The organism is Planobispora longispora (assembly GCF_016863135.1).
Taxonomy (GTDB): Bacteria; Actinomycetota; Actinomycetes; order Streptosporangiales; family Streptosporangiaceae; genus Planobispora; species Planobispora longispora.
The window spans coordinates 1-114,669 of record NZ_BOOH01000004.1 but is presented as its reverse complement, the minus strand read 5'-3'; the positions used below and the strand labels follow the sequence as shown (position 1 = coordinate 114,669).

Below are 114,669 nucleotides of genomic sequence, written 5' to 3'. Positions count from 1 at the left end.
GCGGCCTCCCCCGGGCCGGCGGCCGGGGCCTCGCTCATGGCCGGAACGTCTCGGTGAACCGGTCGAAGAACGTCCGGTCCCAGCTGTCCTCCGGGGTCTCCCAGTAGATCGCGTACGGCGTGCCCTCGCCGGTGCGGAAGCCCCGGTCCAGCACGTGGGTCGGCACCTCGTCCCGGAGGAAGGTGAACTCCCAGTCGGCGGCGGGCCGGTCCAGGTACGTCAGCGAGGTGATGGCGACGCGCTCGTAGCCCGGCCAGACGTTCTTGGCCCTGCCGCCCTCCTCGACCTTCTCCCAGTGCCTGACCGGGTCCTTCTCCGGGTCGTCGGTCGACTCGATCCACAGGAAGCGGTCCGACCCCGGCTCGCGGAACTCCACCCGGTCGCGGCCGGCGAAACGCCGGACGGTCCAGCCGCGCGGGACGGCGACGCTGAAGCCCAGCGGATCCTCGTGCAGTTTCCAGCCCGCCGGGATCTCCCGGTCCGGCGGGGCGGAGGGGGTCGGGGTGGGGGTGGGGGCGGGTCCGGCGGTGGAGGTCCCCGTCTCCGGTGTCGCGGAGGCGGTGATCCCCTGCTCCGCCCGGCCCTTCTCCTGGTTCTGGAACAGGAGCCAGCCGCCCGCGCCGAGCAGCACCGCGAGCAGCGGCACCCCGGCCATGAGCGCCACCCGCCATCCCCGGCCGCCGGAGGCGGGCGCCCGGCCTTCGGCGTGGGTGGGATGGGTCGGCCCGGTCCCGCCCCCGGAGTAGGCGGGGTCGCCCGGGTGCGTCTGCTGGTCCTGGGCGGGCAGCGGCCACGGGTGCGCGGCCGTGGACCCGTGCTGCCCGTGGCGGGCGGCCGGGGATCCGTGCTGCCCGTGGCCGGCGGCCGTGCCGGGGTGGACGTTCCACTCGTGGCGGGCGGGCTCGACCGGCGGAGCGGGCTGCTCCTGCCAGGCCGGTGCGCCGGGGTGCGCCGCCGGCCGCTCGGGGGGGATGGGCCGGGGCCGCTGCCGGTCGTAGGCGGGGACCTGCGCCGACGGGGAGGACTGTCCGGGCGGCGCGCCGTACGGGGCCGGGGCGGCCGGAGGGTGGCCGGGCGGCGTGCCGTACGCCGGGGCGACGGGCGGCGAGGGGCGGGAGAGCTCCCGGGACGGCGCGACGAGGCCGGGAGGCGTCCCGCCCGCGGCGCGGATGAGCAGGTCCTCTGCCTGGTCGGGACGCATGCGCGTGGCCGGGTCCTTGGACATCAGGCCGAGGACGGCCGTGGCCAGGGGACCGGTGTGGCGCATCGGGCTGGGCTCGCCCGACAGGACCGCCATCATGGTCGCGGCGGCCGTGGGACGTTCGAAGGGCGGGTGCCCCTCCAGCGCGGCGTACAGCGTCGCGCCGAGCGACCACAGGTCGGACTCCGGGGTCGCCGGCAGCCCGTGGAGCCGCTCCGGCGGGAGGAAGGCGGGGGTGCCGACCATCCCGCCGGTCCGGGTGATCCCGGTCTCGTGCGTCGTGGCGGCGATTCCGAAGTCGGTCAGCACCACCCGGCCGTCGTCGGCCAGCAGCACGTTCTCCGGTTTGACGTCGCGGTGCAGGACCCCGGCGGCGTGCGCGGCGCGCAGCGCGCCCAGCACGCTCAGCCCGACGGCCGCCACCTGCTCCGGGGGGAGCGGCCCGCGCTCGCGGACCGCCTGGCCCAGCGAGCGCGAGCGCACCAGCTGCATGACGATCCAGGGCCGCCCGCCCTCCTCGACCACGTCGTGGACGATGATCACGGACGGGTGGTCGAGCCGCCCGGCGGTCCTCGCCTCCCGGACGGTCCGCCGGTTCAGGTCGGCCCGCTCGGTCTCGTCGATCCCGCGGTAGCGGACCTCCTTGACCGCCACGACCCGGTCGAGCAGTTCGTCGTGGGCGCGCCAGACGACGCCCATCCCGCCTTCGCCGATGGGCTCGAGCAGGTGATACCTGCCCGCCACCCTGCGTTCGGTCATCTCTCCCGCCCCCTCCCCGGCTCAGGAATCGTAGCCGGTCGGGTGGGACTTCACTTTTTCGACGAAAAGGTCTCGGTGAAGCCCTCGAACAGCTTCAGGTTCTTCTTCCAGTCTGACGCCAGGGTGTGCCAGTAGATCGCGTACCCCCGGCCGCCCTTGGTGAGGAACCCCCGGTTGATCACCCGCGCCTTGCCGTAACTCGGCCGCCAGGTGAACTCCCAGTCGGCGGCGTCCTCCATGTAGTCGACCCTCTTGATCCCGATGAGTTCGTAACCGGGGAAGCCGCCGCGGGCCTGGGGCTCGTACACGTCCCAGTCCTTCTTCGCGTCCGGGCCGGGGGAGTCGGTGTATTCGATCATGAGGAAGCTCCTGCGGTCGCTGGGCAGGCTGAAGGTCACCTGGGTGCCCCGCCGCTTCGTGACCTTCCAGCCCTTGGGCAGGCCGACCGAGAAGCCGAAGGAGTCCTTGTGCGTCCGCCAGCCGTCGGGGAGCTTGCCGCCGGCCTTCTCTTCCTTCTTCTCGTCACCCTTCTTGTCGCCCTTCTTGTCGTCCTCGCCGTCCTCGCCGCCCTTGTCGTCCTCGCCGGTCCCGGACGGGCTCGGTGAGGAGTCGGACATGCCGGTCCCGGACTCCGCGGACCCGGAGGGCCCCGGGCTCCCCGAGCCTCCCGTCCCCTCCGAGGGGCTCGCGTCCGGCTCGGCCGTGCCAGGCTCCCGCTGCCCGGCCGCTCCGGGCGAGTCGCTGTTCATGCCGATCCAGACGCCCACGCCGGCCACGATGATCAGCGCCACGAGGACGATGGGCAGCACGAGCCGGAGCCTGCCGGGAGCCAGCGTCCCGAGCAGGGTCGGCTCCTGGTCGGCGGGGTGGATCGCGGTCGCGCCCTGGAGCGCCGTCGCGGGCTCCCGGGGCTCGGGGGCGGGAGCGGGCGCCGGGACGCCCGCGGGGGGGACCGGCGGCGTGGGCGGGGTGCTCCTGGCCGCGAGGTCCCTGACGTACTTCCGGGTGGCCGAGGACGAGGCCGGCGCCTCCTCGGCGGCCGGATCCTCTCCGGCCGCCGAGGACGTTCGCGGGGCGGGAGTCTCCGGTGCGGCCGGCGTCTCCGGTACGGCCGGCGCGGCGGGCGCGGAGTCCTGCGGGGGCGGCAGCTTGGCGACCTGCCCGGTCTGCGGGATCTCGGGCGCGGCCGCCGCGGCCCCTGCCGCCGGGGCGGCCTCCGGGCGCGGGCCGGCTTCCCCGCGCGGGGCCGCCTCCCGCTCCGCGGGCGCGCCCGGCTCCTGGCGGGCGGCGGGCGGGACCTGCTCGTCCCGCGCGGGCGTGCCGGGGACGGCCGCCTGCCCGTACGGCCTGCGCCGCTCGGGCGCGGCCTGCGGCTCGGCGGAGCCGTCCCGGGGCCCGGTGATCGAGGAGATCGTCCAGGGCTGCGTGGCGGAGCGGCCCTCGGCCACCCGGCGCAGCAGGGCGGCGGCCTCCTCGTAGGTGAGGCGCTGCACGGGCTCCTTGCGGAGCAGCCCTTCCAGCACGGGCAGCAGCGGGCCCGCGTTGCGCGCGGGGTCGGGCGGGTCGGTCAGGACCGAGTGCATGGTGGGCAGCGGCAGCTTGCGGTCGTGCGGCGACCTGCCCTCCACCGCCGCGTACAGCGTCGCGCCCAGCGACCACAGGTCCGACTCCCGGCGGGCGGGCAGGCCGCGCAGCCGCTCCGGCGCGATGAACGCGGGAGTCCCCGCCACGCCGGTCATGGTCAGCGTGTTCTCGGAGTCGAGCGTGGCGATGCCGAAGTCGGTGAGCACCACCCTGCCGTTATCGGCGAGCAGCACGTTCTCCGGCTTGACGTCGCGGTGCAGAACCCCGGCGTCGTGCGCGCCGTGCAACGCCCCCAGCAGGGCGAGACCGATCTCCGCGACCCGCCGGGGCGGCAGCGGGCCGTCCTCCCGGAGCACCTGGCCCAGCGAGCGGGACGGCACCAGCTGCATGACGATCCAGGGCTGCTCGTTCTCCTCGATCACGTCGTAGACGACCACGACGTTCGGGTGAGTGAGCCGGGCCGCGGCCCGCGCCTCTCTCATCATGCGCCGGTTCAGGGTCTGGACGTCCTCGCCGAGAGCGGCGGAGTAGCGGACCTCCTTGACGGCGACGGTCCGGTCGAGAAGCTCATCATGGGCCTTCCAGACCACGCCCATCCCACCCCGCCCGATGGGTTCCAGGAGGTGGTAGCGGCCTGCGACACGTCGTCCTTCCTGGTGCCCATCCGACTGCATCAAGCGTCAAACCTCCCTCACAGTGAAGGAGATACTCCCATAAATGAGGATCCGCCCGAGCCCCTCGGAGGGTCACGGCACCCTACCCCGGTCTCGCCGGGCGACCTCGGGAAGATCGTCTTCCCCCGTCCGCCGCTCGCCGGGGCCTTCCGCCATTTGAGACGCCTGTCCGCCAGGTGGCGTGCGGTGCGGTCATGGCCTATGGTTGACCGCATGAAGCGCTGTTCCGTGTTTACCGAGCCGGCTCCGGAGAGCCGGTCGTGAGCGCGTGACCTAGCGACCATCCGGAGCCGGCAGAGGCAGAGACGCCCAGTCTCTGCCTTTTTTGTTTCTTTACGATTCGCCGGTTCGCGGGACGCGCACCGGCTGAGCATCGGGAGCCGACATGTCGTTGACCGCACGTGCGGAGCGCGGAGCCGTGCACCTGGGAGCGCTCGCGGTGGGCGCCGCGGGCCCGGCCGTGGTGATCGGCGGCGCGGGCGCGGACGCGCGGTGGATCAGTCTGCGCGACCATCACGGGCGGCTCCCCGCGGCCGGCGCCGTGGCCGAGGCCCGCGCGCAGTGGGCCGGGCCGGTCCTGGTGGAGCCGTTCTCCTCGGCGGACCTGCCGGAGCTCGTGGCCGCCGGGGCGGACGGCGTGCTGGTCGGGGCCGCCTGGATGCAGGACTTCCAGCTGGTCCGCGCGGTCGCCCGGCTCGGCCTGCCGGTGGTGGTCCAGCGGGGTCCCGCCGCGACGCTGGAGGAGTGGCTCGCCGTCGCCGACTACTGCGTGGCGGAGGGCAACGACCAGGTCGTGTTCTGCGAGACCGGCAGCCGCGTGCGCGCGGACTCCGGGGAGGCGGCCGGCGTGGTCCTCGACCTGGCCCTGATGCGCGCCGCCCGGGAGAGGTCCGGCCGTCCCGTCCTCGCGTGCCTGGGCGACGACCCCGCCCTGGCCGCGGCCGCGGTCGCCGCCGGAGCCGACGGCCTGCTCCTGGCCCCGCACGCCGCGCCGGAGGCCGTCGCCGCCGCGCAGGAGGCCGCGAGGATCGTCGGCGCGGTCGCCCGCCGGGAGGACCCCGCTTCCGTGCTCGCCGCGCGCGGCGCCGTCGACCGCGTCGACGCCGCCCTGGCCGTCCTGCTGGAGCGCCGCGTCGAACTGGCCGGGACCATCCAGCGGCTCAAGCCGGTCGGCGGCTTCGCCGGTCGCGACATGGACCGCGAGCGCCGCCTGGTCGCCGAGATGGCCCGCCGCGCCCCCACTCTGGGCGAGGCCGGACTGGCGCCGATCATGAACGCCGTCATCGAGGCGGGACTGCGCCTGGCGGAGGAGCGCAGGGCGTCCGGCCGCGGCTGACGGCGGGGCCGGACCGGGTCCCCGGAAAAGGTCGTACCGGACGCGTAGAAAGGTACGGCAGGGCCGAATCCGGGCATCCGGCCGAGGGGCGCACGGGGCCCCCGGGGAGCGGGAAACACGCGTAAGCTTCCCTCGCCGGGACGCGACAAGGGGAGGACGGGGCCGCATGTCAGACTCGTTTGTGCATCTTCACGTTCACACGGAGTACTCCATGCTCGACGGAGCCGCTCGGTTGAAGCAGATGTTCAAACAGGTCGGCGACCTGGGCATGCCCGCCATCGCGATCACCGACCACGGCAACATGCACGGCGCCTACGACTTCTACAAGCAGGCCACCGGCGCCGGCATCAAGCCGATCATCGGCATCGAGGCCTACGTGGCGCCCGCCTCCCGCCACCAGAAGAAGCCCGTGCTGTGGGGTGAGCCGCACCAGAAGAAGGACGACGTCTCGGCGGGCGGCTACTACACCCACATGACGATCTGGGCGCGCAACGACCGCGGCCTGAAGAACCTCATGAAGCTCAGCTCCCGCGCCTACACCGAGGGCTTCGTCCGCAAGTGGGCCCGGATGGACGCGGAGATCCTGGCCGAGCACGCCGAGGGCCTGATGGCCACCACGGGCTGCCCGTCGGGCGAGGTCCAGACCCGCCTGCGCCTGGGCCAGTACGACGAGGCGCTCGCCGCGGCCGCGAAGTACCAGGAGCTCTTCGGCAAGGAGAACTACTTCCTGGAGATCATGGACCACGGCCTCGACATCGAGCGCCGGGTCCGCGACGGGCTGACCCGCATCTCCAGAGAGCTGAACATCCCGCCGCTGGTCACCAACGACTCCCACTACACCTACGAGTCCGACGCCTCCTCCCACGACGCGCTGCTGTGCATCCAGACCGGCAAGCAGCTGTCCGACCCCGACCGGTTCCGCTTCGACGGCAGCGGCTACTACATCAAGACCGCCGACGAGATGCGGGCGATCGACTCCTCCGACCTGTGGGCCGAGGGCTGCCGCAACACGCTCCTGGTGGCCGAGAGGGTCGAGCCGGAGGGCATGTTCGGGTTCAAGAACCTGATGCCGACCTTCCCGATCCCCGACGGCATGACGGAGGAGGAGTTCTTCCGCCAGCAGGTCTGGGAGGGCATGGACCGCCGTTTCCCGGGCGGCTACGACGAGGAGCACCGCGCCTGGGCCGAGAAGGAGCTCGGCGTCATCATCCAGATGGGCTTCCCGTCCTACTTCCTCGTGGTCGCCGACTTCATCATGTGGGCCAAGCGCAACGGCATCCGGGTGGGTCCGGGCCGAGGCTCGGCGGCGGGTTCGCTGGTGGCCTACGCGCTCGGCATCACCGACCTCGACCCGATCCCGCACGGCCTGATCTTCGAGCGCTTCCTCAACCCCGAGCGCGTCTCCATGCCCGACGTCGACATCGACTTCGACGAGCGCCGGCGCGGCGACGTGATCCGCTACGTGACGGAGAAGTGGGGCGCCGACAAGGTCGCCATGATCGCCACCTTCGGCACCATCAAGGCGAAGGCGGCCATCAAGGACGCCGCCCGCGTCCTCGGCTACCCCTACGCCCTCGGTGACAAGGTCTCCAAGGCGTTCCCGCCCGCGGTGATGGGCAAGGACATCCCGCTGTCGGGCATCTTCGACAAGGACCACCCGCGCTTCGGCGAGGCGGGCGAGCTGCGCCGGCTGTACGAGGAGGACGTCGACGTCAAGGCGGCCGTCGACCTCGGCAGGGGCCTGGAGGGCCTGATCCGGCAGACCGGCGTGCACGCCGCCGGCGTCATCATGTCGTCGGAGGTGCTGACCGACTACATCCCGATCATGCGCCGCGACTCCGACGGCGCGATCATCACGCAGTTCGACTACCCGACCTGCGAGACGCTCGGCCTGCTGAAGATGGACTTCCTGGGCCTGCGCAACCTCACGATCATCGACGACTGCCTGAAGGCCATCGAGGCCAACACCGGCAACAAGATCGAGCTGCTCGACCTGCCGCTGGACGACGTCAAGACCTACGAACTGCTGGCCCGGGGCGACACGCTGGGCATCTTCCAGCTGGACGGCGGCGGCATGCGCTCGCTGCTGCGCCTGATGCGCCCCGACAACTTCGAGGACATCTCCGCGGCGCTCGCGCTCTACCGCCCCGGCCCGATGGGAGCCAACTCCCACACCAACTACGCGATGCGCAAGAACGGCCAGCAGGAGATCACCCCGATCCACCCCGAGCTGGAAGAGCCGCTCAAGGAGATCCTCGACACGACCTACGGCCTGATCGTCTATCAGGAGCAGGTCATGGCCATCGCCCAGAAGGTCGCCAACTACTCCCTGGGCGGCGCCGACCTGCTCCGCCGGGCGATGGGCAAGAAGAAGAAGTCCGAACTGGACAAGCAGTTCGAGACCTTCGAGCAGGGCATGAAGGACAACGGCTTCTCCGCGGCGGCGATCAAGGCCCTGTGGGACATCCTGCTGCCCTTCTCCGACTACGCCTTCAACAAGGCCCACACCGCCGGCTACGGCCTGGTCTCCTACTGGACCGCCTACCTCAAGGCCAACTACCCGGCCGAGTACATGGCGGGGCTGCTCACCTCCGTCAAGGACGACAAGGACAAGTCGGCGCTCTACCTCAACGAGTGCCGCCGCATGGGCATCAAGGTCCTCCCGCCGGACGTCAACGACTCCGACTTCGACTTCACCCCGCGCGGCAGCGACGTGCGCTTCGGCCTGTCGGCGATCCGCAACGTCGGCGGCAACGTCGTCGACGGGATCATCTCCGCGCGCAAGGAGAAGGGCCGCTTCACCGACTTCAAGGACTTCCTCCGCAAGGTCCCCGCGATCGTCTGCAACAAGCGCGTCATCGAGTCACTGATCAAGGCCGGCGCCTTCGACTCCATGGACCACGTCCGCAAGGGACTGGTGATGGTCCACGAGCAGGCCGTGGACGCGATCATCGACATCAAGAAGAACGAGGCGATCGGCCAGGACTCGCTGTTCGGCGCCGTCGAGGGTGTCGAGGACCAGACCTTCGACGTGCAGATCCCGCCGGGGGAGTGGGACAAGACCACCCTGCTCGCCTTCGAGCGGGAGATGCTCGGCCTGTACGTCTCCGACCACCCGCTCTTCGGCGTCGAGCACATCCTCGCCGCGGGCGCCGACTGCTCGGTGGCCGCGCTGCAGGACGACAGCCGCCCCGACGGCCAGGTCGTGACCGTCGGCGGCATCCTCTCGGGCGTCCAGCGCAAGGTCACCAAGAAGGGCGACACCTGGGTCCTCACCATGCTGGAGGACCTGGAGGGCGCCATCGAGGTGATGATCTTCCCCTCGGCGTACCAGCTCTGCTCGACGGTCATCGCCGAGGACGCCATCGTCTTCGTCAAGGGCCGCCTGGACAAGCGCGAGGACGTCGGAAAGATCATCGCCATGGAGGTGACGGTCCCCGACCTCACCACCGAGGCGGGCGGGCCGCTCCTGGTGAGCATGGCGCTCAACCGCTGCACGCCGCCGGTGGTCGGCCGGCTCAAGGAGGTCCTGACCACCCACCCCGGCACGACCGAGGTCCGCCTCCAGATCCACAACGGCCCGAAGACCACCGTCATGCGCCTGGACGACAGGCTCCGCGTCTCCCCCTCCCCGGCGCTGATGGGCGACCTCAAACAGCTCCTGGGCCCCGCCTGCCTGGGCGCCTGACCCCACCCCGGCGCGGTGCGCCGCCCTGCCTCTTCCGTACGGCGCCGGCCGTCACCGCCCACCCCTCCCCGCGCCGGTGGACGCGGGTCAGCGGTCGAGGGTCTGCCGGGGGAGGGGGTGGGGCCTCTTGCGGCCGGGGCCGTCGCCACGGCCCGGGCGGCCGTCGCGCCGGCGGTCGCCGGCCGGGGCCTTGGCCGTCCTCGGGGTGTGGCCGCCGCCGAAGCGGGACATGTCCGGGGGGCGGAAGCGGGCGGCCGGGACGCCGCGCAGGGCGGCGGTCATCGAGTCCACCCAGATCGGGCCGGGCAGGGAGGCCCCCTGGACCCGGCTGTAGTACTGGCCGCCGATCCGCACCTCGCGCAGCGGGTGGCGGTAGGAGCCGCGGATGTCGCCCACGCTGACGGCCGCGGCGAGGGCGGGCGTGTACCCGGCGAACCAGGCCGAGGTGTAGTCGTTGTTGGTCCCCGTCTTGCCCGCGGCCGGGCGGCCGATGTCCTGCCCGCGCATGGTGCCCCTGCTGAACACCCCGCTCAGCACGTGGTTGACCGCGTCGGCCACCTTCGGGCCGATCACCTGCCGGCAGCTGGACGCGACGGGGACGCGCCTGCCGTCCCGGTCGGTGATCTCGGCGATGGCGACCGGGCGGCAGTACCGGCCCCGGGCGGCGAACGTGGCGAACGCCCCGGCCACCGTCAGCGGGTCCATCTCGTTGATGCCGAGGGTGAAGGTCGGGACCTCGTGCAGGGGAGTGCCGTCCGCCCGGGCGATGCCGAGTGCCCTGGCGGTCTTGACCACCGGGCACAGGCCGATTTTCCGCTCCAGCTTCATGAAGAAGATGTTGACCGAGTTCCACGTGCCGGTGGAGAGGCTGTAGGCGCCGCCGCCCCGCCCGCCGTCCGCGTTGAAGATCTTGGCGTTGGGGTCGTTGACCTGGCGGCCCGCGCAGTCGACGAAGCCCGAGCCGGGGACGTACCGGCCGGGGGTGGCGAAGCCCCGGTTGAACCGCCAGCCCTTCTGCAGCGCGGCGGCCAGGGTGAAGACCTTGAAGGTGGACCCGGCCTGCAGGCCCATCCCGCCGCCGTGCGCCACGTCGGCGGCCAGGTTGAAGGTGGTCCTGGGGCCGTTCTTGCGGTTGCCGTCGTTGCGCCCGTACTTCTTGCTGGCGGCCAGCGCCCGGATCCGGCCGGTGCCCGGTTCGATCATGGCCTCGGCGGCGACCTCGGTGTCCTCCGGGTCGACGCGCGCGGAGATGGCCCGTTCCGCGGCCTTCTGCGCCGCCGGGTCCAGGGTGGTGCGCAGCACGATGCCGCCCCGGGCCAGGCGGCGCTCGCGCTCTTGGAGGGTGGGCCCGAAGACGGGGTTGGTCAGCAGCTCCCGGTGGACGTAGACGCAGAAGTAGGGGTAGCGGCTGGCGGCGCAGCCGCCCGGTTCGGGCTTGAGCCTGAGGCTCAGCGGGGTCCGCCGGGCGGCGTCGGCCTCGGCCCGGGTCACGGCCCCGGTCTGGGCCATGCGGTCCAGCACGAGGTTCCTGCGCTGGACGAGCCGCTGCTGGTGCTGCCCGCCCAGGGAGGGGTCCGTCCGGTACGGCGTGCGCACCGCCCCCGCCAGCGTCGCCGCCTGCGGCAGGGACAGTTTCGAGGCGGGGACGGAGAAGAACCGCTGGGCCGCGGCCTCCACCCCGAACGCCCCCGCGCCGAAGTAGGCGATGTTGAGGTAACGCTCCAGGATCTCGGCCTTGGAGTACTTCTCCTCCAGCGCCAGCGCGTACCGCAACTCGGTGATCTTGCGCTGGACGTTCGGCGCCTGCGCCCGGGCGCGCTCGGCCTCGGTCCGGGCGTTCTCCACCAGGATGTTCTTCACCAGCTGCTGGGTGAGGGAGGAGCCGCCCTGCCGCACCCCGCCCGCGGTGGTGTTGGTCACCAGGGCCCGCAGCGTGCCCTTGACGTCCAGGCCGCCGTGCGCGTAGAAGCGGGAGTCCTCGATGGCCACGATCGCCTTGCGCATGATCGGCGCGACGTCGCCGAGGTCCACGGTCGTCCGGTTCTTGGAGTAGAACTGGGCGAACGGGCGGCCGTGCCGGTCCAGGAGCACGGTGCGCTCCGCCAGGGGAGGCTCGTGCGGGGCGGGCGGCAGGTCGGCGAAGACGCCCGCGGCGTTCTTCGCCGCCAGGCCCGCGCCGCCGATCACCGGCAGCGCGGCCACCGCCGTCAGCAGCCCGCCGAGCGCCCCGCAGATCGCCAGGGTCCGCAGGCACGCGACGGGGCCGCGCTCCGTGTCATAGTGTCCCGTTTCACCTCGAGCTGTCACAGATAGTAAGGTGCGACCGGGTGATCACCTGCAAACACCCGATTGCGAATCCTTACTCGCCGCCGACCTTCTCTCGACTGATCTTCAGGCCGAGCGAGGCGAACTGCTCGAACGGCCGGTGGTAGCCCCGCTCGATGTGGTGCACCCCGCGCAGCGTGGAGGTGCCCTCCGCGGCCGCGGCGGCGAGCACGGCGGAGAATCCGGCCCGGATGTCGGGCAGCGTCACGTCGGCGCCGCGGAGCTTGGACACGCCCCGCACCACCGCCGAGTGCTTGGCGTTGGTGTCGTGGTAGCGGCAGGCGGGGCCGCCGAGGCACACGTCGAAGACCTCGATCTCGCAGCCCATCTTCTGCAGCGCGGGCACGTAGACCAGCCGGTTCTCGAACACCGTCTCGTGCAGCACCGACATGCCCTGGGCCTGCGTGAACAGCACCATCAGCGGCGTCTGCCAGTCGGTCATGAAGCCGGGGTGGGTGTCGGTCTGCACCGCCGCCGCGCGCAGCCCGTCGGGGGCCGACGCCGACAGGTAGTCGTCGGTGATGTCCAGCCGGGCGCCCATCCTGGCCAGCGTGGTGATGGCGGTGACGAGGCGGTCCTGGGGGCAGCCGTGCACCCGCACCTCGCCGCCGGTGATCAGGCCGGCCGCGAGGTAGGAGAACGCCTCGATCCGGTCGCCGTTCAGCCAGGTGGAGGCGCCGTGCAGGCGGTCCACGCCCTCGATCACGATGCGCCGGTCGGGGCTGAGCTCGATGAGCGCCCCCATGCGCTGCAGGAACAGGGCGAGCTCCACCACCTCGGGCTCCATGGCCGCGCCCTTGAGCACGGTCTTGCCCTCGGCCAGCACCGCCGACATCAGGATGGTCTCGGTGGCGCCCACGCTGGGGTAGGGGAGCTCCAGGCGGGTGCCGCGCAGCCGCTTGGCCTTGGCGTAGATGCCGGTGTCGCTCACCTCGACCTCCGCGCCCATCGCGCGCAGCGCCTCGACGTGGAAGTCGACCGGCCGCCGTCCGATGGGGTCGCCGCCGACCAGCGGCACGAACGCCTCGCCCGCCAGGTGCAGCAGCGGGCCGAGCATCAGGATGGGGATGCGGTTGAGGCCCGTGAACGCGGCGGGCACGTGGGGGTTGATCTCCGGCCCCTGCTCGATGACGATCTCGCGCGGGGTGATCTCCACATTGATGCCCAGCGCGCGCAGCATCTGCGCGGTGATGCCGACTTCGCCCACGTCGGGGGCATTGTGGATCACGCTCTCGCCGGCCCCCAGCATGGCCGCGACCATGTGCTTGGAGACACCGTTCTTGGACCCGCGGACCTCGACGTCGCCGCGGAGCGGGCCGGAGGGCTCGATCAGCCATACCTCTTCGTTCACCCAGACAGCGTAACGGGATTCGATCGATGCCTTCGATATTGCAAAAACAGAGGAACGGGTAGCATCGGGCCGGTCTACGTGGAATGAGGGGGGAACCATAGTGCGGTATACGCGCGATTTCGCCGTGACCGTGCTCGTGCTCTGCGTCCTCGGCGTCGTCGCCGGCGTGTCGTGGTCGCTGCTCGCTCCCCGCCCGCCCTACGCCGCGACGGACGAGGGCGCGGTCCTCGCCGATCCCTCCACCCAGGCGCTCATCGCCGCCGACGGCTGGTTCGCCGTCGTCACCGGCGCGTTCGGGCTGGCCTGCGGGGCCCTGGGCTACGCGCTGTCGCGCAAGGGCTCGCCGCTCGCGGTGGTGCTCGGCCTGGTCACGGGCGGCCTGGTCGCCGCGTACCTGACGATGACGGTCGGCGGGGTGGTGAACCTCGGCGCCGCCACCGTGACCGCCTCCGGGCCGGGCGCGTCGCTGGTCCCGGGGCCGCTGAAGCTGACCGCGCCCGGCGTGCTCGTCGCCTGGCCGATGCTCGCCGCGGGCCTGTTCTTCGCGCTGGAGGCCGTCGCGGGGTACCGCGAGTCGCCTCTGCGCCGGCCCCTGGCCGGCCAGGACCTCCACGGGCCACCGGCGGTCTACGACGCCGACGTCGACGGCAGGTAGCCCGCCGGCCGGAGGACGGGGCCGGACACGCGGCCCCGCCCCGGGGCGGCCCTCAGCTCAGGACGGGCCCCGGCTCGGGACGGGCCTCAGCTCAGGGCGGGCCTGCGGGAACCGTGGCCGGTGGCCCGCTCGAACGCGTGGGCCAGCCGGAGCACCCGCAGGTCGGCGAAGGGGCGTCCGACGATCTGCACGCCGACCGGGAGCCCGCTCCCGGTGAACCCGCACGGCACCGAGGCGGCGGGGGCGTGCAGCACGCTGATCCAGTAGGCCGAGCGCATCCAGGCCAGGTAGTCGGGGAGCGGCTCGCCGTTGATCTCCGAGACGTACGGCGCGTCCACCGGGAACGGCGGCACCTGGCTGACCGGCGCGATCAGGAAGTCGTAGACGTCGAAGAAGGCGCTCATCCGCCGGTAGAGGTCACTGCGGAGCCGTTCGGCGCGGGCCAGGTCGGCCCCGGTGACCGCGCGGCCCCGCTCGACGTTCCACCGGACGTTCTCGCCCAGATCCTCCGGCGGGAGGTCGCCGTAGGACAGCAGGTAGAACCAGGCCCGGTAGGTGCGGAACGCCTCCTCGGCGTCGGACAGGTCGAGCTCGACCCGCTCGACGCAGGCGCCGAGCCCGGCCAGCACGGCGGGGGCGTCGGCGGTGACCTTCGCCGTCTCGGCGTCCACCGGGAGCCCGCCGAGGTCGGGACTCCAGGCGATGCGCAGCCCGGTCAGGTCCAGCAGGTCCAGCGGTTCGGTGAAGACCGCGCCGCTCTCGGCGATCGAGAGGGGGGAGGACTCGTCGAAGCCCGCCACCACGCTCATCAGCAGGGTGAGGTCCTCCACGGTCCTGGCCATCGGGCCGGACACGCCCAGGGTGAACCAGGCCGCCGTCGGCGACGGCGACGGCACCCGTCCCGGCGTCGGGCGCAGCCCGACCACGTTGCAGAAGGAGGCGGGGTTGCGCAGCGAGCCGCCCATGTCGGAGCCGTCGGCCAGCGGCACCATCCCGCAGGCCAGCGCCGCCGCGGCCCCGCCGCTGCTGCCGCCCGCCGAGCGCGAGAGGTCGTAGGGGTTGCGGGTGGCGCCGAACACCTCGTTCACCGTGTGCGAGCCGGTGCCGAACTCGGGGGTGTTGGTCTTGCCGATCGTGATCGCCCCGGCCTCGCGCATCCGCCGCACGACCAGCGCGTCCCGCTCCGGCACGTGGCCGGCGAACAGGCGCGAGCCGTACGTGGTGCGGACGCCGGCGGTGTCCGTCAGGTCCTTGTAGGCGACCGGCAGCCCGTGCAGGGAGCCGCGCCAGACGCCCCGGGCCATGTCCCGGTCGGCGGCCTCCGCCTCGTCCAGGGCGCGCTCGGCCACCAGCGTGACGATCGCGTTGACCCTGGGGTTGGTCTCCTCGATGCGGCGCAGATGGGCGTCGAGCAGCTCGACGGCGCTGACCTGCCGGGTGCGCAGCAGCTCCAGCATCTCGACGGCTGTCAGGTAGTGCATGCGTCCTCCCGATCGGGTCGCGGCCGACTGCGGGCGCTCCGGGCGTGGCCGGCCGCCTGTCGATCCGACTGTGTCCGGCCAGTCTGGCCAGGTCGGCCGCCGCCGCGCGTCGGCAACCTTCGACAGATCTCCCCTCGGCCTACCCAGCCCTGCCGATGGGAGCCGTGATCGCCTGGGTCAGCCGGACCAGCTCGGCCGGGGCGGTCTCGATCTGCAGCCCGCGGCGCCCGGCGGAGAAGTAGATCGTCCCGAACGACAGAGCCGAGTCGTCGATCACGGTCGGCAGCCGCTTGCGCTGCCCCAGCGGGCTGATCCCGCCGACCACGTAGCCGGTGACCCGCTCCACCGTGGCCGCCTCGGCCATCGCCGCCCGCTTGCTTCCCAGCGCCGTCGCGAACGCCTTGAGGTCCAGCTTGCCCGCCACCGGGACCACCGCGACCGCGAGCCCGCCCTCGACCTCGGCCACGAGGGTCTTGAAGATCTGCTCGTACGGCACGCCGAGGGCGTCGGCGGCCTCCTCGCCGTAAGCCTGGGCGTTCGCGTCGTGCTCGTAGGGGTGGAGGGCGAACTCCACTCCCGCCTTGGCCAGCGCCACCGTCGCCGGGGTGCCCTGGCCCCTGGTGCCCTTCGTCTTGCTCATGGCCCGCAGCGTAGGGCATCGTGCGAATCTACAGCGTAAAGGGCGGCGCACCTGTGGGAAACGACGGGCCGGAGCCGAACCTGTGGAGGAACGGCGCCCACGTCGGGCGATCCGGGGAACGACCTGGGGCGGAGCGCGCCGGCGGGATGCCCGTGTGCCGGACACGGCCGTCCGGATGGTGGACAGAACGGGAGCCGGGCCCTGAGCTCCGTAGACTGTACGCGTGATTTCCCGTATCGACCTGCGCGGTGCTCTCCCCGAGAACCTGCGCGACGTGCTGCCCCGTGCCGAACTCGACGTCGAAGCCGCCCTCGCGAAGGTCCGGCCGATCTGCGAGGACGTGCATCATCGCGGGGTGGCCGCGATCCGGGAGCTGACCGCCAGGTTCGACGGGGTGGAGATCGAGTCCACCCGGGTGCCCGCCGAGGCGATCGCCCGCGCGCTGGAGGAGCTCGACCCCCGGGTCCGCGCGGCCCTGGAGGAGTCCGTCCGCCGCGCCCGCCTGGTCCACCGCGACCAGCGCCGCACCGACGTCACCACCCAGGTCGTGCCCGGCGGCACCGTCACCGAGCGCTGGGTCCCCGTCGATCGCGTGGGGCTCTACGTCCCCGGCGGCCAGGCGGTCTACCCGTCCAGCGTGGTCATGAACGTGGTTCCCGCCCAGGAGGCCGGGGTGGAATCGCTCGCGGTCACCTCGCCCGCGCAGAAGGCGTTCGGCGGGCTGCCGCACCCGACCATCCTGGCGGCGTGCGCCCTGCTCGGGGTGGACGAGGTCTACGCCGTCGGCGGCGCCCAGGCCGTGGCGATGTTCGCCTACGGCACCGAGGAGTGCGCCCCGGTGACCATGGTCACCGGTCCCGGCAACATCTGGGTCGCCGCGGCCAAGCGCCTGCTCAAGGGGCGCATCGGCATCGACTCCGAGGCCGGGCCCACCGAGATCGCCATCCTCGCCGACTCCACCGCCGACCCGGCGCACGTCGCCGCCGACCTGATCAGCCAGGCCGAGCACGACCAGATCGCCGCCGCCGTCCTGGTCACCGACTCGGCCGAGCTGGCCGAGGCGGTGGAGAAGGAGCTGCCCGGCCAGGTGGCCGCGACCAAGCACTCCGAGCGCATCGCCGAGGCGCTGTCCGGCCGCCAGTCCGGCATCCTGCTGGTCGACGACATGGAGGCGGGCCTGCGCGTCGTGGACGCCTACGCCGCCGAGCACCTGGAGATCCACACCGCCGACGCGCCCGCGCTCGCCGCCCGGGTCCGCAACGCCGGAGCGATCTTCGTGGGCTCCTACGCGCCGGTCTCCCTCGGCGACTACCTGGCCGGCTCCAACCACGTGCTGCCCACCGGCGGCTGCGCCTGCCACTCCTCGGGGCTGTCGGTGCAGACCTTCCTGCGCGGCATCCACGTCGTCGACTACACCCGCGAGGCGCTGGCCGGCGCCGCCGCCCACGTGTCCGTCCTCGCCGACGCCGAGGACCTGCCGGCGCACGGCGCCGCGGTCCGCGTCAGGTTCGCCGCGGGCGAGCTGGCCGAGCTCAGTGACTGGGAGAACCCTTCGTGAACCTGGACGACCTGCCGATCCGCGACGACCTGAGGGGGCTGTCGCCGTACGGCGCCCCGCAGATCGACGTCCCGGTCCGGCTCAACACCAACGAGAACCCCTACGGCCCCTCCGCCTCCCTGGTCACCGGCCTGGCCGAGGCCGTACGGCACGGCGCCGCCGGGCTCAACCGCTACCCCGACCGCGACGCCCTCGCCCTCCGCGAGGACCTGGCCGCCTACCTCGGCCACGGCCTGACCGCCGAGCGGGTGTGGGCGGCCAACGGCTCCAACGAGGTCATCCAGCAGATCCTGCAGGCGTTCGGCGGTCCCGGCCGGTGCGCGATGGGCTTCGAGCCGTCGTACTCGATGCACTCGATCATCGCGGGCGGCGCCTCCACCGAGTGGATCCCCGCCCTGCGCGAGGAGGACTTCGGGATCGACCCGGACAAGGCGGTCGCGGTGATCGCCGAGCACCGGCCCGACGTCGTCTTCCTGACCTCGCCCAACAATCCCACCGGCACCGCCCTCGACCCGGCGGTGATCGCCCGGATCGTCGAGGCCGCGCCCGGCATGGTGGTGGTGGACGAGGCCTACTTCGAGTTCGCCAGGACCGGCACGCCGTCGGCGCTCACCCTGCTGCCGGACAACCCGCGCCTGATCGTCACCCGGACCATGTCCAAGGCGTTCGCCATGGCGGGCACCCGCCTGGGCTACCTCGCCGCGCACCCGGCGGTGATCGAGGCGCTGCTGCTGGTGCGGCTGCCGTACCACCTGTCCACGCTCACCCAGGCGGCGGCGCGCGTGGCGCTCACGCACCGGGACGAACTGCTCGGCACCGTCGACATGCTCCGGCAGGAGCGGGACGCCACCGTGGAGTGGCTGCGCGACCTGGGCCTGAAAGTCGCCGACTCGGACGCCAACTTCGTGCTCTTCGGCGTCTTCGCCGACCGGCACGCGGTCTGGGCGGAGCTGCTGGACCGGGGGGTGCTGATCCGCGAGGTCGGCCCGCCCGGGTGGCTGCGGGTGTCCATCGGAACGGCTGAGGAGATGGCGGCCTTCCGCGCCGCCCTGGAAGGGATCTTGTGATGAGTCTTGCCGAAGGAGGGCTCGTGCGGCGCGTGGGCCGGATCGAGCGTGCCACCAAGGAGACCTCGGTGCTGGTGGAGGTCGACCTCGACGGCACCGGGATCGTCGACGTCTCCACCGGCGTCGGGTTCTACGACCACATGCTGAACCAGCTGGGCAAGCACGGCCTGTTCGACCTGACCGTGAAGACCGAGGGCGACCTGCACATCGACTCGCACCACACGATCGAGGACACGGCGATCGCGCTGGGCGCCGCGTTCCGCGAGGCCCTGGGCGACAAGTCGGGCATCCGGCGGTTCGGCAGCGCGTCCTGCCCGCTGGACGAGGCCCTCGCGCAGGTGACCGTCGACCTGTCCGGCCGGCCGTACCTCGTGCACAGCGAGCCCGAGAACATGGCTCCCATGATCGGCCCGGACTACGACGTGACGCTGACCCGGCACATCCTGGAGTCGTTCGTCGCGCAGGCCGCCATCTGCCTGCACGTGCACGTGCCGTACGGCCGCAACGCCCACCACATCGTGGAGGCGCAGTTCAAGGCGCTGGCCCGGGCGCTGCGCGAGGCGTCCGAGCCCGACCCCCGGGCCACCGGGGTGCCCAGCACCAAGGGCGTGCTGTGAGGCTCGCATGAGTGACAACTGGACGGCCGTCGCGATGGCCTTCGTCGCCCTCTTCCTGGTGGGCGGCATCATCTCCTTCCTCAAACAGGGGCTGAAGAAGGGGGCGGTCCTGCTGGCCGCCCTCGCGGCCCTGGCGACCACGGCGGCGGTGCTCTGGTGGTGAACAAGAACGTCACGGTTCTGGACTACGGCTCGGGGAACCTGCGCTCGGCGGAGCGCGCCCTGGCCCGGGTCGGCGCGAACGTCACGGTGACCTCCGACTACGAGGCGGCGCTGGAGGCCGACGGCCTCGTCGTGCCCGGGGTCGGCGCGTTCGCCGCCTGCATGGGCGGGCTGAAGGCGGTGCACGGCGACCGGATCGTCGCGCGCCGGCTGTCGGCGGGGCGGCCGGTGCTCGGCATCTGCGTGGGCATGCAGATCCTGTTCGAGACCGGCGTCGAGCACGGTGTGACGACCGAGGGCTGCGGCGAGTGGCCCGGCACGGTCGAGCGCCTGGAGGCCCCCGTCCTGCCTCACATGGGCTGGAACACGGTCAAGGCCCCCGCCGAGACGGTGCTGTTCGCCGGTCTCGACGCCGACACGCGGTTCTACTTCGTGCACTCGTACGGCGTGCGCTCCTGGGAGCTGCAGGCCGGCCCCGGGTTCACCGACCCGCTGGTCACCTGGGCCGAGCACGGGGTGCCGTTCGTCGCGGCGGTGGAGAACGGCCCGCTCATGGCCACCCAGTTCCACCCGGAGAAGTCGGGCGACGCCGGGGCGCAGCTGCTGGCGAACTGGCTGGGAACCCTCGCGTGAGCTCGCGACGGCCGCGACCGCCCCGTGGGTCCCGTGAATCCCTGTGAGTCCCCATGAGTAAGGAGCGGGCCCGGCGGCGGGCCGAGCGGGAGGCCGAGCAGGCCCGCCAGGCGGCCCTGCGGGCCGAGCGGGAGGCCCGGCTCGCCCGGCGGCGCGGGCGCCTGGGCAGGGTCGTGGCCCTCCTGCCGAACCGCCCGGCCCGGATCGCCACGCAGCGCGGCATCAAGGCCCGCCGCCGCCGCGCGCAGAACGGCGTCGTGGCGGTCCTGTTCCTCATCGTTCAGGCGATCGCCTGGCTCCTGTGGTCGGAGTGGCCGGCCAGGCTGGGCGTGTTCGTCGTTTCCCTGCTGCTCGTCCCGGTGCTCGTCACCGTGGCATTCGACCGGAGGTCTTGATCACATGTCGCTAGAGCTGCTGCCCGCCGTGGACGTCGCGGGCGGTCAGGCGGTCCGCCTGGTCCAGGGCGAGGCCGGGACCGAGACGTCCTACGGCGACCCGCTCTCGGCCGCCCTGGCCTGGCAGGAGGCCGGGGCCGAGTGGATCCACCTGGTGGACCTGGACGCCGCCTTCGGCCGCGGCTCGAACCGCGATCTGATCGCCTCCGTGGTGAAGGCGCTGGACATCAAGGTCGAGCTGTCCGGCGGCATCCGCGACGACGCCTCGCTGGAGGCCGCGCTGGCCACCGGCTGCCGCCGGGTCAACATCGGCACCGCGGCCCTGGAGAACCCGGCCTGGTGCTCGAAGATCATCTCCGAGTACGGCGACCGCGTCGCGATCGGCCTGGACGTCCGCGGCACCACCCTCGCCGCCCGCGGCTGGACCCAGGAGGGCGGCGACCTGTGGGAGGTGCTGGAGCGCCTGGAGGCCGACGGCTGCCCCCGCTACGTCGTCACCGACGTCACCAAGGACGGCACCCTGCGCGGTCCCAACCTGGACCTGCTGCGCGAGGTCTGCTCCCGCACCGACAAGCCCGTGGTCGCCAGCGGCGGCGTCTCCTCCCTGGACGACCTGCGCGCCCTCGCCTCCCTGGTGCCGATCGGCATCGAAGGCGCCATCGTGGGCAAAGCCCTGTACGCGCAGGCCTTCACCCTCGAGGAGGCCCTGGCGGCGGTTTCCTAGCTTTCCGAGAGTCAAGGAGACAGGGTGACTCACCGGACGGGTTCCAGGATTTTCAGCGGAGGACGGTGGGAGGAGCGGTACGGCTATTCCCGGGCGGTCGTGGCGGGCCCATGGGTGATCGTCTCCGGCTGTACCGCGGCGGCCGTCGACGGTGAGGTGCTCCACCTCGGAGACGCCTACAAGCAGACGCTCACGGCGTTCGGCGTCGCGCTGGACGCGATAGAGCGGGCGGGCCTGTCCCGCCACGACGTCGTCCGGGTCCGCTACTACGTGGTGGACGACGAGCACTACGACGAGGTCGGCCGGGCCCACGCGGAGCTGTTCGGCCAGGTCCGTCCCGCCTGCACCGGCGTGCGGGTGGCCGGCCTGATCGATCCGCGCATGCTGGTCGAGGTCGAAGTCGAGGCTTACAGAGAACAGGTCCGCAGAGAATGAGGAACGGCACGTGACTGTCGCGGTACGAGTGATCCCCTGCCTGGACGTGGACGCCGGGCGGGTGGTCAAGGGCGTCAACTTCGAGAACCTGCGGGACGCGGGCGACCCGGTCGAGCTGGCCCAGCGCTACGACGCCGAGGGGGCCGACGAGCTGACGTTCCTCGACATCACGGCCTCCAGCTCCGACCGGTCCACGATGTACGACGTGGTGCGCCGTACGGCCGAGCAGGTCTTCATCCCGCTGACCGTCGGCGGCGGGGTGCGCGCGGTGGAGGACGTGGACCGGCTGCTGCGGGCGGGGGCGGACAAGGTGTCGCTGAACACCGCCGCCATCGCCCGCCCGGAGCTGCTGACCGAGGCGTCCCGGCGCTTCGGCGCGCAGTGCGTCGTGCTGTCGGTGGACGCCCGCCGGGTCGTGGACGGCCCGCCGACCCCGTCGGGGTTCGAGGTGACCACGCACGGCGGCCGGCGCGGCACCGGCATCGACGCGGTGGAGTGGGCCCGCCGCGGCGAGGAGCTGGGCGTGGGGGAGATCCTGCTCAACTCCATGGACGGCGACGGCACCCGCGACGGCTACGACCTGGAGATGATCCGCGCGGTCCGCGCCGCGGTCTCCGTCCCGGTCATCGCCAGCGGCGGGGCCGGGGCGCTGGAGCACTTCCCGCCGGCGGTGGAGGCCGGGGCGGACGCCGTCCTGGCGGCCTCGGTGTTCCATTTCGGCCAGCTCAAGATCTCCGACGTCAAGGACACCCTGCGCACGGCGGGCGTCCCCGTCCGCTGACGTCCCTGCGGACCCGCCCGCCACCGCCGTCCGTCCGGGCGGGTCCCCGATACGGTGCGCCGTCCCCGCTGCGGTGCGCCGCTTCACCGCGGCGCGGCGTCGGGGAACGGGGGCGGGCCGAGGACCTGGTATCCGAACCGGGCCGACACCTCGGCCAGGCGTGGAATATCGGGCTCGGCGGGGTCGGGCAGGCCTTCGTGCTCGGCGGGCCGGCCCAGTTCGCCGATGAAGCCCTCGAATCCGGCCGGTGAGGTGATCTGCAGGCCGCGGACCGGTCCGCGGGCGACCACGAAGGAATGCGGTACGCCGCGCGGCAGGTAGACGAAGCCGCCCGGGCCGATGGCCCACCGGCGGTCACCGCAGACCACGTGGAGCTCCCCGTCGAGCAGGTAGAAGGCCTCGTCTTCACGGTGGTGGACGTGCAGGGGAGGGGCGAAGCCTTCGGGTGCGGTCCATTCCAGGAAGGTGAATGCGTCCGCCGCCTTGACGGTCATTCTGGTGTCGAGGAACCACAGGTGGTGGCCGCCGTCGCGGTCCAGGGCGTAGCCGCCGGGGTCGAAGGTCATGAGCCGGTCTCCTCGGTCGTGGTGTCCTCGGCCGTTGTGTCCTCGGTGTAGAAACGCAGTTCGATGCCGTCCGGGTCGTGCAGCCCGACCAGGACACCGCCGTAGTGGCCTGCGACGATGCCGCCGTGCGGCTCGCCGAGTCCGTCGAGCCGGTCGCGCCACGCCCGGAGCCGTTCGTGGGTGGCAACGGCGAACGCGACCGGGTCGTAGCCCTTGAGCGCGGCCGCGCGGTCCGGCTCGCGGCGCAGCCCGAGACTCATCCGTTCGGCCGGGTCGCGGAGGATCACGCCCATGAGCTGTCCCTCCTCGCGGAACTCCAAGGTCTGATGCAGCCCGAGCACGCGCTGGTACCAGTGGCTGCTGCGGGCGACGTCGGTCACCGGCAGCTTCACATGATGGAACCCGTCGATCATGTCGACCTCCAATTTGCTAGAGTTCGCTCTAGCGAATTTCTTTAGAGTAAGCTCTAGCGAATGAGGGATGTCAAGCCCGAAGGCAAAAGAGCCCGGCAACGCCGGGCCACCCGGCACCGGATCGTCGAATCCGCGCTGGAACTGTTTGTCGGCCAGGGTTACGCGGCGACCACTCTGGAGCAGATCGCCGCTTGCGCCGGTGTGGCGGTGCAGACGGTCTACTTCCACTTCGGCAACAAGCGGACCATCCTCATCGAAGGCATCGGCGTGAAGGTGGTCGGCGACGACGAGCAGGTCGCGATGATCGACAGGTCGTGGGCGCAGGAGGCGCTGACCACGACGGACCCCGCCCACGCGGTGGAGGTCTGGGTCACCGGCAGCCGGAGCATCTTCGCAAGGGTGGCGCCGCTGCTGTGGATCTTACGCGACGCCGTCGGAGCCGATCCCGACATGGCCCGCGAATGGGAGATCAACCAGCGCCAGCGCCGCACCGATCACCGGGCCTTCGCCCAGCACCTGGCCGACCTCGGCGCGCTGGCGGCAGGGGTGAGCGCCGATCGCGCCGCCGACATCATCTACACGCTGTTCAGCCCTGAGATGTACCACCTGCTCACGATTCAGTGCGGCTGGTCCCCGGCCGACTGGGAAACCTGGATCCACCGGATGCTCACCGACGCCCTGTTCGCCGGGCCGGATCCGGCCTCACCGCCCACTCCCGGCGCGTCGAGCGCGGATGAGGCGCGTCCAGCGTGACGAAGGCCCGGCTCCGGCGGACCCCCGTCCGGGTCATGCGAGCCCGGCCTGGAGGGTCTCGGTCACGGGACGGCGGGCGCCGAGGCGGGCGGGGACGGCGGTGAGCGCCGCCACCACGAGCACGGTCGCCAGCACCAGGGCGAGCAGTTGCCAGGGCGCGGGGAGCGTGGCCCTGTCGCCGTCGCCGCCGGTGGCGGCGTTGATGGCGGCGAACAGCGCGTAGCCTCCCGGGAAGACGCCCAGGACGGCGCCGGCGAGCGCGGGGAGCACCTGGGCGGCCGCCAGCGCCGTGCTCACCTCGCGGGGGGTCGCGCCCAGGGCGCGCGCCAGCGCCGACGAGTGCCGGTTGTCGAGCACCGCCGCCCAGGTGATGACGACGGCGTTGACCGCCGCGAGGGAGAGCAGCATGATCGTCACGACGAGGAGCGCGCGGCGCAGGACCTCCACCTGAGCGTCGTCGTATCCGCCGGCGAGCGGCTGGTCGGCGAGGAAGGCGTTGAGCACCAGCAGGACGTGGACCCCGCTGACCGTGACCGCGATGCTGGCCACAGCCAGCACGGCCCGTCGCGGGCGGCGGGCGGCGACCCGCAGGGCGAGGAGCAGCGGGACGGGCAGCCGCGCCGAGATCGCGATCAGCCAGCCGACGCGGCGGGGCGGGCGTGCCGAGTCGCCCAGCGCGTCGACGGTGCTGGAGCGGGCGGCGCGCACGGCCGGGACGATGGTCGCGAGGGCCGCGACGGCGAGCGCCACGGCGGTCACCGAACCGGCCGTGGACGCGGTGATCGACGGCGTGCCCGCGCTGCCGACGAGGCCGGCGCCGGACTCGGTGAGCAACGGAGCGGTCAGCGACCCGGCCGCCAGCCCGGCCGCGGCCGCGACGACGGCCACGAGGACGTACTCCGCGAGCAGCACGGCGGCGACCAGGCTCGGTGTTCCGCCGACCGCCTTGAGGAGTCCGACGCGTCTGGTCTGATCGGCCATCCGGCCGCCGACCAGCACCGAGAGACTGGCCACGGCGAGCAGGCCGAGCAGCCAGGCTCCGATCAGCAGCAGGATCTGGGAGTCCCCGGCCAGTTCGGTGGCGTCTTCGAGGATGTCGTTCCAGGTCCGCATGGGCGGAGCCCCGCCGTCTTCGCCGTTCGCGTCGACGAACGCCCGGGCCCCGGCCGGGTCGGCCAGCTTCAGGTTCATCACGTAGGCCAGGGAGTCCGGATCCGGGGCGAGGTTCCGTACATCCGCCTGGGTGAGCCAGACCAGTCCGGGGTTGCGCAACAGTCCCGCGGGCGGTTCGCCGTCGGGAACGGCGCCGTTCATGCAGGGGAAGACGCAGGACGCCTTCGGGTAGGGCGGCATGGCGGCGGTGACCGCGACGCCGACCACCTCGAAGGACCGGCCGTCCAGGGTGACCGGGTCGCCGACGCGCACGTCGAGCGCGCGGGCGAAGGCGGCCTCGAGCACCACGCCGCCGTCGACCACCCAGCCGCCCTGGAGCAGCTCGGGCTGGTCGACGGAGGCGGGCGCGGCGTCGCGCCCCACGGCCTGCACATCCGATGTCCGGCCGGACGCCTGGAGTTCCGCCGCGGTGACCGGGTACGGCCCGCTGTGGTCGACGACGCCGGGGGCGCCGGCCAGTTCTTCAAGCTCCGCGACCCCTGCGAGCCCGGCGGGCTTCGCGGGGGCGGTAACCCCGGGAAGCCCGGCGGCCCGGGCGGTGCTGGCGACCACGTCGGGCCCGCCGGTCGCCGCCCGGGTGCTCTGGTACGGATCACCCGCCGCGTCGCGCAGGACGAGCCCGAGCGTCAACGTCGTGGTGGCCGCCATGATGGCCAGCAGCAGGAGCGCGGCCTCGGCGCGGCGGCGCCGGAGGTCGCGTACGGCGAGGCGGCCCACGAGCAGGATGCGGCCCATCGTCCTCAGTCCTCCAGCCCGATGAGGGCGCCGAGCCGCCCGGTGGTCCCCCCGGTCAGCCGGGTCTCGTCCACGAACGCGCCGTCGCGCATCGAGATCATCCGGTCCGCGGTGGCCGCGATCCGCGCGTCGTGGGTGACGATGACCAGCGTCTGCCCGGACTCGTGCAGGCCCTCGAAGAGCTGGAGGACGTCCAGGGTGGCGGCGCTGTCCAGATTTCCGGTCGGCTCGTCGGCGAGCACGATCGACGGTTCGTTGCTCAGCGCCCGGGCGACCGCGACCCGCTGCCGCTGACCGCCGGACAGCGCCGAGGGCAGGAAACGCGTCCGGCCGGCGAGCCCGACCCGCTCCAGCAGCTCCTCCGCCCGCCGTCTGGCGGCCCGCGGCGAGCGTCCGGCCAGCAGCGCGGGAAGCTCGACGTTCTCGACGGCGGTGAGCTCCTCCATCAGGTGGAAGGCCTGGAAGACGAAGCCGATGTCGGTGCGCCGCAGCCGGGCCAGGGCCTTCTCGCCGATGTCGTCGATGCGGCGGCCGTTCAGCCACACCTCTCCGCCCGAGGGCCGGTCCAGCCCGCCGAGCAGGTGCAGCAGCGTGGACTTCCCGCAGCCGCTGGGCCCCATCACCGCCACCGTCTCTCCCGGGCCGATGTCGAGATCGACCTCGTCGACGGCGCGCACCAGCCCCTCTCCCTCGCCGTGCTCCTTCCGCAGTCCGCGGGCGCGGAGCACGGGCGTGTCGGCGGCGTCGTTCACGATCCGCTCCTCCGATGGGTCCAGTTCTTCTCACATGCCTCGAGCCAGCGCAGGTCCGCCTGGAGCCGGAGCACGATGCCCTCCAGCAGCAGCGCCGCGTCCGAGCGGTCCGGCTCGGCCATGGCGGCGCGCTGGGCGTCGCGCAGCCGGCGCAGCAGCTCGCGGCGCTGGGTGTCGACGATGGTCAGGGGGTCGGCCAGCCCGGCCGACGCGGCCGCGATCAGCTTGAGGTGGAACTCCGCGAGGTCGGGTTTCGGCCAGCTCACCTCGGCGATCCACTCGGCGACCCGCTGCTGGCCGTCGGGGGTGAGCGCGTACACCTTGCGATCCGACCGGTCGGCGCCGTCGGCGGATCTCTCGACCGCTATCAGGCCGGCCTTCTCCAGCCGGGTCAGCGTGACGTAGACGTGCCCGGCGTTCATCGCGTCGCCGAGGGGGCCGAGCGCGTCGCGCAGCCGCGCGCGCAGCTGGTAGCCGTGCGTGGGCTCCTTGGCGAGCATCGCCAGCACCACTTCCTGCTGCATCGGGCCCTCCTCTAACCGTTAGCCATTACGTCTAACGGTTATCCTCAGCGCCGTCAAGCCCTCGCCCGGATCGGCGACGCGGCCGGGCCGACCGCCGCCGTCATCGCGGCGGAGATCAGACGTCCAGGGAGCGGCCGATGTCGACGATGAAGCGGGCCAGGCCCGCGCGCTTGCGGAAGATCTCGTGCAGTTCGGGGGTGGGCTCGGCGTCCAGGTGGTCGATGGGCAGCGCGGTCCACGCGCTGCGCAGGACGAGCGTGGCCGCGTAGCCGAAGGAGACCGTCTCGGGGTCCGCGTCCACCTCGGCGGCGTAGGCGGATTCGATGGCGGTGTGGATCTCGGGCAGCTCCGAGGGGTCGGTGACGCCCGCGTGGGCCAGGCCCACCAGGAGCTGGCCGAGGTCGAAGCCGACGGCCGTCGGTGAGCCCCAGCTCCAGTCGACCGCCACGAACTCGGCCGACCCGTCCGCCGGGACCAGCAGGTTCTGCGGGCTGGCGTCCCCGTGGGCCAGCGCGTGCGGCAACCGCTCGACCGCGGCGAGAAGGGGGCCGATCCGGTCGGCGAGGGCCAGCAGGTCGGCCCGGAGCAGGTCGTCGGCGTAGGCGGCGACGAGCGGGTGCCGCCACGTCGCCGAGTCGCGCAGGATCGACAGGAAGTACTGGACCGCGCCCGCGCAGTAGAGACGCATCCCGCTGTCCGGCGGGGTGTCCGGGGTCGCCGCCACGGGCCGCATGGCCGCCAGGGCGCCGAGCAGCCGGGCCGCGCGCCGGTACCGGTCGAGGTCCCAGCCGGCGGAGACGGTCTGGACGTCCTCCAGCCACAGCACCAGCCGGTCGTCGCCCAGGTCGTCGATCCGGTGCAGGCGGGGGAGCCGGAGCCCGGCGGGCAGCGGGGGAGGGGCCAGGTACACGTCCGCGTCCGTCCGCCAGGGGAAACCCTCGACGAGCTCCTCCCACTGGGTCTCCGGCACCGCCGGGGGCAACGGCCAGTGCCTGGCCGAGTGGATCGACTTGACGAAGAAGGACCACGGCCTGCCGTCGGTGGTCGTGCCCCGGACCCGGTGGAGCCCGGCGGTGGACAGCGAGCCCGACGCGTAGACGACGGGCTCGACGTGCCGCTGCGCGATCTCGGCCAGCGGGTCGTCCAGGCTCTCCCGGACGAGTTTCGTCAGGTCGGCGGTGCTCGTCATGGTCATGGTCGTAGAGGTCATAGGGCCACCGTGCCCGCGGGGCGAATGTCTCGCATGAGTACGGCCTACTCAAATATCCTCGCACCGTGGGAAGGCCGTGGCCGTTCGCCGGCCGTACGACGCAGCTGGCGCAGATCGGATCGGCCGCCGGCGGCATCGTCGTGGCGGGGGCGGCCGGGGTCGGCAAGAGCCGCCTGGTGGCCCAGGCCGTACGGGATCTCGGCGGGGTCGCGTGGGTGCGGGCGACCGCGGCGGCGGCGGAGATCCCGTTCGGGGCCTTCGCCCACCTGCTCCCGCCCGCGCCGCCCAAGGGCAACCCGCTGGGCTGGGCCGCCGCCGCGCTGGGCGCTCCGGTCCTGGTCGTCGACGACGGCCACCTGCTCGACGCGGTCTCGGCGGCGCTCGTCCACCATCTGGCGGCCCAGGAGCGGGCGAGGGTGATCGTCACCGTCCGCGGCGACGCGCCCGCGCCCGACGCGGTGCGCGCGCTGTGGAAGGACGATCTGCTGCCGCGTCTGGACCTCGCCCCGCTGTCCCCGGAGGACGTCGCGGGCATCCTGACGGAGGCGCTCGGCGGGCGGACCGAGCCGGAGACCGTGGAGCGGCTCTGCCGGGTCAGCGGGGGCAACGCCCTCTACCTGCGGGAGCTGGTGCTGTCCGGGGTGCTCGAGGAGTCCGGCGGGCTGTGGCGGTGGGGCGGCTCGGCGTCGATGACGCCGTCGCTGCGGGAGACGGTCGCGGCCCGGATCGGCGAGCTCGCGGCGGACGAGCGGCGGGTGCTGGAGCTGCTGGCCTACGGCGAGCCGCTCGGCGCCGACCTGCTGGCCGCGATGGTCGGCGTCCCGGCGGTCGAGCGGCTGGAGGACCGCAGGCTCGTCACCGTCACGCGGGACGGGCGCAGGCTCCAGGTGCGTCTCGCGCACCCCCTCCACGGGGAGGTGATCCGCTCCGGGTGCGGCCTGCTGCGCGAGCGCGCCACGCTGCGCGAGCTGGCCGAGGCGGTCTCGGCGGCGGGGATGCGGCGGCGCGAGGACGTGCTGCGGGTGGCCGTCTGGCGGCTGGACGGCGGTCAGGCGGGGGACCCGCGGCTGCTCACCGCGGCGTGCGAGCGGGCCAGGGCCGTGCGCGACCTCGCGCTCGCCGCCCGGCTCGGCCGGGCCGCGGTGGCGGCGGGCGGAGGGCCGCGGGCGCACATGACCCTGGGCTGGGTGCTGCACTACTCCGACCGGTACGACGAGGCGGAGGAGGAGTTCCTGGCGGCCTGGGAGCGGGGCCTGGACGACGAGAGCCGGGCCGATTGCGGCCTCGGCCGGGCGTTCAACCTGGGCTGGGGCCTCGGCCGGACGGCCGAGGCGCTGGAGCTGTTCGACGAGACCTACCGGCTGATCTCCGACCGGGCCGTGCGGCAGGGCGTGCGCCTGACGCGGGCGGCCCTGGAGGCGTTCACGGGTGATCTCGCCAGGGCCCGGGCCAGCCTGGCGGAGGCCGCCCGGATGGGACCGTACGAGGTCCCCCGCGGCGTGCTCGCGGCCGGCGCGGTGGAGGCGAACCTCCTGGCGCTGGAGGGCCGCGCGCGGGAGTCCTGGGCGAGGGTGCAGGAGATGCTCGCCGGGAAGGACGCCCTGGAGGGGCGTCCGGGCATGGTGGCCGCGCTGATGGACACCGGGGTGCTGGCGGCGCTGACCCTCGGCGACCTGGCGGGCGCCGAGCGCTGCGCCGAGGCCGGGCACCGCCTCCACGGCGGTTTCGGGCAGTGGAACGACGTCATCGTCCGGTTCGGCGCCCGCAGGGCGCAGGTGCTCCGGCTGCGCGGGCGGGTCGCCGAGGCCGCCGCGCGGTGCCGGGACATCGCCGCCCGCCTCCCGTCGCCGAGCGTCTTCGCGGGTCCCTGGCTCGGGGAGCTGGCCCACGCCCAGGCGCTGCTCGGCGAGGCGGAGAAGGCCGAGGAGACGCTGGCCGCCGCAGGCGACGCCGCGCTGCCCGTGGGACCGGCCGTCGTCCTGCCCCTGGAGTCGGCCCGGGTGTGGACGCTGGCCGCGCGGGGCGACGTCGCCGGGGCCGTCGAGGCCGCGCTGGCGGCGGCGGAGGGCGCGCCCCCGCCGCACGCGCTGTTCCTGCTGCACGACGCCGTACGGCTCGGCCGCGCGGACCTGGTGGCCGGCCGGCTGGCCGGGCTGGGCGTCGAGGGCCCGCTGGCGTCGTTGTTCGCCCGGCACGCCGCCGCCCGCGACCCGGCCCGCCTCGACGAGGTCTCCCGGGACTTCGAGGGGCTCGGCATGACGCTGTACGCGGCCGAGACGGCGGCCCAGGCGGCGACGCTGTACCGCGAGGCCGGCCGGAGCCGGGCCGAGACGGCCGCGCGTACCCGGGCCGCGGTCCTGGCCGGGCGGTGCCAGGGCGCCCGTACGGCGGCCCTCGTCGGCCTCGACGCCCCGCACCTGACTCCGAGGCAGCGCGAGATCGCGACCTTGGCCGCGCAGGGGATGAGCAACCGGGAGATCGCCGAACGGCTGGTCGTGTCGGTGCGGACGGTCGCGAACACCCTCTACTCGGTCTACGAGAAGGTGGGCGTCGGCGACCGCGCCGAACTGGCCAGGATCCTGGGGATCACCTGACCTCCCCGCGTGGCGGGGAGGCGGGTCCGGGCGCGCCGGGAGAGATCAGGTCAGGGGCGGGGCAAACCCCCGCCGGAGGGTCAGCTCAGGACGTTTGTGACGAAGACGGCCAGCTGATCGGCGCCGTGAACGATTCCGTCGATCACTCCGTCGACCGCACTCGCCGCTTCGGCGGGCTTGGTGAACAGATAGAAGACCACGAACGCCACCGCGAGATAGGTGAGGACCTTCTTGACCTGCATGGGGGCCTCCAGCCGTTCCATTCCCAGCCGTATATACCCGGATTTTTAAGACCTCTGGCATTCTGGGCCCGAGTGGCTCCCGGATCGTGGTGATCATACCTGGCCTCCCTGGGGGAACCGGGGCCGGTTCAGGAGATTGGCATGGACCACGCTTGCCATGGTGCGGTCCGCGGGCGTCCCTGTCCAACTTCGAGCGCAACATATATCGGAAAGGCGATCGAGAAGAACGGACGCCCGTCCCCGGAAGCCCTCGAAGGCTCTGCGGACATCACCGGACATCCCCGGCATTGAAGGCGGGCGGCCCCGGAGGCCGGGGGAGCCCTCCGCGGGCGCGTCAGGCTCCCAGGGAGGCGTCCATCAGCCGGGCCACGGCGGCCTCGTCGCCGCTGAGGTCCACCCGGGCCTGCGCCTGGCGGCCGAAGCAGAACAGCAGCAGCTCGCTCGCCGGGCCGGTCACCTCGACCCGGGGAGCGTCCTCGGCCCCGCCGATGGCGACGCCGCCGCCGATCCGGTGCAGCACCACGGCGACCGGGGACTTGCGCAGGAACAGCCCCCGGGCCATCCGCAGGCGCTTCCAGAAGGCGTCCTCCAGCTCGGCGGGGAGCTCGCGGGGCTCCCACACGCGCTGCGCGCGCCGTACGTCCTCGTGGTGGATGAAGAACTCCAGGGCGTTGACGGCCTCGTCCAGGCCGGGCACGAGCCCGTAGAACCCGCCGGGGCCGGAGCGGATCAGCTCCACCAGGCCGTCGAAGCCGTGCTTGGCCTTCAGCGACTCCTGGACCTTGGCGGTGTATCCGGCCAGGGGGGACAGGGCGATGCCCGGGGCGGCGTCGAGGCGACGCTCGCGCAGGACGAGATGGGCGGCGAGATCGAAGGTCGTCCAGCCCTCGCACAGGGTGGGGGCGTCCGGGCCGAGCCTGGCGAACAGGTCGCTGAGCGCGGCGCGTTCGGCGCGGGCGTACGTCATCCCGCGATCGTAACAAGGCTGTTGCGCGAGCAACCAGGCGGGGAGGGGCCGGGCGTTCCGCGGCGGGAAGCTCCACGGTGGGAATAAGTGCTTGATCCGGCGTGATACTCACTTAAGTAGAAACATCCTCGCAATGTCCCCTCTGAAAGGACACCTCCCGAGTGGCGAGCAAGGTGACGTCCGCCGTCATGCGTAAGGGACTCCGCGTACTCGGGGTGGCGATCCGGGCCGAGAAGGTCGTCTTCGCCGCGGCCGTGCTGTTCAGCAGCGTGTACGGCGGGATGACGGTCGCGTCCGCGTGGGCGATGGGCTGGGCCGCCGAGAACGTCGTACGGCCCGCCTTCGGCGCGGGCGACGTCACCACGGGCGTGATCGCCCTGGGCACGGCCCTCATCCTCGGCACCGCGGTGCTCAAGGCGCTGGGCGTCGCCGGGCGGCGCTACTTCGCCGGAGTCATGCAGTACCGCATGCAGGCCCGCTCCCGCCGGGGCGTCACCCGGCAGTACCTGAAGCTCCCGCTGGCCTGGCACCACCGGCACCCGACCGGCCAGCTGCTGTCCAACGCCAACGCCGACGCCGAGGCCGCCTGGGCCCCGCTGGCCCCGCTGCCGATGGCGGTCGGCGTGATCGTCATGCTGGTCACCGCGGCGGTCGCGATGGTGATCACCGATCCCGTGCTCGCCCTCGTCGGCTTCCTGATCTTCCCGGCGATCGCCCTGCTGAACCTGGTCTACCAGCGCAGGCTCAGCCCGCTGGCCACCCGCGCCCAGCAGCTCCGCGCCGACGTCAGCGAGATCGCGCACGAGAGCTTCGACGGGGCCCTGGTCGTCAAGACCCTCGGCCGCGAGGACCAGGAGACCGCCAGGTTCCGGGCCAAGGCCTCCGAACTGCGGGACGCGAACATCGCGGTGGGGCGGGTGCGCGGCCTGTTCGACCCGCTGCTGGAGGCCCTGCCCACCCTCGGCGTGCTCGCCGTGCTGCTGGTCGGCGCGGTGCGGCTGGAGAGCGGCGCGATCACCGCCGGCACCCTCGTCCAGGTCGCCTACCTGTTCACCCTCCTCGCCTTCCCGATCCGCGCCCTCGGCTGGGTGCTCGCCGAGCTGCCCCGCGCCGTCGTCGGCTACGAGCGGGTCGAGGCCGTGCTCTCCGCGACCGGCTCCATGGAGTACGGCGACGCCGCGCTGGCCTCCGGATCCCCGGCCCGCCTGGAGGTGCGGGAGCTGAGCTACGCCTACGGCGACTTCCGGGTGCTGCACGATGTGAGCTTCGAGGTCGAGCCCGGCCGCACGGTCGCGCTCGTCGGCCCCACCGGCTCCGGCAAGTCCACCCTCGTGCAGACCTTCGTCCGCCTGGTCGACCCGGTGGAGGGGGCCGTCCTCGTCGACGGGACGGACCTGCGCGAGGTCGCCCGCGGCGGGGTCAGCGACGCGGTGTCGCTGGTGCCGCAGCAGACGTTCCTGTTCGACGACACGGTGCGCGGCAACGTCACCCTCGGCCTGCCGATCTCCGACCAGGAGGTCTGGGAGGCGCTGCGCCTGGCCCAGGCCGACGGCTTCGTCAGCGCGCTCGCCTCCGGGCTCGACACCATGGTCGGCGAGCGCGGCACCACCCTGTCCGGCGGCCAGCGCCAGCGCCTGGCCCTGGCCCGCGCGCTGGTCCGCGGCCCCCGGCTGCTGGTCCTGGACGACGCCACCTCCAGCGTGGACCCCCAGGTCGAGGCGAAGATCCTGTCCGGCCTGCGGGACGCGGCCGCGACCTCGGCGGCCTCGACCGTGGTGGTCGTCGCCTACCGGATGGCCACCATCGCCCTGGCCGACGAGGTCGTCTATCTGGAGCACGGCCGGATCGTCGACCGGGGGACCCACGACGACCTGCTCGTCCGCTGCGAGGGCTACCGCAACCTGGTCACCGCCTACGAGCGCGAAGAGGCCGAGCGCGAGGCGCTCGAGTCGGATGAGGAGATCAACGCATGACCTCTCTGCAGGGGGTGGAGCGGTCGGCGCTGGCCACCGTGCGCCGTGGCCTGTCCCTCACCCCGGAGTTCCGCAACGGGCTGGCCGGGACGTTCGCGCTGGCCGTGCTGGCCACCGTCGGCAAGGTGATCGTCCCGATCGCCGTGCAGCAGACCATCGACCACGGGCTCAGGGGCCCGGTGCCCGACGTGCCGTTCATCCGCACCGTCGTCGTGGTGTGCGCGGCGGCCGTGATCCTCACCGCCCTGTGCGGCTACCTGATGAACGTCCGCCTCTACAGGGCGACCGAGGCCTCGCTGGCCACGCTCCGGGTGCGCGGCTTCCGGCACGTGCACGACCTGTCGGTGCTCACCCAGAACTCCGAGCGGCGCGGCGCGCTGGTCTCCCGGGTCACCGGCGACGTCGACCAGATCAGCGCGTTCATGCAGTGGGGCGGGCTGATGATCATCGTCGCGGTGGGCCAGCTGCTGGTCGCCAGCGTGGTGATGTTCTTCCTGTCCTGGCAGCTGGCGCTGCTGGTCTGGGCCTGCTTCCTGCCGCTGATGATCGCGCTGCCGCGCTTCCAGCGGTGGCTCTCGGCCGCCTACACCCGGGTCCGCGAGCGCACCGGCGACATGCTCGCCGCGGTCAGCGAGTCCGTCGTCGGCGCGGCGGTGATCCGGGCCTACGGTTCCGAGAGCCGTACGGCCGAGCGGCTCGACACCGCGATCGACGCGAACAAGAGCGCCCAGGCCCGCACCCAGCTCATCGTCGCCACCGTCTTCCCGCTGACCGAGATCGTCGCCGCGATCGCCCTGGCCGCCGTGGTGCTGCTCGGCGTCCGGCTGGGCGTCGGCGGCGACATCAGCCAGGGCGACCTGATCGCCTTCCTGTTCCTGATCACGCTCTTCGTCTCGCCGCTGCAGATCGCCACCGAGGTGCTCAACGAGGCCCAGAACGCGATCGCCGGCTGGCGGCGCGTGCTCGGCGTGCTCGACACCCCGCCCGACGTCGCCGACCCCGGCGCGGACGGCGTCGAGCTGCCGCGCGGCCCCATCACCGTCTCCTTCGAGGACGTCGGCTTCGCCTACCCCGGCGGCGCGCCGGTGCTGCACGGCGTCTCGGCGGAGATCCCGCCCCGCTCCCGGATCGCGGTGGTCGGGGAGACCGGCTCGGGCAAGACGACCTTCGCCAAGCTGCTCACCCGGCTGATGGACCCGGTCTCCGGCCGGGTCACGGTGGACGGGTACGACCTGCGCGAGGTCCGCTTCTCCTCGCTGCGCGAGCGGATCGTCATGGTGCCGCAGGACGGCTTCCTGTTCGACGGCACGCTGGCGGAGAACGTCCGCTTCGGCCGCCCGGAGGCGACCGACGCCGAGATCGCGCTGGCCATGACCGAGCTGGGCCTGGCCGACTGGGTGGAGGGCCTGCCCGCCGGGCTGGACACCCCGGTGGGCCAGCGCGGCGAGTCGTTGTCGGCGGGCGAGCGCCAGCTCGTCGCGCTGGCCCGCGCCTACCTGGCCGACCCGGACCTGCTCCTGCTGGACGAGGCGACCTCCGCGGTGGACCCGGCCACGGAGGTGCGGCTGGCCCGCGCGCTGGAGGGCGTCACGCGCGGCCGTACCGCCGTCTCCATCGCCCACCGGCTGTCCACCGCCGAGGCGGCCGACGAGGTGCTCGTCTTCGACCGCGGCCGGATCGTCCAGCGCGGCCCGCACGCGGAGCTCGTCGCCGAGCCGGGCGTCTACGCGGACCTGCACGCCTCCTGGGTGAGCGCCGCCCGTTCGTGAACGGGTCCCCGGCGGCCCCGGAACGTCTCGCGACCGCCCTCGTGAAGAGGGCGGGAGCGGGTTAGCGAGCCCGCGGCGGTGGCAGAAGCCGGGTATGGACGCGAACCTGCTGCCGCCGGGAGTGCGCTCGGCCATGGCCGAGAGCGATCTGGTGGAGGACCTGAAGCAGTTCCTGGTCGACGACGACGAGGGGGACGACGATCCCGTCCTGAAGTGGCTGGACGGCACCCCCGTGGACACCTGGCGGGAGCACTATCCCTACTCCGAGCGCATGCCCCGCGACGAGTACGACAAGATCAAGCGGCTGCTCCAGATCGAGCTGCTCAAACTGCAATATTGGATCAAGGACACCGGCGGGCGGCTGGTGATCCTGTTCGAGGGACGTGACGCGGCGGGCAAGGGCGGCACGATCAAGCGCTTCATGGAGCACCTCAACCCGCGCGGGGCGCGCGTGGTCGCGCTGGAGAAGCCCAGCGAGCGCGAGAGCACCCAGTGGTACTTCCAGCGCTACGTCCAGCACCTGCCCGCGGCGGGGGAGATGGTCTTCTTCGACCGCTCCTGGTACAACCGCGCCGGGGTGGAGCGGGTGATGGGCTTCGCCACCGAGGAGGAGTACCTGGAGTTCATGGCGCAGGCCCCGGCGCTGGAGCGCATGCTGGTCCGCGACGGAGTCCACCTGGTGAAGTTCTGGTTCTCCGTCTCGCGCCGGGAGCAGCGCACCCGTTTCATCATCCGGCAGGTGGACCCGGTGCGGCAGTGGAAGCTGTCGCCGATGGACCTGGAATCGCTGGACAAGTGGGACGACTACACCCAGGCCAAGGAGGAGATGTTCCTGCACACCGACACGGACGTGGCGCCGTGGACGGTGATCAAGAGCAACGACAAGAAACGGGCCAGGACCGAGGCCATGCGGCACGTCCTGAACCTGTTCGAGTACGACAACAAGGACCACGACGTCGTCGGCGCCCCCGACCCGAGGATCGTGGTCAAGGCCGCCGACGTGCTCGACACCGACCGCACCCGGTAACCGGGGCCGTAGGATCGTCCTCATGCACTCCGTCCGGCCGTTCCTCCTGCTGGACGTGGACGGGCCGCTGAACCCGTACGCCGCCAAGCCCGAACGGCGTCCCGCCGGATACACCACGCACCGGATGCGGCCCGAGGGCTGGGACGACCCCCGCCTGCGGCCGCTGCGGGTCTGGCTGAACCCGGACCACGGACCCGCCCTGCTCGCCCTGCCGTACGACCTGGTCTGGGCCACGACCTGGCGCCACGAGGCCAATGCCTGGATCGCGCCCCGGCTGGGCCTGCCCCCGCTCCCGGTCGTCGACTGGCCCGAGCTCCACTCGGCGGCCCGGGACGACGGCGTGCACTGGAAAACCCGGCGGCTGGTGGAGTGGGCGGCGGGCCGGGCCTTCGCCTGGGTGGACGACGAGATCGGCGACGCCGACCGCGCCTTCGTCGCCGCGCACCGCTCCGGGCCCGCGCTTCTGCATCGGGTCGATCCGCGGATCGGCCTCCTGCCCGGTGACTTCGCCGCCCTCGCCGCCTGGGCGCGGCGGGCCCCGGGCTAGCGGGCGCCCGCCTCGCCGCCGGACAGGCGCTGGGCGAGGTAGATCGGGACGACCGACAGGATGATCAACGCGGCGGCGACCACGTTGACGACCGGCGCCTGGTTGGGGCGGAACAGGTTCTCGAAGATCCACAGGGGGAGGGTCTTGACCCCGGCGCCCGCGGTGAACGTGGTCACGATGATCTCGTCGAAGGAGAGGGCGAAGGCCAGCAGGCCGCCCGCGAGCAGCGCGGAGCGGATCATCGGGAAGGTGATCAGCCGGAAGGTGGTGAAGGCGTCGGCGCCCAGGTCGGCCGAGGCCTCCTCCACCGACGACCCCAGGCGGCGCAGCCGGGCCAGCACGTTGTTGTAGACGGTCACCACGCAGAACGTGGCGTGCCCGACGATCACCGTGAACATTCCGAGCCCCATCCCGAACGGCTCCAGCACCGTGCGGAAGGCGTTGTTCAGCGCGATGCCGGTGACGATGCCGGGCAGCGCGATCGGCAGGATGATCAGCAGCGAGACGGCGTCCCGGCCGAAGAAGGAGTGGCGCTGGATGGCGAAGGCCACCATGGTGCCGAGCACCAGCGCGATCGCCGTCGCGCCCAGCGCGGCCTGGAGCGAGGTCCACAGCGCGTCGCGCACGCCGGCGGAGTTCCACGCCGCCTCCCACCAGCGCAGCGTGAACCCGGCCGGCGGCCAGCCGAAGGTGCGGTCGGCGTTGAAGGAGTTGAGCAGCACGATCAGCAGCGGCACGTAGACGACGGCCAGGCCGCCGGCGAGGGCGGCCCAGAGCGTCGTGCGGGCCGTACGGGACAGGTTCACAGATTCTCCAGCGCTCCGGTGCGGCGGACGGCGGCGAGGTAGACCAGCATGATCACCACGGGGACGGTGGCGACCGCGGCGGCGAACGGGAGGTTGTTGGCCGCGCCGATGTTGTCGTAGACGACGTTCCCGATGAGCTGGGACCTGCCGCCGACGATCTTCACGGCGATGTAGTCGCCGAGCGAGAGCGAGAACGTGAAGATCGACCCGGCGACCACGGCGGGGAAGGCCAGCGGCCACACGACCGTCCGGAACGTCCGCCAGCCGCGCGCGCCCAGGTCCCCGGCCGCCTCCAGCAGCGAGTTCGGCAGCCGCTCCAGCCCGGCGTAGATCGGCAGGATCATGTACGGCAGCCAGAGGTAGGAGAGGGTGATGATCGTGGCGGTGAGGCCGTACCCCCAGCCGAGCACCCCCTCGGAGGAGAGCATGACCCGCCAGGCGTACGCCTTGACCAGGTAGGACGCCCACAGCGGGGTCAGCACCGCGATGACCAGCCAGCGCTGGGCGCGCGGCGAGGCCAGCTTGGCCATCGCGAACGCCATGGGGAAGGCGATCACCAGGTCGATCAGCGTCACCGCCACCGCCACGCCCACCGAGCGCAGCGCGATCGTCCGGTACACCTCGGTGGTGAACAGGTCCTGGAAGTTGGCCCAGGTCACCTCCCGGATCAGGTCGCCGGTGAAGGTGTCGGCGCGCCACAGGGCCGCCGCGAACAGGGCGGCCAGCGCGCCCAGGTAGGCGATCCCGAGCCAGAGCATCGGGGCCGACAGCAGCAGGGAGAGCCGCACCCCGGCGTGCCGGTGCAGGAAGGCGGACAGGCGCCGCCGCGGGGTGCGGCGGGAGAGTGCGGCGGCGGGAGTGTTCGGCGCGGCGTTCAACGCGGTGGTCCTCGGTGGTCCTCGGTGGTCCTGAAGAGACGTGGCGGTCGCCGGTGCCGTGCGGCGGGCGGCGCGCCCGCCGCACGGGGGCGGAGAAGGGGGAGGGCCCGCCCGGTCAGCCCTTGATCTCGGTCCAGGCGCGGGTCCACTCCGCGTAGTCCTTGCACGTGACGTCGGTCCGGCCGTCCAGGCACTGGGCGATCGGGGTGGTCCAGTACCAGACCTTGGAGAAGTAGTCCTCGTCGGTGGCGTGGAAGGTGTCGCAGTGCTTCGGATCGGCGGTCAGCTCGCAGGACTTCGCGTTGGACGGCGCCTCGCCGAAGTACTCGGCGACCTGGGCGTTGGCCTTCGGCGAGATGATCCAGTCGAGCCACTTGTAGGCGCAGTTGGGGTTCTTGGCCTTCGCCGCGACCATCCAGGTGTCCGACCAGCCGGTCGAGCCCTCCTTGGGCAGCGTCACCTCCACCGTCGCCCCGTCGCCCTTGGCGACGTTGGCGATGACCTGCCAGGTGGTGCCGGCCACCGAGTCGCCGCTCTTGAACGCCTGGACCTCCTTGGTGTAGTCCGACCAGTACTCGCCGACGAGCTGCCGCTGCTGCTTGAGCAGGTCCACCGCGGCCTGGAACTGCGTGTCGTCCAGCGCGTAGGGGTTCTTGATGCCGAGTTCGGGCTTGGTGGCCATCAGGTACACCGCGGCGTCGGCGATGTAGATGGGCGAGTCGTAGGCGGTGATCTTGCCTTTGTACGGCGAGGCCGCGTCGAAGACCACGCTCCAGGAGTCCGGGGCGGGCTTGACGACGTCGGTGCGCCACATGAGCAGGTTGGCGCCGCGGCCGTGCGGGACGCCGTAGGAGACCCCGTTCACCGAGTTCCACGGCTTGTTCTTCAGGCCCTCGAAGACGTCGGCGTAGTTGGGGATCAGCGAGGTGTTGACCGGCGCGACGGTGCCGCCGGCGATCAGCCGGAGCGAGGCGTCGCCGGAGGCGGAGACGGCGTCGTACTCGCCGGTCCTCATCAGGTTAACCATCTCGTCGGAGGTCCCGGCGAGCTTGGAGTTAACCTGGCAGCCGCTGGCCTTCTCGAACGGGGTGACCCAGTCGACCTTGGGGTCGTTGGAGCCGTCCTCGGCGTAACCGGCCCAGTGGACGATGTTGACCTGGCCCTCGCTCGCGCCGAGGGACTTCAGGGCCTCCAGCTCGGGCGGGGTGAAACCGCTCTGGCCGGGGGCGGGAGCCGCGCCGGACGGCCCGGAACCGGCGTCGGAGCCGCAGGCGGCGAGTGCGAGGGCGAGCGCGGAGACCGTGGAGAGCACGGCCGCGAGGCGGGGGGCGGATCGCATCTGCTGACGACCTTTCTTACGAGACGATCGCGAACTCGTGCCGGCGGTGCCAGACGAGCCGGACCTTGGTGCCACGCAGGCCCATCACGTCCATGGACGAGACCTGCAGGTTCTGCTGGAGCGCGATGAGCCGGCCGCCCGCGTCGAGCTCGACCACGAACCGGGTGGCGGGCCCGGCGTAGACGACCTCGCTGACGGTCCCGGTCGCGCTGTGCTCGGCGCCGTCCACCGGGTCGCCGAGCGCGGCCACGCGCAGCTTCTCCGGCCGCACGCTGAAGGTCCCCTCCCTGCCCAGGACGGCCTGGGCCGCGCTGCCGGAGATGAGGTTGGAGGTGCCGACGAACCCGGCGACGAAGGCGGTCGCGGGGCGCTCGTAGATCTCGGCGGGGGTGCCGACCTGCTCGACGCGGCCCCGGTCGAAGACCGCGACGCGGTCGCTCATGGTCAGGGCCTCCTCCTGGTCGTGGGTGACGAACAGGAAGGTGATGCCGACCTCGCGCTGGATCGACTTGAGCTCGACCTGCATCTCCTCGCGGAGCTTGAGGTCGAGCGCGCCGAGCGGCTCGTCCAGCAGCAGCACCCGGGGTCGGTTGACCAGGGCGCGGGCCAGGGCGACCCGCTGACGCTGGCCGCCGGACAGCTGCCCGGGACGGCGCCGCTCGTACCCCTCCAGCCGGACCGAGGCCAGCGCGGCCAGGGCCCGCTCGCGCCGCTCGGCCCGGGGGACCCGCTTGACGCGCAGGCCGTACTCGACGTTGTCGAGCACGCTCATGTGCGGGAACAGCGCGTAGTCCTGGAAGACGGTGTTGACGTCCCGCTCGAAGGGGGCGAGCCGGGTGACGTCCACGCCGCCGAGCTCGACCGTGCCCGAGGTGGGGCTCTCGAAGCCGGCGATCATCCGCAGCACGGTCGTCTTGCCCGAGCCCGAGGGCCCGAGCATGGCGAAGAACTCGCCGTCGGCGATGTCGAGGTCCACGCCGGTGACCGCGTGGACGGCGCCGAAGCTCTTGCGGAGGCCGCTCAGCCTCACCGCTGGGTCTGACATGACCGGAAACATATGGGTTTAAATGTTTAACTGCAAGGGCCGATCCGGTATCACTGGGGCGGGCTCCGAGAAATGAGGTGTTCGCGGGTGGGCGAGCCGACGACGAGGTGGCGGTCCCGCCTGGCCGCCTTCGCTCCGGTGGACAGCACCGCGCGGGTGGACGCCGTGGTCCGCAGGCTCACCGACGCGATCGCCCTGGGCCTGCTCGCCGACGGCGAGCAACTGCCGAGCGAGGCCGAGCTCGCGGCCCAGCTCGGTGTCTCCACCGTCACCCTACGGGAGGCCCTGATGGCCCTGCGCCAGCAGGGCATGGTCGAGACGCGGCGCGGGCGCGGCGGCGGCAGCTTCGTCCGGGTGCCCGAGCACGCCCCGAGCCTGACCGATCGCCTGCGCGGCCTCACCGCGGAGGAACTGCGCGACCTGGGCGACCACTACGCCGCCATCGCCGGGGCCGCGGCCCGGCTGGCCGCCCAGCGCGCGCTGCCCGAGGACCTCGCGCCGCTGCGCCGCACCCTGGAGGAGATGGCCGCCACGGGGGACGAGGCCCACCTGCGAAGACTGCACGGGCGCTTCCACATCGAGGTCGCGGCCGTGTCCCAGTCGGCGCGACTCACTCAGGAAGAGATCCGGTTACAGGCTGACATCGGACCGTTGCTCTGGCTGGCCCACACGGGAGAACATGGTCCGTCGGCTCAGCACCGCGCCATCGCCGAGGCCGTCCACCGCGGCGACGGCGACCGCGCCAGGGACCTGGCGGAGCGGCACGTCCTCGAAGCGGTGGAGCACCTCATCGAGCTGCGGCTGCGGGAGCCGTGAGCGTCAGCGCGTCAAGGGCGGTGGATCGACGTGAGTGAGTTCCGTACGTTGCCGGCACCCGGCACGGCGCCCGGCGGCCCGGCAGGCGGGGCCGCCGAGGCCGCCTGCGCCGTCGCCGCCATCGTGGACGGGGTCTTCGCGGAGCTCCACCGGGTGCGCGACGCCGTGACCGCCGTCCTGGGCCCGGCGCCGGTCAGCGGCGACCTCGCCGCGCTGCGCCCGCTGCTCCTGCCCCGCCTGGGCGGGCTGGTGTCCGGCATCGGGTTCATCGCCGCGCCCGGCCTGCTCTCCGACGCGCCGTGGTACCTGGAGTGGTGGCAGGAGAGTTCCTCCGGCGACCCCGTGCGCCTGGTGCGGGACATGGACCCCGCCAGCAGCGCCTTCTACGACTACTCGCACTGGGACTGGTTCTCCGGCCCCCGTTCCGGGGAGGACCGCACGCTCGCCGGGCCGTACGTGGACTTCCTGTGCACCGACGAGTACTCCCTCACCCTGTCGGTTCCGGTGCTCAGGGGAGGAGGGCGGGGGGAGCGGGGAGAGTTCGCCGGAGTCGCGGCGGCCGACGTGTTCGTGCGCCGGTTCGAGGTCGCGGTGCTGCCCGTGCTGCGCGGGGTGCCCGGCCCGGCGTTCCTGGTCAACCGGCAGGGCCGGGTGGTGGCCTCCACCACCGCCCGGCACCTGGCCGGATCGGTCTTCCGGGGAGCCCCCGGGATGGCGGCGCACCCGTGCCGGGATCTGCCCCTGGCCCTGGTTGCGGCACAATTGCCGCATGTCCCTTGACCCCGCCATCGCGGCCCGCCTGAAGCGCACCGCCGACGGGCTGGTGCCCGCCGTCGCCCAGCAGTACGACACCGGCGAGGTGCTGATGCTCGCCTGGATGGACGACGAGGCTCTGCACCGCACGCTCACCACCGGCCGGGCCACCTACTGGTCGCGCAGCCGGGGAGAGTACTGGGTGAAGGGCGACACCTCCGGCCACGTCCAGCACGTCAAGTCGGTGGCCCTGGACTGCGACGGCGACACGATCCTGCTCAAGGTCGACCAGACGGGCGCGGCCTGCCACACCGGCGACCGTACCTGCTTCGACGCCGGAGAGCTGACGGTGAACTCGGCGTGAGCTCCGCAGAGGCCGGCGCGGGCGCGACGGGAACCGGCGCCGCTCCCGGGGCGGACGCCAGGCGGGCGCTGTGGGCCTGGGTGCTCGCGTGCGCGGCCGGCGCGGGGCTGGTGCTGCTGGCCGCCGGGCGCGGCTGGGTCGTGCTCGGTGACGGCGGGCCGGGAGCGGGGGCTTCCGAGCCGTCCGTTCTGACGGGCTCCACCGCCGTGCCGTCCCTGAGCCCGGTGGCGCTGGCCGTCCTCGCGGCGGTGGTCGCCGTACTCGCCACCGGCGGCTGGGCACGCCGGGCGGTCGGCGCGGTGATCGCGCTGTGCGGGCTGGGCGTGCTCGCCGGCGTCCGGCACGGGACCGGGGCCGGCGCGCGGGCCGCGGCGATGGAGGCGAGCCTGAACGGGGCCGCGGCCGTCGGTGAGGACGCCGGCCTCGCCGCCTTCACGGTCGGTTGGGCCTGGCCCTCGGTCGCGGCGGTCGGCGGGCTGATCCTGCTGGCCTCGGGGATGGCGGCCGCCTGGCGCGGTCACCGGTGGCCGGGCATGTCCGCCCGGTACGACCGTCCTGGAACGGGCTCCGGCGGCGCGGGGAACGGGCCCGCCGGCGGGCCCGCGAGCGAGCGGGCGCTGTGGGACGCGATCGACGGCGGCGCCGACCCGACGGCCGACCCGGCGGCCGGGCCGGGGCGTTCGGCGTCCGGCGGGGAGGAGCCCGCGGGGCCCGCGGGGCCCGTGGAGCCCGGGGGGCGCGGGGGGCGCGGGGGGCGCGGGGGGCGCGCCGAGCGTGAGGACCGGACCGGCTGACATCGTTTTCCGGGTGTGGCGGCATACCCGCGACGCGTCTGTCATATCCGCTTTATGGTGGTCACACCCGATCCATAGAGTGATCATGTCTCTTCTGGCGGGGGCGTTGTCGCTAGGCTTCCGATCGCGACTCGGATAAAGGGGAGAAATTAATGAGCTATGACAAGCAGCCGGGTGGTTACGGGCCTCCTGGCGACTACGGGCCCCCCGGCGGAGGCGGGTACGGCCCGCCCGGCGGGGGTGGGTACGGCCCGCCCGGCGGGGGCGGCTACGGCGCGCCGCCCCCCGGCGGCTATGACCCCTACGGCTACGGTTACGGCGCCCCGCCGCCCCGTCCCAACAACGGCATGGCCATCGCCACGCTGGTCATGGGCATCGCGGGGCTGTTCGTGTGCGGGATCACCTCGCTCGTCGGCATCGTTCTCGGGCACGTCTCGCTGGGCCAGATCAAGAAGACGGGCGAGGAGGGGCGGGGCATGGCGATCGCCGGCCTGGTCCTGTCCTACTTCGGTGTCGCCTGCTGGGTCATCGTGCTGCTGATCTGGCTGGGAATCCTGGGCGTCATCTTCGGGACCGCCGCCACCTACTCGGGGGTCTGACCCGGTCCGCCGATTGTCCGGCGCCCGGGTCCGGCCGCTCGGATATCGTGGCCGTGTGACAGGTCGTCGTGGTCGGCGGACCCGGACGGGCCGATGACGAGGGGCGGGCCGATGACAGCCGGCGGACCGGCGGGGCCGGGCGGGGCCGCGGCGCGGCGGACCCGCGGATGGGCCGCGCTTGCGCCGCTGGGCGTCGCGCTGGCCGCGGGCGCCGGGGTCGCCTTCGTCGCCGCGGTGGACCCGAACGAGCCCGGCCACTACCCGTCCTGCCCGTTCCTCGCGCTCACCGGGTTCTACTGCCCCGGGTGCGGCGGCCTGCGGGCCGTGCACGCGCTGGCCCACGGAGACCCGGTCACGGCTGTCGGCCTCAATCCGCTCCTGGTGCTCGGGCTCCCCCTCGCCCTGCTGCTGTGGGGGCGCTGGGCGGCGCGGTCCTGGAGGTCCCGGAAGGGCGAGCCGGTCGCGGGAACGCTGGTCCGGCCGGTATACGCGTGGGCCTTCCTCGGATTAATGATCGCTTTCTGGATAGCGCGAAATCTGCCTTTTGGGGAATTTATGGCCCCATAAGTCCCTATGCGCGGCAGTACGTCTCACCCCCTGGCCGAGCAACCTCATCCAGGCCGATACCATCGGCGGGACAAGGGCAATCGATCGGGAGGGACCTGTCTCGTGAGTGAGCGGAGCGAGCGGACCGCGGATGCAGCAGCGTCCGCGAACTTGATCGACGAGCTTCACGAGGAGGCCAAGTGAGCGTTCTGGACGACATCATCGAAGGGGTCCGCGCCGATCTGGCCGACCGGCAGCAGACCGTGTCGCTCGCCGACCTGAAGGAGCGCGCCGAGCGCGCGCCCGCCCCCCGCGACGTCTACAAGGCGCTCGGCGGCGACCAGGTGTCGGTCATCGCCGAGGTGAAGCGTTCCAGCCCGTCCAAGGGCGCGCTGGCCGCGATCGCCGACCCGGCCGCCCTGGCCGCCGACTACGAGGCGGGCGGCGCGCACGTCATCAGCGTGCTGACCGAGCAGCGCCGCTTCGGCGGCAGCCTGGACGACCTGGCCGCGGTGCGCGCGGTCGTCGACATCCCGGTGCTGCGCAAGGACTTCATCGTCACCTCCTACCAGCTGTGGGAGGCCCGCGCGTACGGCGCCGACCTCGCCCTGCTGATCGTGGCCGCGCTGGAGCAGAACGCCCTGGTCTCGCTGATCGAGCGGGCCGAGTCGATCGGGCTGGCACCGCTGGTGGAGGTGCACACCGCCGAGGAGCTCGACCGGGCGGTCGACGCCGGAGCGAAGATCATCGGTATCAACGCGCGGAACCTCAAGACGCTCGAGGTGGACCGCGAGGTGTTCGCCACGCTGGCCCCGAAGATCCCCGAGGGCATCATCAAGATCGCTGAGTCGGGCGTGCGCGGCCCTCATGACCTGCTCGCCTACGCCAGGGCCGGCGCCGACGCCGTCCTGGTCGGCGAGAGCCTGGTCACCGGCAAGGACCCCCGGGCCGCCGTGGTGGACCTGGTCACCGCCGGCGCCCACCCCGCATCCCGACCCGAGGGACAGTGAGACAAGTGACTGCGACAGAGGGAACCATCCTCACCGCCGCGGACCTGGCCGGCAACGGCGTCCACGGCGACGACCCGGACGTGCACGGCAAGTTCGGCATCTTCGGCGGCCGTTACGTGCCCGAGGCGCTCATCCCGGCGCTGGACCAGGTCGCCGCCGAGTACGAGCGGGCCAGGAACGACGTCGCGTTCCTGCGCGAGTTCGACCACCTGCTGCGCACCTACGCCGGGCGGCCGACCACCCTCACCGAGGTGCCGCGCTTCTCCGAGCAGGCGGGCGGGGCCAGGATCATCCTCAAGCGCGAGGACCTGACCCACACCGGCGCACACAAGATCAATAACGTGCTCGGCCAGGCCCTGCTGACCAAGCGGCTGGGCAAGCGCCGGGTGATCGCCGAGACCGGCGCCGGCCAGCACGGCGTCGCCACCGCGACCGCCGCCGCCCTGATGGGCCTGGAGTGCGTCATCTACATGGGCGCCGTCGACTGCGAGCGCCAGGCGCTGAACGTGGCCCGGATGAAGCTGCTCGGCGCGACCGTGGTCCCGGTGCACAACGGCAGCAAGACCCTCAAGGACGCCATCAACGAGGCCTTCCGCGACTGGGTCACCAACGTCGACACCACCCACTACCTGTTCGGCACGATCGCGGGCCCGCACCCGTTCCCGGAGATCGTCCGCGACTTCGCCCGGATCATCGGCGTCGAGGCCCGCCGCCAGATGCTGGAGCTGACCGGCAAGCTGCCCGACGCCGTCTGCGCGGCCGTCGGCGGCGGGTCCAACGCGATCGGCATCTTCCACGCCTTCCTCGAAGACGAGGGCGTCGCCCTGCACGGCTACGAGGCCGGCGGCCGGGGCCTGGAGACCGGCGAGCACGCCCTGACCCTCACCGAGGGCTCCATCGGCGTGCTGCACGGCTCGCGCACCTACGTCCTGCAGGACGAGGAGGGCCAGACGATCGAGTCCCACTCGATCTCCGCCGGTCTCGACTACCCAGGGGTCGGCCCCGAGCACGCCTGGCTCAAGGACACCGGCCGCGCCGCCTACCACGGCATCACCGACGCCGAGGCGATGGAGGCGTTCGCCCTGCTGGCCCGGACCGAGGGCATCATCCCGGCGATCGAGTCCTCGCACGCGCTCGCCGGAGCCCTCAAGCTCGGCCGCGAGCTGGGCCCCGAGGCGACCATCCTGGTCAACCTCTCGGGCCGCGGCGACAAGGACATGGGCACCGCGATGAAGTACTTCAACCTCTGACAGCATGCGTGCTCCCCCTCCGGTCCGCCCGCCGGAGGGGACGCCGCGGCCCCGAACCGCAACGGAACTCACGATGACGACTCTCCAGACGGTGTTCGCCAAGGCGAAGGCGGACGAGCGCGCCGCCCTCGTCGGCTACCTGCCCGCCGGATTCCCCACCAAGGACGGCGCGATCGCGGCCGCCACCGCCATGGTCGAGGCGGGCTGCGACGTGATCGAGATCGGCCTGCCCTACTCCGACCCGCTCATGGACGGGCCGACGATCCAGGACGCCGTGCACCGGGCGCTGACCAACGGCACCCGCATCGCCGACGTCCTGCGCACGGTCGAGGGCGTGGCCAAGACGGGCGCCGCGACTCTGGTCATGACCTACTGGAACCCGATCGACCGCTACGGGGCCGAGCGGTTCGCCCGCGACCTGGCCGGCGCGGGCGGCGTGGGCACCATCACCCCGGACCTGACCCCGGAGGAGTCCGGTCCCTGGCGGCAGGCCAGCGCCGACGCCGGGATCGACACGGTCTTCCTGGTCGCCCCCAGCTCCACCGAAGAGCGCATCAAGGCCGTCGCCGACTGCTGCACCGGCTTCGTCTACGCGGCCTCGCTGATGGGCGTCACCGGCGCCCGCGACTCGGTCAGCTCGGCCGCGCAGGGCCTGGTCGAGCGGACCCGCGCGCACACGGACCTGCCGGTCTGCGTCGGCCTGGGCGTCGGCAACGGCAGGCAGGCCGCCGAGGTGGCCGGCTACGCCGACGGCGTCATCGTGGGCTCGGCGTTCATCCGCCGCCTCCTGGACGCCCCCGACGAGGCCTCCGGCCTGGCGGCGGTCCGCGAGCTGGGCGCCGAGCTGGCGGCGGGCGTCCGCGCCTGACCGGTCACCCTCCGAGTCCCGTCGGAAACGCGGCCGTCGATCGGGACGGCCGCGTTTTCCATGCGCGGCGGCGTTTCCTATGCGCGGCGGCGTTTCCTATGCGCGGCGGCGTTTCCCATGCGCGGCAGCGAGCCCCGCACGGCCCCGTCCGGCGGCTTATTCGGCACTTATCCAGCCCATGATGAGGTTTCTCTCAGCCACCACGCGCGCTCGCGCGTAATCGCCACGGCCGGGATCGGGAATGGGAGACGATGACCGTCGTGACTTCGCACATGTCCGGGCCCACGAGGTCGCGTGCGGCGCTACCCTGGGTGACGACCGTTTCGCGGCTGGTTCTGGCCGCCGTGCTCATCATCGCCGGCTGGGGCAAGATCGGCGCCCCGGTCCTGTCGGTCGAGGCGGTCAAGGCCTACCAGCTGCTCCCCGAATCGGTCGCCACGGCGGTGGGCTACGGCCTGCCCATCCTGGAGATCGTCGTGGGGATCCTGCTGGTCGTCGGGTTGCTCACCCGGGTGGCGGGCATCGTCTCGGCGCTGCTCATGCTGGCGTTCGTCATCGGCATCGCCTCCGCCTGGGCGCGCGGCCTGCGGATCGACTGCGGCTGCTTCGGCGGCGGCGGCCAGCTCGCGGCGGGAGAGAGTCCCACCTATCTCATCGACATCCTGCGGGACTTCGGTCTCTTCGCGCTCGGCGTGATCATCGCCTGGTTCCCGCCGGGACGGCTTGCGCTCGACTCGGTCCTCGGGCTGACCCCGGGCCGGGAGTCCGACGAATACGACGACGATCCCGAGAGCGACGACGAACTCGGGGAAGGGAAGGACGACTGATGGGCAAGGAGGCGCGGGAAGCCCGGGAGCGGATGAAGGCGCAGCGCGAGGCCGAGCGCGAGAGGGAGCGCAAGAAGCGCATCGCGACCATCGCGACCACGGTGGTCGTCGCGGCCGGCGCCATCGGCGCGGGCTGGTGGTTCGCCGCGCAGAGCAGCGAGCCCGAGCAGGCGACCACGGCGCTCGCGCCGGTCACGCGTGCCGCGGACGGCACGATCGTGATGGCCAAGCCGGGGGTGGAGAAGCCCGTCGTGGACGTCTACGAGGACTTCCAGTGCCCGGCGTGCAAGTCGCTGGAGGAGACCAGCGCCGCCACGCTGAAGAACCTGGCCGCCGAGGGCCGGGCCAAGGTGGTCTTCCACACCGTCACGATCTTCGGCAAGGAGACCGGCGTCCTGCACGCCAACTCCGTCCGGGCCGCGGCGGCGGCCCGCTGCGTGCCCGCCGGACCCGCCTGGGTCACCTTCCACGACAAGCTGTTCGAGGAGCAGCCGGCGGAGGGCTCCGAGGGCTTCGCGATCGACGACCTGATCGCCTGGGGTGAGGACGCCGGGGTCACCGACCCGGACTTCGCCGCCTGCGTGCGGAGCCAGCAGCACGCCGCCGCCTACCTCGCCGACAGCGACAAGGAGCTGGCGGCCGCCAAGCTCGAGCACACGCCGACCGTGAAACTCAACGGGACCGAGCTGGTGAACGAGCCCTTCAACCCGTCCGCGCTCCGCCAAGCCGTGCTTGATGCCGCGAAGTAGCCCCGGACACGGTAACGTCACCTGACATGCCCCTCGCCTCGATTCCCAGCCCGGACCAAGGGGTCTGGCACCTGTTCGGTGTGATCCCCATCCGGGCCTACGCCCTGTGCATCGTGCTCGGCGTCGTCGTCGCCGTCATCATCGGCGAACGCCGCTGGCGTGCCCGGGGCGGCGCCCCGGGCACCATCGTGGACCTCGCCGTCTGGGCCGTGCCCTTCGGCCTGGTCGGAGGGCGTCTCTACCACGTCATCACCGACTGGCAGCTCTACTTCGCCGAGGACGCGCCCAACCGGCCCATCGAGGCGCTGTTCATCTGGAACGGCGGTCTGGGCATCTGGGGGGCCATCGCGCTCGGCGCCCTGGGCGTGTGGTTCGGCTGCCGCAGCCGGGGGATCTCCCTGTCCGCGGTGGCCGACACCGTCGCCCCGGGCATCGCGGTGGCCCAGGCCATCGGCCGCTGGGGCAACTACTTCAACCAGGAGCTGTTCGGCAGCCCGACCGACCTGCCGTGGGGCCTGGAGATCGACCCCGACAGGCCGGGCACGGTCCCCGGTGAGGACACCTACCACCCCACGTTCCTGTACGAGTCGATCTGGGACGTGGCGCTGGCGTTCGTGCTGATCTGGGCGGGCCGGAAGTTCGCGCTGCGGCACGGCCGCGTGTTCGCGCTCTACGTCGCGGGCTACACCCTCGGCCGGTTCTGGATCGAGGGGCTGCGCGTCGACGCCGCCCACGAGATCCTGGGCCTGCGGCTCAACCAGTGGACCTCGATCGTCCTGCTGCTCGGCGCGCTCTTCTACTTCTGGCGGGCCAGGAACAAGACCGCCGAGGAGTCGGTCGGCACCGCGTCCGAGGACGAGAAGACCACCGTGACCGCTTCACCGGCGGACGGGACGGACAGGGCGGACGGGGACGAGGCCGGCGACACCGCGGACGACTCTGCGGACGTCGTCGCGGACGCGGATCCCGACGGCGGGCCGGTGGATCCCGCGCACCCGGCGGACCAGGCGGATCCGGACACCGGCGACCAGACCGGCGCCGGGGCCGAGACCACCGGGGCCGAGACCGCGGGAGACGAGGCCGGTACCGGGGACGAGGTCACCGTGGCGGAGGGCGCGACCAGTGCGACCGCCGAAGACTCCGAAGAGCCCGCCGACCCCGCGCACCCGGCGGACCAGGCGGACGAGCCCGAGACGGGCGGCCCGGCGACCGGCCAGGGCAAGAGCAAGGGCAAGACATCTCCCCAGCCGGTGAGCGCGAGCACCGAGGGGGAGAAGGGCACGTCGTGAGCACCGGCGGGTCCCCGGGACGTGCCGAGATGCACCACGAGCACCGGGACGTCAGCGGCGGCTGGCTGCGGCCCTCGGTGTTCGGCGCGATGGACGGGCTCGTCTCGAACTTCGCCCTCATCGCCGGCGTCGCCGGGGGCAGCGACGACACGAAGGTCATCGCCCTGGCCGGGGCGGCCGGGCTGGCGGCGGGCGCGTTCTCCATGGCCGGAGGCGAGTACGTCTCCGTGGCCAGCCAGCGGGAGCTCGCCCTCGCCGAGATCGACGTCGAACGCCGCGAGCTGCAGCGCCACCCCGAGGCCGAGGAGGAGGAACTCGCCGGGATGTACGTGGCGCAGGGCGTCGAGCCCGGCCTCGCCGCCGAGGTGGCCCGGCAGATCTCCCGCAACCCCGGCAAGGCCCTGGAGGTGCACACCCGGGCCGAGCTCGGCGTCACCCCCGCCGACCTGCCCTCGCCGAAGATCGCGGCGGTCTCCTCGTTCCTCTCCTTCGGCGTGGGGGCGCTCCTGCCGCTCCTGCCGTACCTGCTGGGCGTCACCAGCCTGGTAACCTCGGCGATCGTGTCTTGTCTGGCTCTGTTCGGCGCGGGTGCGCTGGTCTCCCGGGTCACCGCGCGCAGCTGGTGGTACAGCGGGCTGCGCCAGCTCGCCGTCGGCGTGGCCGCCGCGGCACTGACCTTCGGCCTGGGCAACCTCCTGGGAGGGACCGCTCTGTGACCGCCACCCCCGCCCGCAGGCGCCGCCGCGCGGCCGGATCCCAGGACCGCCCCGCCCCCGCCGCCGCGGGAGCGCGTCCCGGCCCCCCGCCGGGAGACCCCCGCCGCCCGGCGGACCCGCCGGAGCATCCCCCCGCCCGGGAGCCCCGCCCCGCCAGGTCCCGCAAGCGCCGCGCCTCCGCCCGCGCGGAGGGACGGGATCCCTCCTGGCTGGAGGAGAAGGGGCTGAGCCGCAGGCAGCGGCTGCTGGTCGTGGTCGGCGGCACGGTGACCGGGGTGGTGGCCGCCGTGGTCGCGTTCGTCATGTTCGTCACCTCCATCGGAGACGACTACACGCCCGCGCGGGAGACGGCCGCGGCGATCGGCACCCAGCCCCGGCCCGACACCTACAAGGGCTGGCCCTCCCCGAAGCTGTTCGCGCCGATCGCGCAGCGGACGGCCGACCCCAAGCCGCTGACGGTGAAGGACGTCTTCGGGGAGAAGACGCTGAAGGAAGGGCGGATCACGCTGAAGCTGGCCGGCACCGAGGCCGGCGCCGACTGCGCGGCGGCGGTGTGGGGCCGGGAACTGGCCGCCCAGCTCGCCGCGGGCGGGTGCAGCCAGGTCGTCCGGGGCGTCTACCTCAGCGCCGACGGCCGCTACGTCGCCCAGTACACCCTGTTCAACCTGCGTGACACCGCCTCCGCCGACGCGCTGGCGACGTCCCTGACGACCCTGCACCGGGGCGGCTGGCCGCTGGCCCTGGAGTCGGGCACGGCGGCCTTCCCCGCGGGCGGGCACACCGAGGCCAGCGGCCACGCGATGGGGCACTACGCGGGCCTGGTCTGGATCGGCAGGACCGACGGGGCCGAGCCCGACGCCAAGGACGACTTCGTCTCCCTGGCCCTGGCCGTCAGGAACGCGGAGAAGGCCGTGTTCCGCCGGGTCGTCGCGGCCTCGCCGAGCGCCGCCCCGACCCCGTGAGAGCCCGGTAAGCTCGGTGCCCATGCGCAAGTGGATCGCCGTCGCCGCCGCCGTTCTGCTCACGGCCGCCGGGGCGGCGGCGTTCCGGTGGCTGGCGGGCGGGGAGGAGACCCCGCGCGCGGCGACCTTCCGCGGCGAGCGGACCACGGACCACTACATCCCCATCGCCACCCGCGCGCTCGACCCCGAGCCGCTGACCGTCGCCGAGGTCTTCCCGGCCGACTCGGTCGCCTCCGGCGGGACCACCCTGCTGCGTGCGGGCACCGAGACGCTGACCGGCTGCGCCGAGGCCGTGTGGGGAACCGTGGAGACGGCCGTCGCCGGATGCACCCAGGCGCTGCGCGCCCGCTACGCGACCCCGGACGGGCGGGTCTCCGGGCAGTTCCTCATCTTCAACCTGGCCGACTCCGCCGCCGCCGACCGGCTCGTGGCCGCGCTGAAGGGCGGCGGATTCGTCCGGACCGCGCCGGGCACCCCCGAGGGCTTCGACGGCTCCCGCAGCCGGGCCCAGGCCCGCGCGCTGGGCCACTACGTCACCGTGAGCTGGGTCGCCCCCGTGGGGACCGGAGGCCGCGTGGACCTGACCGAGCCGCAGGTGGCGCTCGACAGTCTCGGCTTCGTGATCCAGAAACGGCTGGTGAAGTAAACGCCGTCACCCCGTGTCGTCCCCGGGGTGACCGGTCGCTCTCGGCTACTTTTTGGCCTCTGAGAGCACCGGGAGCGCGGACCCTGCGGGGGACGGGGCGCCCGGGCACCGCCACCGCCCGGCCCATCCGCTGAAGGGACGCCCGTGACGCCGTCGGAGCCACGCCCGCCGTCCATGCCGCGATGCCCGGCCCCGCCGCCCGTTCCCGTCCCCGGCGCGGCGGGCGGCCGATGAGGTCCGGCGACGGCGCGGCGCTGCGCCGTACGGCGGTGTTCACCGTGCTGTACGTCGCCGCGCTGGAGGCCGGGCGGCTGAGCGCGGCCGGCGGGACGGTGCTGGGCCTGATGTGGCCGGCGGCCGGGGTGGGGACGGTGTGGCTGCTGGCGCAGCGGCGCCGACGGTCCCGAGGGATGGACGCGCTGCTGCTGGCGTCGGCCTCGTTCGCGGTCAACCTGGCGACCGGCGTGCCCCTGTGGCTCAGCGTCGTCTTCACGGTGGCGAACCTGGGGCAGACGCTGGTGTTCCTGTGGGTGTTCGCCCGGCTCTGCCCCGACCTGTGGAACTCCTCGGGGCTGGGGGACTTCGACGGGGTACGGCACCTGTGGGGGCTGCTGGCGGCCTCTCTCGCCGGGGCGCTGTTCGGCGCGCTCGTCGGGTCCGCCGTTCTGGGGACGGCCACCGGCCAGTGGTCGCCGCTGACCGGCATGGTGTGGCTGGCGCGCAACGTCGTGAGCATCGTGACGATCACCGCGCTGGGCCTGCGCGTGGGGCGTGTGCTCGCCCGGCGGGCCGCCGGGCTGACCCTCCCGGACGCGCTGGGCCGCGTGCCCGGCCGGCGGATCGCGGAGTTCTGCCTCCTGGTGACGGCGTCGGCGGCGGCGTACGTGGTGACGTTCAGCATCAGGCACGATCTGCCGCTGGCCTTCCTGCTGGTCGCGGTGACGGTCTGGGCCGCCGTCCGGTTCGGCACCACCTTCGTGGCCCTGCACGACCTCGTCCTGGGCACCGCCGCCATCGTCTTCACCCTGTACGGCGTGGGCCCGTTCGCCCTGATCGCCGAGCCCATCTCCCGGGTGCTCGTGGCGCAGGTCTTCGTCGGGATGGTCTCCGTGATCGGACTGGCGCTGGCGCTCAGCCGGGACGAGCGCGAGGCGCTGCTGCGGCGGCTGGCCGCGGCGGAGAAGGAGGCGTCCGAGCAGGCGGGGATGCTGACGGCGATCGTCGAGTCGATGCACGACGGGCTGGCCGTCATCGACGCCGGGGGGCGTTTCGTCATGCGGAACCCGGCCGCCCACCGGCTGCTCGGTCCGGCCGATCCGCCGGGCACGGCCGACGCCTACAACCTGTCCCACCCCGACGGCACGCCCATCGGCAGGGAGCAGATGCCGTACATGCTGGCCCTGGCCGGGCACGAGGTCCGTGACATGGACGTGCTCGTGCGGGCCCCCGGCATGGCCGAGAACCGCCTGCTCAACGTCAGCGCGACCCGGCTGCCGGCGGACGAGCGGGCCGCGGTCGTGGTCTTCCACGACGTCACCGAGGAGCGGCGGCACCGCGACGAGCTGGCGGCCTTCGCCGGTGTGGTGGCCCACGACCTGCTCAACCCGCTGACCACCATCGACGGCTGGACGCAGGTCCTGGCCGCCGCCGGGAATCGGGCGGGCGGGGAGGAGGGCGCGGGCGGGGTGGGCGAATGCGTCACCCGCATCCGGCGGGCCTCGTCCCGGATGCGGGAGCTGATCCACGACCTGCTGGCGCACGCCACCGCCCGGGACGCGCCCATCGCGCCCATCCCGATCGAACTGGGGCGGATCACGCGGGAGGTGGCCGCGGCCCGCGGCGACCTCCCGGCGGGCCCGGACGACGGGCGGGCCCCGGTGTTCCACATCGGCGAGCTGGACGCGGTCCGGGCGGACCGGGCGCTCCTGCGCCAGCTCCTGGACAACCTGATCGGAAACGCGGTGAAGTACACCCCCGAGGGGGAGCGGCCGGAGATCACCATCACCTCCGCGATCGAGCGTCCGGGGTGGGTCCGGGTCGAGATCGCCGACCGGGGCATCGGCATCCCCCCGGGACAGCAAGAAATGATCTTCGAGAGGTTCTACCGGGCGCACGTGGGCGGCCCGTACCACGGCAGCGGGCTCGGCCTGGCCATCTGCAGGCGCGTCGTCGAGCGGCACGGCGGCGTGATCGGGGTGGAGGACAACCCCGGCGGGGGCTCGCGGTTCCACTTCACGCTGCCCGCCGCGGACGCCCCGGATCTCAGCCCACGCCGCTGTCCTGCGGGGCCAGGTCCATGATGCGCGCCCGCAGCTCGTGGATGTCGAAGGGCTTGGTCATGAAGGCGTCCACCCCCGCGGCCAGGCTCTCGGCCATGTCGGCGTCCGCGATGCGGACGGTCAGCATCAGCACCTTGACCCGCCCGCCCTGCGGCATCGCCCGTACCCGGCGGCAGATCTGCGGCCCGGTCAGGTAGGGCAGCACCCAGTCCAGCACCATCACATCCGGGTGCTGCTGCTCGACGGCGGCCAGCGCCTCCGGACCGGTCGCGGCCGCGCGCACGTGGTGACCGTCCTGGAGCAGCTGCAAGACGATCAGATCGCGGATGTCGTCGTCGTCCTCGACGACCAGGATGTTCGGCATACCCCTCGCCCTTTCCGAACGGCCGTGGGGTATTTGCCCACATGTGCCGCTATTAGTCCCTTTCAGGGGCGGCGGCGTGGAGGGAACGCGTCACCGCGGCGGCGAGCTCCGCCAGCCGGTGGGCGGGCAGCTCCAGCACGGTGACGTCCCCGCACCAGGGGGCGGCCTCCGCGACGACCGCCCTGGCCTGCTTCTTCGTCAGATCACCCCGGGCCCTGATGAGGGCCTCGCGCCAGGTGTTGGCGAGCTTGCCGTGGGCGTTGTCGAGGATGCGGCGCAGGACCCGCCCCTCGTCCGTCTCCGGGAGCGGGCGCCGTACGGCATGGACCACCGGGCCGTCGCAGGACAGCTCGTAGACGGGGGAGAGCAGCGCGAAGGGGAGATCCGCGGGCGGCGCGGCCAGGACCGCCCGGACGCGGGCGGCCCGGGTGGCCAGGAGCAGCCGGGGGAGCGCGGCCTCCAGGCCGGCCGGCACGGAGATCGCGACCTCGGCCGGGTCGCTGGCGTACGGCTTGGCGAGCCAGGTCGCCAGGCGCGCCCGGGGCGTCTTGGGCAGCGTCTCCCGCGGCCACTCGCCCACCAGCACCGCCGGGGTGAACCCGTCCCCGGCCCCGATCCCGTCCGCCGCGGCGGAGGCGGCGGGGCGGGACTCGACGGACTGGGGGCCGTGGGTGTAGATGGCGGTGCTGAGGGCGTCCACGCGGGCGGCGACGGCGGGCCAGGTCTTGGTGGTGGGGCGCAGGACGTAGAGGTCGGCGGCGGAGCCGATGGCCTCGGCTCCGTGGTAGCGGTTGAAGTCCGGGTAGATCGCCTCGCTGACGAGGTTGAGCGCCGACAGCGCGTGCTGGACCTTCAGCGCCAGCGCCGGGGTGTGCTCGCCGGCGCCGTACGCCAGCAGGATCCGGCCCCGCTCGCGGTCCCCGAGTCCCTCCACCGCGCGGGCGGTGAACAGGCCCACCCCCTCCGGCGTGTACGGCGGGTCGGTGATCGCCAGGTCGGCCCAGCCGTGGACCGAGGCGGGCAGTCCCAGGCGCAGGTCGGCCCAGCGGGTGCGGACGTTCAGCCCGAGCCGGTCGGCCTGCTCGGCGATGTAGGCGAGGATGCGCTCGTCGATGTCCACCACGGCCACCTCGGCGCGCGGCTGCAGCATCGCCGTCGCCAGCGAGGTCAGGTCGTGGTCGCCCACGCACAGCAGCCGGGCCCCGGGCAGCCAGAACCGGGTCTCCATCAGCAGGGCCCGCCGGACCACGGTCTCGGCGGTCGCGGCCACGTGGTCCAGCGCCTGGCGGCCGCGGGGTGCCTTGGCGACCATCTCCTCCATCCGGGCGAGGATCCCGGCGTGCCGGGGGAGCAGGTGCGCCACCGGGTCGGCCGGGCCCCGGGCCCCGGCGGCGTCCAGAGCCGCGAGATCGGCCGGGTCCGCGAGAGAGGCCGGACCGGCCGGATCCGCCGCCCCGGCCGCTCCGTTCGCCGCGGCCGACCCGGCCGACCCGGCTGACCCGGCCGGTCCCGTCCGGCCGGTCAGCGGGGCGCGGAGCCGGAACCGGTCGCCGGAACGCTCCAGCTCGACCACCCGGAGCAGCGCCTCCACGGCCCGCCGCGACGTCGCGGTCTCACGGACCAGGTCGGCCAGCGTCCACCAGCGCCCCTCGCCCAGCAGGGCCAGCGCCACCCGCAGCCGCCTGCCGTCCACCCCGGCCCGTTCCAGCAGCTCCTCGATCCCGTTCACGGCCCAACCCTAAGGGAGAGCGGTGCGGCGGCGGCGACCGGCGGACGCCTCCCTTCACCCGCGGGCCGCGCGCCTGTCAAGACGGGGAGAAGACCCCCGTGCCCGGCAGGGGAGGAAGACGTCTATAAGGGGGAAACGGTATGGCCAGCTGCTATGAGCTGGAATAACATGCTTCTCCGGCTGGTTGGTGAAATGGGTGAAACTCGCACCAAATCGCCTTCGTAAGGGCCGGGTAGGCAGGTTTCCGGCAGGGTACGGTAATGTCTACACACCACGCAGCAGGGCCAACGTCGTCCCTTTGCTTGTCCAGACGAAGCAGAAGAAGACGACGGGAGGGATTCAATGCCTGCTGCCCGCCTCGGCTTTCCCGAGCCCCAGGGCCTGTACCACCCTTCGCACGAGCATGACGCCTGCGGTGTCGCCATGGTCGCGGACGTGGCCGGACGACGCAGCCACGACATCGTCACGAAGGCCCTGACGGCGCTGTGCAACCTTGACCACCGGGGGGCCCAGGGTAGTGAACCGGACACCGGCGACGGCGCCGGGATCCTCACGCAGATCCCCGACGGCCTCCTCCGCGCGGTCGTGCCCTTCGAGCTGCCCGCGGCCGGCCGCTACGCCGCCGGCGCGGCCTTCCTGCCGGCCGACCCGCAGGCCCGCGCCTCCGCCGAGCGGCTGATCGAGGGCATCGCCGCCGAAGAGGGCCTGACCGTCCTCGGCTGGCGCGACGTCCCGGTCACCCGGGAGCTGCCCGGCCCGAGCGCCCGCGCCGTGATGCCGTTCTTCCGCCAGCTGTTCGTCTCCTCCCCGGGCGGCGAGTCCGGCCTGGAGCTGGACCGGCTGGCCTTCTGCCTGCGCAAGCGCGCCGAGCACGAGGCGGACGTCTACTTCCCCTCGCTGTCGTCCCGGACGATCGTCTACAAGGGCATGCTCACCCCCGGCCAGGTCGAGCCGTTCTTCCCCGACCTGAGCGACGAGCGCTACGAGACCGCGATCGCGCTGGTCCACTCGCGCTTCTCCACCAACACCTTCCCGTCGTGGCCGCTGGCGCACCCGTACCGCTACATCGCCCACAACGGTGAGATCAACACGGTCAAGGGCAACCGCAACTGGATGCGCGCCCGCGAGGCCATGCTGGCGACCGCGAACATCCCCGGCGACCTGTCGCGCCTGTTCCCGATCTGCAACCCCGACAGCTCCGACACCGGCTCCTTCGACGAGGCGCTGGAGCTGCTCCACCTCGCCGGCCGCTCGCTGCCGCACGCCGTGCTGATGATGATCCCCGAGGCGTGGGAGAACCACACCGAGATGGACCCCGCCCGGCGGGCCTTCTACGAGTTCCACGCCTCCCTGATGGAGGCCTGGGACGGCCCCGCCTCGATCAGCTTCTCCGACGGCACCCTCGTCGGCGCCGTCCTCGACCGCAACGGCCTGCGCCCGGGCCGCTTCTGGGTCACCGACGACGGTCTCGTGGTCCTCGGCTCCGAGGCCGGCGTCCTCGACATCGCCCCCGAGCGCGTGGTCCGCAAGGGCCGCCTGCAGCCCGGCCGGATGTTCCTGATCGACACCGCCCGCGGCAAGATCATCGAGGACGACGAGATCAAGTCCGAGCTCGCCGCCGAACTCCCCTACGAGGAGTGGCTCCACGCCGGCCTGGTCCGCTTCGAGGAACTGCCCGCCCGCACCCGCGGCGTGCAGCCCGACGGAGTCGAGGGCGACACCCGCGAGGCGCTCGTCAAGCGGCAGCAGACCTTCGGCTACACCGAGGAGGAGCTGCGCGTCATCCTCAGCCCGATGGCGAAGACCGGCATCGAGCCGATCGGCTCGATGGGCACCGACACCCCCGTCGCCGTGCTCAGCGAGAAGCCCCGGCTGCTGTTCGACTACTTCAGCCAGCTGTTCGCGCAGGTCACCAACCCGCCGCTGGACGCCATCCGCGAGGAGCTCGTCACCTCCCTGGCCAGCACCCTGGGCCCCGAGGGCAACCTGCTCGACCCGGGCCCGGCCTCCTGCCGCCAGCTGGTCCTGCCGTACCCGGTGATCGACAACGACGAGCTCGCCAAGATCATCCACATCAACGACGAGGGCGCCCTCCCCGGCTTCCAGCCGCACGTCGTCTCCGGCCTGTACGAGGTCGAGGGCGGCGGCGAGGCCCTGCTCCGCCGCCTGGAGGAGATCCGGGCCGAGGTCTCCCAGGCCATCCGCGACGGCGCGCGCATCATCGTGCTGTCCGACCGCGGCTCCTCCGAGACGCTCGCCCCCATCCCGTCGCTGATGCTCACCGGCGCGGTCCACCACCACCTCATCGCCGAGAAGACCCGCACCCGCGTCGGCCTGGTCATCGAGACCGGCGACGCCCGCGAGTGCCACCACATGGCCCTGCTCGTCGGCTACGGCGCCGGCGCGGTCAACCCCTACCTCGCGATCGAGACCGTCGAGGACCTCGTCGACTCCGGCGCCCTCGCCGTCGACCGGCACAAGGCCGTGCGCAACCTCATCAAGGCGTACGGCAAGGGCGTCCTGAAGGTCATGTCCAAGATGGGCGTGTCCACCGTCGCCTCCTACACCGGCGCGCAGATCTTCGAGGCGCTCGGACTCGGCCAGCAGGTCATCGACACCTGCTTCGCCGGGACCACCTCCCGCCTGGGCGGCGTCGACTTCGACGTCCTGGCGCGCGAGACCGCCGAGCGGCACCGCCGCGCCTACCCGCGCGTGGCCGGCTCCCGGGCCCACCGCCGCCTGGAGGTCGGCGGCGAGTACCAGTGGCGCCGCGAGGGCGAGCCGCACCTGTTCAACCCCGAGACGGTCTTCAAGCTCCAGCACGCCACCCGCACCCGCCGCTACGAGATCTTCAAGGAGTACACGAACCTCGTGGACTCCCAGGCGGAGAAGCTCATGACGCTGCGCGGCCTGTTCCGCCTGCGCGACGGCGAGCGCCCGCCGGTCCCGATCGACGAGGTCGAGCCGGTCAGCGAGATCGTCAAGCGGTTCTCCACCGGAGCCATGTCCTACGGCTCCATCTCCCAGGAGGCCCACGAGACCCTCGCGATCGCCATGAACCGGCTGGGCGGCAAGTCCAACACCGGCGAGGGCGGCGAGGACCCCGAGCGCCTCTACGACCCGGCCCGCCGCTCCGCCATCAAGCAGGTCGCCTCCGGCCGCTTCGGCGTCACCAGCGAGTACCTCGTCAACGCCGACGACCTGCAGATCAAGATGGCCCAGGGCGCCAAGCCCGGCGAGGGCGGCCAGCTGCCCGGCCACAAGGTCTACCCGTGGGTCGCCAAGACCCGGCACTCCACCCCCGGCGTCGGCCTCATCTCGCCGCCGCCGCACCACGACATCTACTCCATCGAGGACCTCGCCCAGCTCATCCACGACCTGAAGAACGCCAACCCCGCCTCCCGCGTGCACGTCAAGCTCGTGGCCGAGGTCGGCGTCGGCACGGTCGCGGCGGGCGTCAGCAAGGCCCACGCCGACGTCGTGCTCATCTCCGGACACGACGGCGGCACCGGCGCCTCCCCGCTGACCTCCCTCAAGCACGCCGGCGCCCCCTGGGAGCTCGGCCTGGCCGAGACCCAGCAGACGCTGCTGCTCAACGGCCTGCGCGACCGCATCGTCGTCCAGGTCGACGGCCAGCTCAAGACCGGCCGCGACGTCGTCATCGCCGCCCTGCTCGGCGCCGAGGAGTACGGCTTCGCCACCGCCCCGCTGGTCGTCTCCGGCTGCGTCATGATGCGCGTGTGCCACCTGGACACCTGCCCGGTCGGAGTCGCCACCCAGAACCCCGAGCTGCGCAAGCGCTTCACCGGCAAGCCGGAGTTCGTGGTCAACTTCTTCGAGTTCATCGCCGAGGAGGTCCGCGAGTATCTCGCCGCGCTCGGCTTCCGCTCCCTGGACGAGGCCATCGGCCACGTCGAGCTGCTCGACACCGCCTCGGCCGAGGACCACTGGAAGGCCGCGGGTCTCGACCTGTCGCCCATCCTGCACCGGCCGGAGCTGCCCGAGGGCACCGCGCTGCGCCGTACGGTCGAGCAGGACCACGGCCTGGCCGCGGCGCTGGACAACACCCTGATCCAGCTCGCCGAGGGCGCCCTCAACGAGGGCCGCCGGGTCACCCTGGAACTGCCCATCCGCAACGTCAACCGCACGGTCGGCACCATGCTCGGCCACGAGGTGACCAAGCGGTACGGCGGCGCCGGCCTGCCCGACAACACCATCGACATCCGCTTCACCGGCTCGGCGGGCAACTCCTTCGGCGCCTTCGTGCCCAAGGGCATCACGCTCCGCCTGACCGGCGACGCCAACGACTACCTCGGCAAGGGCCTGTCCGGCGGCCGGATCACCGTCCAGCCGCACGACGCGGCCCCCCTCGACGGCCACATCATCGCCGGCAACGTCGCCCTGTACGGCGCCACCTCCGGCGAGGTGTTCGTCCGCGGCGTCATGGGCGAGCGCTTCTGCGTCCGCAACTCCGGCGCCACCGCCGTCGTCGAGGGCGTCGGCGACCACGGCTGCGAGTACATGACCGGCGGCAAGGTCGTCGTCCTCGGCCCCACCGGCCGCAACTTCGCGGCCGGCATGTCCGGAGGCGTCGCCTACCTGCTCGACCTCGACCCCGCCCGCGTCAACCGCGAGATGGTCGAGATCGAAGCCGTCGGCGAGGCCGACGCCGACGAGCTCCGGGAGATCGTCGAGAAGCACCTGGCCGAGACCGGCTCCACGGTCGCCAAGGAGCTGCTCGCCGACTGGGACCCGGCGCGCTTCAGCAAGATCATGCCGACCGACTACAAGCGGGTCCTGCTCGCCGCCGAGGCCGCGCGCCTCGAGGGCAGGGACATCGACGAGGCGGTCATGACCGCCGCGGTTCAGGGGTGAGGGCCGTGAGAAGGGTCATGATGACCGACTGTGCTGGATTCCAGGGATAAGGGGAGGTAACACCGATGGCTGACCCGAAGGGTTTCCTGAACCACGGGCGCGAGCTGCCGGCGCGCCGCCCGGTGGACGTGCGCATCCGCGACTGGCGGGAGGTCTACCAGGACTTCCCCGCCGAGAAGCTGACCAAGCAGGCGTCCCGCTGCATGGACTGCGGCATCCCGTTCTGCCACAACGGCTGCCCGCTGGGGAACCTCATCCCCGAGTGGAACGACCTCGTCTACCGCGACGACTGGCGCGAGGCCATCGAGCGGCTGCACGCCACCAACAACTTCCCGGAGTTCACCGGCCGCCTGTGCCCGGCTCCGTGTGAGGCGGCGTGCGTCCTCGGCATCAACTCCGACCCGGTCGCCATCAAGCGGGTCGAGGTCGAGATCATCGACCGCGCCTTCGACGAGGGCTGGGTCGCCCCGCAGATCCCCGCGGTCAGGACCGGCAAGCGCGTCGCCGTCGTCGGCTCCGGCCCCGCGGGCCTGGCCGCCGCCCAGCAGCTCACCCGCGCCGGGCACGACGTGGTGGTGTTCGAGCGGGCCGACCGCATCGGCGGCCTGCTCCGCTACGGCATCCCCGAGTTCAAGATGGAGAAGCGGCACATCGACCGCCGCCTGGAGCAGATGCGGGCCGAGGGCACCGAGTTCCGCACCGGCGTCGACGTCGGCGTGGACGTCACCGCCGCCCGGCTCCGCGAGGAGTTCGACGCGGTCGTGCTCGCCGGCGGCGCGACCCAGTGGCGGGACCTGCCCGTCGCCGGGCGCGACCTGAAGGGCGTCTACCAGGCGATGGAGTACCTCCCGCCGGCCAACAAGGTCCAGGAGGGCGACTTCGCCGAGTCCCCGATCTCGGCCGAGGGCAAGCACGTGGTCGTGATCGGCGGCGGCGACACCGGCGCCGACTGCATCGGCACCGCCATCCGCCAGGGCGCCGCCTCGGTGACCCAGCTGGAGATCATGCCGCAGCCCCCGGCCGGCCGCCCCGGCAGCCAGCCGTGGCCCACGTTCCCCATCCTGTTCAAGATGGAGAGCGCCCACGAGGAGCTGGCCGACGGCGGCGGCGACCGGGTCTACGCGGTCTCGACCACCGAGTTCGTCGGCGACGCCGACGGCAACGTCCGGGCGCTGCGCCTGGTCGAGGTCGAGGGCCCGCAGAGCGGCTTCAAGCCGATCCCGGGCACCGAGCGGGAGATCCCGGCCGAGCTGGTCACCCTCTCCATGGGCTTCATCGGCCCGGAGAAGGGCGCGCTCCTGTCCGACCTGGCGGCCGAGGGCGGCGAGGACTTCTACGACGCCCGCGGCAACGTCGCCCGGGACAGGGACTACCAGTCGAAGGTGGAGGGCGTCTTCGTCGCCGGCGACATGGGCCGCGGCCAGTCCCTGATCGTCTGGGCGATCGCCGAGGGCCGCTCGGCCGCGGCGGCCGCCGACCGCTACCTGTCCGGCGAGACCGCCCTTCCGGTCGCGATCCCGCCGACCGCCCGCCCGCTGGTCTGAGATCAGCGGGGTTCCCGTCCGCCCCGCCCCGCCGGTCCGGTCACGGTTCCGGCGGGCGGGTCACCGGCCTCGCAGCCCGTTCCGCCCTCTCCGCCCGCCCGGTGAGGGGGTGGAACGGGCTTTCGCCGTACTAAGTGCCCATGTCGTCTTATGCCGGAAGTATCTGATCAGGCAGTACTCAAGTTGCTTTGTCGGCTGTATGGCTGAAAGATGCTGCTCCTTGGTTCCACGGGGGGAGAGTCGATGAAGTACGCGCGCGGACGCCGTCTCGCAGGCGTGACGGCGGCGGCCGCACTGGCCGCGATCCTGGCCGCGGCGGCTCCCGCGACGGCCACGGCCACGGCCGCCGAACCGCTCCGCGACTACCTCGTCTTCTACGCCGACGGAGCCCGCGACCGGGCGCTGCGGGCGATCACCGACGGCGGCGGGGCCGCGCTGTCCACCGAGCCCAAGCTCCGCTACATCGTCGCCGAGGGCCCCGGCCCGCGGTTCGTCGAGACCCTCGCCGCCAGCGACGCCGTCGCCGGAATCTCTTCCGACCGCAGGATCGGCGCCGCCACCGCCCTCCCCGCGACCCCGGCGGGCACCGGCGGCCTCCCCGCGGCCCCGGCGGCCGCCACCGCCTTCCCCGACGGCAACGCCCTCCTCGGAAAGCGCGGCAAGGCCGAACCCCTCGCCGCACGCCAGTGGGACATGAAGATGATCGGCGCCACCGCCGGCGGCTCCCACGCCACCGCACCCGGCGACCGCAAAGTGCTCGTCGGCGTCATCGACACCGGCGTCGACGGCAAACACCCCGACATCGCCCCCAACTTCGACGCCGCCCGCAGCCGCAACTTCGTCACCGACCGGCCCGACGACCCCAACGGCGCCGAACTCGACGGGCCCTGCGAGTTCGACGGCTGCAAGGACCCCGCCGACTGGGACGACGACGGCCACGGCACCCACGTGGCCAGCACCATCGCCTCTCCCGCCAACGGCCTGGGCATCGCCGGGGTCGCCCCCAAGGTGACGATCGTCAACCTGCGCGCCGGGCAGGACTCCGGCCTGTTCTTCCTCAAGCCCAGCCTCGACGCCCTCACCTACGCCGCCGACAACGGCATCGACGTCGTCAACATGAGCTACTACGTCGACCCCTGGCTGTTCAACTGCGCCGCCAACCCCGCCGACTCCAAGGCCGAGCAGCTCGAACAGCGCGGCATCATCACCGGCATGCAGCGCGCCCTCGACTACGCCCGCGAGCACGGCGTCACCCTGATCAGCGCCATCGGCAACAACTCCACCGACCTCGGCAAGCCCAGGACCGACACCAGCAGCCCCGACTACCCGCTCGAGACCGAGCGCACCCGCACGGTCGACAACTCCTGCCTCAACGTCCCCGCCGAGTCCAAGGGCGTCATCTCCGTCTCCGCCGTCGGCCCCAGCAAGCGCAAGTCCTACTTCTCCGACTACGGCACCGAGCAGACCGACCTCGCGGCGCCCGGCGGCGACGAACACGACGGCTCCGGCGGCCCCGACGTCAACCGGCTCATCCTCGCCGCCGCCCCCGAGCACGTGCTCCGCAAGCAGGGCCTCATCGCCGCCGACGGCGCCCCCAAGAGCTCCGCCGTCGTCCGCGACTGCCAGAACGGCGTCTGCGCCTACTACCAGTACCTCGCGGGCACCTCCATGGCCGCCCCGCACGCCACCGGCGTCGCCGCCATCCTCGTCGCCCGCTTCGGCGCCCCCTCCGCCGACGGCGTCACCATGCCCCCGGCCGACGTCGAACGCCTGCTCTACGCCACCGCCACCGCCAGGGGCTGCCCGTCGCCCAAGGCGTACGTCTACGACCTGGGCCAGGGGAAGGACACCCACGTCTGCGAGGGCAGGAAAGCCCGCAACGGCTTCTACGGCCACGGCATCGTCGACGCCGCCGAGGCCGCGACCGCCTCCCGCTGACGTCCCGGCCCCTCCGGCATACGGCTCGGCCCCCGGCGGGGCGGCCCGGCCGGAAGAGCCCGGCGCGCCAGGGACGAGATCCGCGACCTGAGTAGGAGTACGGATACCGCAGCCGCCCCCCGCTGCCTAGCGTGGAGACATGACGTACCGCCTCATCGGGGAAGCGGCGATGGTCGTGCACTTCCTCTTCCTCGTCTTCATGGCCGTCGGCGGCTTCCTCTCCTGGCGCTGGCCCCGCCTCATCGCGGCCCACCTCGCCGTCGCCGCCTGGGGCGTCCTGTCCGTCGTCACCGGGGTGGAATGCCCCCTGACCGTCGTCGAGGACTGGGGGCGCCGCAACGCCGGACAGGAAGGGCTGCCCTCCAGCGGGTTCATCGACCACTACGTCGAAGGAGTGATCTACCCGGAGGAACACACGAATCTGGCCCGCCTCGCCGTCGCCGCCCTCGTGCTGATCTCCTGGATCGGTTACTTCCGCATGAAACGGGGGGCCGATTCGCCACCCCACGTCAACCAGGAGTAGCGTTACGTCACCGAGTTTTTCATCGGCGATATGACCCCCGTCACTCCCAAGTGGTCTGTACCAATTAGGGTGGGACCCGTGACTCGTCGCGCGAAAATCGTCTGCACTCTCGGCCCTGCCACCTCCTCACTCGAACGCCTCCGCGAACTCATCGCCGCAGGCATGGACGTGGCCCGTTTCAACCTCAGCCACGGCAGCCACGAGCTGCACAAAGAGGTCTACGACAGGCTGAAGGAGGCGGCCGCCGACCTCGGCCGCGGCGTAGGCGTCCTCGCCGACCTGCAGGGCCCCAAGATCCGTGTCGGCAAGTTCGAGGAGGGTCCCGTCCGCCTCGGCTTCGGCGACGTCTTCACCATCACCACCGAAGGGGTCCCCGGCGACCGCGAGCAGGTCTCCACCACCTACCTCGGCCTCCCCAAGGACGTCCGCCCCGGCGACAGCATCCTCGTCGACGACGGCCGCGTCCACCTCGAGGTCACCAGGGTCGACGGTCCCCGCGTCACCACCCGCGTCGTCATCGGCGGCATGATCTCCGACAACAAGGGCCTCAACCTGCCCGGCGTCAACGTCAGCGCCCCGGCCCTCACCGACAAGGACGAGGCCGACCTCCGCTGGGCCCTGCGCACCGGCTTCGACCTCATCGCCCTGTCCTTCGTCCGCCGTCCCTCCGACGCCGACGTCGTCCGCAACATCATGGAGCAGGAGGGCGTCCGCCTCCCCCTGCTCGCCAAGATCGAGAAGCCGCAGGCCGTCGAGCGCCTCCCCGAGATCATCGAGGCCTTCGACGGCATCATGGTCGCCCGCGGCGACCTCGGCGTCGAGCTCCCCCTCGAAGAGGTCCCGGTCGTCCAGCGGCGCGCCATCGAGCTCTGCCGTGAGAAGGCCCGCCCCGTCATCGTCGCCACCCAGATGCTCGACTCCATGATGAGCGCCCCCCGGCCCACCCGCGCCGAGGCCTCCGACGTCGCCTACGCCGTCATGGACGGCGCCGACGCCGTCATGCTCTCCGGCGAGACCTCCGTCGGCACCTATCCCATCGAGTCCGTCGCCACCATGAGCCGCATCGCCACCTCCGCCGAGCACTCCGTCCTGGAGGCCACCCACAGCCTCGACCGGCGCCCCGAGACCACCGGCGGCGCCATCGCCCGCGCCGCCGCCGAGGTCGGCGCCATCGTCGGGGCCAAGGCCCTCGTCGCCTTCACCATGTCCGGTGAGACCGCGCGCCGCCTGGCCCGCTACCGCTCGCCCATCCCGCTGCTCGCCTTCACCTCCGCGCCCCACGTCCGCGGCCAGCTCGCCCTCACCTGGGGAGTGGAGACCTTCGAGGTCCCCTTCGTCCACCACACCGACGACATGGTCCGCCAGGTCGAGGCCGCCCTCCTGGCCCACGCCCGCCTGGAGAAGGGCGACAAGGTCGTCATCGTGGCCGGCTCCCCGCCCGGCACCGCCGGCTCCACCAACGCCCTGCGCGTCCACACCATCGGCTCGGCCGTCGCCCATCCCGTCTGACCGGCGGATGCGGCCTTCCCGGGGACGGCCGCGCGAGACGACCGGGGACCTGCGCCTCACCCGACGGGCGCAGGTCCCCGCGTGCGTATCCCGGCCATGCGGAACATGTGCCCGGGCTCGTTCTCGAAGAGGGGGCGGGGCCCCTTGCGCGCGGTGACGCCGCAGGTGCGAAGGGCGTCCCGAGCGGGTGTGGCGGAACCTCCCGACTCGATGATCGTGAGGTGGAGTGGTGCCCCGAGTGGGATTCGAACCCACACTAGATGGTGTTTGAGACCATTTCCTCTGCCGTTGGGATATCGGGGCATATTCCGGATTTGTCCGGATTGGGTGCCTACTCCGAGTTTACCCGGAAGTGGATCAGTCGCGGAGACCGGCGTGGTCCTAATCTAGCCGACGTCTGTACCCTCTTGCTCGTGAGTACGCAGCGGCGAGTGGTGATCGCGGAAGACGAGGCGTTGATCCGCCTCGACCTGAAGGAGATGCTGGAAGAGGACGGGTACGCCGTCGTCGGCGAGGCCGGGGACGGGGAGGCGGCGGTCAAGCTGGCGCTGGAGCTCAAGCCGGATCTGGTGATCCTGGATGTGAAGATGCCGGTGCTGGACGGGATCTCCGCCGCCGAGCAGATCGTGTCGCGCCGGATCGCGCCGTGTCTGATTTTGACCGCGTTCTCGCAGCGGGACCTGGTGGAGCGGGCCCGGGACGCGGGGGCCATGGCCTACCTGGTGAAGCCGTTCACGAAGTCGGATCTGGTGCCGGCGATCGAGATGGCGGTGAGCCGTCACGAGGAGATCGCGGCGCTGGAGCGCGAGGTGGGGACGCTTTCGGAGCGGCTGGAGACGCGCAAGCTGGTGGAGCGGGCGAAGGGCCTGCTGATGGCCGAGCACGGGTGGAGCGAGCCGCAGGCGTTCCGGTGGATCCAGAAGGCGTCGATGGACCGCCGGCTGAGCATGCGCCAGGTGGCGCAGATCGTGGTGGGGGAGGCGCCGGGGGCCTCGGAGGGCTGACCGGACTCTGACCGGAGACTGTCAGGGGCCCGTGTGGCGGCTGGGACGCAGGAGGGTCTTGCGGGTGAGCCCGCGCATGCTTTGGATGGAGGGCGTGCGCGGGCTTCTTCATGTCCGGTGTGTCGGCTTGGAGAGATCGCAGGTTGGCGGTGACCATGGCTTTTGTGGCTAGTAGCCGAAAAGAATCGGTGTAATAACGAAGCGGTAACGTAGGGCTCTCCTGTATCGACCTGTGACATCCGCTGGCTGTACTAACCGACACACCCCCTGGCCACTCCGCCAGGGGAGGGCATCTGTGAACCTGGTCCTGACCATGGACCGGGTGAAAGGAAGGCAACCTTGCGGCCTAAGACTGCTCGCCTCGGTGGAGTCCTTGCTGCCGGCGTGGCGCTCTCGCTTGCCCTTGCCGCCTGTGGCGGGGGCGAGACGGGGACCACTCCGGGGGGCGGCGACACGGGTGCGGCTCCGACGAGCGTGAAGATTGGTTTCATCGGCGACTTGACCGGTGACAACGCGGCGATCGTGATTCCGCCGCGGAACGGCGCGCAGCTCGCGATCGACGAGTACAACGCGAAGAACCCGAAGGTGAAGATCGAGCTGGTTCCGCTGGACTCCAAGGCGGACCCGAGCACGGCGGCCAACCTGGCGAAGACGGCTATCACTGAGCACAAGGTCGTGGGCATCATCGGCCCGGCCTTCTCCGGTGAGTCGCAGCAGGTGCAGCCCATCCTGGAGGAGGCGAAGATCCCGAGCGTGTCGCCGTCCGCGACGCGTACGGCGCTGGCCGACGCCGGGATGCAGTTCTGGCACCGTGTCGTGGCCAACGACGACGTCCAGGGCCCGGCGGCCGCCGAGTTCGTCGCCCGCGCGGTGAAGCCGAAGAAGGCGTTCGTCATCGACGACAAGTCCGCCTACGGCCAGGGCCTGGGCCAGGCGGTGCAGAAGGCCCTGGGCTCCAGCGCCGAGGTTCAGACCGACTCCTTCGAGGCCACGGCGACGGACTTCTCCTCGACCGTGAACAAGGTCGCGGCGTTCAACCCGGACTTCGTGTTCTTCGGCGGTTACTACGCCCAGGCGGGTCCGCTGCTCAAGCAGCTGCGTGACAAGGGCATCAAGGCCGGCTTCATGTCCGGCGACGGCTCGCTGCACACCCAGCTGATCGAGGGCGCGGGCGCCGAGCAGGCCGAGGGCGCGCTGCTGTCCTGCCCCTGCAAGATCGCTTACGCGTGGGCCGCGCAGGACGAGAACTCCAAGAAGTTCACCGACACCTTCAAGTCGAAGTTCTCGGGTCAGCTTCCCGAGATCTACGCCACCGAGGGCTACGACGCCGCCAGCGCGTTCATCAAGGCGATCGAGGCCGGCAACACCGACCCGGTGAAGATCAACGACTTCCTGAAGACCGTTGACTTCCAGGGTCTGGGCAAGCAGGTCAAGTTCACCGACAAGGGTGAGGTCGAGGACAAGAACGTCTACATCTACCAGGTGAAGGGCGGCGAGATCGTCTCCGTCGGCAACTCCACGGAAGCGACCATCGGCTAGTTCGGACCTGACGGTCTTCGTGTAGCGCGGGAGCGAGGGCGCCACGGCGCCCTCGCTCCTCGCGCACGCGGGGTCGGTCCTCATCCCTGAAAGCGACGAACGTGCTGGATAACTTCAACAACCTCGTCAGCCAGTTCTGGCCGCAAACGATGGACGGCCTCATCAAGGGCTCCATCTACGCTCTGGTCGCCCTCGGCTACACAATGGTCTACGGCGTGCTGCGGCTGATCAACTTCGCGCACTCCGAGATCTTCATGATCGGCACCATGGGTTCGCTGGTGGTGCTGACGACTCTGGGGATCAGCTCCCCGGTGAGCGGAGTGGCCCTGATAGGGCTGCTCATGCTCATGGCGGTGGTGGGCATGCTCGCCTCGGGCGGCACCGCGGTGCTGCTGGAGCAGATCGCCTACCGTCCGCTGCGCAAGCGCGGATCCTCCCGGCTGGCGGCACTGATCTCGGCGATCGGCGCCTCCCTGTTCCTGGCGGAGTTCTTCGCCCTGGTGGTCATCCCCTGGCTGTTCGACCGGCCGGGACAGGGCCGGAACATCATCGGCGTCAAGCGCTTCATGCAGCGCGAGGAGCTGTTCACCATCGGGAACCTGACGGTGACCAACGACCAGGTTCTGGTTCTGGGCGCCGCGGTGATGATGATGATCCTCCTCGACCTGCTGGTGAACCGCACCAAGATCGGTCGCGGTATCCGCGCGACGGCCCAGGATCCGCAGACGGCGGTGCTGATGGGTGTGAACATCGACCGGGTGGTCCGGACGACGTTCCTCATCGGCGGTGCGATGGCCGGTGTGGCCGGGACGCTCTGGCTGCTGAAGTACGAGAACACCCGGTTCAACATCGGCTTCCTGCTGGGCATCAAGGCGTTCACGGCGGCGGTGCTCGGCGGCATCGGCAACGTGCGGGGCGCGCTGGTGGGCGGGTTCGTGCTGGGACTCGTCGAGAACTACGGCGCCTCTTTCTTCGGCAGCGCCTGGCTGGACGTGGTGGCGTTCATCATCCTGGTCCTGGTGCTCATGTTCCGCCCCACCGGTATTCTCGGTGAATCCCTTCAGGTGGCCCGCGCATGATAAAGAACCGAGTCTCCGGCGTCTTCGACACGATCCACGACACCTGGGCCGGGTTGCCCGGCTGGCAGCGCTGGATCGTCTACGCCGCGCTGTTCGTGCTCGCGCTGGCGCTTCCGTCCCTGCCGATCTCGTCCTTCATGTCGCCGCACGTGTCGTGGGGGGACGTCCTGTTCTTCCCGATCGGCGTGTACATCCTGCTCGCGCTCGGTCTCAACATCGTGGTGGGCAAGGCCGGCCTGCTGGACCTGGGGTTCGTGGCGTTCTTCGCGATCGGCGCCTACCACATCGCGTACATCGGCACCCAGACCGAGTGGAACTTCTGGGCCATCCTGCCGATCGCGGTGCTGATGGCCGCGGTGTCGGGCATCATCCTGGGCGCGCCGACGCTGCGGCTGCGCGGTGACTACCTGGCGATCGTCACGCTGGGCTTCGGTGAGATCGTCCGTATCACGGCGGTGAACACCGAGGCGATCGGCGGCACCAACGGCATCGCCGGCATCCCGCACCCGCCGAGCGTCGAGGGTGTGGTCTTCTTCGGCCACGAGATCTTCAAGTACGGCCTGCTGGACTCCCGGCCGTACTACTACCTGCTGGTGCTGCTCTGCGCGATCGTGATCATCCTGACGGTCCGCTGGGACCACAGCCGGGTGGGCCGCGCCTGGGCGGCGATCCGGGAGGACGAGGACGCCGCCGAGGTGATGGGCGTCCCGACGTACAAGTTCAAGCTGCTGGCGTTCGCGACCGGCGCGGCGATCGGCGGCGCGACGGGCGTCTTCTGGGCGGGCAAGGTCATCTCGATCGTGCCGCAGGACTTCCCGTTCATGCTGTCGGCGACGATCCTGGCGGCCGTGGTGCTCGGCGGTTCGGGGAACATCCCCGGCGTGATGCTGGGCGCGTTCCTGGTGGCGTGGCTGCCGGAGCGGTTCCGCGGCTTCGCGGAGTACCGGATCCTGGTCTTCGGCGCGGTGCTGGTGCTCATGATGGCGCTCCGGCCGGAGGGCCTGATCCCGTCGAGGCAGCGCAAGGCCGAGCTGAAAGCGGGAACGGGCGGCATGGGCAGCCTGGGCGCCGAGGTCGGCGGCCCGGACAGCGTCGAGGCCGCGGAGGTGGCGAAGTGAGCGAGGCCAAGGATCTCCTCAAGCTCGACAACGTCGTCATGCAGTTCGGCGGTGTGACCGCCCTGCGTGAGATGGAGCTGAACGTGCGTGAGGGTGAGATCTTCGCGCTGATCGGCCCGAACGGCGCGGGCAAGACGACGGTGTTCAACGTGATCACCGGTGTCTACCGGCCGACGAAGGGCCGGGTGCTGTTCGACGGCAGCCGGATCGACGGCATGAAGCGGTTCCGGATCACCAAGCGGGGCATCGCCCGGACGTTCCAGAACATCCGCTTGTTCCAGAACATGTCGGCGATGGAGAACGTCCTGGTGGGCGCGGACGCGCACCACCGGGCGGGGGCGCTCAGCGCGGGTCTGGGCCTGCCGGTGCACCGCCGGGAGGAGCGGGAGGGCCGCGCGCTGGCCGAGGAGCTGCTCGACTTCGTCGGAGTGTCGGGGCGTTCGCACGAGTTCGCCAAGAACCTGCCGTACGGTGACCAGCGCCGCCTGGAGATCGCGCGGGCGCTGGCGACCAATCCGAAGCTGCTGCTGCTGGACGAGCCGGCGGCGGGCATGAACCCGGCGGAGAAGGTCGCGCTGCAGGGCCTGATCCGGAAGATCCGGGACGCCGGCCGCACGGTCCTGCTCATCGAGCACGACATGAGCCTGGTCATGGGCATCAGCGACCGCGTCGCGGTGGTCGACTTCGGACAGAAGATCGCCGAAGGTCTCCCTGCCGACGTGCAGCGCGACCCGAGGGTCATCGAGGCGTACTTGGGGGCTCCCGCAGATGCTTCTTGAGGTCAAGGACATCAACGTCCACTACGGAAAGATCCAGGCGCTCCACGGGGTGTCGCTGGAGGTCGACCAGGGTGAGATCGTCACGCTGATCGGCGCGAACGGCGCGGGCAAGACGACGACGCTGCGCACGATCTCGGGGATCCGCAGCCTGTCGTCGGGCAGCATCTCCTTCGACGGCCGGGACATCTCCAAGGTGCCCGGGCACAAGCGGGTGATCGCCGGGATCGGCCAGGCCCCCGAGGGCCGCGGCGTGTTCCCCGGCATGACGGTGCACGAGAACCTGCTGATGGGCGCGTACGCCCGCAAGGGGGAGCTGGACAAGGACCTCGCGGAGGTCTACGAGCTGTTCCCCCGGCTGGCCGAGCGCCGCACGCAGCTGGGCGGCACCATGTCGGGCGGTGAGCAGCAGATGGTCGCGATCGGCCGGGCGCTGATGACCAAGCCGAAGGTGCTGCTGCTGGACGAGCCCTCGATGGGCCTGGCGCCGATGCTGGTGGCGCAGATCTTCGAGATCGTCAAGGAGATCAACCGGCGCGGCACGACGGTGCTGCTGATCGAGCAGAACGCCTCGCAGGCGCTGCAGATCGCGCACCGGGCCTACATCCTGGAAACCGGCAGGATCGTCAAGAGCGCCCCGGCGTCGGAGCTGCTGAACGACCCCGCGGTCCAGGCCGCCTACCTGGGCGCGGGCCTGGAGCACTGATCCGGGCCGGGTGGGAGAGGAACCGGCCCCGCCGGCTCTCCCGCCCGCGCCACGGACGCACCGGCCCGGCGACGGATCACCGCCGCCGGCGCCGAGCGGTCCGCTTCATCGGCCGGCGCCGGACGGGTCCCGGCGGATGACCGGCCGGAAGAGGCCGCGGAACACGGCCGCGGGGCGCAGGGCCGTGCCGACGACCATGTCGATTCCGTAGAACCCGGTCATGAGGGAATCCACGCTGTAGCGGGGATTGTCGCCCCGGATGATGATCTTTCCTTCCGGCACGGGTGACCCCGCGGGCGTCCCCGTGCTGCGTTCGAACTCCGCGGGCACCGGATCACCGGGTACGGCGATCACCCTCTTGATGAGGAGCGGCGCCGTACCCGGCAGGTCCGGCGCGCCGTGAGGCGCGTTTCCCGGGGCGGGGCCTGCGGCGGTGCCGGGGCCCCGCAGCAGCACCAGGGCTCCCGGCCGGAGCCCTCGGCCCGGACGGCGCCGGATGAGCACTCTCTGGCCCGGCCGGAGCGTCGGCTCCATGCTCCGGCCGTTCACGTTCACCGTGAACACCCGGCCGGTCAGCACCGGGACGAGCGCGCACACGAACAGGAGACCGGCCGCCGACAGCGCGCCGGCGAGGATCACACCGAGCATGTCCGGTTCACCGCGCGCTCTCCCGGCGCGTTCGCGGGGGTCCGGCGACGAGGGCCGCCAGGTCGTCGAAACGGACGACGAGCATCCCGGCGGTGAACGCGGCGCCCAGGGCGATGGCCACGCCGGCGGCCTCATGGGCCCCGCCGGGACGGGCGAGCGCCCAGCCGCCTGCGGTGACGGCCAGGAGCAGGCCGTTGCGGAACAGGTGGCGGCGGCTCATCGGCGCCCCGGACGGTCCGAAGCAGGCGCACCGTACGGTCGCCTCACGCCGGACGGTGCGCCAGATCACCGTGGTGAAGATCAGCAACATGCCCGCCGCGAGCATGTAGCCGATCCGCGCGGAGGGTGCCCAGACCAGTGACGCCGCGGTCAGAGCCTCGGCGGCGGTGACGGTCACGGCCGCGGGAGGCGCCCACCGGGCGGCGATCCCGAGGTCGGTCAGGGATCGGGTGAAGGACCGCCACGAGGCCGTGTTCCTGGCCTTGCCCGCCGCCGACACGGTGAAGACGAGGGCCAGAAGCGCCCGGCACGACAGCTCCAGGTAGTGCATGATCATCTCCTCAACGCGACCCGGTGTCGCTCATGCCGAGACTGGCGGCCGGCTCGGTGTATCCCTCGGCCTGCAGGGAGAAGAGCCGGGCGTACTCGCCCGCCGACGCCATGAGGTCGGTGTGGCTTCCCCGCTCGGTGACGCGCCCGTCCACCAGGACCACGATGAGGTCGGCGTCCCGCAGCGTGTTCATGCGGTGCGAGATCAGCACACTGGTCCGGCCCGACCGGTGGCGCCTCAGGACAGAGTGGAGCCGGTACTCGGCGGCGGCGTCCAGGCCCGAACTGGGTTCGTCGAGGATCATCAGATCGCGTCGCCCGCGGAGGAACGCGCGGGCGACGGCCAGGCGCTGCCACTGCCCGGTGGAGAGGGTGAAGCCGGAGGCCGGGGAGAAGGGCTCGCCGGTCTGATCGCCGCCGGTCTCCCCGGCGGGCGGGGGCGATGCCGGCTCGGCGGCGAACGACCGGCTCAGCATGGTGTCGTACCCGCCCGGAAGGGCCGCGAGGGTCCGGTGGATCCCCGCGATGCCCGCCGCCCGGGTCAGCGCCTCCCGGTCGCCGAGCGCGTCGACGTCCCCCAGGCCGATGTTCTCGGCGGCGGTCATGTCGTACTGCATGAAGTCCTGGAAGACGGCGGAGATGCGGGCCCGCAGGGAGTGCGGGTCCATGGTGCGCAGGTCGACGCCGTCCCACAGGATCGCCCCGCGGGTGGGGTCGTAGAACCGGCACAGGAGCTTGACCAGCGTGCTCTTGCCCGCGCCGTTGCGGCCGACCAGCGCCAGGGCCGAGCCGCGGGGGATGAAGAGGTCCACTCCGCGCAGGATCCAGTCATGCTCGTCGGAGTAGCGGAACCACACGTCGCGCAGTTCGATGCCGCTTCGCAGAGGGGGGGCCTGCCGGGCGGGCGCCGGGACCGGCAGGTCGGCCTCGGCCTCGACGATCTCCAGGTAGTGGGTGAACAGCAGCAGCGCCTGCCGCGTGGCGGCGTAGTGCTGGACGAGCTGCGACAGGGCGGTCTGGGTCCCGGCCAGGGACGCCACCAGCATCGACACGTCGCCGAGCGACAGGGCGCCGCTCCGGGCGGCGAGCACGGCCCAGACGAGGCCCAGCCCGGCGACTCCCGCCGAGACGAACGACAGCCCGCTCTGCGTGGTGAACTGCTTGCGGTCCAGCCGGTGCTCGGCTTCGTTGGCGGCCGTCCGCTCGGCCGATATGCGCCCGCGAAGGAAGGCGGAGAAGCCGAAGAGCCTGGCCTCCTTGGCCGACTGGCTGTCGGTCAGCAGCTGGCTGAAGAACATCTCGCGCCGCATCATCGGGCTGATCCTGGCCATCATCCCGACCTTCTCGCGGGCCAGCGAGTTCTCGGCGACCAGCGCCGGAAGGGCCGAAACGGCGACGATCAGCGCCAGCAGCGGGTTGATGAAGACCAGGGAGCCGGCGAAACCGGCGAGCACCAGGACTCCCCGCGCCCCCTGGAGCAGCCCGTTGACGACGTTCCCGGGTGAGGTCGCGCCGGCCTCCTCGGCGAGCCGGAGCCTGTCGTGGAACTCGGGCCGCTCGAACGGGGCGAGACCGACGAATCGCTCCACCGCGCGGAAGAGGAGGTTCTTGCTGGCCAGCCCGATGCGCCGGTGCGCCTCGGCGCGCAGGAACTCCGCCGCGTGCTGGGCTATGGAGAACAGGAGTCCGGCGCAGGCCAGCGCGGCGGCCAGCCCGAGGAGGACGTCCTCCGCCGCCCCCCGGACCAGGCCGTCCAGTACGACCTTGGTCAGCCAGGCGACCAGCACCGGAAGCCCGGCCGAGACCACGGTGAAGGCCGTGTAAGCCGCCAGGAGACGAGGGGCGGCGCGCCACCCCAGCGAGACGGCCCTGGCCGCTGCGGCCAGGCGGGACGCGCGGCCGTTCATGCCCGGGTGACCTGGGTGACCTGGGTGACGAGCACCTGCTCCATCCTGCCGCCGCTGGCGAGGACCACGCCGAAGCCGTCGACCACGCACATCGCGGGGATGGAGTCCACCCGGAAGGCGGCCATGAGGGGGCCGCCGTTGCGCTCGACCACCACTTTGGAGACCGGCTCGAGCTCGCCCACCAGTGCCGAGACGTCCTGACCGGGATCCGCTATGACGACGGACAGGACGGCGTCCCGCCCGCCGGGCCAGTCCGGGGCGTGCCTGACGAGTTCGGCCGCCTGCTCGACGCACGAAGGGCAGCCGGGCGAGAAGAACGCCACCAGGGTCCCGTCCGCGAGCCGTTCCCTGGCCACCGGTTCGCCCGACGTCGTGACAGCGGAGAAGGCCTCGACGGAGTCTCCCGCGGAGACCGTGCCGGGCCGTCTGGCGGGGTCTCCCAGCTTGGCGATCTGCTGGGCGTGCTCACGGAGCCTGGCCATGACCGCGACACCCAGCAGGAGATTGAGCAGGCCGAGGGCTCCGACGAAGACCACGGCGGCAACGAGATACGGCACGGACAACCTTCTTTCGACCCCGGGGAATCTCTGACGAGGAGAAGCGGCTCAGCGCGGTGAACGGCCGCCAGGAGTCTCCGGTTCGCTGATGGGAGTCACTCCGCGCTGAGCCGGCGTGTCATCTCAGATCAGCAGGACATGCACTGGTAGGTGCAGTAGGTGCCGCTGGGGGTGTTGTAGCAGCGCTGCGACCACGCGAGCGTGCAGTGGAGGCACCAGTACGCCTTCGCCTCGGCGCGCGGCACCACCATCGACAGCAGGCGGTCCCCGATCCTCTCGGCGGTACGGAGCATCACTCACTTCCCTTCCGTTGGAAGCCGGCCTCGGAGAGCCGGACACGGCGTCAGGATGTCCTCTCGCCCGCACAGGCGGCGCACACGGCGGGCACAGCGCGGGCCGTGACCGGGAGAGCCGGTTTTTTCCGGGGGTTTCCCGATCTCCCCGGAAGACCGGGTTCCTCCGGTGCGCGTCAGCCGACGCCCATCCGGTTGCGCGGATGGGCCGGTCGCCCCTCAAGTTCCGCCACGCGTGAGGTCAGGCGCTCGTTCGCCGCCGTGAGCCGGGCGCACTGCTCGAGCAGGGCGGTGTTCTGGACGCGCAGCAGCGTGACCAGCGACGGCGGCCCTTCCCGCGGTACGGCGGATTCCGCCGGGGACCGCGCCGGCGTCCCGCCGGGGGTCGTCTCGCGGCGGAGCGCCCGGGGCTGTGCGATCTTCGGTGCCTGCGGGACCGTCTGTCCCCGCAGGATCCGCTGGTGGGCCCTCTGCAGCTCGGGGCCGGGATCGATGCCCAACTGCTCCCGCAGCAGCCTCCGCGCCTCCTGGTACGCCTGCAGGGCCTCGGCCGTACGCCCGGATTCGTGGAGGGTCGCCATCAGGTGCGACCACAGGCTCTCCCGGAGAGGATGCTCTGCCACGAGGCGGCGCAATTCGCCGACGGCGTCGTGATGGGCGCCGCACGCGCGCCGTACGGCGAGCCACTGTTCGACGACCCGGAGCCGCCGCTCCTCCAGCCGGGCCACCTCCGCCTGCAGCAACGGCCCGAGCGGCAGCCCTTGGAGGGGTGTGCCACGCCAGATGCGCAGTGCCGCGTGGATATGGTCGGCGGCCGCGTCGATCTCGCCCCTGCCCATCAGCTCGGCGCCCCGCGCGGCCGCCTCCTCGAATCGGAGGAGGTCCAGCTCGCCGTCTCCGACGCTCAGGCGGTAGCCCGAGGGCTCCGTCACCAGGCGCGCCCCCGCGGGGGTGAGCGCGTGACGCAGCCCCGCGATATGGGTGCGCAGGTTGGAGCACGCGGACGCGGGGATCCGTTCCCAGATCGCTTCGGCCAGATAACCGACGCTGACCGCCTCGTTCGCCCGCAGGAGGAGCGCGGCCAGCAGGGCCCGCCGCCGCGATCCGCCGAGTGGGATGGTCCTGTTCGCGTGCGCTATTTCCAGCGCACCCAGAATGCGAAATTCCATATGACCTCCGGTCGATGCTCTCGAAACCGGTCTGCGGCCGGGTTCGCCGGTCGCGATCACCTGCCGGGTCGCAGGCAGGCGTCATCATCACCGTCGTCGCTGGCGGACCGCTGGCGGACCGCTGGCGCCAGGTTCCCGGACTTCGGATGAAGAAAGAGGCATTTCATATCGGAGGGTGACTTGTGAGTCATGATCAATCATGAAATGTTTTTCCGTGTCGTCCTGCCTCCATTCGGATGACGGGATGCTGGCATTCGAATGGATCGGTGGCCGGATGCGGGGTTCGCCCGCGGGATGAGTGACGGGGGGCTCGGTGGACTTCCGGATGCTTGGTCCGCTGGAAATCCACGAGAACGGCCGGCAGATCCGGATCACCGCTCCGAAACAGAGAGTCCTGCTGGCCCTGCTGCTCCTGGACGCCAACCAGGTGATCACCGAGGAACGGCTGATCGACGAGCTGTGGAACGGGAGCCCGCCCGCCGCGGCCCGGTCGAGCCTGCAGGCCTACGTCTACCGGCTCCGCAAGGAACTCGCCGGAGGCGAGGGCGTGGCGTTGCGGAGGGACGGGGACGGGTACCGCCTGAGGGTCGCGGCCGGGAGCCGGGACGTCGAACGGTTCGAGCGGGCGGTCTCCGCGGCCGCCGACATCCGCGATCCGTGTCAGGCGGTCCCGCGTCTGCGGGCTGCCCTGCGCGAGTGGCGCGGGGAACTGCTGGCCGGCATCGACGTGCGGAGCGTCGCCGACGAACGGGCCCGGTACGACTCGATGCGGCTGGCGGCCCTGGAGCGATGCGTCCGCGGTGAGCTGGCCCTCGGCCGCGACGGCGAACTGGTGGCGGAGCTGGAATCCCTCGTGCGTCAGTACCCCCTCTCCGAGTCCCTGTGGGGTTCCCTGGTGATGGCGCTGCGCCGGGCCGGGCGCAGGGGGGACGCCGCGGCCGCCTACGCGCGGGCCCGGCGCTGCCTGGTCGAGGAACTCGGCATGGAACCGGGGGCGGAGCTGCAACAGCTGCACCGGGAGATCCTCGAAGGGGCGGTGACCCGGCCGCCGGACGGGTCACCCACCGACGGGGCGGAGGAAAGGCCGGTCCCCGCGCAGCTGCCCGCCGGCATAGCCGACTTCACCGGCCGGTCCCGGGAAGTGGGCGAACTGGTCGCGGCGGCCGATGCCGAAGAGTCCCCCGTCATGCTGATCGCCGGTCCGGCGGGAGTGGGGAAGACGGCGCTCGCCGTACACGTCGCCCACCGGCTGCGCGATCGGTACCCGGACGGCCAGCTCCACGTCGACCTCGGAGGCGTCCAGCGCGCGTCCGAGCGGCCGGCCGACGTGCTCGCCGGGTTCCTGCGCGCGCTCGGTTCCACCGGCCCGCCGCCCTCCTCCGAGACGGAACGGATCGCCCTCTACCGCAGCGTCCTGTCGCGCCGGCGGGTGCTGGTGGTGCTGGACAACGCCGCCGACGTCTCCCAGGTGAGGCCCCTGCTGGCGACGGGCCCGGCCTGCGCCACGGTCATCACCAGCAGGGACTCCCTGGCGACGCTGCCCGTCGGGCGGCGGATCCGGCTGGGGATGTTCGCCGAGGACGAGGCGGTCGAATTCCTCGGCAGAATCGTCGGCGGGCGTGACGAGCGGCCCGACGCGGAGACGGCGGCCGAGGTGTCCCGGCTCTGCGGTCACCTCCCGCTCGCGTTGCGGATCGCGGGAGCCCGTGCCGAGAGTCTGATGGGCTCGTCCCTCACGATGCTCGCCGAGCGCCTCGCGGACCACCGCCGTCGCCTCGCGGAGCTCGAACTGGACGACCTGTCGGTGAACTCCAGTTTCGAGCTGAGCTACGAACTGCTCGGGAACCGGCCGCGAGCCGCCCGGGCGTTCCGCCTCCTGGGCCTGATCGACGGCCCGGACATCACAGTGGAAAGCGCGGCCGCTCTTCTCGGCGTCTCACCCGTCGCCGCGGCGACGGCGCTGTTCGATCTCGTCCGGACGCAGCTTCTCGAGCCGTACCGGCCGGGCAGGTACCGGATGCACGACCTCGTCCGGCTCTACGCCGCCCAGCGGGCCGGGATCGATTCACCGGACGAGCTCTCCGGCGCCGTGAACCGGCTGCTCGACGCGTACCGCGCCCTGGCCGGACACGCGGTGCGGGTGCTGACGGAAAGGTCATCCGAGGCGTCCTCCCCCTCTCATCCTTTCGCCGGAGCGCAGGAGGCCCTCACGTGGTTCGACGCCGAGCGCCCGAACCTGCTGGCGGCGATCCGCGCCGGCCTGCGGTCACCGGAGTGCGAAGAAGCGGCCGTCGCAACGGTGCGGGCACTGACCTGGCTGTTCCGGTTCCGCGGGTCCACGGAGGAATGGGTCCGTGTCAACGAGTCGGTGCTGTCGGCCGCGAGGAGGCGGGGAAACCCGGCCCATGTGGCGGACACCCTGGACGAACTGGGCAAGCTGAGGAGGGAGCGCGGAGATCTCCCCGCTGCCCTGGCGTACGCCCAGAACTGCTTGAAGGTCCGCCAGGAGATCGGGGACATCGGAGGGGAGGTCCGGGGGCACATCAACCTGGGCGTCGCCCACCACTTGATGGGATCCACGGATGAAGCCGCCCACCACTACGGGATCGCTCTGACCGCCGCCGAGCAGGCCGGCGACCGGCTGGCACAGGGGTACGCCCTGGCCAACCTCGCGGCCGTCCACCGCGAGGCGGGACGCTATGACGATGCGCAGGCGTGCAACGCGGCGTCGGTGAAGCTGTGCCGGGAACTCGGCGACAACCCCGGCCAGATAGACGCCTTGGACGACCTGGCCACCACCCATCGGGCGGCCGGTCGTTTCGGCGAGTCGCTCGAGGCCCTCACGGGCGCCCTCGAGATCGCCGAGCGCATCGGGTACGTGACCCGTGTGGCGAATCTCCTCTGCGAGATCGGGGAGACGCGTCTCGCGGGGAACGACGCCGTGGGCGGGATCGCCCCGGTGACGCGGGCGGTCGGCATCTTCGGCGAGACCTCCGACCGTTACGGCAGGGGCCGCGCTCTGCGGCTGCTGGGACGTCTCTACCGGAGCGCGGGTGACGCCGAGTCGGCGCGGCGGTGCTGGGAGGAGGCTCTGACGGAGTTGACGGATCTCGGCGTTCCCGAGGCCGAAGAGGTCCGTGTCCTCGTCGCCGGGCGATGACACGCAAAGGCGCACGGCTCCGGATCCTCCCGGCTGGGGCGAGACCTTCCCACGCGCCCGGGGGAGACTCACCGGGAGGTGGGCGGCAGGGGGACCTCCTTCTGCTGGGTCTCCACGTTGATGCCGCCGATGGCGGTGGTCACCTTGGCGGTGAAGCGGATGGCCTTGACCTTGGCGTCCTTGGGGACGTCGTAGATGAGGTCGGTTTCCAGGATGTTGCCGGCGCCCAGGGTGAGCCGGTAGTCCTGGCGCCTGATGTTCATGGCGGTGATGTCGACCTTGTGGCTCCGGCCGTCCTGGGTGATCAGAAGCTGTTCGAGCCCTTCGAACTTCTGCCGGTCCCGGTCGGTGTTGTGGAGCTGGACGCGCACGAAGACGTACTGGCCCTTGGCGGGCCACTCGGCGTGCGTCCCGACGACGCAGCAGAAACCGGTGCGCAGCCCGATCGCGGTAATCTTGAGTTTGCCCACGGTGACGGGGGCGGCGGTGACCGGCACTTCGAAGTCCCGCACGTGCCGGGGCGCCAGGTCGTACAGCGGCGTGGGGGTCGCCGTGGGCTCGGGATCCGCGGCGCCGCCGGAGCAGGCGCCGAGCGTCGCGGCGAGGAGCAGGGCCGTCCCGGCTGATGCGGCAAGGCGCGACATAAAGATCAAATCTAGTCACGACAGTGCAAGGTGTCACTCATGACCATGCTTGTTGTCCGAATCGTGTCACAGCGGTGACCTGCTCGGCCACGGATGTGAGGCAGCATCACGTGCACTGAGGTATCCATACAGAGAAGCGACGTTGATCGAAGGAGGCCGTTGTGGGCCTGAGTTTCATTTCCCGCCGCGCGCTCACGGTGGGCGCGGCGGTCCTCGCCGGCGCGCTCGGCCTGTCGGCCTGCGGCAGCGGTGGCGGCGAGACCAGCGCCAGCCCGAGCGGGGCGGCCACGACCAGCGCCCCGGCGGCCGCGGGAGGTCCCAAGCTGGTCACCCCGGGCAAGCTGACGACCTGCACGAACCTGCCGTACGAGCCCTTCCAGTTCAAGGAGGGCGACAAGGTGGTCGGCTTCGACGTCGACATCGTCGACCTGGCCGCCAAGAAGCTCGGAGTGACGCAGGAGATCGTCGACATCGACTTCGCCGTCATCAAGAGCGGCGCGGCCATGGCCGCGGGCAAGTGCGACGTCGCCGCCGCCGGCATGACCATCACCGAAGAGCGCAAGGCGAACATCGACTTCTCCGTGCCGTACTTCGACGCCACCCAGGCGCTGCTGGCCAAGAAGGGCACGGGCGCCGCGTCGCTGGAGGACGTCAAGGCCAAGAACCTCAAGCTCGGCGCGCAGGCGTCGACCACCGGCCTCGACCACGCCAAGGCGAACGGCTTCAACCCGCGTGAGTTCGCCGACTCGCCCAAGGAGCTGCTGGGCCTGCAGTCCGGCCAGGTCGACGTGATCATCCAGGACCTGCCGGTCGTGCTCACCTGGCTGAAGAAGCCGGAGATCGCCGAGAAGTTCGAGCTGATCGCCAGCCTGGACACCGGCGAGCAGTACGGCGTCGGCCTGAAGAAGGGCGCCGACCCGGTCATCCTCAAGGCGGTCAACGACGCGATCACCGAGGCCAAGGCCGACGGCACCTACGAGCAGATCTACGTCAAGTGGTTCGGCAAGAAGCCCGGCGAGCTCGGCTGATCCATGACCGACCAGCCCATCAAGGCTGAGCCGGCCGGTCCCGGCGGGACTCCCCCCGCCGGGACCGGGCTCAGCCCCCGTCAAAGGCAGCAGATCAGCAGGGCCGTCCAGTACGTCGTACTGGTGGCCGCCGCGGTCGCCGCCGTTCTGTTCGTCGACTGGGCGAGCCTGGCGCAGAACTTCGCCAAGGCCGAGGTCGCCGAGCAGGCTCTGCCCGAGCTGTTCACAATCGCGCTGAAGAACACCCTCATCTACTCGGTCGGCGGGTTCTTCTTCGCGTTCCTGTTCGGCCTGATCCTGGCCCTGATGCGGTTGTCTCCGGTACGGCCGTACCGGTGGCTGGCCATCGCCTACATCGAGATCTTCCGGGGCCTCCCGGCGCTGCTGATCTTCCTGATGATCCTGTTCCTGCCGCTGGCGCTGCCCGGTTTCGAGGTGCCCGGCGACCTGTACGGCCAGGGCATCCTGGGCCTGACCATCGTCGGCGCGGCCTACATGGCCGAGACGCTCCGCGCGGGCCTGCAGGCGGTCCCGAAGGGACAGATGGAGGCGGCCCGCTCGCTGGGCATGTCGTACGGCAGGTCGATGACCACGATCATCATCCCGCAGGCCGTGCGCATCGTGATCCCGCCGACGACCAACCAGTTCGTGTCCCTGCTCAAGGACTCGTCGCTGGTGCTGTTCCTCGGCGTCTCCGGTGAGTACGTGGAGCTGACGAAGTTCGGCAACGACCTGGCCTCCACGCACGCCAACGCCACGCCCATCCTCGTGGTCGGCGTGACCTACCTGCTCGTCACCATCCCGCTGGGCTACCTCGCGACCCGGCTGGAGAAGCGCCAGGGGAAGGGACGGTGACCCCGGTGAGCCACGCGGTCGAGATCCGCGATCTGCACAAGCACTTCGGCAAGCTCGAGGTGCTCAGGGGCATCGACTTCACCGTCGAGCCCGGTCAGGTGGTCTGCGTCATCGGGCCGTCGGGGTCGGGCAAGTCCACGTTGCTGCGCTGCGTGAACCTCCTGGAGCAGCCCACCGCGGGCAAGGTGTTCGTGGAGGGCGTCGAGCTGACCCACCGCGACGTCGACCTCGACGCGGCCCGGCGCCGGGTCGGCATGGTCTTCCAGCAGTTCAACCTGTTCCCCCACATGACGGTGCTGGAGAACGTGACGATCGCCCAGCGCCGGGTGCTGAAGCGCGGCAAGGCCGAGGCCGAGCGGATCGCGCGGGACAACCTGGACAGGGTCGGTCTCAGCGAGAAGGCGGCCTCCTACCCGGCGCAGCTCTCCGGCGGCCAGCAGCAGCGGGTGGCCATCGCCCGCGCCCTGGCCATGAACCCGTCGCTGATGCTCTTCGACGAGCCCACCTCGGCGCTCGACCCCGAACTGGTGGGCGACGTGCTGACGGTCATGCGCAAGCTGGCCGAGGAGGGGATGACCATGCTGGTGGTCACCCACGAGATGGCGTTCGCCCGCGAGGTCGCCGACCGGGTGGTGTTCATGGACGGCGGCGTCATCGTCGAGGACGGCCCGCCCGCCCAGGTGATCGGCTCCCCGCAGCACGAGCGGACCAAGTCGTTCCTGCGCCGGGTGCTCGACCCGACGCACACCGACGTCTGAGGGTTCCGGAGTCCCCGTGCGGCCCGCGCCCGCCCGGCGCGGGCCGCACGCGGCTGCGGGCCCGCTCGTGCGGGCCTGTCCGTGCGCGGTCACGAAACGCGCGTGGTCATGAAACGTGCGCGGTCACGAAAAGAGCCGGGACCGTACGGCCCGGCACTGGTGTGTGCGGTGCCGCGTGGTCCCGGCTCCACGAGCGAGCAGGGCCCGGGAGAGACCTTTGGCGCCGTACAGAGCTTCCCCGACCCTGCACGTTTTCTACTCGGTCTCCCCGCGGACGCCTGCGTCACTCGCGTTGATTCCCTTACCCGTCGGCGCGGAGCGGGAATCCTTCGTGTCGCGGTTGGGTTTTCACGATCCCGTTTCGCCTGCGCGGCGGGATTTCGGTCCCACTATAAGCATCTCGCCGGCCTTCCGGCGGGCATTCTCACGTGTCCGGCGAGTATCACCGCGCGGGAGGGCGGGCCTCGCGAGGAGTCCCGCGCGGGAAGGGCCGGGCCGGGCGCGCCGGCCGGGGCGGGCGGTCAGGCGTCGCGGAGCATGCAGGTGAGCCGGGAGGTGCACACGCGCCGGCCCTGCTCGTCGGTGATCTCGATGTCGTAGGTGGCGAGCGTCCGGCCGCCGTGCAGGCGGGTGGCCACGCCGGTGACGTATCCGGAGGTGGCCGAGCGGTGGTGGGTGGCGCTGATCTCGATGCCGACGGCGATGCGGTCCGGGCCGGCGTGGATGGCCGCGCCGGTGGAGCCGATGCTCTCGGCGAGCACGCAGGAGGCGCCGCCGTGCAGCAGGCCGTACGGCTGCGTGTTGCCCTCGACGGGCATGCGCGCGACCACGCGCTCGGCGCTCGCCTCGATGATCTCGATGCCCATCCGCTGGGCGAGGGTGTTCTCGTGCACCGAGTTGATCAGCTCCTGCAGTGAGGCGTCGTCGGGACCGGTCAGAGTCAAGGGGATGTCTCCTGTCGTGCGAGGCCGGGTTTTCTGTCGCACCAGGAGACTAGGCTTCTGCTGTGCCGAAGAGCGAAGCGACCCCCACTCGTCCGTGTCTGTTGCTGCTGGACGGACACTCCCTGGCCTACCGGGCGTTCTACGCGCTGCCCGAGGAGAACTTCTCCACTTCGACGGGGCAGAAGACCAACGCGGTCTACGGGTTCACCTCGATGCTGGTCAACGTGCTCCGCGACGAGCAGCCCTCCCACGTGGCGGTCTGCTTCGACCGCTCGGAGCCGACCTTCCGGCATGAGGAGTACGCCGAGTACAAGGCCAACCGCACCGCCAGCCCCGACAGCTTCCGCAGCCAGATGAGCCTGATCCACGAGATGCTCGACGCGTTGCGCGTGCCGCACCTGTCGCTGCCCGGTTACGAGGCCGACGACCTGATCGCCACGCTGGCCACCCGCGCCGCGGCGCAGGACATGAACGTGCTGGTCGTCACCGGCGACCGCGACGCGCTGCAGCTCGTCGACGATCGGATCACCGTGCTGATGACCCGCGTGGGGATCAGCAACATGACCCGGTTCACGCCCGAGGTCGTGCTGGAGAAATACGAGCTCACCCCGGTGCAGTACCCCGACTTCGCCGCGATCCGCGGCGACAGCAGCGACAACCTCAAGAACATCCCGGGCGTGGGGGAGAAGACCGCGGCCAAGTGGATCCGCGAGTTCGGCTCCCTGGAGGAGCTGGTCAACCGGGTCGACGAGGTCAAGGGCAAGGTCGGCGAGAAGCTCCGCGAGCACCTCGACCAGGTCCTGATGAACCGCCGCCTGACCCAGCTCATCCGGGACGTCCCGCTGGAGCACGAGGTCTCCGGGCTGGCGATCGGCCAGTGGGACCGCGGCGAGATCGACAAGATCCTCGACACGCTGGAGTTCCGCGGCGAGATCCGCGACCGGCTCTTCAAGACGCTGGGCTCGCCCGAGCCGGAGAGCTCCGGCGGCTTCGAGGTGGAGGTCGCCGTGCTCGGCGCCGGCGAGGTGGCCGCGTGGCTGGAGGGGCTGCCCGCGGGGCGGGCCGGTCTGGCCTTCACCGGCGCGTACGGCCGCGGCACCGGCCGCGTCGACGGCGTCGCGATCGCCGCGCCCGGCGGCGACGGCTCCGGGCCCCGGGCGGCGTTCGTCGACCCGGCCGGGCTCGACGAGGCCGACGAGGCGGCCCTGCGCGCCTGGCTGGCCGACGAGTCCAGGCCCAAGGCCGTGCACGACGCCAAGGGCCCCATGCTGGGCCTGTGGGCCCAGGGGATGGAGCTCCGCGGGCTGTCGTGCGACACGGCGCTGGCGGCCTACCTGGCGACGCCGGGACAGCGCTCCTTCCCGCTGGAGGACCTCGTCCGGGTCTACCTCCAGCGGGAGCTGCGCGACGGGGCCGCGGCGGACGGCCAGGCCACCCTCTTCGACGACCAGGACGCCGACGTCGCCCGCGACCTCGCCCTGCGGGCCCTGGCCGTGCGCGACCTCGCCGAGGCGCTGGAGGCCTTCCTGGAGTCGCGCGGCGGCGCCCACCTGCTCCGGGAGGTGGAGCTGCCGCTGGTGACCGTCCTGGCCGAGCTGGAGCGCGACGGCGTCGCCGCCGACCGCGCCCACTTCGACGGCCTGGAGGCCGAGTTCCGCGCGGCGGTCAAGCAGGCCGTCGAGGCGGCCCACGCGTCCGTGGGAGAGCAGTTCAGCCTCAACTCGCCCAAGCAGCTGCAGGAGATCCTGTTCGTCAAGCTGGCGCTGCCCAAGACCAAGAAGATCAAGACGGGCTACAGCACCGACGCCGAGCAGCTGGCCTGGCTGGCCGCGCAGACCGAGCACGAGTTGCCGACGATCATGCTGCGCCACCGCGACCAGGACAAGCTGCGCACCACCGTCGAGGGCCTGATCAAGGAGATCTCCGACGACGGCCGCATCCACACGACGTTCGAGCAGACGGTGGCGGCGACCGGGCGGCTCAGCTCCAAGCAGCCCAACCTGCAGAACATCCCGATCCGCACCGCGGAGGGACGCCGGATCCGGCAGGGCTTCGTCGTCGGCGAGGGCTACGAGACGCTGCTGACGGCCGACTACAGCCAGATCGAGCTGCGCATCATGGCGCACCTGTCCGGCGACGAGGCGCTGATCGCGTCGTTCGAGTCCGGGCACGACTTCCACCAGGCGACCGCCGCCCGGGTCTTCGGCATCGAGCCCGAGCAGGTCAACGGCGAGATGCGCGCCAAGATCAAGGCGATGAACTACGGCCTGGCCTACGGCCTGTCCGACTTCGGGCTCTCGGCGCAGCTCGGCATCCCGGTCGCGGAGGCCAGGGAGCTCAAGAACGAGTACTTCGAGGAGTTCGGCGGCGTCCGCGACTTCCTCAACGCGATCGTCGCCCAGGCCCGCCAGGACGGCTACACCGAGACCATCCTGGGCCGCCGCCGTTACCTGCCCGACCTCAACAGCGACAACCGGCAGCGCCGGGAGATGGCCGAGCGGATGGCGCTCAACGCGCCGATCCAGGGGTCGGCGGCCGACATCATCAAGCTCGCGATGCTCCACGTTCGGGACGCGATGAAGGAGGCGGCCCTGGGCTCCCGGATGCTGCTGCAGGTCCACGACGAGCTCGTGTTCGAGGTGGCGCCGGGCGAGCTGGACACCCTGCGCGAGCTGGTGCGCGAGCGGATGAACGCCGCCTACGTGCTGCGCGTGCCGCTGGAGGTCTCCGTGGGCGTGGGCCGCACGTGGGAGGACGCCGGGCACTGAGCCGTCGCCGCCGTGCCGGCGGTCCGAGTGGAAGGCGAGGCTTCGCCCGACTGTGGGGTGGGTGTCGGAGTGGCCAGGCTTGTCTGAGTCTGTTCTAGGGTTGGACGGCAGGCCGACACCTCGACGGGCACGGGAGTTTTGTGCGGAGTCCATCCCTTCTCACTCAGATCGTCATGGTGGCCAACGCGCTGGTCGTGATCATCGCCGTGGGGGTGCTCCAGGTCCTGCCCGCCCCCGAACGGCGGTCCGCGCCGGCGGGTTCGGCCACCCCGGCCACCCCGGCCACCCCGGGCGCCTCGGGCACGGCGGACCCCGGCGGGCCGAAGGGCGACGCCTCGGAGCCGCCCGCGCCCGACCTGCCCTCCGCCGACCTGCCCCCGCCGGTCACCGCCACCCCGGAGTTCGCCCGGCAGGTGAAGGCGAACGAGGCCGGCCTGGTCCCCGTGATCATGTACCACCGGATCATGAAGAAGCGGTTCGCCTCCATCGACCGGACCCCCGCCCAGGTGCGGGGGGAGATGGAGAAACTGGCCAGGGACGGCTACGTGCCGGTCACCGCGCGGGAGTTCGCCACCGGGAAGATGGACATCCCGGCCGGGAAGCACCCGGTCGTGCTGACCTTCGACGACGGTCACCCCAGCCACTTCGCGCTGGACGAGAAGGGCATGCCGGTGGCGAACACGGCGGTCGGCATCATCTACCAGGTCGCCCGGAAATATCCTGACTTCCGGCCCGTCGCCACCTTCTGGGTGAACCAGCAGCCGTTCGGCCTGCGGAGCCGGGCCGACCAGGCGCGGGCCGTGCAGTGGCTGACCTCGCGCGGGTTCGAGGTGGCCAACCACACCTGGAGCCATCCGGCGCTGCCCGGGATGTCGAAGAAGCGGATCGCGGAGCAGCTGGTCCGGGTCGAACGGATGCTCGAGGCCCTCGGCGCCGGCCCCTCGGAGACGCTCGCCCTGCCGTTCGGCGCCATGCCGCACCCGCGCTCCAGCGTGCAGCGCGGGAAGTGGGACGGGACCCGCTTCGGCTTCAAGGGGGTCTTCCTCGCCGGCGCGCAGCCGTCGGAGTCGCCCTTCTCCAAGGCCTACGACTGGCGGGCCATCCAGCGGATCCAGAGCAACGGCAAGAAGGGCGAGTGTCGGCGGTGGTGCTCGCAGTACTGGCTGGAGTGGCTGAACAAGCACCCCGGCAAGCGCTACACCGCGGACGGCGACCCCGAACGCATCTCCATCCCGCAGGAACTTCAGGGTAATATCAGCTCCAAGCGGAGACAGCAGGTCAACGCCTATTGAGGCTGCCCGCCGCCGTTTTCGTCCCTTCGGGGGGCGTGGCGTCTCCGCTCTCCGGATTGACCAGGCCCGTCTGGTCTCATATGCTGATCGCTGCGCTGTGGGCTCGCGCGTGTCTCGGACGGAGTGGGCTCGCGCTCGATCATGTCGATGACAAACTCCTTCGGCTGAACGATTCAAAAGCCTGCCGCGCGTTCGCCAACATCGACATCTGTCCGCGTTCGGAGCAATTCCACACATGACGAGCAGCACTGAGGCCACCTCGAGCACCCCGCAGGTAGCGGTCAACGACATCGGGTCCGAGGAAGAGTTCCTCGCCGCGATCGACCTGACCATCAAGTACTTCAACGACGGCGACATCGTCGAGGGCACCGTCGTCAAGGTCGATCGAGATGAAGTTTTGCTCGACATCGGCTACAAGACCGAGGGCGTCATCCCCTCGCGTGAGCTCTCGATCAAGCATGATGTCGACCCGGCGGACGTCGTCGAGGTTGGCGAGCACGTCGAGGCCCTGGTCCTCCAGAAGGAGGACAAGGAAGGCCGTCTGATCCTGTCCAAGAAGCGCGCTCAGTACGAGCGGGCCTGGGGCACGATCGAGAAGATCAAGGACGAGGACGGCATCGTCACCGGAACCGTCATCGAGGTCGTCAAGGGTGGTCTCATCCTCGACATCGGCCTCCGCGGCTTCCTGCCCGCCTCCCTGGTCGAGATGCGCCGCGTGCGCGACCTGCAGCCGTACGTCGGCCGCGAGCTCGAGGCCAAGATCATCGAGCTGGACAAGAACCGCAACAACGTGGTCCTGTCCCGCCGCGCCTGGCTGGAGCAGACCCAGTCCGAGGTCCGCCAGACCTTCCTCAACACCCTGCAGAAGGGTCAGGTCCGCAAGGGCGTCGTCTCCTCGATCGTCAACTTCGGTGCGTTCGTGGACCTCGGCGGCGTCGACGGCCTGGTGCACGTCTCCGAGCTGTCCTGGAAGCACATCGACCACCCGTCCGAGGTCGTCGAGGTGGGCCAGGAGGTCACCGTCGAGGTTCTCGACGTGGACATGGAGCGTGAGCGCGTCTCCCTGTCGCTCAAGGCGACGCAGGAAGACCCGTGGCAGCAGTTCGCCCGCACCCACCAGATCGGCCAGGTCGTGCCGGGCCGCGTCACCAAGCTGGTGCCGTTCGGCGCGTTCGTCCGGGTCGAGGAGGGCATCGAGGGCCTGGTCCACATCTCTGAGCTGGCCGAGCGCCACGTCGAGATCCCCGAGCAGGTCGTCCAGGTCGGCGACGAGATCTTCGTGAAGATCATCGACATCGACCTCGACCGTCGCCGGATCTCGCTCTCGCTCAAGCAGGCCAACGAGGGTGCGATGGGCGCCGACGTCGAGTTCGACCCCACGCTGTACGGCATGGCGGCGACCTACGACGACCAGGGCAACTACATCTACCCCGAGGGCTTCGACTCCGAGACGGGCGAGTGGCTCGAGGGCTTCGACAAGCAGCGCGAGGAGTGGGAGCGGCAGTACGCCGAGGCCCAGACCCGCTTCGAGGCGCACAAGAAGCAGGTCGAGGAGGCCCGCAAGGCCGAGGCCGAGGCGGGCGAGGCTGCCCCCACGTCCTACTCCGGTGAGACCCCCGGCGCCTCCTCCAGCAGCAGCAGCAGCTCCTCCGCTCCGGCGGGTGGCGCTCTCGCCTCCGACGAGGCTCTCGCGGCCCTGCGCGAGAAGCTCGCGGGCGGCCAGAGCTGAGCCTGTGAGGCACGAGTAGTCCGGTGAAGGGCCCCGCTCCGGCGGGGCCCTTCTCCTTTTCCCGCCTCCTGCCTCCGTGTCTCCCGCCTCCAGGCCCCGGCCCGGTCTCCGGCCTCCGGCTCCGGTCTCCCGGCGGGTGAGGCGATCACGCCGCTAAGGTGGCGTCGTGACGACCATCGAGCGGGCGGGGCCCGCGGACACGGGTGAGATCCTCACCGTGCAGCGCGCGGCCTACGTGAGCGAGGCACAGCTCTACGGCGACCCGTTCATCCCGCCCTTGATCGAGACGGCCGAGCAGGTGCGCAAGGCCGTCGAGACGGCCACCGTGCTCGTCGCCCGGGACGCCTCGCGCGTCGTCGGCGCGGTCCGGGGCCAGATGTCCGGGACGACCTGCGTGGTCGGGCGGCTGGTCGTCGCACCGGACCTGCAGGGCCGGGGGATCGGCGGGGCGCTGCTGGCGGCCCTGCACGACGAGGCCGCCTCGGCGCTGGCGTTCGACCTGTTCACCGGGCACCTGTCCGAGGGCAACCTGCGGCTCTACCGCCGTCACGGCTACCGTGAGACCCGCAGGGAACGGATGAGCGACCACCTCACCCTGGTGCACATGCGCAGAGAGGTGTGACGGGACCCTCTGCCCCGCGCACGGCGCCTCCGGACGCCGGGTGGCCGCATGCCCGCCCTCCCGGCGGGCGGGCCGTACCCGTATGCTGCCGACCATGCTGAAGGTAGGGCTCACCGGCGGGATCGGGTCGGGCAAGAGCGAGGTGTCGCGGCGGCTGTCGGCCAAGGGCGCGATGGTGATCGACGCTGACAAGATCGCGCGCGAGGTGGTCGAGCCGGGGACCGAAGGGCTGGCGCGGGTCGTCGCGGTCTTCGGGGCCGGGGTGCTCCGCGAGGACGGCGCGCTCGACCGGGAGAAGCTCGGCTCGATCGTGTTCGCCGACTCCGAGAAGCTGGCCTCGCTCAACGCCATCGTGCACCCCCTGGTCGGGGCCCGGGTCGCCGAGCTGCAGGGCCGGGCCGGCGAGGGCACGGTCGTCGTCTACGACGTGCCGCTGCTGGCGGAGAACAAGCTCGCCCCGATGTACGACGTGGTGATCGTGGTCGACGCGTCCGACGAGGTGCGTCTGGCCCGGCTGGCGGAGATGCGCGGCATGAGAGAGCAGGACGCCCGCGCCCGGATCGCCGCCCAGGCCACCCGCGAGGACCGGCTGGCGGTCGCCGACATCGTGATCGTCAACGAGGGCTCCCTGGAGGAGCTGGACGCCCGGGTGGACGAGGTCTGGGCCGAGCTCGCCACGAGGGCCTGACGACTGCCGCAGCGCGGGCCGGCGGGAGCCGGCGGGCGGCGGGCCGTCGTCGACTGGCGGCGGCCAAAGTCGGCAAACCACTGGACCTTCTCCGGCCAGTCATTAACGTGGAGACATCGGCCGGCGGGCGAAGGCGGTGGCATGCGCGGGAAAGTCCTGCTGGGCTGGCTGGGCGCCAACGCCGAAGCCCTGATCGCGCTGATGATCGCGGTTGTGGCGGGAGTCCTGGGGCTCACCGGGGTGGCCTCGGTCGCGCACGTCAACAGCGCCATCCTCGTGACGCTCGCGGCGCTCTCCCTGGCGCTGCTGCGCGAGCGCTGGCGCGGCGAGTCCGAGCCGGACACCCGTGAGGCCCTGCTGACGGCGCACACCTCGCTGCGGGCGCTCCCGGACCAGATCGAGCGGATCAACAGCCTCGACGGCGTGATATCGGACGCCAGGGCGGCGCTGGACGAGGCGATCAACGTCAGGGTCCTGACCGGCGGCGAGATCTCGCGCGTCCTGACGGAGGCGAGGGCCGAGGCCAAGGAGTGGATCTTCAAGGGCGGTACGGCGACCTTCGTGCGGGCGGTGGTCATCCCCGAGTGCGTACGGCGGGCGCGGCAGAACCGCCGGGAGCTGACCGTGCGCCTGGAGATCCTCGACCCGACGGACCACGCCCTGTGCGCCCGCTACGCGAACTACTTCCGGTACACCGTCGACGATCCGAACGAGGACGAGCGGTCCTGGACGGCGAAGGAGACCCAGATAGAGCTCTACGCCACGATCCTCGCCACCTGCTGGTGGCAGCAGAAGTACCCCCGTCTCAAGATCGCTGTCGCGCTCTCGTCCACCATGACCATCTTCCGCTGGGACATGACGCAGGCGTGCCTGGTCATCACCGAGCGGGGCCCGCGCTTCCCGGCGATGATGATCAAAGAAGGGCGCTTCTACTACGACTACTGGCGCAACGAGCTCGACGAGAGCTTCAAACAGGCGCGGCCGGTGCCGCTGAACCGGGCCCCGGCGTTGAGTGACGTTCCCACGGTGGAGGAGGCGCGCGAGCTGTTCGCCCGCCTGGGGATGGCGCTCCCGGAGTCCTACTCCGACGAGGACGCCGCGAAGGTCGTCAAGCATGCCGTCGACCCCGACAACCCGTATGGGTGAAGGCGCCCCGATCGGTGCGGCGGCCCGTGCGCTGCGTGCCGGCGACACGGCGGGCCTGCGGCGCCGGATCCGGGAGGTCGTCGCCGAGCTGCGCTCGGGGCGCCGTCCGATCGAGGCGGTCAGGCACCCCCTGGAATTCGTGTGCGTGCCCCTGCACCGTGCCGGCCGTGCCGGGCTCTGCCTGCACCTGTGGGAGAGCGCGGGCGAGAGGATGCATCCCGTCGTCCACGCGCACAGCTGGGATCTGTGGAGCTACGTGCTGTCCGGAACGGTGTTCAACGAGATCCTGTCGATCCGCGACGACGCGGCCGGTCGGGGACCGCGCCTGTACCGGGTGGACAGCCTGGAGGGGGTGGACGAGATCATGCCGACCGGGCGTCTCGTCGTCTCCGCCCGCGAGCGCCTGGAGGAGGTGCCGGCGGGCCGGATCTACCGGCTGGCCGCCGGCCGGTACCACCGGAGCGGGCACCGCGGGCCCACGGCGACCGTCGTTCTGGGCGAGCACCGCCCCGGGGTCCACAACATGATGCTGGGCCCGCCGGACGGCGTGCCGTCCACCAGCCGCCGGGAGCGGTGCCCGGCGGCGGAGGCCCTCGCCCTGCTGGACCCCGTGGCCCGCGCCTGCGGCCTGTCCCCCTGACCCGGGCCGGTCGTGCCCCGGCCTGAGCCGGACCGGCTGACCGCCTCGGCGGAGCGGAGAGCGGCGAAGGCCGGCGGCCCCGGTCCGGCCGTCGGTGACGGTCGGACCGGGGCCGCCGGCTGAGCGGATCATACCCGGCGGGCCGGAGCCCGGTGAGCGGATCGGATCCGGTGGATCAGAACCAGCCGCGCTTCTGGGCCATCGCCTGCAGGCCGCCGCGCAGGGCCTGGTCGGCCTGGGCGGGGTTGTCGGTGTAGCGGACGGTGAAACGGCTGTAGGTGTCGTGGCTGCCGCCGAAGGAGCCGCGCTTGTCGGCCTCCAGGATGACGTCCATCGCGTTCGGCCCGGCGAGGAAGGTCAGCTCCAGCTCGTTGAAGTGGCGGCCCCACTCGTGGCCCGCGTAGTACTCGATCTCCTGGAAGAACGGCATGGTCGAGCCGTGCAGGGTGCCGCGCTCCAGGTCGGCCTTCTTGAAGCGGAAGCCCATGCCGTCCAGGGCGCGGATGACGTAGTCCTGGGCGGGCAGCGGGTTGACGAACAGCGGGTCGAGGTCGCCCTTGTCCACCGCGCCCGCCAGGGCGAGCTCGGTGGCCACGCCCAGCTTCATGCCGTGCAGCGGGTGGCCGCCGATGGCGCTGATCGGGGTCTCCCACGGGACCGGGATCTCGAAGGGGGTCGAGTGCGCGGCGCCGGCGGCGAGCTGGAACGGTCCGGCGACCTGCTGGCGCAGGAAGCTGAAGGTCGTCTTGTACTCGTTGTCGCCGCTCTCCACCTCCACGACCGCGGTGAAGTCGATGAAGATGCCCTCGACCTTGTAGTCGGAGCTGCTGCTGCGGAAGTTGACCTGCCCGCGCAGGATCTCGCCGGGGCGGACGTTGGAGTTCTGCAGAACGGTGTCGACCTCGACACCGGCTCCGAACGCGGCCTTCAGCTTACGGAACACCATCGGGAGACTCCCAGAGGTAGAGACGGTTATCAGTGGGTTGCGTTGTGTTCAACGGGGGGTGCGGCCTGACCGTTCCCGACGCTGAGCTGCGGCAGGATCTGGGCCAGAAGCAGAGTGGACAGAGCGGATGAATCGCCCTGAGCGCCCGCGGTGCGGACGACGACGGGACGCGGCGCGCTCTCGGCGAGCCTGGCGCCGACGTCCAGCCGGCGGCGGGCCAGCTCGTACTGGAGGACGGCCCGGTTGTCGCGGTAGGACTCCGCCAGGCGGCGCAGCGCCTTCGCCTCGTTCTCGGCCGAGGTGAGCTCGGCCCGGCCCCGGGCCTCGATCTCCCAGCGGACCCGCTGGGCCTCGGTCTCGTGCTCCTCCAGCATGCGGGCGACGTCCTTGCGCGCGGTGTTGGCTGCGGCTCTCACCTCGACGATACGCGCGTCGCGGGTCTTCTTCGCGCGTTCGATCTCCATCAGCAGCGTGTCGATCCTCCGCTTGCGGGTGAGCTCCCACTCCCGCTCGAAGGCCGACATCTCCTTGGCGACCTTCTCCCGGGTGGCGAGGTGCTGCTGGTAGGTGTCGGGGAGCTGGACGTCGGGGATGTTGGCGCCGGTGACCCGCACGCCGTACCGGCCGAGCTGGCGGTTCAGCGCCTCCTGCATGTCGCCGACGTCGGAGCCCCGCAGGTCGTAGGCGCGCTCGGTGTTCACCAGGCGGCTGCGCTGGCGGATGGCGTCCTGGACGGCGCTGCTGAGCACGAGGTCGAAGTTACCCGCCCCGATCGTCCGGACGAAGGCGACCGGGTCGATGATGCGGAACTTCAGGAAGAACTCGATGGACTTCAGCGGCACGTTCTCGGCGGTCGGGCAGGCCACGATGGGCGCCGAGTAGGGGATCTCGGTGGATGTGTCCACCACCGCGTCCACCCGGTCCCACGGCAGCCACAGGTAGTGCCGGCCCGGCGGCAGGGTGCCGGCGATCGCGCCCCAGCGGCTGCGCACGCCGGTCGTGCCCTCCTCGATCTCGATGATGGCCCGGCGCCAGAGCCAGATCGCCGCCGCGATGAGGAAGAACACCGTTCCGGCGGCGGCCAGGAGGCGCAGCGTCCCGTCGGCGAACGCCGCGGTGCCCGCCATGTACAGCGCGAGGAACAACAGCGTCACCCAGGCGAAACCGCGGCGGTCCTTGGGGATCACCACCGGCACGAGCTGCCCGGACTCGCCGCCGCGCAGCAGCTGGCGGATGTCGGACCAGGCCGCCAGAGACTCCTTGATCTTCGAGAATTCCCTGCTCACTGGTCGCTCACCGCTCCTCGTTCACTCCGCGGACCGCTCGTCCCTCGCGAGCCGCTCCGCTCACTGCGTCGGGTTCGCTCAGCGCTCACTGGTCGCTCGCCTCCTTCACGTCATCGTTCTGCACGGCGGTCGCCGCACTCGTGGCCGCGGTCTCGGCGGGCGGGTTGAGCAGGGCGGTGATCTCCGACTCCCGGGACTCGACCCGGTGCCCGATCTCGGCGACCCGGGCGCGGATCGCGGCCATGTCGGTCTCGGAGAACAGCGCCGCCTCGCGGCTGCCGACGAGCTGCTGGGCCAGCGACAGCAGGTCGATGTCGACGGTCTCGCCGACCTGGACCACGCGGGGCAGGTGCGAGGCCACGGCCTCCAGCTTGTCCAGCATGTCCTGCTGGAAGCGGTAGTCGAGGATCTCGGGGGCCTCCGCGGCGCTCAGCGCCCGGATGTCCAGCGCCTGGGCCTCCAGCAGCGCGGCGTTGGCCTTGGCGGTCGACTCCGCCTCGACCAGCCGCTGGCCCGCCTGGGCCTTGGCCTGGTGGGAGGCGCGTTCCAGCGCGGTGTCCATCCGGGCCTGGTATCCGGCGATCTCGGCGTGGATGGCCGAGAGCTGCTCCTGGAGTCCGGCGAGCTCCTTGACCAGATCGCCCTCGTTCTGCTCCTTGCGGAGCTGGAGCTCGTACTCGTAGGTGTAGGCCTCCTTGGCCACCCGGATCATCTCCGGGGCGGCCAGGTCCATCCGGTACTCCTGGCTGGACGGCTCGGCGTGGGTGATGTTCACGTCGGTGAGCCGTACGGCGGGCAGGAACTGCTGGTTGAGGTTCTCCAGCATGCCGAGCGTGCTCTCCCCGACCAGGTCGTAGATGTCCTCGGCGCGCTGGGCGTAGATGAGGGAGCGGGTGACCTCGCTGATGGCGTTCTGCAGCTTGGCCTGGAAGCCGCCGACCGAGCCCAGGACGAAGATGAACTCCGCCGGGTCCTCGATCCGGAACTGCAGGAACAGGTCCACGCTGGCCTTGACGCCCTGCTGGGTCGGGGCCTCGCGGATCGGGGCGTTGAACGGGTACTCGCGGGTGGTGTTGACGATGTAGCTGACCCGCTTCCAGGGGTTGAACAGCGTCACCCGCCCCGGCTCGGCGATCTGCACGAGCTTGCCGAACTTGGTGATCAGCGCCTTGCAGCCCTCGGGCACCATCACCACGCTCCGCCGCCACCACAGGAACGCGGCGGCCAGCGCCAGCACGATCCAGTAGTGCACGCCGAACAGCACCCGCGCGCCCTCGGGCAGGCCGGTGGCGACCAGGCCGACCACGCCGAGAACCGCCAGCACGATCAGCGGGAGGACCACCCGGGCGGTGGTCCCCTTGGGGATGACGACGGGGGAGATCACGTGGACCGGCTCGCCGTTCTCGCCGCGCTCGCTGAAGCTGCGGTTGACGATCTCGCCGGCCTCGTTCAGCGAGGCGCTGCGGGCCTCGATGACCGTTCCGGTGGACACGCCCTGATCACGGGCCGCCAGGAAGTCGCCGGGGTTGAGCGAGAAGCCCTTCTCCCCGGGCCCCTGACCGGTGAACTGCCCCGCGACCTGGCCGACCGCCTGCCCGACCGCTTGGCGTGGATCACCACCCTGCGCGATCGCCTGGGCCGCCGCCGCGGCTGCCTGCCGGACGGCCTCTCTTGGCCGGGACATCACACCTCCGAGATAGTCATGTGCGGAAAGCCCGATATGTAACGTCCGGTGGGCCTGGCACGGGTGAGATTCAAGAGCATCGAGCTTGCGGACCACTTGCCGAACGGTTGAATAAGGATTGTCGGCCCTGCCGCCTACAGTGGGACAGGTGAGGCCGGTAACAGATTTGCAGCGTACGGTGGCCCCCTTCGAGGTCATCACGGACATGACCCCTTCGGGCGACCAGCCAACCGCGATCGCCGAGCTCGAACGGCGCGTGCGGGCGGGGGAGAAGGACAGCGTCCTGCTCGGCGCCACGGGCACGGGCAAGACCGCCACGATCGCCTGGCTGATCGAGCGGTTGCAGCGCCCCACCCTGGTGATGCAGCCCAACAAGACGCTCGCCGCCCAGTTCGCCAACGAGCTGCGCGAGATGATGCCCAACAACGCGGTCGAGTACTTCGTCTCCTACTACGACTACTACCAGCCCGAGGCGTACGTCCCGCAGAGCGACACCTACATCGAGAAGGACTCCTCGATCAACGACGAGGTCGAGCGGCTGCGGCACTCGGCGACCAACTCCCTGCTCACCCGCCGCGACACGATCGTGGTCGCCTCGGTCTCGTGCATCTACGGCCTGGGCACCCCGCAGGAGTACGTCGACCGCATGACCCGGGTGAAGGTCGGCATGGAGGTCGAGCGCGACCAGCTGCTGCGCCGCCTCGTCGACATGCAGTACACCCGCAACGACCTCGCCTTCACCCGGGGCACGTTCCGGGTGCGCGGCGACACCATCGAGATCATCCCGAAGTACGAGGAGCTCGCCGTCCGGATCGAGATGTTCGGCGACGAGATCGAGAAGCTCTCCACCATGCACCCGCTGACCGGAGAGGTGATCTCGGAAGACGAGGAGCTCTACATCTTCCCCGCCTCCCACTACGTCGCCGGCCCCGAGCGGATGGCCGGGGCCATCCGGGGCATCGAGGACGAGCTGGCCGGGCGGCTGGAGGAGATGGAGCGGCAGGGCAAGCTGCTGGAGGCCCAGCGGCTGCGCATGCGCACCACCTACGACCTGGAGATGATGCACCAGATCGGCACCTGCTCCGGCATCGAGAACTACTCGCGTCACATGGACGGCCGTCCCCCCGGCAGCGCGCCCAACACCCTGCTCGACTACTTCCCCGAGGACTTCCTGCTGGTCCTGGACGAGTCGCACCAGACCGTCCCGCAGATCGGCGCGATGTACGAAGGCGACGCCTCCCGCAAGCGCACCCTCGTCGACCACGGCTTCCGCCTGCCCTCGGCGCTGGACAACCGCCCGCTGAAGTGGGAGGAGTTCCTGGACCGGATCGGCCAGACCGTCTACCTGTCCGCCACCCCCGGCTCCTACGAGCTGGGCCGGGTCAAGGGCGAGGTGGTCGAGCAGGTCATCCGCCCGACCGGCCTGGTCGACCCCGAGGTCGTCGTCAAGCCGACCACGTCCCAGATCGACGACCTGGTCCACGAGATCCGCACGCGCACCGAGAAGGACGAGCGGGTCCTGGTCACCACGCTGACCAAGAAGATGGCCGAGGACCTCACCGACTACCTGCTGGAGCTCGGCATCCGGGTGCGCTACCTGCACAGCGAGGTCGACACGCTGCGCCGCATCGAGCTCCTGCGCGAGCTGCGCATCGGCGAGTTCGACGTGCTCGTCGGCATCAACCTGCTCCGCGAGGGCCTCGACCTGCCCGAGGTGTCGCTGGTGGCCATCCTCGACGCCGACAAGGAGGGCTTCCTCCGGTCGGAGACGTCGCTGATCCAGACCATCGGCCGCGCCGCCCGAAACGTCTCCGGCCAGGTGCACATGTACGCCGACCGGATCACCCCCTCCATGGAGCGGGCGATCGAGGAGACCAACCGGCGCCGGGCCAAACAGCAGGCGTACAACGAGGCCAACGGCATCGACCCCCAGCCGCTCCGCAAGAAGATCGCCGACATCCTCGACTCGCTCAACCGCGAGGACGCCGACACCGCCCAGCTCCTCGGCGGCAGCGGCCGACAGCAGTCGCGCGGCAAGGCCCCGGTGCCCGGCTTCGCGGTCAAGCAGGCCGGGCAGCACGCCAAGGCGATCGCCGGGGAGATGCCCCGCGCCCAGCTGGAGTCGCTGATCGAGTCGCTCACCGAGCAGATGCACCAGGCCGCGGCGGACCTGCAGTTCGAGGTCGCCGCCCGGCTCCGCGACGAGATCAAGGAACTCAAGCGCGAGGTCCGCGACATGCGGGAGGCCGGGATCACCTGAGCCTCGCTCCGGCCTGCCCTGCGACGCCGCTCCCCGCCGGGCGTCCTCTCCGACCGGTCAGGTACGGCTCTCCCGGTCCCCGGCACCGCCTTCCGGGCCCGGACGGCCTTCCCGGTCAGGTAGGGCTCTCCCGGTCCGGACGGCCGTTCCGGCCCGGGTGGCGTGGCGAGCCGGTTAAACCGCTCGCCCGCGGGCGGGCCGGGGGCTATGGTCGCGGCTGGTCCGAGAACGAGGGCGGGGGAACGGAGACGGGATGCGCAGGTGCGTCGAGTGTGGATGCCCGGAGTACGGCGGGGCCCCCGGCTGCGCCCGCTGCCTGGCCCTGGTCGACGCTCTCGTCGAGGAGGGCTGGCGCGCGTTCCTGCGGCGCGAGTTCGGTACGGCCGTTCCATCCGGGGTGGATGAGACGGTGATCGCCGAACGCGAGTCCGCTACGGCGGACCTGCCCCGGGCGGGCGGGACAGTGACCGCCGAGCGCGAGTCCGCCACGGCGGTTCCGTCCGAGGCGGATGAGACGGCGATCGCCGAGATGGTCGTGGACGAGCCTTCCCGGCACGACTGGCGGGTCGTGGACGCGGCCCTGGACCGGCTGGCGTGCCCCGAGTGCGGTTCGCGGCTGGGACGCGGCCCCCGTGGCTGCCCGCCGTGCGACCTGGCCGACGGATTCCGCTACTCGGCGATCGAGACCGACCGGCCGGGCGTGCCGCCGGGCAACGAGCACGCGGTCCGGGTCGGCGTCTCCGTGATCCGCGGCGCACATCGGCAGTCACCCGGCGCGGTGCTCGGCTGGCGCTCCGGCCTGCCCTTCCTGCTGGAGGGCTTCCTGCCGAGCACGGCGCAGGCGCAGGCCATGCGGGCGAGGATCAACGCCGGTGCGACCTACGAGGAGCTGGCGGAGACCTACGACGCGCTCAGCCGCGGATGAACTCGTCGAGGTCGAGATCGATGTCCACGCCGAAGCCGATGTCCGTCCGGAGGCGCCCGCGGTGGATCCCGGTGGGGACGTAGGCTTTCACGGACGGTTCCGGCTCGAAGGTGCAGACGACGGGCCGCTCGTCCTCCTGCTCCGCCCGCGGGGAGGCCCCGGATAGAACCACTCGGGAAACACGGTGGTCATCCGTGGACCTCCCCCCCGACGAAAGCCGGGATCAACGCGACGTGCTCGTGACGCCGCAGGGGGTGATCGTCAGCGGGGCTCTTCCGGGCGCGCGCGGTCGATCATCGTGCGGTTGTAGAGCTCGTCGATCTGGTCCAGCGGGTCGGGGATCGGGGCCTGGCGGCGGGCCTCGATCTCCAGGTCGGTGCGGCTCTGGATCTCGTCGATGCCGCTCGCCGTGTGCGTCATCTGGTCGTTCATCAGGTCGGCGCGGATCCGCGCGCAGGCCGTGGTCAGCTTGGCCTGCTGGTCGCGCAGGCGGGCGAGCGTGGCGTGGTCGACGTAGGGGGACACGCGGCTCTGCTGGGCGTAGCGGCCGAGCTGGGCGTCGAGCTGGTCGGCGTGCATGCCGATCTCGCCGATCAACTGGGGCAGCTCGCCCAGGCCCCAGCCGTCCCGGAGGGCGTGGTCCACGGCCTGGCGGGTGATGGAGACCTCACGGCGCAGGTCCAGCCGCATGCGCTCGGCCTCACCGGCGTCGCCGGGGTCCATCGCGGCCACGTGGGAGACCACCCGGGTCGTCACCTTCCGCGCCTTCTTCGTGGCCTTCTTGCCCACCTTGACCAGCAGGTACAGCCCGGCTCCTCCCAGGATGAGGAGGAACAGCAGGATCACCAGGACGATGGTGAGGAAAGTGCCGATCGGAGCCACCTCCCGGTGGGGGTCGTTCGAGGTTCTTCGAGCATATCCCGCGCGCTTGCCTGCACGCGGTTTCCGGGCTTATGGGACGGACCCTCGTATCGTGCGACCCGTCGCTGAGCGGCCGCTGAGAGACGGCTGAGGACCCGTCAGGGGGCCCTGGTCAGCCGGGGCGCACTCCGCCGCGGCCGCGCATGCGGCGGCGGCGGCGTACCTTCCTGATCACCCACCAGGCGAGCAGGGCCAGCCCGGCGACGACCACGAGGACGAGGACCGGCAGGAAGATCGCCACCAGGCTGATGCCGAGCGAGCCGGCGTCCTCCACCGTGCTCACCACCGGCGCGCCCACCCCGGCGGTCGAGGCGTTCACCACGGGCCTGGCGGTGGTCTTCATCACGTGGACGGCCAGCGCGACCCCGATGCCCAGCACCCAGCTCACCCAGGGGTGCTCGGCCATCCAGGTCGAGCCGTCGAGCCGGGCCGCGGCCTCGGTGGCGCTGAACACCACGCCGCCGGAGGCCGGGCGGACCACCGTCTGGATCATGTCGTTGACGCTGTCGACGACCGGGACCTTGTCGAGCACGATCTCGGCCAGCAGCAGCACGCCGATGATCCCCAGCACCCAGCCGTTCGCCAGCCAGGCGAACTCCTGGGGCAGCCGTACCTGGTCGGTCGTGTTGGCCAGCAGGCCCACCACCAGCAGCGGGATATAGGCGTTCAGCCCGGCCGCGGTGGAAAGGCCCAGGCCGGTCAGTGCCGCGAGCATCACACCTCCGTCGTCTGTCTCCCCTTCCAACGTTTTCCGGAGGAAAAGGGATCCCGACGGTTCCGACGGAATCCGGCGCGCCCGGGAACGGGACGAGGGATGCCCGGGAACGGGACGAGGGACGCCCGGGAACGGGACGAGGGACGCCCGGGAATGGAACGAGGGGCGCGCCCGCATGCGGGCGCGCCCCTCGTCCTCTCCTGCGGGCTTACTCCGATACGGGGATTCGGAGCACCTCGCCCTTACCGGGCGTCATGGCCTTGTCGGCCACGTAGACGGCGCCGTCGGGGCCGACGGCCACGCCGAGCGGAGTGGTCAGCGTGCCGGGCTTGAGAAGTTCGGTGCGGGCGCCGTCGGCCTCGATCCGGTAGACGGAGGTCTTGGCCGTGTGATCGGCGGGCAGCGGCCCGACCGAGCCGAGGACGATCAGCCGTCCCTCGGCGTCGAAGGCCACGTCGGCGACCGTGGTGAAGCCCTTCGCCGCGGTGGTGACCCTGCCGTCCTTCAGGCGGAAGACCCGGGCCGAGCCCTCGGGATTGGGGAAGCCGCCGTGTTCGGCGACGTAGAACGCGCCGTCCGGGCCCCGGACGATGCCCATCGGGACCGACTGCATCGGGATCTTGCTGCCCTTGGGCATCTTGAGCTCCGGCGGGGCCGCGACGGAGCGGGCGCGGAAGACCGCCTCCGTGCTGACCTTGCCCTTCGCGCTCACCCGCAGCACCGTGTTGCCGCCGGTGTCGGTGACCAGCGCGCCGCCGCCGGGCAGCGGCGCGACCCCGAACGGGTAGGAGTCGACCGCGCTGCCCTTGTCCTTGCGGTCGGGGTTGTGCCTGGTCTCGTGGGCGGCCAGGTCGGCGACCGAGAGCCGCTTGCCGCGCGGCGACAGGGTCAGCAACGTGCCGAGGGTCCTGGCCTTGGGGCCGAGCTCGGCGCGGAACTCCGTGTCGCCGGAGAAGCCGACGGTGACCAGCAGGTCGCCCTTCCCGGTGAGCGCGACGTCGTGCGGGCCGAGCGCGAACGGGCCGCTGGCCGCCGAGGGCAGACCCTTCAGCAGCACGGAGGTCTTGCCGTCCTTGACCGTGCTGATCCTGCCGGTGAGGCCGAAGCAGATCTTCTCCGCCTTCTCGCCGGGGGCCGCGGGCGGCGTGGCGCACTTGAGCTTCCCGCCGTGGCCGGACTCGGCGATGTACAGCGTGCCGTCGGGGCCGAAGGACAGTCCGCGCGGGCTGTCGAGTCCCTTGGCGACGACCTCGACGGCGCCGTCGGCGGCCTCCGCCGTCGCGGCGGGCGCGGCCGCCGCGGTGACCGCCGACACCGCGATTCCCGCCGCGGCCGCCGTCAGCAGCCGACGATTACGAACTCCGCTCATCATGATCTCCTCCGCCGGACGTCCCGCGCGTCCGATGGCGCGGTCGGGCAACGGAGAAGCTACGAGCGGCGTGATCGCCGGCACAAGGGATCTTGATCGGAATCAGCCCCGCGCGGCGGCGAATTCCACCGGGCGGGGGAGATCGTGTCCGTCGCGCGGCGGACCGGCCCGGACGGATCCGGGACGGCCGTCCGGGCCCGCCCGGTGGCTCCTCCGCGCGCCCGGGGCGGACCCGGTGGTTTCCCCGCGCGCGGGGCCGCTCAGTGACGGCCGATGATGTCGACGCGCCGCACGCCGGTTTCCCCCGCGGGATCGCTCACGCGGGGGCGTCGTCGTAGGTGATGTCCCGCACCCGTGCGACGGCGGCGGCGAGCTCGTCGATCATGTCGTGGACGACCCGCCGGGCGGGCTTCACCTGGTTCAGCTGGCCGACGACCTGGCCCACGAAATAACCGGCGAGTTCGCGCGCGCCCGGGTCGCCGCGCTCGGCCGCGCGGGTGATCCTGGCCATGGCGCCTTCGGCGAGCAGCATCTGCAACGGCATCGGCAGCGCCCCCGGGCTCTCCTGCGCCTCGTCCCACTCCTCGGTCCAGGCCGACCTCAGCTGCCGGGCGGGCTTGCCGGTCCGGCAGCGGGACCTCACGGTGTCGGAGGAGGTGGCGGCCAGCATCTTGCTCCTGACGGAGAGCGGCGTCTCGGCCTCCTCGGTGGTCAGCCAGACCGAGCCGCACCACACCCCCTCGGCGCCCAGCGCCAGCGCCGCCGCCATCTGGCGGCCGTCCGCGATCCCGCCGGCGGCCAGCACCGGGACGCCCACCGCGTCGACCACCTGGGGGACCAGGACCATGGTGGAGACCTCGCCGGTGTGCCCGCCCGCCTCCGTCCCCTGCGCCACGATCACGTCGGCCCCGGCGGCGACCTGGCGCCGCGCGTGCTCGACGGTCCCCACCAGGGCGGCGACCGGGACGCCGGCGGCCCGGGCCTTGTCCACCATCTCGGGCGGCGGCGGGCCGAGCGCGCTGGCGATCAGGCGGATCGGGTGCCTCAGCGCCACGTCGACGAGGCCGCCCGCGCCGCTGGCCGTCACCCGCCGCCCCAGCTCGTCGGCGAAGGCGGACAGCGAGGCCGACAGCGGTTCCGGGGCGCCCAGGCCGTACTTGCCGAACAGGTGGGTCACGAAGTCGCGGTGTCGCTGGGGGATGACGTCGGCCAGGCGGACGTTCGCGTCGGCCGCCGAGGAGTCGATTCTGCCGGGCACGAGCACGTCCACGCCGTACGGCCGGCCGCCGACCCGCTCGTCGATCCAGGACAGCTCGGTGTCGAGCTGCTCGGGGGAGTAGGCGACGGCGCCCAGCACGCCGAAACCGCCCGCGTTGGTCACCGCGGCGACCACGTCGCGGCAGTGACTGAAGGCGAAGAGGGGGAAATCGACATCGAACATTTCACAGATCGCGGTCCGCATGCCGTGACCGTAATTCCAGAACCATGTTCGGTCCAGGGCTCGCGGGGAGAGGAGCCTACGGAGTGGGGAGTCCCGCCGGGGGATCGGCGAGGGGCAGCTCCGCGAGTGGGGAGTCCATGCCGGGGAGCCCCACGGGGAGGAGCTCCGCCGGCGAGGGCTCGGCGGAGCCGGGGCGGACGCCGTTCAGGTGGGGAGGCTGCCAGCCCTCGCCGGGGGTGTAGCGGCGCACGACCTTGGCCGGGATGCCCGCGATCACGCTGTGGTCGGGGAACTCGCCGCGGACCACCGCGCCGCCCGCGACCACGCACTGGCGGCCGATCCGGGTGCCCGGCAGGATGATCGCCCCGGTGCCCAGCCATGAGCCCGAACCGATCGAGACCGGTTTGTTGCGCGGCCACTGGCGGCCGATCGGCATCTCGGGATCGTCGTAGACGTGGTTCTGGTCGGTGATGTACACGTACGGCCCGGTGAACACGTGGTCGCCGATGTCGATCGACTGGTGGCCGACGATGTGGCTGCCCCGTCCGATCGAGCAGCTCCCGCCGATCCGCACGATCGAGTCCGGGCCGAGGTCCACCCCCGGCCCCATGCCCGCGGAGATGGAGACGCGCTCGCCCACGAGGGTGTGCTCGCCGATCTCGATCCAGGCCTCGCCGAAGATGGCCCCGACCGGGAAGGACAGGCAGGCGCCGTCGCCGAGGCGGCGGAACCGGTAGCCGGCGGGGTTGGCCGGGCTGACCGCGCCGGCCGCGCGGATCACACTCCAGCCGCGGTGAATGAGGGTGCCGGCGGCACGCCGTACCAGGCCACGAAGCGACATAAGAGCCAAAGTTACCGCTTGGTCACTCGCGGGCGGAACGCAGGGCGAGCCGGTCGTGCCGCGCCTCGCCGGCCGCCGCGCGGTTGACCCCCGGGGCATGGCGTGCCGGCAGAACACCCGGGAAGAAGGGGTCATACGGGCGTCTCGTGAGCAGGGTTTGATATTCTGAGAGCCCGTGGACCTGTAGGCCGCTCAGCAGGGCGGCCGACGATCTGTCACGACCACGGGAGACTCCTTGCGCAGCGCCGCACACACCAAGCATCTGTTCGTCACCGGCGGCGTCGCCTCCAGTCTCGGCAAGGGACTGACGGCCTCCAGTCTGGGACGGCTCCTCAAGCTGCGTGGCCTGCGGGTCACGATGCAGAAGCTCGACCCCTACCTCAACGTCGACCCCGGGACGATGAACCCGTTCCAGCACGGCGAGGTCTTCGTCACCGACGACGGCGCCGAGACCGACCTCGACGTCGGCCACTACGAGCGCTTCCTGGACACCGAGCTGCACGGCTCGGCCAACGTGACCACCGGCCAGGTCTACTCCAACGTCATCGCCAAGGAGCGCCGCGGCGAATACCTCGGTGACACCGTGCAGGTCATCCCGCACATCACCAACGAGATCAAGGACCGCATCCGGTCCATGGCCGGTCCCGACGTCGACGTGGTCATCACCGAGGTCGGCGGCACCGTCGGCGACATCGAGTCGCTGCCCTTCCTGGAGGCCGTGCGCCAGGTCCGTCACGAGGTCGGCCGGGACAACGTGTTCTTCCTGCACGTCTCGCTGCTGCCGTACATCGGGCCGAGCGGGGAGCTGAAGACCAAGCCGACCCAGCACTCCGTCGCCGCGCTGCGCAACATCGGCATCCAGCCCGACGCGATCGTGCTGCGCTCCGACCGCCCGGTCACCAACGCGATCAAGCGCAAGATCAGCCTGATGTGCGACGTGGACGAGGACGCCGTGGTCTCCGCCGTCGACGCGGCGAGCATCTACGACATCCCCAAGGTGCTGCACTCCGAGGGCCTGGACGCCTACGTCGTGCGCCGCCTGGGCCTGCCCTTCCGCGACGTGGTCTGGAAGGAGTGGGAGCAGCTCCTGCGCCGGGTGCACCACCCGGCCAAGGAGGTCACCATCGCCCTCGTCGGCAAGTACATCGACCTGCCCGACGCCTATCTGTCGGTCACCGAGGCGATGCGCGCCGGAGGCTTCGCCAACGACGCCCGCGTCAACATCCGCTGGGTCAAGAGCGACGACTGCGAGACCCCCGAGGGCGCCCAGCGCGAGCTGGACGGCGTCGACGGCGTGGTCATCCCCGGGGGCTTCGGGGTGCGCGGCATCGAGGGCAAGCTCGGCGCCGTCCGCCACGCCCGGGAGAACCGCGTCCCGCTGCTCGGCCTCTGCCTCGGCATGCAGTGCATGGTCATCGAGGCCGCCCGCAACCTGGCCGGCGTCGAGGACGCCGGCAGCACCGAGTTCGACCCCGAGACCACCCACCCGGTCATCTCCACCATGGCCGACCAGGAGGACGTGGTCTCCGGCGAGCGCGACATGGGCGGCACCATGCGCCTGGGCCTGTACCCCGCCAAGCTCGCCGAGGGCTCCCTCGCGCGCCAGTTGTACGGCAAGGCGAAGGTGGACGAGCGCCACCGCCACCGCTACGAGGTCAACAACACCTACCGCGAGCAGCTGGAGAAGGTCGGCATGGTCTTCTCCGGCCTGTCGCCCGACGGCCGCCTGGTGGAGTACGCCGAGCTGCCCGTCGACGTCCACCCGTTCTTCATCGGCACCCAGGCGCACCCGGAGTTCCGCTCCCGGCCGACGCGCTCGCACCCCCTGTTCAAGGGGCTGATCAGCGCCGCCCTCGCCTACGCCGACGCCCGCGGCGCCGTCGTCAAGGCCGGGCGGGGCAAGTGAGGGACGTGACCCAGGACGACGACTGGGAGGTCGAGGACGTCCCCGAGGAGTGGAAGGTGGTCTCCACCACCGAGCACTTCCGGGCCCGGGTCATCACCGGCGTCACCGACGCGGTCGTCATGCCCGACGGCGACGTCGTCGACCGCGACTACGTGATCCACCTCGGGTCGGTGGCCGTGGTCGCGCTGGACGGGCGGGGGCGGGTGCTGCTGATCAGGCAGTACCGCCACCCGGCCCGGCACCTGCTGTGGGAGCTGCCCGCCGGGCTGCGGGACGTCGACGGCGAGCCGCTGCACGTCAACGCCGCCCGCGAGCTGGCCGAGGAGGCCGGCTACCGGGCCGGGACCTGGAACGTCCTCGTCGACGCCTTCACCTCGCCCGGCATGTCCGACGAGCGGACCCGGATCTTCCTCGCCCGCGACGTCACCCCGATCCCCGCCGAGGAGCTCGACTTCGTGCGCAGGCACGAGGAGGCCGACATGCCGGCGGTATGGATCCCGCTGGCCGAAGCGGTTCGACGCGCCCTGGGAGGAATGATCCACAATTCCCAGGCCGTGGCCGGTATCCTCGCCGCATACGCCGCCTCGGCGGACGGTTTCGCCTCGCTGCGGCCCGCCGACGCACCGGAGGCATGACGGGAGGACACCCTGAGCGAGACGGAGGCCGTGCTCTCCAGCTACCTCGCCCACCTGGCGGGGGAGCGGGGCCTGGCCGCCAACACACTGGCCTCCTACCGGCGTGACCTCGTGCGGTACGTGGAGCACCTGAAGAACCGCGGCCGCGTCACCTTCGGCGAGGTCGCCGAGGCCGACGTCACGGCCTTCCTGGCCGCGCTGCGCGAAGGCGACGAGACCCACCGGGCCCTCGTCGCCAGTTCGGCGGCCCGGGCCGTCTCCGCGGTGCGCGGCCTGCACCGCTTCGCGCTGCGCGAGGGCGTCTCCGGGCACGACCCGGCCCTGCGGATCCGCCCGCCGCGCCAGCTCCGGCGGGCGCCCAGGGCGATCGGCGTCGCGGAGGTCGAACGCCTGATCGCCGCCGCCGGTCCCGCCGGGGCCCCGCTCACCCTGCGCAACCGGGCGCTGCTGGAGCTGCTGTACGGCACCGGCGCCCGCATCTCCGAGGCCGTCGGCCTGGCCGTGGACGACGTCGACCTCGACCCGCCCGCCCGCCAGGTCAGGCTGCGCGGCAAGGGCGGGCAGGCCCGCGCGGTGCCGCTCGGCCGGCCCGCCGGGGAGGCGCTGGACGCCTACCTCGCCCGGGCCCGCCCGGACATCGCCGCGCACGGCCGGGGCGCCACCCCCGGGCTGTTCCTCAACGCCCGCGGCGGCAGGCTCACCCGCCAGGGCGCGTGGGAGGTCCTCCAGGCCGCGGCCGAGCGCGCCGGGCTGGCCGGTGTGTCACCGCATATGTTGCGGCATTCGTTCGCAACGCACCTCCTGGACGGCGGCGCGGACGTTAGGGTGGTGCAGGAACTGCTCGGCCACGCTTCGGTGATCACCAGCCAGGTGTCCGCCCCGGCCGCGGCCGACAGGCTCCGCGAGATACGTGAGATATACGCCGCGGCGCATCCGCGCGGGCGGCGCTGACTGCCGATGCGGCAGGGCGTGCCGCCTTGCCGCATACGTGTTGTCGTCGTAGTGTCCGTCCGGACGGTCCGGTTCGAGACCGTCAGGGAGGTTCAACTGGTGAGTGTGACCACCGACGGTTCTATCCGGGAAACGAACTCGGGAAACCCCGAGAATCCCTGGGGGGACACCAAGGCCTCCGGGCCCCCCCGAGCGGGGGGAGTCCTGGGGCCGACCGGGCGACCCCGTCCGGTGTTCCCCGACCCGCGCCCGCGGACGGTCCACGGACCGTCCCGTGTCGTCGCCATGGTCAACCAGAAGGGCGGCGTCGGGAAGACGACCACCACCATCAACCTGGGCGCGGCGCTGGCCGAGGCCGGGCTGAAGGTGCTGCTGGTCGACTTCGACCCGCAGGGGGCCCTGTCCGTGGGCCTGGGGATCAACCCGCTCCAGCTGGACCTGACGGTCTACAACCTCCTCATGGACCGCCAGGTCACCGCGGAGGAGGTGCTGCTGGAGACCGGCGTCGAGAACATGGACCTGCTGCCCAGCAACATCGACCTGTCCGCGGCCGAGGTCCAGCTCGTCACGGAGGTCGCCCGCGAGCAGGTGCTCGGCCGGGTGATCAAGCCCCTCCTGCCCGAGTACGACGTGTGCCTGATCGACTGCCAGCCCTCCCTGGGCCTGCTCACGATCAACGCCCTGGCCTGCGCGCACGGCGTCATGATCCCGCTGGAGTGCGAGTTCTTCGCGCTGCGCGGCGTCGCGCTGCTGATGGACACCATCACGAAGGTCCAGGAGCGCATCAACGACGAGCTGGTGATCGAGGGCCTGCTCGCCACGATGTACGACGCGCGCACCCTGCACGGCCGCGAGGTGCTGGCCCGGGTGGTCGAGGCCTTCGACGAGAAGGTCTACCACACGGTGATCAACCGTACGGTCCGCTTCCCCGACGCCACGGTCGCCGGTGAGCCCATCACCAGCTTCGACCCGTCCTCGCTCGGCGCGAGCGCCTACCGCGAGCTGGCGCGCGAGGTCCTCGCCCGGTGGGAGACCGGGAGGTAGCCGCCTCCCGGGAGGCGGCCGCGCTCCCGCGCCCCGGAGCGCAGTGGCCCGCTCCACCGCCGGGTGCGGGACAATGGCGAGATGACCGAGCAGCCGCAGGTGACCGATGACGGCACCTTCAGGGTGCGCCTGGAGGTCTTCGAGGGCCCCTTCGACCTGCTGCTCGGCCTGATCTCCAAGCACAAGCTGGACATCACCGAGGTCTCGCTCAGCAAGGTCACCGACGAGTTCATCTCCTACATCCGGGCCCGGGGGCCGGAGTGGGACCTGGACCAGACGAGCCACTTCCTGCTCGTCGCCGCGACCCTGCTCGACCTCAAGGCCGCCCGGCTGCTGCCCTCCGGCGAGGTGGACGACGAGGAGGACCTCGCCCTGCTGGAGGCGCGGGACCTGCTGTTCGCCCGCCTCCTGCAGTATCGGGCCTACAAGGAGGTCGCCAAGGTCTTCTCGGGCAGGATGGCCGAGGAGGCCCTGCGCTTCCCGCGGATCGTGCCGATGGAGGCCCGGTTCGCCAACCTCCTGCCCGAGCTGGTCCTCGGCATCGGCCCCGAGCGACTGGCCCAGATCGCCCAGCGCGCCTTCGCGCCCAAGGCCCCGCCGTCGGTCTCCGTCTCCCACATCTACCAACCGCTCGCCAATGTCCGCGAGCAGGCGGTTATCCTTGTCGAGCGGCTGCGGCGGCTGCGCCGGGCGACCTTCCGGGCACTCACCTCCGACTGCGCCGGCACCTTCGAAGTCGTCGCGCGCTTCCTGGCCGTCCTGGAGCTCTTCCGGGAGGCGGCGGTCTCCTTCGAGCAGATCGAACCGCTCGGCGAGCTGCACGTGACCTGGACCGGCAGCGACGACGGGGACGTCGTCGTGGCCGACGACTACGACGACGAAGCGAGGAAGGAGCCCGCCGATGGCCGAGCCGGTGGCTGAGACGGCGGCTGGGACGGCGTCTCCGGCGTCCCGGGGTCTCCAGGAGCCCTCCGGTCTCCTCGTCTCTGAGGCGTCCTCAGGGGCGCTTCCCGCACTGCCCGGGTCTTCGGCGCCCGACGCGCCCGACGCGTCCGAGGCGTCCGACGCGTCCGGGGCACCCGCCGCGGTGGGAGGGCCCGGCGGGCCCGAGACGCCCGAGCCCGGTCTGCGCGCCGGGCTGGAGGCGATCCTGCTCGTCGTGGACGAGCCGGTCGCCGAGGTGACGCTCGCCCAGGTGCTGGAGCGGCCCACGCACGAGGTCGCGGCGGCGCTGCGGGAGCTGTCGGCGGAATACACCGCGACGGGCCGTGGTTTCGATCTGAGAGAGGTCGCGGGCGGCTGGCGGTTCTACACGCGGGCCGAGTGCGCTTCCCTCGTGGAGCGGTTCGTCCGCGACGGCCAGCAGACGCGGCTCACCCAGGCCGCCCTGGAGACCCTGGCCGTGGTCGCCTACCGGCAGCCCGTGAGCCGGGCTCGGGTGGCGGCCATCCGAGGGGTCAACAGCGACGGCGTCATGCGCACGCTGGTGGCCAGGGGGCTGGTCGAGGAGGCCGGCACCGAACCGGAGAGCCAGGCCGTGCTCTACCGGACGACTTCATATTTTCTCGAGCGGATGGGCCTGCGGGATCTCGGCGAGCTTCCCGAACTCGCGCCCTTCCTGCCCGACGACGTGGAAACCCTAGAGGAGCACAGACAGTGAACAACAGGCGTAGCACCCCGTCCGGTGATGGACGCGGTCGAGGCCGCGGCGGCGCCCCGCGCGGTGGAGACTCCCGCGGCGGCGGCTCCCGTGGCGGCTTCCGCGCCGACAGCCGCGGCTTCCGCTCCGAGCGCCGC

Annotated in this window: 102 protein-coding genes and 1 tRNA gene (1 of these 103 only partly in view); 64 read left to right on the top strand and 39 right to left on the bottom strand. The window is 71.8% G+C overall.

Annotated features, from left to right (window positions below):
• The 3 genes in view from Plo01_RS02860 to Plo01_RS02850 are tightly spaced (at most 50 nt apart) and all read right to left on the bottom strand, a layout consistent with a single transcriptional unit that may run on beyond the window.
• Window positions 1-38, bottom strand: the beginning of a protein-coding gene (locus Plo01_RS02860) for an AraC family transcriptional regulator (RefSeq protein WP_203888874.1). The gene continues 826 nt to the left of window position 1, outside the view; 38 of the gene's 864 nt are visible here — the first part of the coding sequence; its start codon is at window positions 36-38; its stop codon lies off the left edge, out of view.
• Window positions 35-1,960 carry a serine/threonine-protein kinase gene (locus Plo01_RS02855; RefSeq protein WP_203888873.1) on the bottom strand — a complete coding sequence of 642 codons (1,926 nt, stop codon included), beginning with the start codon at window positions 1,958-1,960 and terminating at the stop codon, window positions 35-37. The genes Plo01_RS02860 and Plo01_RS02855 overlap by 4 nt, the downstream gene beginning before the upstream one ends.
• Window positions 1,961-2,010: 50 nt before the next feature.
• Entirely contained in the window at window positions 2,011-4,218 is a 2,208-nt protein-coding gene (locus Plo01_RS02850; RefSeq protein WP_275415355.1) for a serine/threonine-protein kinase, read from the bottom strand.
• A gap of 385 nt (window positions 4,219-4,603) precedes the next feature.
• Between Plo01_RS02850 and Plo01_RS41210 the strand changes: the two genes are divergently transcribed.
• Window positions 4,604-5,554, top strand: a complete 951-nt coding sequence (locus Plo01_RS41210) for a chorismate mutase (RefSeq protein WP_203888871.1) — start codon at window positions 4,604-4,606, stop codon at window positions 5,552-5,554.
• 166 nt (window positions 5,555-5,720) lie between these two features.
• The gene (gene dnaE / locus Plo01_RS02840; protein ID WP_203888870.1) at window positions 5,721-9,242 is read left to right on the top strand and encodes a DNA polymerase III subunit alpha; all 3,522 of its coding nucleotides are present in this window, start codon (window positions 5,721-5,723) and stop codon (window positions 9,240-9,242) included.
• Window positions 9,243-9,329: 87 nt separating this feature from the next.
• On the opposite strand, the gene Plo01_RS02835 is transcribed toward dnaE, so the two are convergent.
• Together Plo01_RS02835 and murA are read right to left on the bottom strand one after the other, a co-directional pair.
• A complete protein-coding gene (locus Plo01_RS02835) occupies window positions 9,330-11,549 on the bottom strand; it encodes a transglycosylase domain-containing protein (protein WP_203888869.1) in 2,220 nt (739 codons plus the stop codon).
• 52 nt (window positions 11,550-11,601) lie between these two features.
• Window positions 11,602-12,918: a UDP-N-acetylglucosamine 1-carboxyvinyltransferase gene (gene murA, locus Plo01_RS02830; protein ID WP_203888868.1), complete on the bottom strand. Its 1,317-nt coding sequence runs from the start codon at window positions 12,916-12,918 to the stop codon at window positions 11,602-11,604.
• A 124-nt stretch (window positions 12,919-13,042) separates the two neighbouring features.
• On the opposite strand from murA, the gene Plo01_RS02825 reads away from it, so the two are divergent.
• The gene (locus Plo01_RS02825) at window positions 13,043-13,573 is read left to right on the top strand and encodes a hypothetical protein (RefSeq protein ID WP_239315825.1); all 531 of its coding nucleotides are present in this window, start codon (window positions 13,043-13,045) and stop codon (window positions 13,571-13,573) included.
• Window positions 13,574-13,659: 86 nt separating this feature from the next.
• Here the strand turns inward: Plo01_RS02825 and Plo01_RS02820 are convergent, their stop codons facing one another.
• Window positions 13,660-15,054 (bottom strand): amidase, encoded by a 1,395-nt coding sequence (locus Plo01_RS02820; RefSeq protein WP_203888866.1) that lies wholly within the window; start codon window positions 15,052-15,054, stop codon window positions 13,660-13,662.
• 139 nt (window positions 15,055-15,193) lie between these two features.
• Entirely contained in the window at window positions 15,194-15,694 is a 501-nt protein-coding gene (ybaK, locus tag Plo01_RS02815) for a Cys-tRNA(Pro) deacylase (protein WP_203888865.1), read from the bottom strand.
• A gap of 223 nt (window positions 15,695-15,917) precedes the next feature.
• On the opposite strand from ybaK, the gene hisD reads away from it, so the two are divergent.
• From hisD to hisF, 9 genes are read left to right on the top strand one after another with little or no spacing between them, the layout of a single operon-like run.
• Complete coding sequence (gene hisD / locus Plo01_RS02810; RefSeq protein ID WP_203888864.1) at window positions 15,918-17,252, top strand: histidinol dehydrogenase; 1,335 nt, start codon at window positions 15,918-15,920, stop codon at window positions 17,250-17,252.
• Complete coding sequence (locus Plo01_RS02805; RefSeq protein WP_203888863.1) at window positions 17,249-18,319, top strand: histidinol-phosphate transaminase; 1,071 nt, start codon at window positions 17,249-17,251, stop codon at window positions 18,317-18,319. Before hisD ends, Plo01_RS02805 begins: the two co-directional genes overlap by 4 nt.
• A gap of 23 nt (window positions 18,320-18,342) precedes the next feature.
• Window positions 18,343-18,936, top strand: coding sequence for an imidazoleglycerol-phosphate dehydratase HisB (gene hisB / locus Plo01_RS02800; RefSeq protein ID WP_203888933.1), 594 nt, complete (start codon window positions 18,343-18,345; stop codon window positions 18,934-18,936).
• A gap of 7 nt (window positions 18,937-18,943) precedes the next feature.
• Window positions 18,944-19,099 carry a CG2302 family histidine operon protein gene (locus Plo01_RS02795; RefSeq protein WP_203888862.1) on the top strand — a complete coding sequence of 52 codons (156 nt, stop codon included), beginning with the start codon at window positions 18,944-18,946 and terminating at the stop codon, window positions 19,097-19,099.
• Window positions 19,096-19,731: an imidazole glycerol phosphate synthase subunit HisH gene (hisH, locus tag Plo01_RS02790; protein WP_203888932.1), complete on the top strand. Its 636-nt coding sequence runs from the start codon at window positions 19,096-19,098 to the stop codon at window positions 19,729-19,731. Before Plo01_RS02795 ends, hisH begins: the two co-directional genes overlap by 4 nt.
• Before the next feature lie 53 nt (window positions 19,732-19,784).
• Window positions 19,785-20,126 carry a hypothetical protein gene (locus tag Plo01_RS02785; RefSeq protein WP_203888861.1) on the top strand — a complete coding sequence of 114 codons (342 nt, stop codon included), beginning with the start codon at window positions 19,785-19,787 and terminating at the stop codon, window positions 20,124-20,126.
• Between the two features lie 4 nt (window positions 20,127-20,130).
• Window positions 20,131-20,850, top strand: a complete 720-nt coding sequence (gene priA / locus Plo01_RS02780) for a bifunctional 1-(5-phosphoribosyl)-5-((5-phosphoribosylamino)methylideneamino)imidazole-4-carboxamide isomerase/phosphoribosylanthranilate isomerase PriA (protein ID WP_203888860.1) — start codon at window positions 20,131-20,133, stop codon at window positions 20,848-20,850.
• Window positions 20,851-20,874: 24 nt separating this feature from the next.
• A complete protein-coding gene (locus Plo01_RS02775; protein WP_203888859.1) occupies window positions 20,875-21,285 on the top strand; it encodes a Rid family hydrolase in 411 nt (136 codons plus the stop codon).
• Between the two features lie 10 nt (window positions 21,286-21,295).
• Window positions 21,296-22,066, top strand: a complete 771-nt coding sequence (hisF, locus tag Plo01_RS02770; protein WP_203888858.1) for an imidazole glycerol phosphate synthase subunit HisF — start codon at window positions 21,296-21,298, stop codon at window positions 22,064-22,066.
• An 83-nt stretch (window positions 22,067-22,149) separates the two neighbouring features.
• On the opposite strand, the gene Plo01_RS02765 is transcribed toward hisF, so the two are convergent.
• Window positions 22,150-22,632 carry a cupin domain-containing protein gene (locus Plo01_RS02765; protein WP_203888857.1) on the bottom strand — a complete coding sequence of 161 codons (483 nt, stop codon included), beginning with the start codon at window positions 22,630-22,632 and terminating at the stop codon, window positions 22,150-22,152.
• Window positions 22,629-23,045, bottom strand: a complete 417-nt coding sequence (locus Plo01_RS02760) for a VOC family protein (protein WP_239315824.1) — start codon at window positions 23,043-23,045, stop codon at window positions 22,629-22,631. Before Plo01_RS02760 ends, Plo01_RS02765 begins: the two co-directional genes overlap by 4 nt.
• Window positions 23,046-23,105: 60 nt before the next feature.
• Here Plo01_RS02760 and Plo01_RS02755 point away from each other — a divergent pair, with 60 nt between their 5' ends.
• Window positions 23,106-23,798, top strand: coding sequence for a TetR/AcrR family transcriptional regulator (locus Plo01_RS02755; RefSeq protein WP_203888856.1), 693 nt, complete (start codon window positions 23,106-23,108; stop codon window positions 23,796-23,798).
• A gap of 33 nt (window positions 23,799-23,831) precedes the next feature.
• On the opposite strand, the gene Plo01_RS02750 is transcribed toward Plo01_RS02755, so the two are convergent.
• The 4 genes from Plo01_RS02750 to Plo01_RS02735 form a co-directional block, all read right to left on the bottom strand.
• Window positions 23,832-25,706 carry an FtsX-like permease family protein gene (locus Plo01_RS02750; protein ID WP_203888855.1) on the bottom strand — a complete coding sequence of 625 codons (1,875 nt, stop codon included), beginning with the start codon at window positions 25,704-25,706 and terminating at the stop codon, window positions 23,832-23,834.
• Between the two features lie 5 nt (window positions 25,707-25,711).
• Window positions 25,712-26,458 carry an ABC transporter ATP-binding protein gene (locus tag Plo01_RS02745; protein WP_203888854.1) on the bottom strand — a complete coding sequence of 249 codons (747 nt, stop codon included), beginning with the start codon at window positions 26,456-26,458 and terminating at the stop codon, window positions 25,712-25,714.
• Entirely contained in the window at window positions 26,455-26,982 is a 528-nt protein-coding gene (locus Plo01_RS02740) for a PadR family transcriptional regulator (protein ID WP_203888853.1), read from the bottom strand. Before Plo01_RS02740 ends, Plo01_RS02745 begins: the two co-directional genes overlap by 4 nt.
• A gap of 115 nt (window positions 26,983-27,097) precedes the next feature.
• Window positions 27,098-28,192 carry a phosphotransferase gene (locus Plo01_RS02735; protein ID WP_203888852.1) on the bottom strand — a complete coding sequence of 365 codons (1,095 nt, stop codon included), beginning with the start codon at window positions 28,190-28,192 and terminating at the stop codon, window positions 27,098-27,100.
• A gap of 65 nt (window positions 28,193-28,257) precedes the next feature.
• Here Plo01_RS02735 and Plo01_RS02730 point away from each other — a divergent pair, with 65 nt between their 5' ends.
• Entirely contained in the window at window positions 28,258-30,786 is a 2,529-nt protein-coding gene (locus Plo01_RS02730; RefSeq protein ID WP_203888851.1) for a LuxR C-terminal-related transcriptional regulator, read from the top strand.
• 80 nt (window positions 30,787-30,866) lie between these two features.
• Here Plo01_RS02730 and Plo01_RS02725 read toward each other — a convergent pair whose 3' ends face one another.
• A complete protein-coding gene (locus tag Plo01_RS02725) occupies window positions 30,867-31,049 on the bottom strand; it encodes a hypothetical protein (protein WP_203888940.1) in 183 nt (60 codons plus the stop codon).
• Between the two features lie 313 nt (window positions 31,050-31,362).
• On the bottom strand, window positions 31,363-31,995 hold the full coding sequence (locus Plo01_RS02720) for a TIGR03085 family metal-binding protein (RefSeq protein ID WP_203888850.1): 633 nt from the start codon (window positions 31,993-31,995) through the stop codon (window positions 31,363-31,365).
• Between the two features lie 188 nt (window positions 31,996-32,183).
• On the opposite strand from Plo01_RS02720, the gene Plo01_RS02715 reads away from it, so the two are divergent.
• From Plo01_RS02715 to Plo01_RS02700, 4 genes are all read left to right on the top strand, one after another.
• Window positions 32,184-33,968: an ABC transporter ATP-binding protein gene (locus tag Plo01_RS02715; protein WP_203888849.1), complete on the top strand. Its 1,785-nt coding sequence runs from the start codon at window positions 32,184-32,186 to the stop codon at window positions 33,966-33,968.
• On the top strand, window positions 33,965-35,737 hold the full coding sequence (locus Plo01_RS02710; RefSeq protein WP_203888848.1) for an ABC transporter ATP-binding protein: 1,773 nt from the start codon (window positions 33,965-33,967) through the stop codon (window positions 35,735-35,737). The genes Plo01_RS02715 and Plo01_RS02710 overlap by 4 nt, the downstream gene beginning before the upstream one ends.
• Before the next feature lie 94 nt (window positions 35,738-35,831).
• A complete protein-coding gene (ppk2, locus tag Plo01_RS02705) occupies window positions 35,832-36,764 on the top strand; it encodes a polyphosphate kinase 2 (RefSeq protein WP_239315823.1) in 933 nt (310 codons plus the stop codon).
• 22 nt (window positions 36,765-36,786) lie between these two features.
• On the top strand, window positions 36,787-37,311 hold the full coding sequence (locus tag Plo01_RS02700; protein WP_203888847.1) for an HAD domain-containing protein: 525 nt from the start codon (window positions 36,787-36,789) through the stop codon (window positions 37,309-37,311).
• Here Plo01_RS02700 and Plo01_RS02695 read toward each other — a convergent pair.
• The 4 genes from Plo01_RS02695 to Plo01_RS02680 all read right to left on the bottom strand — a co-directional run bounded on the left by Plo01_RS02695 (window position 37,308) and on the right by Plo01_RS02680 (window position 41,379).
• Entirely contained in the window at window positions 37,308-38,117 is an 810-nt protein-coding gene (locus Plo01_RS02695) for an ABC transporter permease (protein ID WP_203888846.1), read from the bottom strand. The two genes, Plo01_RS02700 and Plo01_RS02695, sit on opposite strands and share 4 nt — an antisense overlap.
• Window positions 38,114-38,995 carry an ABC transporter permease gene (locus Plo01_RS02690; protein WP_239315822.1) on the bottom strand — a complete coding sequence of 294 codons (882 nt, stop codon included), beginning with the start codon at window positions 38,993-38,995 and terminating at the stop codon, window positions 38,114-38,116. The genes Plo01_RS02695 and Plo01_RS02690 overlap by 4 nt, the downstream gene beginning before the upstream one ends.
• A 115-nt stretch (window positions 38,996-39,110) precedes the next feature.
• Window positions 39,111-40,334, bottom strand: a complete 1,224-nt coding sequence (locus Plo01_RS02685) for an ABC transporter substrate-binding protein (RefSeq protein WP_203888845.1) — start codon at window positions 40,332-40,334, stop codon at window positions 39,111-39,113.
• Between the two features lie 16 nt (window positions 40,335-40,350).
• Window positions 40,351-41,379: an ABC transporter ATP-binding protein gene (locus Plo01_RS02680; protein ID WP_239315821.1), complete on the bottom strand. Its 1,029-nt coding sequence runs from the start codon at window positions 41,377-41,379 to the stop codon at window positions 40,351-40,353.
• A gap of 87 nt (window positions 41,380-41,466) precedes the next feature.
• On the opposite strand from Plo01_RS02680, the gene Plo01_RS02675 reads away from it, so the two are divergent.
• The 16 genes from Plo01_RS02675 (at window position 41,467) to Plo01_RS02600 (ending at window position 55,868) form a co-directional block, all read left to right on the top strand.
• Entirely contained in the window at window positions 41,467-42,195 is a 729-nt protein-coding gene (locus Plo01_RS02675; protein ID WP_239315820.1) for a FadR/GntR family transcriptional regulator, read from the top strand.
• Window positions 42,196-42,225: 30 nt separating this feature from the next.
• Window positions 42,226-42,975, top strand: a complete 750-nt coding sequence (locus Plo01_RS02670; RefSeq protein ID WP_203888842.1) for a cache domain-containing protein — start codon at window positions 42,226-42,228, stop codon at window positions 42,973-42,975.
• A complete protein-coding gene (hisI, locus tag Plo01_RS02665; protein ID WP_203888841.1) occupies window positions 42,965-43,312 on the top strand; it encodes a phosphoribosyl-AMP cyclohydrolase in 348 nt (115 codons plus the stop codon). Before Plo01_RS02670 ends, hisI begins: the two co-directional genes overlap by 11 nt.
• Window positions 43,309-44,106, top strand: coding sequence for a Trp biosynthesis-associated membrane protein (locus tag Plo01_RS02660; protein ID WP_203888840.1), 798 nt, complete (start codon window positions 43,309-43,311; stop codon window positions 44,104-44,106). Before hisI ends, Plo01_RS02660 begins: the two co-directional genes overlap by 4 nt.
• A gap of 152 nt (window positions 44,107-44,258) precedes the next feature.
• A complete protein-coding gene (locus tag Plo01_RS02655) occupies window positions 44,259-44,705 on the top strand; it encodes a DUF4190 domain-containing protein (RefSeq protein WP_203888839.1) in 447 nt (148 codons plus the stop codon).
• 111 nt (window positions 44,706-44,816) lie between these two features.
• A complete protein-coding gene (locus Plo01_RS02650; protein ID WP_203888838.1) occupies window positions 44,817-45,272 on the top strand; it encodes a DUF2752 domain-containing protein in 456 nt (151 codons plus the stop codon).
• 179 nt (window positions 45,273-45,451) lie between these two features.
• Entirely contained in the window at window positions 45,452-46,261 is an 810-nt protein-coding gene (gene trpC, locus Plo01_RS02645) for an indole-3-glycerol phosphate synthase TrpC (protein WP_203888837.1), read from the top strand.
• Window positions 46,262-46,266: 5 nt separating this feature from the next.
• The gene (gene trpB / locus Plo01_RS02640) at window positions 46,267-47,511 is read left to right on the top strand and encodes a tryptophan synthase subunit beta (RefSeq protein ID WP_203888836.1); all 1,245 of its coding nucleotides are present in this window, start codon (window positions 46,267-46,269) and stop codon (window positions 47,509-47,511) included.
• Between the two features lie 73 nt (window positions 47,512-47,584).
• On the top strand, window positions 47,585-48,379 hold the full coding sequence (trpA, locus tag Plo01_RS02635; protein ID WP_203888835.1) for a tryptophan synthase subunit alpha: 795 nt from the start codon (window positions 47,585-47,587) through the stop codon (window positions 48,377-48,379).
• 311 nt (window positions 48,380-48,690) lie between these two features.
• The gene (locus Plo01_RS02630) at window positions 48,691-49,206 is read left to right on the top strand and encodes a MauE/DoxX family redox-associated membrane protein (RefSeq protein ID WP_239315819.1); all 516 of its coding nucleotides are present in this window, start codon (window positions 48,691-48,693) and stop codon (window positions 49,204-49,206) included.
• Window positions 49,206-49,955, top strand: coding sequence for a DsbA family protein (locus Plo01_RS02625; RefSeq protein WP_203888833.1), 750 nt, complete (start codon window positions 49,206-49,208; stop codon window positions 49,953-49,955). Before Plo01_RS02630 ends, Plo01_RS02625 begins: the two co-directional genes overlap by 1 nt.
• Before the next feature lie 26 nt (window positions 49,956-49,981).
• Window positions 49,982-51,244, top strand: coding sequence for a prolipoprotein diacylglyceryl transferase (gene lgt / locus Plo01_RS02620; RefSeq protein WP_239315818.1), 1,263 nt, complete (start codon window positions 49,982-49,984; stop codon window positions 51,242-51,244).
• Entirely contained in the window at window positions 51,241-51,960 is a 720-nt protein-coding gene (locus Plo01_RS02615; RefSeq protein WP_239315817.1) for a VIT1/CCC1 transporter family protein, read from the top strand. The genes lgt and Plo01_RS02615 overlap by 4 nt, the downstream gene beginning before the upstream one ends.
• The gene (locus Plo01_RS02610) at window positions 51,957-52,922 is read left to right on the top strand and encodes a hypothetical protein (protein ID WP_203888832.1); all 966 of its coding nucleotides are present in this window, start codon (window positions 51,957-51,959) and stop codon (window positions 52,920-52,922) included. Before Plo01_RS02615 ends, Plo01_RS02610 begins: the two co-directional genes overlap by 4 nt.
• A 22-nt stretch (window positions 52,923-52,944) precedes the next feature.
• Window positions 52,945-53,568 (top strand): hypothetical protein, encoded by a 624-nt coding sequence (locus Plo01_RS02605; RefSeq protein WP_203888831.1) that lies wholly within the window; start codon window positions 52,945-52,947, stop codon window positions 53,566-53,568.
• 230 nt (window positions 53,569-53,798) lie between these two features.
• A complete protein-coding gene (locus Plo01_RS02600) occupies window positions 53,799-55,868 on the top strand; it encodes a sensor histidine kinase (protein WP_203888830.1) in 2,070 nt (689 codons plus the stop codon).
• Here the strand turns inward: Plo01_RS02600 and Plo01_RS02595 are convergent.
• Window positions 55,831-56,211, bottom strand: coding sequence for a response regulator transcription factor (locus Plo01_RS02595; protein ID WP_203888829.1), 381 nt, complete (start codon window positions 56,209-56,211; stop codon window positions 55,831-55,833). The two genes, Plo01_RS02600 and Plo01_RS02595, sit on opposite strands and share 38 nt — an antisense overlap.
• Before the next feature lie 52 nt (window positions 56,212-56,263).
• Complete coding sequence (locus Plo01_RS02590; RefSeq protein WP_239315816.1) at window positions 56,264-57,940, bottom strand: bis-aminopropyl spermidine synthase family protein; 1,677 nt, start codon at window positions 57,938-57,940, stop codon at window positions 56,264-56,266.
• Window positions 57,941-58,282: 342 nt separating this feature from the next.
• Between Plo01_RS02590 and gltB the strand changes: the two genes are divergently transcribed.
• The 5 genes from gltB to pyk all read left to right on the top strand — a co-directional run bounded on the left by gltB (window position 58,283) and on the right by pyk (window position 68,329).
• Complete coding sequence (gltB, locus tag Plo01_RS02580; protein ID WP_203888828.1) at window positions 58,283-62,815, top strand: glutamate synthase large subunit; 4,533 nt, start codon at window positions 58,283-58,285, stop codon at window positions 62,813-62,815.
• A gap of 65 nt (window positions 62,816-62,880) precedes the next feature.
• Window positions 62,881-64,359 carry a glutamate synthase subunit beta gene (locus tag Plo01_RS02575; protein ID WP_203888827.1) on the top strand — a complete coding sequence of 493 codons (1,479 nt, stop codon included), beginning with the start codon at window positions 62,881-62,883 and terminating at the stop codon, window positions 64,357-64,359.
• A gap of 243 nt (window positions 64,360-64,602) precedes the next feature.
• Complete coding sequence (locus Plo01_RS02570) at window positions 64,603-66,297, top strand: S8 family peptidase (protein WP_203888826.1); 1,695 nt, start codon at window positions 64,603-64,605, stop codon at window positions 66,295-66,297.
• 139 nt (window positions 66,298-66,436) lie between these two features.
• Window positions 66,437-66,820 carry a DUF2784 domain-containing protein gene (locus Plo01_RS02565; RefSeq protein WP_203888825.1) on the top strand — a complete coding sequence of 128 codons (384 nt, stop codon included), beginning with the start codon at window positions 66,437-66,439 and terminating at the stop codon, window positions 66,818-66,820.
• Between the two features lie 78 nt (window positions 66,821-66,898).
• Window positions 66,899-68,329 carry a pyruvate kinase gene (pyk, locus tag Plo01_RS02560; protein ID WP_203888824.1) on the top strand — a complete coding sequence of 477 codons (1,431 nt, stop codon included), beginning with the start codon at window positions 66,899-66,901 and terminating at the stop codon, window positions 68,327-68,329.
• Window positions 68,330-68,556: 227 nt separating this feature from the next.
• Here pyk and Plo01_RS02555 read toward each other — a convergent pair.
• A tRNA-Leu gene (locus tag Plo01_RS02555) sits at window positions 68,557-68,632 on the bottom strand.
• 110 nt (window positions 68,633-68,742) lie between these two features.
• On the opposite strand from Plo01_RS02555, the gene Plo01_RS02550 reads away from it, so the two are divergent.
• The 6 genes from Plo01_RS02550 (at window position 68,743) to Plo01_RS02525 (ending at window position 74,551) form a co-directional block, all read left to right on the top strand.
• On the top strand, window positions 68,743-69,333 hold the full coding sequence (locus Plo01_RS02550; RefSeq protein ID WP_239315815.1) for an ANTAR domain-containing response regulator: 591 nt from the start codon (window positions 68,743-68,745) through the stop codon (window positions 69,331-69,333).
• A gap of 384 nt (window positions 69,334-69,717) precedes the next feature.
• Window positions 69,718-70,872 (top strand): branched-chain amino acid ABC transporter substrate-binding protein, encoded by a 1,155-nt coding sequence (locus tag Plo01_RS02545; protein ID WP_275415354.1) that lies wholly within the window; start codon window positions 69,718-69,720, stop codon window positions 70,870-70,872.
• 101 nt (window positions 70,873-70,973) lie between these two features.
• Window positions 70,974-71,951, top strand: a complete 978-nt coding sequence (locus Plo01_RS02540) for a branched-chain amino acid ABC transporter permease (RefSeq protein WP_307837351.1) — start codon at window positions 70,974-70,976, stop codon at window positions 71,949-71,951.
• Complete coding sequence (locus Plo01_RS02535) at window positions 71,948-73,069, top strand: branched-chain amino acid ABC transporter permease (protein WP_203888822.1); 1,122 nt, start codon at window positions 71,948-71,950, stop codon at window positions 73,067-73,069. The genes Plo01_RS02540 and Plo01_RS02535 overlap by 4 nt, the downstream gene beginning before the upstream one ends.
• A 38-nt stretch (window positions 73,070-73,107) precedes the next feature.
• A complete protein-coding gene (locus Plo01_RS02530) occupies window positions 73,108-73,848 on the top strand; it encodes an ABC transporter ATP-binding protein (RefSeq protein WP_203888925.1) in 741 nt (246 codons plus the stop codon).
• Window positions 73,838-74,551, top strand: a complete 714-nt coding sequence (locus Plo01_RS02525; protein ID WP_203888821.1) for an ABC transporter ATP-binding protein — start codon at window positions 73,838-73,840, stop codon at window positions 74,549-74,551. Before Plo01_RS02530 ends, Plo01_RS02525 begins: the two co-directional genes overlap by 11 nt.
• Window positions 74,552-74,656: 105 nt before the next feature.
• Here Plo01_RS02525 and Plo01_RS02520 read toward each other — a convergent pair whose 3' ends face one another.
• The 6 genes from Plo01_RS02520 to Plo01_RS02495 form a co-directional block, all read right to left on the bottom strand.
• Window positions 74,657-75,199 (bottom strand): S26 family signal peptidase, encoded by a 543-nt coding sequence (locus Plo01_RS02520; protein WP_203888820.1) that lies wholly within the window; start codon window positions 75,197-75,199, stop codon window positions 74,657-74,659.
• Window positions 75,200-75,206: 7 nt separating this feature from the next.
• Window positions 75,207-75,749 carry a MauE/DoxX family redox-associated membrane protein gene (locus Plo01_RS02515; protein ID WP_203888819.1) on the bottom strand — a complete coding sequence of 181 codons (543 nt, stop codon included), beginning with the start codon at window positions 75,747-75,749 and terminating at the stop codon, window positions 75,207-75,209.
• 10 nt (window positions 75,750-75,759) lie between these two features.
• A complete protein-coding gene (locus Plo01_RS02510; RefSeq protein ID WP_203888818.1) occupies window positions 75,760-77,655 on the bottom strand; it encodes an ABC transporter ATP-binding protein in 1,896 nt (631 codons plus the stop codon).
• The gene (locus tag Plo01_RS02505) at window positions 77,652-78,212 is read right to left on the bottom strand and encodes a thioredoxin domain-containing protein (protein ID WP_203888817.1); all 561 of its coding nucleotides are present in this window, start codon (window positions 78,210-78,212) and stop codon (window positions 77,652-77,654) included. The genes Plo01_RS02510 and Plo01_RS02505 overlap by 4 nt, the downstream gene beginning before the upstream one ends.
• 128 nt (window positions 78,213-78,340) lie before the next feature.
• The gene (locus tag Plo01_RS02500) at window positions 78,341-78,505 is read right to left on the bottom strand and encodes a hypothetical protein (protein WP_203888816.1); all 165 of its coding nucleotides are present in this window, start codon (window positions 78,503-78,505) and stop codon (window positions 78,341-78,343) included.
• Window positions 78,506-78,681: 176 nt separating this feature from the next.
• Window positions 78,682-79,674, bottom strand: a complete 993-nt coding sequence (locus Plo01_RS02495) for an AfsR/SARP family transcriptional regulator (RefSeq protein ID WP_203888815.1) — start codon at window positions 79,672-79,674, stop codon at window positions 78,682-78,684.
• Window positions 79,675-79,999: 325 nt separating this feature from the next.
• On the opposite strand from Plo01_RS02495, the gene Plo01_RS02490 reads away from it, so the two are divergent.
• The gene (locus Plo01_RS02490; RefSeq protein WP_203888814.1) at window positions 80,000-82,834 is read left to right on the top strand and encodes an AfsR/SARP family transcriptional regulator; all 2,835 of its coding nucleotides are present in this window, start codon (window positions 80,000-80,002) and stop codon (window positions 82,832-82,834) included.
• Between the two features lie 68 nt (window positions 82,835-82,902).
• Here the strand turns inward: Plo01_RS02490 and Plo01_RS02485 are convergent, their stop codons facing one another.
• Complete coding sequence (locus tag Plo01_RS02485) at window positions 82,903-83,478, bottom strand: DUF4352 domain-containing protein (protein ID WP_203888813.1); 576 nt, start codon at window positions 83,476-83,478, stop codon at window positions 82,903-82,905.
• Window positions 83,479-83,639: 161 nt separating this feature from the next.
• On the opposite strand from Plo01_RS02485, the gene Plo01_RS02480 reads away from it, so the two are divergent.
• From Plo01_RS02480 to Plo01_RS02470, 3 genes are read left to right on the top strand one after another with little or no spacing between them, the layout of a single operon-like run.
• On the top strand, window positions 83,640-84,506 hold the full coding sequence (locus tag Plo01_RS02480) for an ABC transporter substrate-binding protein (RefSeq protein WP_203888812.1): 867 nt from the start codon (window positions 83,640-83,642) through the stop codon (window positions 84,504-84,506).
• Between the two features lie 3 nt (window positions 84,507-84,509).
• Window positions 84,510-85,361 carry an amino acid ABC transporter permease gene (locus tag Plo01_RS02475; protein ID WP_203888811.1) on the top strand — a complete coding sequence of 284 codons (852 nt, stop codon included), beginning with the start codon at window positions 84,510-84,512 and terminating at the stop codon, window positions 85,359-85,361.
• Window positions 85,358-86,119 carry an amino acid ABC transporter ATP-binding protein gene (locus Plo01_RS02470; protein WP_203888810.1) on the top strand — a complete coding sequence of 254 codons (762 nt, stop codon included), beginning with the start codon at window positions 85,358-85,360 and terminating at the stop codon, window positions 86,117-86,119. Before Plo01_RS02475 ends, Plo01_RS02470 begins: the two co-directional genes overlap by 4 nt.
• 521 nt (window positions 86,120-86,640) lie before the next feature.
• Here the strand turns inward: Plo01_RS02470 and Plo01_RS02465 are convergent.
• A complete protein-coding gene (locus Plo01_RS02465; RefSeq protein WP_203888924.1) occupies window positions 86,641-86,985 on the bottom strand; it encodes a PaaI family thioesterase in 345 nt (114 codons plus the stop codon).
• 140 nt (window positions 86,986-87,125) lie between these two features.
• Between Plo01_RS02465 and polA the strand changes: the two genes are divergently transcribed.
• The 7 genes from polA to Plo01_RS02430 all read left to right on the top strand — a co-directional run bounded on the left by polA (window position 87,126) and on the right by Plo01_RS02430 (window position 95,948).
• Entirely contained in the window at window positions 87,126-89,831 is a 2,706-nt protein-coding gene (polA, locus tag Plo01_RS02460) for a DNA polymerase I (protein WP_203888809.1), read from the top strand.
• Window positions 89,832-89,971: 140 nt separating this feature from the next.
• Window positions 89,972-91,123: a polysaccharide deacetylase family protein gene (locus tag Plo01_RS02455; protein WP_239315813.1), complete on the top strand. Its 1,152-nt coding sequence runs from the start codon at window positions 89,972-89,974 to the stop codon at window positions 91,121-91,123.
• Between the two features lie 235 nt (window positions 91,124-91,358).
• Window positions 91,359-92,852 carry a 30S ribosomal protein S1 gene (rpsA, locus tag Plo01_RS02450; protein WP_203888808.1) on the top strand — a complete coding sequence of 498 codons (1,494 nt, stop codon included), beginning with the start codon at window positions 91,359-91,361 and terminating at the stop codon, window positions 92,850-92,852.
• A gap of 166 nt (window positions 92,853-93,018) precedes the next feature.
• Window positions 93,019-93,474, top strand: a complete 456-nt coding sequence (locus Plo01_RS02445) for a GNAT family N-acetyltransferase (RefSeq protein WP_203888807.1) — start codon at window positions 93,019-93,021, stop codon at window positions 93,472-93,474.
• 94 nt (window positions 93,475-93,568) lie between these two features.
• Entirely contained in the window at window positions 93,569-94,162 is a 594-nt protein-coding gene (coaE, locus tag Plo01_RS02440; protein ID WP_203888806.1) for a dephospho-CoA kinase, read from the top strand.
• 141 nt (window positions 94,163-94,303) lie between these two features.
• Window positions 94,304-95,308 (top strand): hypothetical protein, encoded by a 1,005-nt coding sequence (locus tag Plo01_RS02435; RefSeq protein WP_203888805.1) that lies wholly within the window; start codon window positions 94,304-94,306, stop codon window positions 95,306-95,308.
• On the top strand, window positions 95,301-95,948 hold the full coding sequence (locus Plo01_RS02430; protein WP_203888804.1) for a hypothetical protein: 648 nt from the start codon (window positions 95,301-95,303) through the stop codon (window positions 95,946-95,948). Before Plo01_RS02435 ends, Plo01_RS02430 begins: the two co-directional genes overlap by 8 nt.
• Window positions 95,949-96,123: 175 nt before the next feature.
• On the opposite strand, the gene Plo01_RS02425 is transcribed toward Plo01_RS02430, so the two are convergent.
• From Plo01_RS02425 to Plo01_RS02415, 3 genes are all read right to left on the bottom strand, one after another.
• Window positions 96,124-96,894: a sporulation protein gene (locus tag Plo01_RS02425; protein WP_203888803.1), complete on the bottom strand. Its 771-nt coding sequence runs from the start codon at window positions 96,892-96,894 to the stop codon at window positions 96,124-96,126.
• A 29-nt stretch (window positions 96,895-96,923) separates the two neighbouring features.
• Window positions 96,924-98,180, bottom strand: a complete 1,257-nt coding sequence (locus Plo01_RS02420) for an SPFH domain-containing protein (RefSeq protein WP_203888802.1) — start codon at window positions 98,178-98,180, stop codon at window positions 96,924-96,926.
• Window positions 98,181-98,265: 85 nt separating this feature from the next.
• On the bottom strand, window positions 98,266-99,864 hold the full coding sequence (locus tag Plo01_RS02415) for an SPFH domain-containing protein (RefSeq protein WP_203888801.1): 1,599 nt from the start codon (window positions 99,862-99,864) through the stop codon (window positions 98,266-98,268).
• Window positions 99,865-100,012: 148 nt separating this feature from the next.
• Here Plo01_RS02415 and uvrB point away from each other — a divergent pair, with 148 nt between their 5' ends.
• Both uvrB and Plo01_RS02405 read left to right on the top strand, forming a co-directional pair.
• The gene (gene uvrB / locus Plo01_RS02410) at window positions 100,013-102,124 is read left to right on the top strand and encodes an excinuclease ABC subunit UvrB (protein WP_203888800.1); all 2,112 of its coding nucleotides are present in this window, start codon (window positions 100,013-100,015) and stop codon (window positions 102,122-102,124) included.
• A gap of 253 nt (window positions 102,125-102,377) precedes the next feature.
• Window positions 102,378-103,049 (top strand): hypothetical protein, encoded by a 672-nt coding sequence (locus Plo01_RS02405; protein WP_203888799.1) that lies wholly within the window; start codon window positions 102,378-102,380, stop codon window positions 103,047-103,049.
• Here Plo01_RS02405 and Plo01_RS02400 read toward each other — a convergent pair.
• The 6 genes from Plo01_RS02400 to Plo01_RS02375 all read right to left on the bottom strand — a co-directional run bounded on the left by Plo01_RS02400 (window position 103,036) and on the right by Plo01_RS02375 (window position 108,336).
• On the bottom strand, window positions 103,036-103,221 hold the full coding sequence (locus Plo01_RS02400; RefSeq protein WP_203888798.1) for a hypothetical protein: 186 nt from the start codon (window positions 103,219-103,221) through the stop codon (window positions 103,036-103,038). The genes Plo01_RS02405 and Plo01_RS02400 overlap by 14 nt on opposite strands.
• 89 nt (window positions 103,222-103,310) lie before the next feature.
• Complete coding sequence (locus tag Plo01_RS02395) at window positions 103,311-103,931, bottom strand: hypothetical protein (protein ID WP_203888797.1); 621 nt, start codon at window positions 103,929-103,931, stop codon at window positions 103,311-103,313.
• Window positions 103,932-104,082: 151 nt separating this feature from the next.
• Entirely contained in the window at window positions 104,083-104,685 is a 603-nt protein-coding gene (locus Plo01_RS02390) for a DUF4126 domain-containing protein (protein ID WP_203888796.1), read from the bottom strand.
• 208 nt (window positions 104,686-104,893) lie between these two features.
• Window positions 104,894-106,054 (bottom strand): ScyD/ScyE family protein, encoded by a 1,161-nt coding sequence (locus Plo01_RS02385; RefSeq protein ID WP_203888795.1) that lies wholly within the window; start codon window positions 106,052-106,054, stop codon window positions 104,894-104,896.
• 316 nt (window positions 106,055-106,370) lie between these two features.
• Window positions 106,371-107,516, bottom strand: a complete 1,146-nt coding sequence (locus Plo01_RS02380; protein WP_203888794.1) for an NAD(P)H-dependent flavin oxidoreductase — start codon at window positions 107,514-107,516, stop codon at window positions 106,371-106,373.
• Between the two features lie 55 nt (window positions 107,517-107,571).
• A complete protein-coding gene (locus tag Plo01_RS02375) occupies window positions 107,572-108,336 on the bottom strand; it encodes an acyltransferase (RefSeq protein ID WP_239315812.1) in 765 nt (254 codons plus the stop codon).
• 235 nt (window positions 108,337-108,571) lie between these two features.
• Between Plo01_RS02375 and pyrG the strand changes: the two genes are divergently transcribed.
• The 6 genes from pyrG to scpB all read left to right on the top strand — a co-directional run bounded on the left by pyrG (window position 108,572) and on the right by scpB (window position 114,532).
• A complete protein-coding gene (gene pyrG, locus Plo01_RS02370) occupies window positions 108,572-110,242 on the top strand; it encodes a CTP synthase (RefSeq protein ID WP_203888793.1) in 1,671 nt (556 codons plus the stop codon).
• Between the two features lie 5 nt (window positions 110,243-110,247).
• Window positions 110,248-110,877, top strand: coding sequence for an NUDIX domain-containing protein (locus tag Plo01_RS02365; protein WP_203888792.1), 630 nt, complete (start codon window positions 110,248-110,250; stop codon window positions 110,875-110,877).
• A 30-nt stretch (window positions 110,878-110,907) separates the two neighbouring features.
• Complete coding sequence (locus Plo01_RS02360) at window positions 110,908-111,828, top strand: tyrosine recombinase (RefSeq protein WP_239315811.1); 921 nt, start codon at window positions 110,908-110,910, stop codon at window positions 111,826-111,828.
• Between the two features lie 99 nt (window positions 111,829-111,927).
• Window positions 111,928-112,872, top strand: coding sequence for a ParA family protein (locus tag Plo01_RS02355; RefSeq protein ID WP_203888791.1), 945 nt, complete (start codon window positions 111,928-111,930; stop codon window positions 112,870-112,872).
• 81 nt (window positions 112,873-112,953) lie between these two features.
• Window positions 112,954-113,793, top strand: a complete 840-nt coding sequence (locus tag Plo01_RS02350) for a segregation and condensation protein A (protein ID WP_203888790.1) — start codon at window positions 112,954-112,956, stop codon at window positions 113,791-113,793.
• 166 nt (window positions 113,794-113,959) lie between these two features.
• Window positions 113,960-114,532 (top strand): SMC-Scp complex subunit ScpB, encoded by a 573-nt coding sequence (scpB, locus tag Plo01_RS02345; protein WP_203888921.1) that lies wholly within the window; start codon window positions 113,960-113,962, stop codon window positions 114,530-114,532.
• Window positions 114,533-114,669 lie beyond the last annotated feature (137 nt).

What these genes read in the sequence shown, in the direction of transcription:
- Plo01_RS02855 (WP_203888873.1), bottom strand. Translation starts at nt 1,960, where the DNA reads ATGACCGAACGCAGGGTGGCGGGCAGGTATCACCTGCTCGAGCCCATC.
- Plo01_RS02850 (WP_275415355.1), bottom strand. Translation starts at nt 4,218, where the DNA reads ATGCAGTCGGATGGGCACCAGGAAGGACGACGTGTCGCAGGCCGCTAC.
- Plo01_RS41210 (WP_203888871.1), top strand. Translation starts at nt 4,604, where the DNA reads ATGTCGTTGACCGCACGTGCGGAGCGCGGAGCCGTGCACCTGGGAGCG.
- dnaE (WP_203888870.1), top strand. Translation starts at nt 5,721, where the DNA reads ATGTCAGACTCGTTTGTGCATCTTCACGTTCACACGGAGTACTCCATG.
- Plo01_RS02820 (WP_203888866.1), bottom strand. Translation starts at nt 15,054, where the DNA reads ATGCACTACCTGACAGCCGTCGAGATGCTGGAGCTGCTGCGCACCCGG.
- ybaK (WP_203888865.1), bottom strand. Translation starts at nt 15,694, where the DNA reads ATGAGCAAGACGAAGGGCACCAGGGGCCAGGGCACCCCGGCGACGGTG.
- Plo01_RS02795 (WP_203888862.1), top strand. Translation starts at nt 18,944, where the DNA reads ATGAGTGACAACTGGACGGCCGTCGCGATGGCCTTCGTCGCCCTCTTC.
- Plo01_RS02785 (WP_203888861.1), top strand. Translation starts at nt 19,785, where the DNA reads ATGAGTAAGGAGCGGGCCCGGCGGCGGGCCGAGCGGGAGGCCGAGCAG.
- priA (WP_203888860.1), top strand. Translation starts at nt 20,131, where the DNA reads ATGTCGCTAGAGCTGCTGCCCGCCGTGGACGTCGCGGGCGGTCAGGCG.
- Plo01_RS02765 (WP_203888857.1), bottom strand. Translation starts at nt 22,632, where the DNA reads ATGACCTTCGACCCCGGCGGCTACGCCCTGGACCGCGACGGCGGCCAC.
- Plo01_RS02760 (WP_239315824.1), bottom strand. Translation starts at nt 23,045, where the DNA reads ATGATCGACGGGTTCCATCATGTGAAGCTGCCGGTGACCGACGTCGCC.
- Plo01_RS02755 (WP_203888856.1), top strand. Translation starts at nt 23,106, where the DNA reads ATGAGGGATGTCAAGCCCGAAGGCAAAAGAGCCCGGCAACGCCGGGCC.
- Plo01_RS02750 (WP_203888855.1), bottom strand. Translation starts at nt 25,706, where the DNA reads ATGGGCCGCATCCTGCTCGTGGGCCGCCTCGCCGTACGCGACCTCCGG.
- Plo01_RS02740 (WP_203888853.1), bottom strand. Translation starts at nt 26,982, where the DNA reads ATGCAGCAGGAAGTGGTGCTGGCGATGCTCGCCAAGGAGCCCACGCAC.
- Plo01_RS02735 (WP_203888852.1), bottom strand. Translation starts at nt 28,192, where the DNA reads ATGACCTCTACGACCATGACCATGACGAGCACCGCCGACCTGACGAAA.
- Plo01_RS02725 (WP_203888940.1), bottom strand. Translation starts at nt 31,049, where the DNA reads ATGGAACGGCTGGAGGCCCCCATGCAGGTCAAGAAGGTCCTCACCTAT.
- Plo01_RS02720 (WP_203888850.1), bottom strand. Translation starts at nt 31,995, where the DNA reads ATGACGTACGCCCGCGCCGAACGCGCCGCGCTCAGCGACCTGTTCGCC.
- Plo01_RS02715 (WP_203888849.1), top strand. Translation starts at nt 32,184, where the DNA reads ATGCGTAAGGGACTCCGCGTACTCGGGGTGGCGATCCGGGCCGAGAAG.
- Plo01_RS02710 (WP_203888848.1), top strand. Translation starts at nt 33,965, where the DNA reads ATGACCTCTCTGCAGGGGGTGGAGCGGTCGGCGCTGGCCACCGTGCGC.
- ppk2 (WP_239315823.1), top strand. Translation starts at nt 35,832, where the DNA reads ATGGACGCGAACCTGCTGCCGCCGGGAGTGCGCTCGGCCATGGCCGAG.
- Plo01_RS02700 (WP_203888847.1), top strand. Translation starts at nt 36,787, where the DNA reads ATGCACTCCGTCCGGCCGTTCCTCCTGCTGGACGTGGACGGGCCGCTG.
- Plo01_RS02685 (WP_203888845.1), bottom strand. Translation starts at nt 40,334, where the DNA reads ATGCGATCCGCCCCCCGCCTCGCGGCCGTGCTCTCCACGGTCTCCGCG.
- Plo01_RS02680 (WP_239315821.1), bottom strand. Translation starts at nt 41,379, where the DNA reads ATGTCAGACCCAGCGGTGAGGCTGAGCGGCCTCCGCAAGAGCTTCGGC.
- hisI (WP_203888841.1), top strand. Translation starts at nt 42,965, where the DNA reads ATGTCCCTTGACCCCGCCATCGCGGCCCGCCTGAAGCGCACCGCCGAC.
- Plo01_RS02655 (WP_203888839.1), top strand. Translation starts at nt 44,259, where the DNA reads ATGAGCTATGACAAGCAGCCGGGTGGTTACGGGCCTCCTGGCGACTAC.
- Plo01_RS02650 (WP_203888838.1), top strand. Translation starts at nt 44,817, where the DNA reads ATGACAGCCGGCGGACCGGCGGGGCCGGGCGGGGCCGCGGCGCGGCGG.
- trpA (WP_203888835.1), top strand. Translation starts at nt 47,585, where the DNA reads ATGACGACTCTCCAGACGGTGTTCGCCAAGGCGAAGGCGGACGAGCGC.
- Plo01_RS02625 (WP_203888833.1), top strand. Translation starts at nt 49,206, where the DNA reads ATGGGCAAGGAGGCGCGGGAAGCCCGGGAGCGGATGAAGGCGCAGCGC.
- lgt (WP_239315818.1), top strand. Translation starts at nt 49,982, where the DNA reads ATGCCCCTCGCCTCGATTCCCAGCCCGGACCAAGGGGTCTGGCACCTG.
- Plo01_RS02605 (WP_203888831.1), top strand. Translation starts at nt 52,945, where the DNA reads ATGCGCAAGTGGATCGCCGTCGCCGCCGCCGTTCTGCTCACGGCCGCC.
- Plo01_RS02600 (WP_203888830.1), top strand. Translation starts at nt 53,799, where the DNA reads ATGAGGTCCGGCGACGGCGCGGCGCTGCGCCGTACGGCGGTGTTCACC.
- Plo01_RS02595 (WP_203888829.1), bottom strand. Translation starts at nt 56,211, where the DNA reads ATGCCGAACATCCTGGTCGTCGAGGACGACGACGACATCCGCGATCTG.
- gltB (WP_203888828.1), top strand. Translation starts at nt 58,283, where the DNA reads ATGCCTGCTGCCCGCCTCGGCTTTCCCGAGCCCCAGGGCCTGTACCAC.
- Plo01_RS02575 (WP_203888827.1), top strand. Translation starts at nt 62,881, where the DNA reads ATGGCTGACCCGAAGGGTTTCCTGAACCACGGGCGCGAGCTGCCGGCG.
- Plo01_RS02570 (WP_203888826.1), top strand. Translation starts at nt 64,603, where the DNA reads ATGAAGTACGCGCGCGGACGCCGTCTCGCAGGCGTGACGGCGGCGGCC.
- Plo01_RS02565 (WP_203888825.1), top strand. Translation starts at nt 66,437, where the DNA reads ATGACGTACCGCCTCATCGGGGAAGCGGCGATGGTCGTGCACTTCCTC.
- Plo01_RS02535 (WP_203888822.1), top strand. Translation starts at nt 71,948, where the DNA reads ATGATAAAGAACCGAGTCTCCGGCGTCTTCGACACGATCCACGACACC.
- Plo01_RS02530 (WP_203888925.1), top strand. Translation starts at nt 73,108, where the DNA reads ATGCAGTTCGGCGGTGTGACCGCCCTGCGTGAGATGGAGCTGAACGTG.
- Plo01_RS02525 (WP_203888821.1), top strand. Translation starts at nt 73,838, where the DNA reads ATGCTTCTTGAGGTCAAGGACATCAACGTCCACTACGGAAAGATCCAG.
- Plo01_RS02520 (WP_203888820.1), bottom strand. Translation starts at nt 75,199, where the DNA reads ATGCTCGGTGTGATCCTCGCCGGCGCGCTGTCGGCGGCCGGTCTCCTG.
- Plo01_RS02515 (WP_203888819.1), bottom strand. Translation starts at nt 75,749, where the DNA reads ATGCACTACCTGGAGCTGTCGTGCCGGGCGCTTCTGGCCCTCGTCTTC.
- Plo01_RS02510 (WP_203888818.1), bottom strand. Translation starts at nt 77,655, where the DNA reads ATGAACGGCCGCGCGTCCCGCCTGGCCGCAGCGGCCAGGGCCGTCTCG.
- Plo01_RS02500 (WP_203888816.1), bottom strand. Translation starts at nt 78,505, where the DNA reads ATGCTCCGTACCGCCGAGAGGATCGGGGACCGCCTGCTGTCGATGGTG.
- Plo01_RS02495 (WP_203888815.1), bottom strand. Translation starts at nt 79,674, where the DNA reads ATGGAATTTCGCATTCTGGGTGCGCTGGAAATAGCGCACGCGAACAGG.
- Plo01_RS02490 (WP_203888814.1), top strand. Translation starts at nt 80,000, where the DNA reads ATGCTTGGTCCGCTGGAAATCCACGAGAACGGCCGGCAGATCCGGATC.
- Plo01_RS02485 (WP_203888813.1), bottom strand. Translation starts at nt 83,478, where the DNA reads ATGTCGCGCCTTGCCGCATCAGCCGGGACGGCCCTGCTCCTCGCCGCG.
- Plo01_RS02475 (WP_203888811.1), top strand. Translation starts at nt 84,510, where the DNA reads ATGACCGACCAGCCCATCAAGGCTGAGCCGGCCGGTCCCGGCGGGACT.
- Plo01_RS02465 (WP_203888924.1), bottom strand. Translation starts at nt 86,985, where the DNA reads ATGGGCATCGAGATCATCGAGGCGAGCGCCGAGCGCGTGGTCGCGCGC.
- rpsA (WP_203888808.1), top strand. Translation starts at nt 91,359, where the DNA reads ATGACGAGCAGCACTGAGGCCACCTCGAGCACCCCGCAGGTAGCGGTC.
- coaE (WP_203888806.1), top strand. Translation starts at nt 93,569, where the DNA reads ATGCTGAAGGTAGGGCTCACCGGCGGGATCGGGTCGGGCAAGAGCGAG.
- Plo01_RS02435 (WP_203888805.1), top strand. Translation starts at nt 94,304, where the DNA reads ATGCGCGGGAAAGTCCTGCTGGGCTGGCTGGGCGCCAACGCCGAAGCC.
- Plo01_RS02430 (WP_203888804.1), top strand. Translation starts at nt 95,301, where the DNA reads ATGGGTGAAGGCGCCCCGATCGGTGCGGCGGCCCGTGCGCTGCGTGCC.
- Plo01_RS02425 (WP_203888803.1), bottom strand. Translation starts at nt 96,894, where the DNA reads ATGGTGTTCCGTAAGCTGAAGGCCGCGTTCGGAGCCGGTGTCGAGGTC.
- Plo01_RS02415 (WP_203888801.1), bottom strand. Translation starts at nt 99,864, where the DNA reads ATGTCCCGGCCAAGAGAGGCCGTCCGGCAGGCAGCCGCGGCGGCGGCC.
- Plo01_RS02405 (WP_203888799.1), top strand. Translation starts at nt 102,378, where the DNA reads ATGCGCAGGTGCGTCGAGTGTGGATGCCCGGAGTACGGCGGGGCCCCC.
- Plo01_RS02390 (WP_203888796.1), bottom strand. Translation starts at nt 104,685, where the DNA reads ATGCTCGCGGCACTGACCGGCCTGGGCCTTTCCACCGCGGCCGGGCTG.
- Plo01_RS02385 (WP_203888795.1), bottom strand. Translation starts at nt 106,054, where the DNA reads ATGAGCGGAGTTCGTAATCGTCGGCTGCTGACGGCGGCCGCGGCGGGA.
- Plo01_RS02380 (WP_203888794.1), bottom strand. Translation starts at nt 107,516, where the DNA reads ATGCGGACCGCGATCTGTGAAATGTTCGATGTCGATTTCCCCCTCTTC.
- Plo01_RS02375 (WP_239315812.1), bottom strand. Translation starts at nt 108,336, where the DNA reads ATGTCGCTTCGTGGCCTGGTACGGCGTGCCGCCGGCACCCTCATTCAC.
- Plo01_RS02350 (WP_203888790.1), top strand. Translation starts at nt 112,954, where the DNA reads ATGACCGAGCAGCCGCAGGTGACCGATGACGGCACCTTCAGGGTGCGC.